Source organism: Methylobacterium sp. CM6244 (assembly GCF_054817885.1).
The window spans coordinates 87501-198718 of record NZ_CM139247.1 but is presented as its reverse complement, the minus strand read 5'-3'; the positions used below and the strand labels follow the sequence as shown (position 1 = coordinate 198718).

At 65.4% G+C, this 111218-nt stretch carries 118 protein-coding genes and 1 other RNA gene (2 of these 119 cut by a window edge); 70 read left to right on the top strand and 49 right to left on the bottom strand.

The window, feature by feature from the left end:
• Positions 1 to 884, bottom strand: partial view of a DUF3320 domain-containing protein gene (locus ACYQML_RS00960; protein ID WP_461234420.1) — the start only. It extends 4999 nt beyond the left edge of the window; only the first 884 of its 5883 coding nucleotides appear in the window; its start codon is at positions 882 to 884; its stop codon lies beyond the left edge, outside the window.
• Positions 885 to 1192: 308 nt separating this feature from the next.
• Between ACYQML_RS00960 and ACYQML_RS00955 the strand changes: the two genes are divergently transcribed.
• From ACYQML_RS00955 to ACYQML_RS00940, 4 genes are all read left to right on the top strand, one after another.
• Entirely contained in the window at positions 1193 to 1516 is a 324-nt protein-coding gene (locus ACYQML_RS00955) for an iron transporter (RefSeq protein WP_461234419.1), read from the top strand.
• Positions 1513 to 3030, top strand: a complete 1518-nt coding sequence (locus ACYQML_RS00950) for a PepSY-associated TM helix domain-containing protein (protein ID WP_419951382.1) — start codon at positions 1513 to 1515, stop codon at positions 3028 to 3030. Before ACYQML_RS00955 ends, ACYQML_RS00950 begins: the two co-directional genes overlap by 4 nt.
• Entirely contained in the window at positions 3027 to 3365 is a 339-nt protein-coding gene (locus ACYQML_RS00945; protein ID WP_419951383.1) for a DUF3325 domain-containing protein, read from the top strand. The genes ACYQML_RS00950 and ACYQML_RS00945 overlap by 4 nt, the downstream gene beginning before the upstream one ends.
• Before the next feature lie 75 nt (positions 3366 to 3440).
• Positions 3441 to 4736, top strand: a complete 1296-nt coding sequence (locus tag ACYQML_RS00940; protein WP_461234418.1) for an ArgE/DapE family deacylase — start codon at positions 3441 to 3443, stop codon at positions 4734 to 4736.
• Positions 4737 to 4802: 66 nt separating this feature from the next.
• Here ACYQML_RS00940 and ACYQML_RS00935 read toward each other — a convergent pair whose 3' ends face one another.
• Positions 4803 to 5549, bottom strand: coding sequence for a glucose 1-dehydrogenase (locus ACYQML_RS00935; protein WP_461234417.1), 747 nt, complete (start codon positions 5547 to 5549; stop codon positions 4803 to 4805).
• Positions 5550 to 5655: 106 nt separating this feature from the next.
• Between ACYQML_RS00935 and ACYQML_RS00930 the strand changes: the two genes are divergently transcribed.
• Positions 5656 to 6009 (top strand): helix-turn-helix domain-containing protein, encoded by a 354-nt coding sequence (locus ACYQML_RS00930; RefSeq protein WP_461234416.1) that lies wholly within the window; start codon positions 5656 to 5658, stop codon positions 6007 to 6009.
• A 345-nt stretch (positions 6010 to 6354) separates the two neighbouring features.
• Positions 6355 to 8175 (top strand): translational GTPase TypA, encoded by a 1821-nt coding sequence (gene typA / locus ACYQML_RS00925; RefSeq protein WP_056434487.1) that lies wholly within the window; start codon positions 6355 to 6357, stop codon positions 8173 to 8175.
• 160 nt (positions 8176 to 8335) lie between these two features.
• On the opposite strand, the gene ACYQML_RS00920 is transcribed toward typA, so the two are convergent.
• The 6 genes from ACYQML_RS00920 to ACYQML_RS00895 all read right to left on the bottom strand — a co-directional run bounded on the left by ACYQML_RS00920 (position 8336) and on the right by ACYQML_RS00895 (position 13525).
• Complete coding sequence (locus tag ACYQML_RS00920) at positions 8336 to 9988, bottom strand: acyl-CoA synthetase (RefSeq protein ID WP_056434485.1); 1653 nt, start codon at positions 9986 to 9988, stop codon at positions 8336 to 8338.
• Between the two features lie 150 nt (positions 9989 to 10138).
• Complete coding sequence (locus ACYQML_RS00915; protein ID WP_056434484.1) at positions 10139 to 10318, bottom strand: hypothetical protein; 180 nt, start codon at positions 10316 to 10318, stop codon at positions 10139 to 10141.
• 25 nt (positions 10319 to 10343) lie between these two features.
• Positions 10344 to 10595: a hypothetical protein gene (locus tag ACYQML_RS00910; RefSeq protein ID WP_311276284.1), complete on the bottom strand. Its 252-nt coding sequence runs from the start codon at positions 10593 to 10595 to the stop codon at positions 10344 to 10346.
• A complete protein-coding gene (locus ACYQML_RS00905) occupies positions 10592 to 10921 on the bottom strand; it encodes a hypothetical protein (RefSeq protein ID WP_056434480.1) in 330 nt (109 codons plus the stop codon). The genes ACYQML_RS00910 and ACYQML_RS00905 overlap by 4 nt, the downstream gene beginning before the upstream one ends.
• A 148-nt stretch (positions 10922 to 11069) precedes the next feature.
• Complete coding sequence (gene cysK, locus ACYQML_RS00900) at positions 11070 to 12044, bottom strand: cysteine synthase A (RefSeq protein ID WP_056434478.1); 975 nt, start codon at positions 12042 to 12044, stop codon at positions 11070 to 11072.
• Between the two features lie 986 nt (positions 12045 to 13030).
• Positions 13031 to 13525 carry an META domain-containing protein gene (locus ACYQML_RS00895; protein ID WP_056434721.1) on the bottom strand — a complete coding sequence of 165 codons (495 nt, stop codon included), beginning with the start codon at positions 13523 to 13525 and terminating at the stop codon, positions 13031 to 13033.
• Between the two features lie 369 nt (positions 13526 to 13894).
• On the opposite strand from ACYQML_RS00895, the gene ACYQML_RS00890 reads away from it, so the two are divergent.
• Positions 13895 to 14167, top strand: coding sequence for a helix-turn-helix domain-containing protein (locus ACYQML_RS00890; protein ID WP_056434477.1), 273 nt, complete (start codon positions 13895 to 13897; stop codon positions 14165 to 14167).
• Positions 14168 to 14219: 52 nt separating this feature from the next.
• Here the strand turns inward: ACYQML_RS00890 and ACYQML_RS00885 are convergent, their stop codons facing one another.
• Positions 14220 to 15455 (bottom strand): NAD(P)/FAD-dependent oxidoreductase, encoded by a 1236-nt coding sequence (locus ACYQML_RS00885; RefSeq protein ID WP_461234415.1) that lies wholly within the window; start codon positions 15453 to 15455, stop codon positions 14220 to 14222.
• Positions 15452 to 16408 carry a LysR family transcriptional regulator gene (locus ACYQML_RS00880; protein WP_056434475.1) on the bottom strand — a complete coding sequence of 319 codons (957 nt, stop codon included), beginning with the start codon at positions 16406 to 16408 and terminating at the stop codon, positions 15452 to 15454. Before ACYQML_RS00880 ends, ACYQML_RS00885 begins: the two co-directional genes overlap by 4 nt.
• A gap of 198 nt (positions 16409 to 16606) precedes the next feature.
• Between ACYQML_RS00880 and ACYQML_RS00875 the strand changes: the two genes are divergently transcribed.
• From ACYQML_RS00875 to ruvC, 6 genes are all read left to right on the top strand, one after another.
• Positions 16607 to 17668 carry a class 1 fructose-bisphosphatase gene (locus ACYQML_RS00875; protein WP_207412228.1) on the top strand — a complete coding sequence of 354 codons (1062 nt, stop codon included), beginning with the start codon at positions 16607 to 16609 and terminating at the stop codon, positions 17666 to 17668.
• Between the two features lie 34 nt (positions 17669 to 17702).
• The gene (locus tag ACYQML_RS00870; RefSeq protein ID WP_056434471.1) at positions 17703 to 18563 is read left to right on the top strand and encodes a phosphoribulokinase; all 861 of its coding nucleotides are present in this window, start codon (positions 17703 to 17705) and stop codon (positions 18561 to 18563) included.
• 73 nt (positions 18564 to 18636) lie between these two features.
• Positions 18637 to 19311 (top strand): ribulose-phosphate 3-epimerase, encoded by a 675-nt coding sequence (rpe, locus tag ACYQML_RS00865; RefSeq protein ID WP_461235633.1) that lies wholly within the window; start codon positions 18637 to 18639, stop codon positions 19309 to 19311.
• Positions 19305 to 20054: an HAD-IA family hydrolase gene (locus tag ACYQML_RS00860; protein ID WP_461234414.1), complete on the top strand. Its 750-nt coding sequence runs from the start codon at positions 19305 to 19307 to the stop codon at positions 20052 to 20054. The genes rpe and ACYQML_RS00860 overlap by 7 nt, the downstream gene beginning before the upstream one ends.
• Positions 20055 to 20333: 279 nt before the next feature.
• Entirely contained in the window at positions 20334 to 21080 is a 747-nt protein-coding gene (locus ACYQML_RS00855; protein WP_207412230.1) for a YebC/PmpR family DNA-binding transcriptional regulator, read from the top strand.
• Between the two features lie 669 nt (positions 21081 to 21749).
• Entirely contained in the window at positions 21750 to 22316 is a 567-nt protein-coding gene (gene ruvC, locus ACYQML_RS00850; protein ID WP_461234413.1) for a crossover junction endodeoxyribonuclease RuvC, read from the top strand.
• A 57-nt stretch (positions 22317 to 22373) separates the two neighbouring features.
• Here the strand turns inward: ruvC and ACYQML_RS00845 are convergent, their stop codons facing one another.
• A complete protein-coding gene (locus tag ACYQML_RS00845) occupies positions 22374 to 22991 on the bottom strand; it encodes a YceI family protein (protein WP_056434460.1) in 618 nt (205 codons plus the stop codon).
• Positions 22992 to 23069: 78 nt separating this feature from the next.
• Between ACYQML_RS00845 and ruvA the strand changes: the two genes are divergently transcribed.
• The 4 genes from ruvA (at position 23070) to bfr (ending at position 26010) form a co-directional block, all read left to right on the top strand.
• Complete coding sequence (gene ruvA / locus ACYQML_RS00840) at positions 23070 to 23687, top strand: Holliday junction branch migration protein RuvA (RefSeq protein ID WP_056434458.1); 618 nt, start codon at positions 23070 to 23072, stop codon at positions 23685 to 23687.
• A gap of 172 nt (positions 23688 to 23859) precedes the next feature.
• Positions 23860 to 24849, top strand: coding sequence for a hypothetical protein (locus tag ACYQML_RS00835; protein ID WP_461234412.1), 990 nt, complete (start codon positions 23860 to 23862; stop codon positions 24847 to 24849).
• Between the two features lie 320 nt (positions 24850 to 25169).
• Complete coding sequence (locus tag ACYQML_RS00830) at positions 25170 to 25451, top strand: (2Fe-2S)-binding protein (protein WP_056434454.1); 282 nt, start codon at positions 25170 to 25172, stop codon at positions 25449 to 25451.
• A 61-nt stretch (positions 25452 to 25512) separates the two neighbouring features.
• Complete coding sequence (gene bfr / locus ACYQML_RS00825; protein ID WP_056434452.1) at positions 25513 to 26010, top strand: bacterioferritin; 498 nt, start codon at positions 25513 to 25515, stop codon at positions 26008 to 26010.
• 99 nt (positions 26011 to 26109) lie between these two features.
• Here bfr and ACYQML_RS00820 read toward each other — a convergent pair whose 3' ends face one another.
• Both ACYQML_RS00820 and ACYQML_RS00815 read right to left on the bottom strand, forming a co-directional pair.
• Complete coding sequence (locus ACYQML_RS00820; protein WP_056434450.1) at positions 26110 to 26967, bottom strand: manganese catalase family protein; 858 nt, start codon at positions 26965 to 26967, stop codon at positions 26110 to 26112.
• Positions 26968 to 27499: 532 nt separating this feature from the next.
• Positions 27500 to 27625, bottom strand: a complete 126-nt coding sequence (locus ACYQML_RS00815) for a hypothetical protein (RefSeq protein ID WP_461234411.1) — start codon at positions 27623 to 27625, stop codon at positions 27500 to 27502.
• Positions 27626 to 27668: 43 nt separating this feature from the next.
• Between ACYQML_RS00815 and ruvB the strand changes: the two genes are divergently transcribed.
• The 8 genes from ruvB (at position 27669) to tolB (ending at position 35679) form a co-directional block, all read left to right on the top strand.
• On the top strand, positions 27669 to 28757 hold the full coding sequence (gene ruvB / locus ACYQML_RS00810; protein ID WP_018041980.1) for a Holliday junction branch migration DNA helicase RuvB: 1089 nt from the start codon (positions 27669 to 27671) through the stop codon (positions 28755 to 28757).
• A 183-nt stretch (positions 28758 to 28940) separates the two neighbouring features.
• Positions 28941 to 29885 (top strand): metallophosphoesterase, encoded by a 945-nt coding sequence (locus ACYQML_RS00805; protein ID WP_461234410.1) that lies wholly within the window; start codon positions 28941 to 28943, stop codon positions 29883 to 29885.
• Positions 29882 to 30856: a metallophosphoesterase gene (locus ACYQML_RS00800; protein WP_461234409.1), complete on the top strand. Its 975-nt coding sequence runs from the start codon at positions 29882 to 29884 to the stop codon at positions 30854 to 30856. Before ACYQML_RS00805 ends, ACYQML_RS00800 begins: the two co-directional genes overlap by 4 nt.
• Positions 30853 to 31266: a tol-pal system-associated acyl-CoA thioesterase gene (gene ybgC / locus ACYQML_RS00795; protein WP_056434442.1), complete on the top strand. Its 414-nt coding sequence runs from the start codon at positions 30853 to 30855 to the stop codon at positions 31264 to 31266. Before ACYQML_RS00800 ends, ybgC begins: the two co-directional genes overlap by 4 nt.
• A 248-nt stretch (positions 31267 to 31514) precedes the next feature.
• Positions 31515 to 32231, top strand: coding sequence for a protein TolQ (gene tolQ / locus ACYQML_RS00790; protein ID WP_207412235.1), 717 nt, complete (start codon positions 31515 to 31517; stop codon positions 32229 to 32231).
• A gap of 30 nt (positions 32232 to 32261) precedes the next feature.
• Positions 32262 to 32705: an ExbD/TolR family protein gene (locus ACYQML_RS00785; RefSeq protein ID WP_056434437.1), complete on the top strand. Its 444-nt coding sequence runs from the start codon at positions 32262 to 32264 to the stop codon at positions 32703 to 32705.
• Positions 32706 to 32720: 15 nt separating this feature from the next.
• Complete coding sequence (gene tolA / locus ACYQML_RS00780) at positions 32721 to 34130, top strand: cell envelope integrity protein TolA (protein ID WP_461234408.1); 1410 nt, start codon at positions 32721 to 32723, stop codon at positions 34128 to 34130.
• 217 nt (positions 34131 to 34347) lie between these two features.
• Positions 34348 to 35679: a Tol-Pal system beta propeller repeat protein TolB gene (tolB, locus tag ACYQML_RS00775; RefSeq protein ID WP_461234407.1), complete on the top strand. Its 1332-nt coding sequence runs from the start codon at positions 34348 to 34350 to the stop codon at positions 35677 to 35679.
• A 24-nt stretch (positions 35680 to 35703) separates the two neighbouring features.
• On the opposite strand, the gene ACYQML_RS00770 is transcribed toward tolB, so the two are convergent.
• Both ACYQML_RS00770 and ACYQML_RS00765 read right to left on the bottom strand, forming a co-directional pair.
• Positions 35704 to 36216, bottom strand: coding sequence for a hypothetical protein (locus ACYQML_RS00770; RefSeq protein ID WP_461234406.1), 513 nt, complete (start codon positions 36214 to 36216; stop codon positions 35704 to 35706).
• 311 nt (positions 36217 to 36527) lie between these two features.
• Positions 36528 to 37760 carry an MFS transporter gene (locus tag ACYQML_RS00765; RefSeq protein ID WP_461234404.1) on the bottom strand — a complete coding sequence of 411 codons (1233 nt, stop codon included), beginning with the start codon at positions 37758 to 37760 and terminating at the stop codon, positions 36528 to 36530.
• A gap of 242 nt (positions 37761 to 38002) precedes the next feature.
• On the opposite strand from ACYQML_RS00765, the gene ACYQML_RS00760 reads away from it, so the two are divergent.
• The gene (locus ACYQML_RS00760; protein ID WP_461234403.1) at positions 38003 to 39103 is read left to right on the top strand and encodes a hypothetical protein; all 1101 of its coding nucleotides are present in this window, start codon (positions 38003 to 38005) and stop codon (positions 39101 to 39103) included.
• Positions 39104 to 39116: 13 nt separating this feature from the next.
• Here the strand turns inward: ACYQML_RS00760 and ACYQML_RS00755 are convergent, their stop codons facing one another.
• From ACYQML_RS00755 to ACYQML_RS00735, 5 genes are all read right to left on the bottom strand, one after another.
• Entirely contained in the window at positions 39117 to 39749 is a 633-nt protein-coding gene (locus ACYQML_RS00755) for a redoxin domain-containing protein (RefSeq protein ID WP_461234402.1), read from the bottom strand.
• Positions 39750 to 39754: 5 nt separating this feature from the next.
• Positions 39755 to 41932 (bottom strand): protein-disulfide reductase DsbD family protein, encoded by a 2178-nt coding sequence (locus ACYQML_RS00750; RefSeq protein WP_461234401.1) that lies wholly within the window; start codon positions 41930 to 41932, stop codon positions 39755 to 39757.
• Positions 41933 to 42074: 142 nt separating this feature from the next.
• Positions 42075 to 43349, bottom strand: coding sequence for an NAD(P)/FAD-dependent oxidoreductase (locus ACYQML_RS00745; protein ID WP_461234400.1), 1275 nt, complete (start codon positions 43347 to 43349; stop codon positions 42075 to 42077).
• A 40-nt stretch (positions 43350 to 43389) separates the two neighbouring features.
• On the bottom strand, positions 43390 to 45231 hold the full coding sequence (locus tag ACYQML_RS00740; RefSeq protein WP_461234399.1) for an aminopeptidase P family protein: 1842 nt from the start codon (positions 45229 to 45231) through the stop codon (positions 43390 to 43392).
• A 43-nt stretch (positions 45232 to 45274) separates the two neighbouring features.
• Entirely contained in the window at positions 45275 to 46192 is a 918-nt protein-coding gene (locus ACYQML_RS00735; protein WP_311276267.1) for a 50S ribosomal protein L11 methyltransferase, read from the bottom strand.
• Between the two features lie 138 nt (positions 46193 to 46330).
• On the opposite strand from ACYQML_RS00735, the gene ACYQML_RS00730 reads away from it, so the two are divergent.
• The 4 genes from ACYQML_RS00730 (at position 46331) to ACYQML_RS00715 (ending at position 49015) form a co-directional block, all read left to right on the top strand.
• Positions 46331 to 46519, top strand: a complete 189-nt coding sequence (locus ACYQML_RS00730; RefSeq protein ID WP_056434417.1) for a hypothetical protein — start codon at positions 46331 to 46333, stop codon at positions 46517 to 46519.
• Between the two features lie 113 nt (positions 46520 to 46632).
• Complete coding sequence (gene modB, locus ACYQML_RS00725; protein ID WP_461234398.1) at positions 46633 to 47325, top strand: molybdate ABC transporter permease subunit; 693 nt, start codon at positions 46633 to 46635, stop codon at positions 47323 to 47325.
• 8 nt (positions 47326 to 47333) lie between these two features.
• Positions 47334 to 48449, top strand: a complete 1116-nt coding sequence (gene modC / locus ACYQML_RS00720) for a molybdenum ABC transporter ATP-binding protein (protein WP_461234397.1) — start codon at positions 47334 to 47336, stop codon at positions 48447 to 48449.
• 158 nt (positions 48450 to 48607) lie between these two features.
• A complete protein-coding gene (locus ACYQML_RS00715) occupies positions 48608 to 49015 on the top strand; it encodes a hypothetical protein (protein ID WP_461234396.1) in 408 nt (135 codons plus the stop codon).
• A gap of 317 nt (positions 49016 to 49332) precedes the next feature.
• Here ACYQML_RS00715 and flaF read toward each other — a convergent pair whose 3' ends face one another.
• On the bottom strand, positions 49333 to 49692 hold the full coding sequence (flaF, locus tag ACYQML_RS00710) for a flagellar biosynthesis regulator FlaF (protein WP_056434719.1): 360 nt from the start codon (positions 49690 to 49692) through the stop codon (positions 49333 to 49335).
• 302 nt (positions 49693 to 49994) lie between these two features.
• Between flaF and ACYQML_RS00705 the strand changes: the two genes are divergently transcribed.
• Positions 49995 to 50246, top strand: coding sequence for a hypothetical protein (locus ACYQML_RS00705; RefSeq protein WP_461222360.1), 252 nt, complete (start codon positions 49995 to 49997; stop codon positions 50244 to 50246).
• A 13-nt stretch (positions 50247 to 50259) separates the two neighbouring features.
• Here the strand turns inward: ACYQML_RS00705 and ACYQML_RS00700 are convergent, their stop codons facing one another.
• The 7 genes from ACYQML_RS00700 to ACYQML_RS00670 form a co-directional block, all read right to left on the bottom strand.
• Entirely contained in the window at positions 50260 to 50415 is a 156-nt protein-coding gene (locus ACYQML_RS00700; protein ID WP_207412292.1) for a hypothetical protein, read from the bottom strand.
• 190 nt (positions 50416 to 50605) lie between these two features.
• Positions 50606 to 50869: a hypothetical protein gene (locus ACYQML_RS00695; RefSeq protein ID WP_244478158.1), complete on the bottom strand. Its 264-nt coding sequence runs from the start codon at positions 50867 to 50869 to the stop codon at positions 50606 to 50608.
• Between the two features lie 171 nt (positions 50870 to 51040).
• Positions 51041 to 51565, bottom strand: coding sequence for a metallophosphoesterase family protein (locus ACYQML_RS00690; RefSeq protein WP_461234395.1), 525 nt, complete (start codon positions 51563 to 51565; stop codon positions 51041 to 51043).
• A 13-nt stretch (positions 51566 to 51578) separates the two neighbouring features.
• Positions 51579 to 52583, bottom strand: a complete 1005-nt coding sequence (locus ACYQML_RS00685; RefSeq protein WP_461234394.1) for an energy transducer TonB family protein — start codon at positions 52581 to 52583, stop codon at positions 51579 to 51581.
• Positions 52584 to 52588: 5 nt separating this feature from the next.
• Positions 52589 to 53071 carry a protein TolR gene (gene tolR, locus ACYQML_RS00680; RefSeq protein ID WP_056434403.1) on the bottom strand — a complete coding sequence of 161 codons (483 nt, stop codon included), beginning with the start codon at positions 53069 to 53071 and terminating at the stop codon, positions 52589 to 52591.
• A gap of 111 nt (positions 53072 to 53182) precedes the next feature.
• Complete coding sequence (locus ACYQML_RS00675; protein ID WP_461234393.1) at positions 53183 to 53875, bottom strand: MotA/TolQ/ExbB proton channel family protein; 693 nt, start codon at positions 53873 to 53875, stop codon at positions 53183 to 53185.
• An 89-nt stretch (positions 53876 to 53964) separates the two neighbouring features.
• Positions 53965 to 54441, bottom strand: a complete 477-nt coding sequence (locus ACYQML_RS00670) for a Tat pathway signal protein (protein WP_461234391.1) — start codon at positions 54439 to 54441, stop codon at positions 53965 to 53967.
• A 601-nt stretch (positions 54442 to 55042) separates the two neighbouring features.
• On the opposite strand from ACYQML_RS00670, the gene ACYQML_RS00665 reads away from it, so the two are divergent.
• Positions 55043 to 55480 carry an Hsp20 family protein gene (locus ACYQML_RS00665; RefSeq protein ID WP_207412252.1) on the top strand — a complete coding sequence of 146 codons (438 nt, stop codon included), beginning with the start codon at positions 55043 to 55045 and terminating at the stop codon, positions 55478 to 55480.
• Between the two features lie 78 nt (positions 55481 to 55558).
• Complete coding sequence (locus ACYQML_RS00660; RefSeq protein ID WP_056434395.1) at positions 55559 to 55843, top strand: BQ00720 family protein; 285 nt, start codon at positions 55559 to 55561, stop codon at positions 55841 to 55843.
• 15 nt (positions 55844 to 55858) lie between these two features.
• On the opposite strand, the gene ACYQML_RS00655 is transcribed toward ACYQML_RS00660, so the two are convergent.
• The gene (locus tag ACYQML_RS00655) at positions 55859 to 56638 is read right to left on the bottom strand and encodes an alpha/beta hydrolase (RefSeq protein ID WP_311276261.1); all 780 of its coding nucleotides are present in this window, start codon (positions 56636 to 56638) and stop codon (positions 55859 to 55861) included.
• A 177-nt stretch (positions 56639 to 56815) separates the two neighbouring features.
• Here ACYQML_RS00655 and ACYQML_RS00650 point away from each other — a divergent pair, with 177 nt between their 5' ends.
• Both ACYQML_RS00650 and infC read left to right on the top strand, forming a co-directional pair.
• Complete coding sequence (locus ACYQML_RS00650) at positions 56816 to 58042, top strand: glycosyltransferase family 4 protein (RefSeq protein ID WP_056434392.1); 1227 nt, start codon at positions 56816 to 56818, stop codon at positions 58040 to 58042.
• Positions 58043 to 58231: 189 nt separating this feature from the next.
• The gene (gene infC, locus ACYQML_RS00645; protein ID WP_018042013.1) at positions 58232 to 58753 is read left to right on the top strand and encodes a translation initiation factor IF-3; all 522 of its coding nucleotides are present in this window, start codon (positions 58232 to 58234) and stop codon (positions 58751 to 58753) included.
• A 163-nt stretch (positions 58754 to 58916) separates the two neighbouring features.
• Here infC and ACYQML_RS00640 read toward each other — a convergent pair whose 3' ends face one another.
• Both ACYQML_RS00640 and ACYQML_RS00635 read right to left on the bottom strand, forming a co-directional pair.
• Entirely contained in the window at positions 58917 to 61250 is a 2334-nt protein-coding gene (locus ACYQML_RS00640; protein WP_461234390.1) for an amylo-alpha-1,6-glucosidase, read from the bottom strand.
• A 289-nt stretch (positions 61251 to 61539) separates the two neighbouring features.
• A complete protein-coding gene (locus tag ACYQML_RS00635; RefSeq protein WP_056434388.1) occupies positions 61540 to 62673 on the bottom strand; it encodes a glycosyltransferase family 4 protein in 1134 nt (377 codons plus the stop codon).
• Positions 62674 to 63133: 460 nt separating this feature from the next.
• Here ACYQML_RS00635 and ACYQML_RS00630 point away from each other — a divergent pair, with 460 nt between their 5' ends.
• The 21 genes from ACYQML_RS00630 to ACYQML_RS00530 all read left to right on the top strand — a co-directional run bounded on the left by ACYQML_RS00630 (position 63134) and on the right by ACYQML_RS00530 (position 85622).
• A complete protein-coding gene (locus tag ACYQML_RS00630; RefSeq protein ID WP_056434386.1) occupies positions 63134 to 63499 on the top strand; it encodes an NADH-quinone oxidoreductase subunit A in 366 nt (121 codons plus the stop codon).
• 53 nt (positions 63500 to 63552) lie between these two features.
• Positions 63553 to 64140 (top strand): NuoB/complex I 20 kDa subunit family protein, encoded by a 588-nt coding sequence (locus tag ACYQML_RS00625; RefSeq protein ID WP_019906836.1) that lies wholly within the window; start codon positions 63553 to 63555, stop codon positions 64138 to 64140.
• 9 nt (positions 64141 to 64149) lie between these two features.
• Entirely contained in the window at positions 64150 to 64794 is a 645-nt protein-coding gene (locus tag ACYQML_RS00620) for an NADH-quinone oxidoreductase subunit C (protein WP_461234389.1), read from the top strand.
• 16 nt (positions 64795 to 64810) lie between these two features.
• Positions 64811 to 66001, top strand: a complete 1191-nt coding sequence (locus ACYQML_RS00615; RefSeq protein WP_056434382.1) for an NADH-quinone oxidoreductase subunit D — start codon at positions 64811 to 64813, stop codon at positions 65999 to 66001.
• Positions 66002 to 66023: 22 nt separating this feature from the next.
• Positions 66024 to 67085: an NADH-quinone oxidoreductase subunit NuoE gene (gene nuoE, locus ACYQML_RS00610; RefSeq protein ID WP_311276259.1), complete on the top strand. Its 1062-nt coding sequence runs from the start codon at positions 66024 to 66026 to the stop codon at positions 67083 to 67085.
• Position 67086: 1 nt separating this feature from the next.
• Entirely contained in the window at positions 67087 to 68388 is a 1302-nt protein-coding gene (gene nuoF / locus ACYQML_RS00605; RefSeq protein ID WP_056434378.1) for an NADH-quinone oxidoreductase subunit NuoF, read from the top strand.
• A 43-nt stretch (positions 68389 to 68431) separates the two neighbouring features.
• Positions 68432 to 70513, top strand: a complete 2082-nt coding sequence (gene nuoG, locus ACYQML_RS00600; protein WP_461234387.1) for an NADH-quinone oxidoreductase subunit NuoG — start codon at positions 68432 to 68434, stop codon at positions 70511 to 70513.
• Between the two features lie 12 nt (positions 70514 to 70525).
• The gene (nuoH, locus tag ACYQML_RS00595; RefSeq protein WP_056434374.1) at positions 70526 to 71542 is read left to right on the top strand and encodes an NADH-quinone oxidoreductase subunit NuoH; all 1017 of its coding nucleotides are present in this window, start codon (positions 70526 to 70528) and stop codon (positions 71540 to 71542) included.
• A gap of 24 nt (positions 71543 to 71566) precedes the next feature.
• Positions 71567 to 72055: an NADH-quinone oxidoreductase subunit NuoI gene (gene nuoI, locus ACYQML_RS00590; protein ID WP_056434372.1), complete on the top strand. Its 489-nt coding sequence runs from the start codon at positions 71567 to 71569 to the stop codon at positions 72053 to 72055.
• 122 nt (positions 72056 to 72177) lie between these two features.
• On the top strand, positions 72178 to 72798 hold the full coding sequence (locus ACYQML_RS00585; RefSeq protein WP_056434370.1) for an NADH-quinone oxidoreductase subunit J: 621 nt from the start codon (positions 72178 to 72180) through the stop codon (positions 72796 to 72798).
• A gap of 28 nt (positions 72799 to 72826) precedes the next feature.
• The gene (gene nuoK / locus ACYQML_RS00580) at positions 72827 to 73132 is read left to right on the top strand and encodes an NADH-quinone oxidoreductase subunit NuoK (protein WP_056434368.1); all 306 of its coding nucleotides are present in this window, start codon (positions 72827 to 72829) and stop codon (positions 73130 to 73132) included.
• A gap of 103 nt (positions 73133 to 73235) precedes the next feature.
• Entirely contained in the window at positions 73236 to 75338 is a 2103-nt protein-coding gene (gene nuoL, locus ACYQML_RS00575) for an NADH-quinone oxidoreductase subunit L (protein WP_461234386.1), read from the top strand.
• A gap of 47 nt (positions 75339 to 75385) precedes the next feature.
• Positions 75386 to 76906 (top strand): NADH-quinone oxidoreductase subunit M, encoded by a 1521-nt coding sequence (locus ACYQML_RS00570; RefSeq protein WP_207412262.1) that lies wholly within the window; start codon positions 75386 to 75388, stop codon positions 76904 to 76906.
• Between the two features lie 13 nt (positions 76907 to 76919).
• Positions 76920 to 78362: an NADH-quinone oxidoreductase subunit NuoN gene (gene nuoN / locus ACYQML_RS00565; protein WP_461234385.1), complete on the top strand. Its 1443-nt coding sequence runs from the start codon at positions 76920 to 76922 to the stop codon at positions 78360 to 78362.
• Between the two features lie 106 nt (positions 78363 to 78468).
• A complete protein-coding gene (locus ACYQML_RS00560) occupies positions 78469 to 79227 on the top strand; it encodes a biotin--[acetyl-CoA-carboxylase] ligase (protein ID WP_244483703.1) in 759 nt (252 codons plus the stop codon).
• A gap of 12 nt (positions 79228 to 79239) precedes the next feature.
• On the top strand, positions 79240 to 80913 hold the full coding sequence (locus ACYQML_RS00555) for a ribonuclease J (RefSeq protein WP_056434357.1): 1674 nt from the start codon (positions 79240 to 79242) through the stop codon (positions 80911 to 80913).
• 150 nt (positions 80914 to 81063) lie between these two features.
• Positions 81064 to 81468, top strand: a complete 405-nt coding sequence (gene mce, locus ACYQML_RS00550) for a methylmalonyl-CoA epimerase (RefSeq protein ID WP_056434356.1) — start codon at positions 81064 to 81066, stop codon at positions 81466 to 81468.
• Positions 81465 to 81809: a DUF1467 family protein gene (locus ACYQML_RS00545; protein WP_056434354.1), complete on the top strand. Its 345-nt coding sequence runs from the start codon at positions 81465 to 81467 to the stop codon at positions 81807 to 81809. The genes mce and ACYQML_RS00545 overlap by 4 nt, the downstream gene beginning before the upstream one ends.
• Positions 81810 to 82253: 444 nt before the next feature.
• Entirely contained in the window at positions 82254 to 83579 is a 1326-nt protein-coding gene (proS, locus tag ACYQML_RS00540) for a proline--tRNA ligase (RefSeq protein ID WP_461234384.1), read from the top strand.
• Positions 83580 to 83586: 7 nt separating this feature from the next.
• Positions 83587 to 84891: a lipoprotein-releasing ABC transporter permease subunit gene (locus tag ACYQML_RS00535; protein ID WP_461234383.1), complete on the top strand. Its 1305-nt coding sequence runs from the start codon at positions 83587 to 83589 to the stop codon at positions 84889 to 84891.
• Between the two features lie 17 nt (positions 84892 to 84908).
• Complete coding sequence (locus tag ACYQML_RS00530) at positions 84909 to 85622, top strand: ABC transporter ATP-binding protein (protein WP_056434349.1); 714 nt, start codon at positions 84909 to 84911, stop codon at positions 85620 to 85622.
• Positions 85623 to 85663: 41 nt separating this feature from the next.
• On the opposite strand, the gene ACYQML_RS00525 is transcribed toward ACYQML_RS00530, so the two are convergent.
• The 8 genes from ACYQML_RS00525 to ACYQML_RS00490 form a co-directional block, all read right to left on the bottom strand.
• A complete protein-coding gene (locus tag ACYQML_RS00525) occupies positions 85664 to 86917 on the bottom strand; it encodes a glycosyltransferase (RefSeq protein ID WP_056434348.1) in 1254 nt (417 codons plus the stop codon).
• A 462-nt stretch (positions 86918 to 87379) separates the two neighbouring features.
• Positions 87380 to 88393 carry a peptidoglycan -binding protein gene (locus ACYQML_RS00520; RefSeq protein WP_056434347.1) on the bottom strand — a complete coding sequence of 338 codons (1014 nt, stop codon included), beginning with the start codon at positions 88391 to 88393 and terminating at the stop codon, positions 87380 to 87382.
• Positions 88393 to 89358, bottom strand: coding sequence for a MotA/TolQ/ExbB proton channel family protein (locus tag ACYQML_RS00515; RefSeq protein ID WP_461234382.1), 966 nt, complete (start codon positions 89356 to 89358; stop codon positions 88393 to 88395). Before ACYQML_RS00515 ends, ACYQML_RS00520 begins: the two co-directional genes overlap by 1 nt.
• 120 nt (positions 89359 to 89478) lie before the next feature.
• Positions 89479 to 90300, bottom strand: coding sequence for a TIGR00282 family metallophosphoesterase (locus ACYQML_RS00510; protein WP_461234381.1), 822 nt, complete (start codon positions 90298 to 90300; stop codon positions 89479 to 89481).
• Positions 90301 to 90309: 9 nt separating this feature from the next.
• A complete protein-coding gene (locus tag ACYQML_RS00505; protein ID WP_461234380.1) occupies positions 90310 to 90897 on the bottom strand; it encodes a 5-formyltetrahydrofolate cyclo-ligase in 588 nt (195 codons plus the stop codon).
• Positions 90887 to 91044, bottom strand: a non-coding RNA gene (gene ssrS / locus ACYQML_RS00500) — 6S RNA. The genes ACYQML_RS00505 and ssrS overlap by 11 nt, the downstream gene beginning before the upstream one ends.
• Before the next feature lie 69 nt (positions 91045 to 91113).
• Positions 91114 to 91473, bottom strand: a complete 360-nt coding sequence (locus ACYQML_RS00495; RefSeq protein WP_311276246.1) for a cell division protein ZapA — start codon at positions 91471 to 91473, stop codon at positions 91114 to 91116.
• A gap of 31 nt (positions 91474 to 91504) precedes the next feature.
• Positions 91505 to 91801, bottom strand: coding sequence for a DUF4164 domain-containing protein (locus ACYQML_RS00490; RefSeq protein WP_056434715.1), 297 nt, complete (start codon positions 91799 to 91801; stop codon positions 91505 to 91507).
• A gap of 425 nt (positions 91802 to 92226) precedes the next feature.
• On the opposite strand from ACYQML_RS00490, the gene gap reads away from it, so the two are divergent.
• The 7 genes from gap (at position 92227) to ACYQML_RS00455 (ending at position 99185) form a co-directional block, all read left to right on the top strand.
• Positions 92227 to 93234, top strand: a complete 1008-nt coding sequence (gap, locus tag ACYQML_RS00485; RefSeq protein ID WP_056434335.1) for a type I glyceraldehyde-3-phosphate dehydrogenase — start codon at positions 92227 to 92229, stop codon at positions 93232 to 93234.
• A gap of 85 nt (positions 93235 to 93319) precedes the next feature.
• Entirely contained in the window at positions 93320 to 93820 is a 501-nt protein-coding gene (locus tag ACYQML_RS00480; RefSeq protein ID WP_311276245.1) for a hypothetical protein, read from the top strand.
• Positions 93821 to 93849: 29 nt separating this feature from the next.
• Positions 93850 to 95052, top strand: a complete 1203-nt coding sequence (locus ACYQML_RS00475) for a phosphoglycerate kinase (protein WP_461234379.1) — start codon at positions 93850 to 93852, stop codon at positions 95050 to 95052.
• A gap of 291 nt (positions 95053 to 95343) precedes the next feature.
• On the top strand, positions 95344 to 96414 hold the full coding sequence (gene fba / locus ACYQML_RS00470) for a class II fructose-bisphosphate aldolase (protein WP_374765728.1): 1071 nt from the start codon (positions 95344 to 95346) through the stop codon (positions 96412 to 96414).
• A gap of 119 nt (positions 96415 to 96533) precedes the next feature.
• Positions 96534 to 97193, top strand: a complete 660-nt coding sequence (locus ACYQML_RS00465) for a thiamine phosphate synthase (RefSeq protein WP_461234378.1) — start codon at positions 96534 to 96536, stop codon at positions 97191 to 97193.
• Entirely contained in the window at positions 97190 to 98239 is a 1050-nt protein-coding gene (locus ACYQML_RS00460; protein ID WP_461234377.1) for a tetratricopeptide repeat protein, read from the top strand. The genes ACYQML_RS00465 and ACYQML_RS00460 overlap by 4 nt, the downstream gene beginning before the upstream one ends.
• A 151-nt stretch (positions 98240 to 98390) precedes the next feature.
• Complete coding sequence (locus tag ACYQML_RS00455; protein ID WP_056434322.1) at positions 98391 to 99185, top strand: inositol monophosphatase family protein; 795 nt, start codon at positions 98391 to 98393, stop codon at positions 99183 to 99185.
• Between the two features lie 21 nt (positions 99186 to 99206).
• On the opposite strand, the gene ACYQML_RS00450 is transcribed toward ACYQML_RS00455, so the two are convergent.
• On the bottom strand, positions 99207 to 99488 hold the full coding sequence (locus ACYQML_RS00450; RefSeq protein WP_461234376.1) for a type II toxin-antitoxin system RelE/ParE family toxin: 282 nt from the start codon (positions 99486 to 99488) through the stop codon (positions 99207 to 99209).
• The gene (locus tag ACYQML_RS00445; protein ID WP_056434318.1) at positions 99485 to 99709 is read right to left on the bottom strand and encodes a hypothetical protein; all 225 of its coding nucleotides are present in this window, start codon (positions 99707 to 99709) and stop codon (positions 99485 to 99487) included. The genes ACYQML_RS00450 and ACYQML_RS00445 overlap by 4 nt, the downstream gene beginning before the upstream one ends.
• Before the next feature lie 188 nt (positions 99710 to 99897).
• On the opposite strand from ACYQML_RS00445, the gene ACYQML_RS00440 reads away from it, so the two are divergent.
• On the top strand, positions 99898 to 100443 hold the full coding sequence (locus tag ACYQML_RS00440; protein ID WP_461234375.1) for an adenine phosphoribosyltransferase: 546 nt from the start codon (positions 99898 to 99900) through the stop codon (positions 100441 to 100443).
• Between the two features lie 124 nt (positions 100444 to 100567).
• Here ACYQML_RS00440 and purQ read toward each other — a convergent pair whose 3' ends face one another.
• The 5 genes from purQ to ACYQML_RS00415 all read right to left on the bottom strand — a co-directional run bounded on the left by purQ (position 100568) and on the right by ACYQML_RS00415 (position 104022).
• On the bottom strand, positions 100568 to 101248 hold the full coding sequence (gene purQ / locus ACYQML_RS00435; protein ID WP_207412279.1) for a phosphoribosylformylglycinamidine synthase subunit PurQ: 681 nt from the start codon (positions 101246 to 101248) through the stop codon (positions 100568 to 100570).
• Positions 101248 to 101487 carry a phosphoribosylformylglycinamidine synthase subunit PurS gene (gene purS / locus ACYQML_RS00430; protein WP_056434316.1) on the bottom strand — a complete coding sequence of 80 codons (240 nt, stop codon included), beginning with the start codon at positions 101485 to 101487 and terminating at the stop codon, positions 101248 to 101250. Before purS ends, purQ begins: the two co-directional genes overlap by 1 nt.
• 151 nt (positions 101488 to 101638) lie before the next feature.
• Positions 101639 to 101878 (bottom strand): hypothetical protein, encoded by a 240-nt coding sequence (locus ACYQML_RS00425; RefSeq protein WP_056434314.1) that lies wholly within the window; start codon positions 101876 to 101878, stop codon positions 101639 to 101641.
• A 115-nt stretch (positions 101879 to 101993) separates the two neighbouring features.
• Complete coding sequence (locus ACYQML_RS00420) at positions 101994 to 102596, bottom strand: ActR/PrrA/RegA family redox response regulator transcription factor (protein ID WP_056434713.1); 603 nt, start codon at positions 102594 to 102596, stop codon at positions 101994 to 101996.
• 40 nt (positions 102597 to 102636) lie between these two features.
• Complete coding sequence (locus ACYQML_RS00415) at positions 102637 to 104022, bottom strand: ActS/PrrB/RegB family redox-sensitive histidine kinase (RefSeq protein WP_056434312.1); 1386 nt, start codon at positions 104020 to 104022, stop codon at positions 102637 to 102639.
• Positions 104023 to 104216: 194 nt separating this feature from the next.
• Between ACYQML_RS00415 and ACYQML_RS00410 the strand changes: the two genes are divergently transcribed.
• A complete protein-coding gene (locus tag ACYQML_RS00410) occupies positions 104217 to 105485 on the top strand; it encodes a polyhydroxyalkanoate depolymerase (RefSeq protein WP_461234373.1) in 1269 nt (422 codons plus the stop codon).
• 80 nt (positions 105486 to 105565) lie between these two features.
• Complete coding sequence (locus tag ACYQML_RS00405) at positions 105566 to 106300, top strand: M48 family metallopeptidase (protein WP_056434307.1); 735 nt, start codon at positions 105566 to 105568, stop codon at positions 106298 to 106300.
• 235 nt (positions 106301 to 106535) lie between these two features.
• Here the strand turns inward: ACYQML_RS00405 and ACYQML_RS00400 are convergent, their stop codons facing one another.
• Positions 106536 to 106943 carry a hypothetical protein gene (locus ACYQML_RS00400; protein ID WP_056434305.1) on the bottom strand — a complete coding sequence of 136 codons (408 nt, stop codon included), beginning with the start codon at positions 106941 to 106943 and terminating at the stop codon, positions 106536 to 106538.
• Positions 106944 to 107239: 296 nt separating this feature from the next.
• Between ACYQML_RS00400 and ACYQML_RS00395 the strand changes: the two genes are divergently transcribed.
• Together ACYQML_RS00395 and ACYQML_RS00390 are read left to right on the top strand one after the other, a co-directional pair.
• Positions 107240 to 107698: an invasion associated locus B family protein gene (locus ACYQML_RS00395; protein ID WP_056434711.1), complete on the top strand. Its 459-nt coding sequence runs from the start codon at positions 107240 to 107242 to the stop codon at positions 107696 to 107698.
• 44 nt (positions 107699 to 107742) lie between these two features.
• The gene (locus ACYQML_RS00390; protein WP_461234372.1) at positions 107743 to 108369 is read left to right on the top strand and encodes a hypothetical protein; all 627 of its coding nucleotides are present in this window, start codon (positions 107743 to 107745) and stop codon (positions 108367 to 108369) included.
• 91 nt (positions 108370 to 108460) lie between these two features.
• On the opposite strand, the gene purC is transcribed toward ACYQML_RS00390, so the two are convergent.
• On the bottom strand, positions 108461 to 109255 hold the full coding sequence (gene purC, locus ACYQML_RS00385) for a phosphoribosylaminoimidazolesuccinocarboxamide synthase (RefSeq protein ID WP_026175628.1): 795 nt from the start codon (positions 109253 to 109255) through the stop codon (positions 108461 to 108463).
• Between the two features lie 244 nt (positions 109256 to 109499).
• Positions 109500 to 110282 (bottom strand): endonuclease III, encoded by a 783-nt coding sequence (gene nth, locus ACYQML_RS00380; protein ID WP_461234371.1) that lies wholly within the window; start codon positions 110280 to 110282, stop codon positions 109500 to 109502.
• A 20-nt stretch (positions 110283 to 110302) separates the two neighbouring features.
• Between nth and ACYQML_RS00375 the strand changes: the two genes are divergently transcribed.
• Positions 110303 to 110839, top strand: coding sequence for a DUF2244 domain-containing protein (locus ACYQML_RS00375; RefSeq protein ID WP_419952409.1), 537 nt, complete (start codon positions 110303 to 110305; stop codon positions 110837 to 110839).
• Positions 110840 to 110842: 3 nt separating this feature from the next.
• A protein-coding gene (locus ACYQML_RS00370; RefSeq protein WP_207412287.1) for a DUF3016 domain-containing protein crosses the window boundary here: on the top strand, positions 110843 to 111218 show its 5' portion. Its footprint extends 137 nt past the window's final position; only the first 376 of its 513 coding nucleotides appear in the window; the start codon lies at positions 110843 to 110845; its stop codon lies beyond the right edge, outside the window.

Genomic DNA, 111218 nt, shown 5'->3' with positions numbered 1-111218 from the left:
GTGGTCTCGATCAGGATCAGTTCCTGCAGGTCACGGCGTTTCCGCAGGGCCTGGGCGTCGTCGCCGACCCTTTCCGGCAGGGTCTCGTCCACGAGCCAAAGCCCGAGCAGCGCGTGATCGCGGGTGAGAACCAGGAGCGGATGGAGCCCGGCCTGTTCACAGCAGGCGGCCCAGAGCAGGGTGAGGTCGAGGCAGGTGGCGAGCCGTCGCTCCACGATCGCGCCGGGCTCGCGGACCTTCTGTCCCGAGCGTTCGAAGCTCGCGGGCGGTAGGATGTAGGTAATCCGCAGGGCCGCCATCGCCGCGTGGATCGCCTCCGCCATCTCCCAGGCCCTGGCCTTCCTTCCGCTGCGATAGCCGTCGAAGGCGGTGCTCCGCCTTGCCCGCTCCAGGATCGCCGCAGCGGAGCGCAGGATGCCGTCCACGGCCGGGTCGTTGGGCCTGACGAAGGCCGCGAGCAGTTCGGGCGCCGCATCCGCGCCTCCCCAATGCGAGGGCGGCAGGAGCCGCAGGTCGAACTCCTCTCGGGCTAACTCGCTCTCCTCGCCCGAGCTCATCAGTGTCAGCGTCACCGTACAGGACCGGCTTTCCAGTAGTCCGGCCAGGATCGCTCCATCGATCCGCAGACCCGGTGCATCGATGCGCTGCACGCCCCCTGCGGTTATCCGCTGGATCGTCAGGGTGGTAGGTCGGAACAGCGGCGGCGTCGCGCTGATATGGAGGGTGACATCGGCGAGATCGGTATCACCGCCATTGGTCAGAGTGATGTCCCGGATGAGTGGAACCCCATTCTGCCAAAAGGCGACGCTGGCATGATCGACCACCGTGCAGGCGAGAGCACAACGCGTGCTAACCCTATCGGAAGCCTCGAGCGTATCGGTCATCGCGCCCGGTTCTCCGTCACCGCCAGCGTTCTACAAGCGCGCTGCGCGTGCTCGCAAGCGCCGCCTGCCCGTCGCTCGCGTGTCTGCAGGCTCGTCCAGGCATCGTACTTGGAATCATTCCACAACATAGCGATTGCCCGCGGAAGACGAGGCTTTGTATAGCGTTCGGTGTTCGGCGTTTCAGCAAAGATGCCGACTGTCGTGACGCCGAGGCCATCGGATCTGCTGGCGCTGCGTTGCTGAGCCCATTTGTCATTCGCTCCTCGACCGGGAGCGCCCGCTTCCTCGCAAACCGGGGCCGACCGCCGATGACGGATATGACCAAGCCGAGTATACCGCCATCGCAGGGTCGCTACCGCCTGATAGTGGCCGGCCGGACCCTCCTTGCGATCTTCGGCGGTTATGCCCTGGCGGCCGTTGCCACGGCCTTCTTGTCCCTGACTTTGCCCCTCGACCGTTCGGAGGCCGTTGCTGCCGCCACCCTGGCGAGCTTCGCGATCATGGCGGGTGCGGTGATCTGGGTCTTCTCCGCCCGCACCCTCGCCCGTGCGGCGATAGGGCTGGCGCTTCCGGCTTTGAGCCTGGGCGCCGGTCTCTGGCTCGCCCTCGGCAACGCGGTGCAGCCTGCATGAAGCAGAGTTTTCGCCAATCGATGGCATGGCTGCACACCTGGGCGGGGCTCGTGACCGGCTGGGTGATGTTCGCCGTCTTCGTCACCGGCACTGCCACCTACTACAAGTCCGACATCTCTCTCTGGATGCGGCCCGAATTACGCGCGCAGGCGGAATACGACGTGGTTCGCGCGACCGAACTCGGAGTCGCGTATCTCAAGGTCCATGCCCCAAAGGCGATGGCTTGGTATGTGGGCGTGCCGCAGCCCGACAAGCCATATATCGGTGCCTATTGGATGGTCACGCCGGACGGCGAGTTCGGAAAGGCTCTCCTCGATCCGGATACCGGTGCGCCGACAGAGGCCCGGGCGACACAGGGCGGTGACTTCTTCTACCGCTTCCATTTCGAATTGCAGATGCTCCCGGCAATCGGCCGCTGGATCGTCGGCATCTGCGCGATGGTCCTGCTCGTCGCCCTCATCAGCGGCATCGTCACCCATCGCCGGATCTTCGCCGATTTCTTCACCTTCCGGCGTTCGAAATCCGCCCAGCGCGGCTGGCTCGACGCGCACAACGTCACCGGTGTTCTGGCGCTGCCGTTCCACCTGATGATCACCTATACGGGCATCGTCTCGCTCGCGCTCATGTACATGCCGTGGGGAATGGTGAGCGCCTACAAGGGCGACGAGCTACGCTTCTACGTGGAGTCCGGTCAGATGCCGGCCTGGCGAGCCGCCGAGGGCAAGCCGGCCGAGCCGGCGCCGCTCGGTCCTCTCATCCGCCGCGCCCAGGCCGAGGTGAGCGAGCCGCTCGAGATGGTCTCGATCAACAATCCCGGTGATGCCAATGCCACCGTGGTGGCGGTGTTCGAGGAGCCCCACGGGCTCGCCCATCGCCATCCGCAGATCGCCTTCCACGCGGTGACCGGGGAGGTGGTCGAACGGACCGGGCCGCTGAAGCCGGCGGCGCATGCCTATACGAGCTTCGTCGGCCTGCACGAGGCGCATTTCGCCGGGCCGGCCCTGCGCATCCTGTTCTTCTTGTCCGGCCTGATGGGCTGCGCCGCCATCGCCACCGGCCTCGTCCTGTGGACGGTGGCAAGGGCGCCGAAGGCGGTCGTGCAGCCCACTCTCGGTTGGCGCATCGTCCATTCCCTCAATATCGGTACGATCCTCGGCCTTCCCATCGGCATGGCGGCGCTCTTCCTCGCCAACCGTCTGATTCCTGCAGGATGGGCCGCTCGTGAATCCTGGGAGGGTGGCGTGTTTTTCGCAGCCTGGTTCCTCGCCGCCCTGGTCTCCCGCGCTCGCCCACATCGCCAGGCATGGGGCGAGATGAGCTATGCCGCCGCGCTGCTGTTCCTGACCGTTCCCCTGGTCGATTGGGCACAGACGGGATGGCGCACCGAGTTCCTCGGTTTCAACGCCGCCATGGTGGCACTCGCACTGATTTTCCTCTTCGGCGCGCGAAAGCTCGGGCGCCATGAGGGATCGTGGAGAGCGGCCCGTACCACCGGAGATTTCGCCCGCGTATGACGCCACTTGCCGTCTCCCTCACCTCCCTCCTGAGCTTCTCCGGCCTCGCCTGCCTCTGCCTGAGCATGGACCGGCATGGCCGGACCCTGTTCCACGGGCGCCCCTCCCGGCGGCGCGACACAGCGTTCCGTGTGGCGGGCTGGCTTTTCATCGCCCTGGCTTTCGCGGCCGCCGTCGTCACGGCGGACTGGAATTTCGGTCCGGTGCAATGGCTCGGCTCGCTCACCGGGGCGGCGCTCATCGTCGTGGCGCTGATGTCTTATCGTCCGGCCTGGATCCGTCCGGCAGCCATCGCCGCTCTTCCCCTCGCCATGGCCACCGCGTTCTTCGTCTGAACCGGGGCCGATTTTCCGACCGTCCGGATAGGCCTATGTGAAGGGTTGCCCGACAGGCTTTCACGAGGAGTATCCATGGCGCTCGACCCCGCTCTCGCGGATCGCATCTCCGCCTCGGTCGAACAGGGATTTGCCGATCAGGTCGCCCATATCCAGGACCTTGTCCGGTTCGGGTCGGTGCGTGGCGCCGAGCACGCGATTCAGGACCATGTCTTCCGGTGCCTGGAGCAACGCGGCTATGCCATGGAGCGGATCCGCATGGATTCTGCGGCCCTCGCCGCGCATCCCGGCGGAGGCAGGATTGCACCGGGACATTCGGATGCGCCCATCGTTGTCGGCATTCACCGGCCTCGCCACGAGACGGGACGCTCCCTGATTCTGCAGGCCCATGTCGACGTGGTGCCACCGGGCCCACTCGACCTCTGGAGCCAGCCGCCCTTCGATCCGGTGATACGTGGCGACTGGATGTACGGCCGAGGTGCCGCCGACATGAAGGCCGGCCACGCCGCCAACCTGTTCGCCCTCGATGCACTTAGGAGGATTGGACTTCAGCCGGCGGCGACGGTCACGATCCAGTCCGTGGTCGAGGAGGAATCCACGGGCAATGGAGCTCTCATGGCACATCTGCACGGTTACCGCGCCGATGCCGTGCTGATCCCCGAGCCGGAGGACGAGAAGCTCGTGCGGGCCAATACCGGCGTGCTGTGGTTCACGGTCGAGGTGCAGGGCACGCCGGTCCATGTTCGCGAGATGGGTGCTGGCGCCAACGCCATCGATGCCACCTATCGGGTGATCGGTGCCTTGCGCGAACTCGAAGGGAATTGGAATGCCCGTAAGGCAGGCCGCCGCCATTTCGAAGGCGAGGCCCATCCGATCAACCTCAATGTCGGCCGGATCGAGGGCGGAGACTGGGCGTCTTCCGTCCCCGCCTGGTGCCGGATCGATTGCCGTATCGCCATTTATCCCGGTGTGAAGGCGGCGGATGCGGCGGAAGAGATTGAATCTGCGGTGGCGACTTTCGCCCGATCCGATCCGTTCCTGGCAAAGTCGCCACCGGTGGTGGCTTTCAACGGGTTCTTCGCGGAAGGCTACGAGTTAGACGAAGGCTCGGAGGCCGAGGCCGTACTCGCCGCCGCTCACAAGCGGGCCGTGGGCGTCGATCTTCAGAGCTTCATGTCACCGAGCTATCTCGATACCCGCGTCCACGCACTCTACGACCGGGTTCCGGCCCTCTGCTATGGGCCGATCAGCGAGAACATCCATGGCTCCGACGAGCGCGTGAGCCTCGCCTCGGTGAAGCGCATCACCAAAGCCATTGCGTTGTTTATGGCCGAGTGGTGCGGGACCGAACCGCTCGAGCATGTGAGGTAGGCGACGACATCGCGCTCACCGATCCCGCGCGTACCCGATTGTAAGCGCGCGGGCGTTGTGTCGTGCTTACCGAATGCCGCCGCTGGCGGTGATCACCTCGCCGGTCAGCCAGCGGGCATCGTCTGAGGCGAGGAACGCGACCACCCCGGCGATGTCGTCCGGTTGGCCCGCCCTGCCTAGCGGCGTCTGCGCGATGAAGCCGGCCTCCATGTCGGAACCGACGACTCCGGCCGTATGGGTGCCTTCGGTCACTACGAAGCCGGGGCTAACCACATTGACCCGGATCTTGCGTGGCGCGAGCTCGTTGGCCAGCACGCCCGAGATAGCGTTCAATGCCCCCTTGGTTCCGGCATAAACCCCGGCGGCCGGTGTATGGACATGGGTGATGGCCGAAGAAATATTGACGATGCTTCCGTTTTCTCCAAGATGCTTCACTGCCGCTTGGGTCGTGAGCAATACGCCGAGCACATTCACGTCAAAGAGACGGCGATAATGCTCTTCGGTCACGTCCTCGATCGTCGCGAATTCATAGATGCCGGAATTATTGACCAGCACGTCGAGGCGGCCGAACTGATTTACCGCCGCCTCGATCAGCCCCTGTGCCTCTTCCGCTTTGGAGACATCGGCCTTCACCGCGATAGCTTTGCCTCCAGCTGACGCAATGGCCTCGACAACGGCGTCGGCACCCGCCCTACTCGAGGCGTAATTGACCACGATCGCGGCACCGTGCTGTGCGAGATTTTTGGCGATCGCGGCACCGATGCCCTTCGATGCGCCGGTCACTACGGCGACCTTTCCGTCAAGCTTCGACATATGTGCTATCCTTCGACGGGAACCGGCTCGGACTGGTTGGCCTTAGTTCCATAGTTCGGAAATTTGGAACTAATGGAGCGAAGGTCAAGCCCCAAATGGATGAAATATGAGGCCGCTGTTTCACCCGGCGATTGAGGACGTCCAGCCACAGGCAATCCTGCACGCCTTGTCGGATCCCCGCCGGGCAGCGATCTTCGCCGCAATCGCAACGGCGGGCTGCGTTGAGGCCTGCTCGGCGCTGTCGGGTGTCGGAGACCGGACGATTCCGAAATCGTCGTTGTCCAGCCATTTCAAGGTACTGCGCGAAGCCGGCTTGATCCGGTGCGAGCGTCGCGGTGTCGAGATGCGAAACCATTCGCGCTGCGCGGAGGTGAACGCACGTTTCCCTGGCTTACTCGCCGCGATCATGGCCGCTTATGCGTCGGGTGGAGAGCCCGGCGCCCATGGGGCAGATGCGTAGGCGCTATCAGAATGCTCGCTTCGCCTCGATGATCCATGACGGAACGCTCCTTCGACCGCCGTCTCATTCCGATGCGATACGCCAATCCGCGCGATCGTGCGCCGACCCGGATTCACCCTATTCCCGTACGGATAAGTATCCGGTGGGATAGGTGCCGTTCGACGGGTTCCGGGCGATCTTGAGAGGCGGCGGCGCGAGATGAGAGGCAGACACGCAGTCACACCCCTTGCCGGAACGCTCTACACCTTATATTGCGACGCGATAGCTCGATCCCGTGACCCGGCGCTGCCGGCCGCATTCCTGCGGCCCGTCGCGTGACGGGCTCTACTCGCTTCCGGATACCTTATGAAGCTTCGCAACATCGCCATCATCGCCCACGTCGACCACGGCAAGACGACACTCGTCGACAAGCTGCTGTCCCAGTCGGGATCGTTCCGAGACAATCAGCGCGTCGAAGAGCGCGCGATGGACTCGAACGACCTCGAGAAGGAGCGTGGCATCACGATCCTGGCCAAGGCGACTTCGGTCGTCTGGAAGGATACCCGCGTCAACGTCGTCGACACCCCCGGCCACGCCGATTTCGGCGGTGAGGTGGAACGTATCCTCTCGATGGTGGACGGCGTGATCGTGCTCGTCGATGCCGCCGAGGGTCCTATGCCCCAGACCAAGTTCGTGGTCGGTAAGGCGCTCAAGATTGGCTTGAAGCCGATCGTGGCGATCAACAAGGTCGACCGTCCGGACGCTCGCATCACGGAAGTCGTCAACGAGGTGTTCGACCTCTTCGCCGCTCTCGATGCGACCGACGACCAGCTCGATTTCCCGATCCTCTACGGTTCGGGCCGCGCAGGCTGGATGGCGACGTCCCCCGATGGTTCTCAGGAAGACGGTCTGGCGCCGCTCTTCGACCTCGTGCTCACGCATGTACCTCAGGCCAAGGTCGAAGAGGGTCCGTTCCGGATGCTCGGCACCCTGCTCGAAGCCAATCCCTTCCTGGGTCGCATCATCACCGGCCGCATCGCGTCCGGCACTGTGAAGCCGAACCAGGCCATCAAGGTCATGGATCGTACGGGCAAGCTGGTTGAAACCGGCCGCGTCTCGAAGATCCTGGCCTTCCGCGGCCTGGAGCGCGCACCCATCGACATCGGCGAGGCGGGCGACATCGTCTCCATCGCCGGCCTCGTGAAGGGCACCGTGGCCGACACCTTCTGCGACCCGCAGGTCGAGACCCCGATCCAGGCCCAGCCGATCGATCCGCCCACCGTCACCATGTCCTTCATCGTCAACGATTCGCCCCTGGCAGGCACCGAAGGCGACAAGGTCACGAGCCGCATGATCCGCGACCGCCTGTTCAAGGAGGCCGAGGGCAATGTGACGCTCAAGATCGAGGAAGCGGCCGACAAGGATTCGTTCTTCGTCTCCGGCCGCGGCGAGTTGCAGCTTGCCATCCTGATCGAAACCATGCGCCGCGAAGGCTTCGAGATCGCCGTGTCGCGTCCTCGCGTGGTGCTCTCCAAGGACGAGAACGACAATGTCCTCGAGCCGGTCGAGGAGGTCGTGGTCGACGTGGACGAGGAATACTCGGGCGTCGTCGTGCAGAAGATGTCTGAGCGCAAGGCCGAGATGATCGAGATGCGGCCCTCGGGCGGTAGCCGCCTGCGCCTCGTCTTCCATGCGCCGACCCGTGGCCTCATCGGCTACCAGGGCGAGCTCATGACAGACACGCGCGGCACCGCGATCATGAACCGCTTGTTCAAGGCCTACGAGCCCTACAAGGGCGAGATGCCCGGCCGCCGCAACGGCGTGCTGATCTCGAACGACAAGGGCGAGGCCGTGGCTTACGCCATGTGGAACCTGGAAGATCGCGGCCCGATGATGATCGAGCCCGGCGCCAAGGTCTATCAGGGCATGATCATCGGCGAGCACAACCGCGAGAACGACCTCGAGGTGAACGTGCTCAAGGGCAAGAAGCTCACCAACATCCGTACCACTTCGAAGGACGAGGCCGTGCGCCTCACCCCTCCGATCCGCATGACCCTCGAGCGCTCGCTGGCCTGGATTCAGGACGACGAGCTGATGGAAGTCACGCCGAAGTCGATCCGCCTGCGTAAGACTTACCTCGATCCCAACGAGCGCAAGCGCTTCGAGCGTTCGGGCGGCGTCGCGTAAAACGCTACGCATTCGAAGAGAAACGAAAAGGCCGGGCATCGCCCGGCCTTTTCCGTTCATACTGCCAACAGGGCTCGCCTCGATGCCGTTTCGCCTTCCCCGATCGTGAGGTGGGAACATACGAGGACTCCAACATGAGAGGCTGGAGTGGATATAGGTTTCACTCTTCCTTCGCCCGCTCTCGCAAGAGGTACTTTTGCACCTTGCCGGTCGAGGTCTTGGGGAGCTCGCCAAAAACGATCTTGCGGGGCAGCTTGTAGCCAGCGAGACGTTCGCGACACCAGGCAATCAGAGCATCGGCTTCCACGGTCGCGCCAGCTTTGAGCTCCACGAAGGCCATCGGGGTCTCGCCCCATTTTTCGTCGGGTCGCGCCACTACAGCGGCGGCCGAGACGGCGGGGTGGCGGAACAGAGCATCCTCGACCTCAATGGAGGAAATGTTCTCGCCGCCTGAGATGATGATGTCCTTCGATCGGTCCTTGAGCTGGATGTAGCCGTCAGGATGCTTCACTCCGAGGTCGCCAGAGCGGAACCAGCCACCGGCGAAGGCAGCCTGAGTGGCGGAGGGGTTCTTGAGGTAGCCACGCATCACCACATTGCCGCGAAACATCGCCTCGCCCATGGTTTCACCATCGGAGGGTACGGATTCGCAGGTCTCCGGGTCTCGGATGTCGAAGCCTTCGAGCACAGGGTACCGCACGCCTTGTCGCGCCATCCTGGCCGCTTTCGCCTCGTCATCAAGAGCGTCCCAGTCGCGATGCCAAGCATTCACGACTGCGGGGCCGTACGTCTCGGTAAGGCCATAGAGGTGCGTGACGTCGAAGCCAGCCTTGCCCATGGCAGCGAGCACCGCCTGTGGCGGGGGCGCAGCCGCCGTGAGGAAGGCGACCCGGCGGGGGAGGGGGCGACGCTCGTCCTCGGACGCATTCAGAAGAAGCTGCATCACGACTGGCGCCCCGCACAGATGGGTGACACCGTGCTCCGCCAGTGCCGCGTAGAGTGTGCCCGCCCTGACCTGCCGGAGGCAGACATGGGTGCCAGCGACGACGGACAACGTCCACGGGAAGCACCAGCCATTGCAGTGGAACATGGGCAGCGTCCAGAGATAGACAGGGTGCTGCCCGAGCTGACCGGTTATGACGTTGCCGAGCGAGAGAAGGGCCGCACCGCGGTGGTGATAGACCACGCCTTTAGGGTCGCCCGTCGTGCCGGAGGTGTAGTTCAGCGAGATCGCATCCCACTCGTCCGCCGGCATGGCCCAGTCCTGTGCCGGATCCCCTTTTTCAAGAAACGCCTCGTAGCCAATCTGCCCGAGGATCGTGCCGTCCCCGGTATAGACCGGATCGTCGACATCAATGACCAGTGGGCTCACTCCCGCCCGTTCCAGGGCGGCACTAACGACGCGACTGAACTCACGATCCGCAATCAATACCTTGGCTTCGCCGTGGTCGAGACAGAAGGCGAGACCTGCAGGATCGAGGCGGGTGTTCAAGGTGTTGAGCACGGCGCCATTCATCGGTATCCCGTAATGACACTCGATCATTTCGGGCGTGTTGGCGAGCATGACGGCGACCGTGTCCCCGCGTCCGATACCGTGCGCCGTCAGTGCGGCAGCAAGTCGTCTGCTCCGTGCATACAGTTCGGCATAGGTTCGGCGCAGAGGGCCATGAATGACGGCGATATGTTCGGGAAAGACACGCGCCGAACGGTCCAGGTAGTTCAGCGGCGTCAGCGGCTGATAGTTCGCCGGATTCCGGTCGAGGTCCCGATCATAGATCGAAAGCTCAACCTGTGAGGCTGTAGTGGTCGCCATGGATGTATCTCCCTGTCGCGCATCGTATCAGGAGATCGACATCCGACAATCGACCGTTCGAAACGGCGGGCCGACTTGGATCGCCACACCGAACGAAACCTATAGCTCGCTCGTGCTATGCTGCGAAAAGCGGAAGGAAGACACCAACTCTCAACCCCCGCCCGGATCAGTCTCGTCGTCGGGTGTCGTGCCGCCCTTTGAACCTTTGCCGGGCGTGGGCCCCTCACCCGGCTTGCCGTCGGTCTTTTCATTGGGATCCATGACGGCGTCGGGGGCCGAATTGGCTGGCTTACCCGTATTCTTTGCGGTGTTGCTCTCGGTCTCGCTCATGACTGCCCACCTTCTCGAGTGATCTTCAATCCTGCCGGCGATCGGATTGCCCGTTAGACGAGCCGCCTACCGGCGCCGGGTTTCGACCCTTCTGACCGCCGGCCTCGTTCCAGTTCTGATTACGCTCGGCATCTGTGACGCCACCGGCCCCCTGATCGCGCGCTGCCTCCTGTTCGGGTGTTTGTCGGCCGCCCCCGACGGCGGGTGCACCCTGCGAGCCGACATCGTCGTCGGGCTTGCGCGTCGCTGCATCGGTGGGATTATCCTTCTCGCTCACGCGCCGTCCTCCGAATCTTTGCCGACCGGTGCGGTCGCGCGGTCGAGAGCCTCCGACACGGTGCTCGTCTGGGAAGCATCGCCAATATGGCGCAGGTTCTCTGGTGGCGTCTCGGCCTCGGTGGCCTCGGTGGCGTCCTGGCGCGGTGTGCCGGAAGCGATGCGCGCAGCTTCGGCTTGGCCTGACGGATCGCTCTTCAGGTCGTGCTGGGTCCGGGCGGGAGTACCGATGTCGCGGGCATCGTCCTGGCCGAGACCCTGTCCATTGCGATCGCTGTAAGCGTCGAAATCCTTCAGCGAGGGGCGCTCGCGTTGCTCGTTGCTCATGGTTTCCTCCAATGTTGGAGGTTCAACCTGTCGAACGCTCGTGAGGTTGCCTGACGCTTGGAGAGCTCACTCCCTTCGGGGGACGACGCGCAGAAAAAAGGCGCTCCCGTGAGGGAGCGCCGATGATCGGGATGGGTCCAAGAAGAGGTCAGATCCCTTCGAAGAGCGCGGACGAGATGTAACGTTCAGCGAAGGAGCACGCGACGGTAACAATGCGCTTGCCCTGGAATTCCGGACGTGCCGCCAGCTTCAGCGCTGCAGCGACGTTGCCGCCTGTGGAGATGCCACCGGGAATACCTTCCAGCTTGGCGAGGAGCCGCGCCGTGTCGAAAGCTTCCTGGTTCGATACGGTGATGACCTCATCGATGACCTCACGGTCGAGATTGCCCGGGATGAAGCCGGCGCCGATTCCCTGGATCTTGTGTGGACCAGGCTGACCGCCGGAGATCACCGGGGAATCCGTCGGCTCGACGGCGATGACCTTGAGGTTCGGCAGGCGAGGCTTGAGCACGGAGCCCACGCCCGTGATCGTTCCGCCCGTGCCGACACCGGCGACGAAGGCGTCGAGTTGGCCCTGCGTATCGTTCCAGATCTCCTCGGCTGTCGTCTTGCGATGGATCTCGGGATTCGCCGGGTTCGAGAATTGCTGCGGCATGATCGCGCCGGGGATTTCGTTGAGAAGCTCCTCGGCCTTGCTGATCGCTCCCTTCATGCCCTGCGGACCGGGCGTGAGGGCCAGTTCCGCGCCGAGGAAGGCCAGCATCTTGCGGCGCTCCAGGGACATGGTCTCGGGCATGACGAGAATCAGGCGGTAGCCGCGCGCCGCCGCCACGAAGGCCAGGGCGATTCCGGTATTTCCAGAGGTAGGCTCCACCAGCGTGCCGCCGGGCTTCAGCTGGCCGGAGGCTTCGAGGGCATCGATCATGTTGACGCCGATACGATCCTTAACGCTCGCGATCGGGTTGAAGAACTCGAGCTTCAGCAGGATTTCGGCATCGACGCCGCGCTCCTTGGTGATCCGGTTGAGCCGGACGAGGGGCGTGTTGCCGATCGTCTCCGTGATCGAGCCGTAGATATGGCCGTGGCCGGGTTTGCGGGACTGCGAGGGGCTGGTGTCGGCCATGACGAAATCTCCTGAGCGGCGTTTATGCGTTGTGCAGGCGTCGATCGACCTTGCACACGGTGCGCGCCGGGATATCGCGTCGTCCTAGGCGAAGCAATCGCTCATAGACTTAACGCAAAGACAAATCTTCTCTGTCGTCAAGTGCGAGTGTTGCCAGTAGACATTTTCATTTGCTTTATGCGTTGTCTGTGGGACATTGTTCTCCGGCGCCGCCTTCTATCCCGTCCCGTGAAGTATCTGCTCGGTCGCGCCCCAGCCAAGGTGGCGAAGAGGCGGCGCCTACGAAAATAGGATCATCGCGGAGAGCACGAGAAAAGTCGCACAAAGCGGTGCCGACAATGCGATCCGGAATGCGGCCGGATGCAGGCTCGGCGAGCAAGTGTAGATCATCTCTTCGGAGACGCCATGCCGGACGATACTGCCGGTCGCCCATTCAAGCCGCTTCACCATTTCGCGTCCCCTGCGCTCAGCCGTGATGGGCAGAAAGCGACAGGGGCATTCAACGAGGGGTAAAGCTGAAGCCGCGACCTTGGATCGTCGTCAATGCGATCTTAAAGAGAGGCTGACGATTGCGACGGAGTCGGTACTGGCCCCGGCCCGGCCCGGCCCGGCCCGGTCTCATTCTCTGCGACGGCTCTTCCAGACCCGAAGACTTCGGAGGTTTAGCCGAGATGCCAAACGACCCGCGCGCCCGGGCCCGTGCCTGTCTGCATGCCGATTCCCGAGAGCATGGGAGGCGCTTCGTCCGGGCGATCCAGTTGCACCGCCGGTGGTCGCAGGGCTCATGGCTCGGCTGTGCGGGGCAGCTGGCATCAGCAGTAGTCGCTGAAGCAGGTCGCAGACTGTCACGACACTGCCAGCCCCGGGGAAATCTCTCATGGCCCGCTCTACGGCCCGTTAGACGAGCCGTAAAAAGTGGGTGTCTTGCCGCCCCGCGTTTTCACGAGGGACGGTATGGTCGGCAATTGCCGGTCAAGCGCAGAGATTTAGAGCGCGCGGTCGAACTTCAGTTCGCCCTTCTGGCTCTTGATCACCAGCTGCGAGCCTACGAGGTCCCATTGGGCAGCGGTTCGCAGGGCGATGAAGAAATCCTGCTCGCTCGCTCCGGTACCCTTGTCGCAAGGCTTCTTCGTCAAGGCGAGGGGGCCGACCGCAAGATGCTGCTCGCGCAGGGGGAAGGCCGTGGCGGCGAAGGTGTTGCACCCGCCGTAGCCGCGTGCGCGATACTGCTTGTCGATGATGAAGCTCGGCCGGTCGGTGCCGTTGAACGGCTTGCCGTTCAGGCTCACGGCAGTCCAAGTCGCGTCGAGGGGAAACATCTTTTCCTGAGCCTTGGCGGCCGGAACATACTGTTTCTTCTCTGGCTTCTCGCGATTGTCCTTGCCGAAACCCGTGACGTTGGATCCCTGCGCCATTGCCTCCGTCATCGGCATCCCTGCCGTCGCGGCAAAAGCCATCACGGCGAACAGCATCGCTCTCATCGTCAGGCCCTCCTTCGTCATCATCAATCGAACTCGCGTCGTCGCGCGCCTCACCCCGGTTTCGAGGCGTGATCATTTGGACCGTGCGCCACACACCAGGGTCGGCGTCGGCCGATGCGTCGCGTGGACAGGGTGCAACCGCCCATCGGATAAGATTCCAGCACAAATATGGTCAAGACTGCGGGCGGCGAGATTTCATGATCATCCCCTCCTAAACGACGTTCCATGCTTGCTGTACGTGAACTATCCCGATGCCAGTCTCGTTAAGCCAGCTTAGAGGCTGCGGCAGGTGGAGCGCCGCCGAGGAAGGGGAGAGTTTTCGTGTCGGGACTGGACGAGAGCGGGCGTGGTGGATCAGGGCTGAATACGATGAGCCCTGCGCAATCGCGGGCCGCCCGCGGGATGCTGGGCTGGTCGGAAGCGGATCTTGCTGGCAGGGTCGGACTCGCAGAGCAGGATGTGAAGGATTTCGAGAGCGGAGCCAACGATCCTGCCTCGGGGCAGATCGAGGCGCTGAGAAGTGCTCTGATGAGCGCCGGCATCGTCTTTCACGAGGGGCGCGAGAACGGCGTCAGCCTACGCGCTAAGGGCGGAGACGAAGGTACGCGGCTCTCCTCGCTGACCACCGAAAACGATCACTGAAGTCCGCAAAGGAAACCTTTGGGGCTCCGGGAATCGGCACTGAGCGAATGCGTTACGCGCCGCCTCGTCCCATGGCGAGAGCCTTCAAATCGAACGTGGGATCGGCGGCCTCATCTGGCGTCGGTGAAAGGCCGCGCGCGATGATCCGGCGGGCGGCCATGTGCTCGGTCGCCGAATCCACCGTCTCGATTCCTGTCAGGTATGCATCGCGATAGCGGAACACCGCGAAGCCTCCGGCGGTCGGGCGCCGTACCGAAACATCGCCTGGCAATGGCAACCCAACCATTTGCAGTTTGTGTCCGCCCTGATCGCTCCAGAACCACGGGACGGCATCGTAGGGCGCCGGGCGTCCGGCGATGCGGGCGGCGACACAACGTGCCTGGTCGATCGCGTTTTGGACGGATTCTACGCGCGCTACGCCATGCGCGGCGAAACGTGTTGGAAACCTGGCGCAATCACCGATAGCCGAGATCGACGGATCGTCGGTGACGAGGACAGGATCGACGACGATGCCGTCTTCTACACGGAGCCCCGCCTCGGCTGCGAGCTCCTGGTTCGGAAGCACACCGATGCCGATCAGGACCAGATCCGCCGGGCACGCGGTGCCGTCGGACAGGCGGAGGGCCTCGACCCGACCGGTGCGGCCCTCGATGGCCTGGACGCCGCTGCCAAACAAGAAGCGGATACCGGCTTTCTCGTGAGTCTCTCGGAAGAAAGCGGCGACGGGTTCGGACACGGCCCGCGCCATGGGTCGGTCGGCGGCTTCGATGACGGTGACACAAAGACCACGCGCGGCGCAGATACTGGCGAATTCGAGCCCGATGAACCCCGCACCGACGATGGCAATGTTGCGCGCCTCGCCGATGGCCTCCTGGATTCGATCTGCATCCGTGATCGAGCGCAACTGGTAGACGCCCGTAAGTTCGGCTCCCGATACGGGAAGAGGCCGGTTCCGCGAACCTGTGGCGAGGACGAGATGATCGTAGGCAATCTCGCGTCCATCGCCGAGGCGGATTCGGCGCCCTCCACGGTCGATCGAGACCGCCATGGACGAGGTCTCGCAGTCGATGCGGTGCTCCACATAGAACTCGCGTGCACGCAGGAACAGGCCGGCGGCGTCCACCTTGCCAGCCAGATAGGCTTTCGAGAGCGGCGGTCGCTGATAGGGAAGGATCGGCTCGTCGCCAATCATCGTCACCGGTCCGTCGAAGCCCGACTCCCGAAGGGAGGCTGCCGCCTGCAAGCCGGCCTGACCGGCACCGATGATGACGATCCCGCTCTCGTTCACGCCTCGAACTCCGCGGTGACCGGGCTGACGGCTGGCGACAGCGCCAGACGCGGCAGTTTCCGTCCGCCTTCCTTCACCGTGAAATCCCAGAATGCCGCCGCCGCCGGACCCAGCACCTTGTCGGCGCGGCGGACCACGTACCAGTCGCGACGGATCGGCAATCCCTGCACGTCGAGCAGGATCATGCGACCGCTTTCAACCTCGGCCGCTACCGTGTGGGCGGAGATGAGTGCGATACCGAGTCCGGCCATCACCGCCTGCTTGATCGTCTCGTTCGATCCCGAATCGATTCCGAGCTTCGCGCGCTGAATCATAATGCCCGACATGAACTCCTCGAACACCGTGCGGGTGCCGGACCCTTCCTCGCGAACCAGGAAGGATTCCTCGGCCAGATCCGCCCGCGTAAGATTGGTGCGCGTGCTGAAGCGATGGTTTGGCGCAGCGATGATGACGAGCGGATGCGCGCCGAACATCTCGGCCTCGATCGCGAAATCGCGGGGCGGCCGGCCCATGATCGCGAAGTCGATCTCGTAGTTGCGCAGGGCCTCGACCATGGCGCCGCGATTGCCGACAACGAGGTTGATCTCCACCGCTGGAAAGCGCGCGACGAAGCCGGCGATGATCTGAGGCGTAAAGTACTTGGCCGTCGAGACCACCCCCATGGCGACCCGGCCGCCGCTCCCGCCCTTGAGGGTCTGGAGCTTGTCGGCGCAGGTCTCGAGCACGGTGTTGATACTGTCGATTGCCCAGAGCATTTCGCGCCCGGCATCCGTGGGTTTCAGGCCCGTCGGCGTGCGGTCGAACAGGAGCAGCCCCGCCTCCTCCTCGAGCTGGCGGATGCGCGCGTAAAGCGCCGCCGAGGTGACGTTGAGTTCCTGGGCCGCGCGGGTCATCGTTCCGAGGCGGGCGACCGCTGCGACGGCCTGGAGTTGCTTGAGCGAGAGGTTGCGCATTCGCCGTTTTTAGTTTTTTTGGAACTGCCCGCAAGTTTTTTCATAATTCCTTCTTTGCACGGGGATTGCCCGTCTGGCGCTCTGGTTGATGGCAGCGCTATCGTGCAAAGGGCGCTATCAGGCCGTGGAAGCTTGATGCCGGGTTGGGCGCTGAATGGCCGGGTTCTCCCGGCAGGTCGATGAAGAGGACGTGAGCCGATGTCGTTGGGGTCTCTGGAGATCGGGTCTCGTCTCGATGCATGCCTCGCTCAGGCCGTTGCGGCCAATCCGGCCCTGACCGATGTGGCGGCCGTGATCGCGGCCTGCGCCGAAGCGGCCGTGGATGTGAGCGAGGTCATCGGTCGCGGCGCCCTGGGCGGTGGCGATCTCGCTGCGCAAGGCGAGCAGAATAGCGACGGCGACGTTCAGAAGGCCCTCGACGTCCTCGCCCACGAGCGTTTCACCGAGGCTCTGCGCGGTGCGCCGGTGGCGGAGGTTGCCTCGGAGGAGGCGGAGGGGATCATGCTCCTGAACGCGGGCGCCCCCCTTGCCGTCGCGATCGATCCCCTGGACGGCTCTTCCAACATCGGCGTCAACATGGCGGTTGGGTCGATCTTCGGCATCCGTCCGGTCGCCGCCACCCCGGATAATCCGGCCGGTTCCTTCACGACACCCGGCACGGCACAGCTCGCCGCCGGCTTCGTCACCTACGGTCCGGCGACGTCCCTTGTCGTTACCCTGGGCTTCGGCACGCAAATCTACACCCTCGATCGGGCCGAGCGCGTATTCCGCCTTACCAGCCCGCGGATCGAAGTCGTGGCGACAGCCAAGGAATACGCAATCAACGCCTCGAATGCCCGTCATTGGGACACGCCGGTCAAGGCCTATATCGAGGATTGTCTGGCCGGCGCTGACGGCCCCCTCGACAAGAACTTCAACATGCGCTGGCTCGGCTCGCTGGTAGCGGACGCCCAGAGGGTTCTCATCCGCGGCGGAGTGTTCCTGTATCCCGGCGACAACCGGAAAGGCTATGCCCAGGGTCGTCTGCGCCTCCTCTATGAGGCAGCTCCCATCGCGATGCTGATGGAACAGGCCGGAGCCGCCGCCACGGACGGTGCCAACCGCATCCTCGACATCAGCGCCACCGGCATTCACGAGCGCGTTCCCTTGGTCTTCGGATCGACCGAGGAAGTCGCCTGCGTCGCGAAGTACTACGGCGGCCGCAATCCCGCTGCCGGCCGTTCACCCCTGTTCGGCCAGCGCGGCCTGATGCGCGGCTGACAGGGCAGAGACTGGAACCGGTCGGGCATCGTTCATGTCGGCGCGTCACCCCATCATCTCGGTGACCGGCTCGTCCGGGGCCGGCACGACGTCCGTACGCAACACGTTCGAGCAGATCTTCCGCCGCGAGGATGTCAGTGCCGTCTATATCGAGGGCGACGCTTTCCACGCCCTCGATCGCAATGCCATGCGCAAGGCGATGGCGGAGGAGCCGACGCTCAGCCATTTCGCGCCACGCGCCAATCTTCTCCCCGAGCTGGAGGAGGTGTTCCGCACCTATGGCGAATCAGGCATCGGGCGGACGCGTCATTACGTCCACGACGCCGCCGACGCTCAGGCGTATGGGGCAGAGCCCGGCACGTTCACCCCCTGGGAGGATTTTCAGCCTGGTTCGGATCTGCTGTTCTACGAGGGACTGCACGGTTGCGTGGTCGACGACAATGTCGACATGGCCCGCTACGCCGATCTCAAAATCGGTGTAGTGCCGGTGATCAACCTCGAATGGATTCAGAAGCTGCACCGGGACCGCTCGTTCCGCGGTTATTCCACCGAGGCGGTGACCGACGTCATCCTGCGGCGCATGCCCGATTACGTGCAGACGATCTGCCCGCAATTCACCTGGACGGACATCAACTTCCAGCGCGTGCCCACGGTCGACACGTCGAACCCGTTCATCGCCCGCTGGATCCCCACCGCCGACGAATCGATGGTGGTGATCCGCTTCAAGGACCCGAAGGGCATCGATTTTTCCTACCTGATCTCGATGATCCAGGGCTCCTTCATGAGCCGCGCCAATTCCATTGTGATCCCGGGCGGCAAGCTCGATATCGCCATGCAACTCATCCTCACGCCGATCATCATGCAATTGGTGGAGCGCAAGCGCCGGCTTGCCTGAGACCGCCGAACGTCCGGGCTCATGCTCTTGCCGGACCGACAGAGTGAACGAGATAGTCCGAATGACGACCCGCATGACCGGCCCCATCATCTCCCCGTCGATCCTCTCGGCTGACTTCGCCGCCCTTGGCGAGGAGGTTCGCGCGGTGTCCGAGGCGGGGGCGGACTGGATTCATCTCGACGTGATGGACGGGCATTTCGTGCCTAACATCACCTTCGGGCCCGATGTGGTGAAAGCGCTCCGACCCCATAGCGACAAGGTGTTCGACGTTCATCTGATGATCGCGCCGGCCGACCCGTATCTCGCGGCGTTCGCTGAGGCGGGAGCGGATGCGATTTCGGTCCATGTGGAGGCCGGCCCGCACATTCACCGCTCGCTCCAGACTATCCTGAACCTCGGAAAGCGCGCCGGAATCGCGCTGAATCCGGGCACCCCTGCGAGCGCCATCGAACCCTTGATCGACATGGTCGACCTCGTCCTGGTGATGACGGTGAATCCCGGCTTCGGAGGGCAGAGTTTCATCCCCTCGACGCTGGAGACCATCGCCCGGATCAAGGCGATGAGCGCCGGACGCGACATCGATATCGAGGTGGATGGCGGCATCACGCCCGAGAATGTGGGCCTCGCCGCTGCCGCCGGAGCCAACGCGTTCGTGGCCGGCAGCGCCGTATTCAAGGGCGGGCCCGCCGGCTATGCCGGGCGCATCGCCGCCATCCGGGCGGGCGCCAGCGGCACCGTCGCATGCTGAAGGCGCTGATCTTCGACGTCGACGGGACACTCGCCGAGACCGAGGACCTGCACCGACAGGCATTCAACCGGGCCTTCGCCGAACTGGGGCTCGACTGGAACTGGTCGCCGGAGGCCTATGCCGACCTTCTCACCGTCATGGGCGGGAAGGAGAGGCTCGCGCATTACGTGCGGACCGAGCATGGCGAGCCGGATGCGCAGCGTCGCGTCCAGATGAGCGAGATCCACGACCGCAAGACCAGGATCTATGGCGATCTCGTCACGCAGGGGGCGCTCGCCCTGCGCCCTGGCATTGCGCGCCTGGTCGAGGAGGCGAAACGCGCGGGCCTACGTCTCGCGGTGGCCAGCACCACGAGCAGGCCCAATATCGATACCTTGATCGCCGTGAATTTCCCCGAGGGCAATCCGTTCGACGCCATCGCCTGCGGCGACGAGGCCGAGCGCAAGAAACCCCATCCAGACGTGTTCGTGCTCGCCCTGAAGCGCCTCGGGGTCGAACCGGGCGAGGCCATCGCCTTTGAGGATTCCGCCCCCGGCATCCGCTCTGCCCTGAATGCCGGCCTGCCGGTCATCGCCACGCGCAGCCTCTATACCGGTGGTCACAGCCTGGAGGGCGCGTTCTCGGCCGTCTCCGATCTCGGCGAGAGGGAGGCGCCGCATAGCCATCTCGCCGGATCGGCATGGCCCGGCGACGTCGTCACTCTCGCGGCGTTGAAGGACTGGCACGCCCGGCACGCGGGGTGACCCCTTTCGCGGGCCGCGGAAACAAAGTCGAGCCCGCGACGATGCCGAGGCAGGCGGTAAAGGCGAGGCGCCACCAGGGCCGCACCGCGCCGCCGTTTCCTTCGTCTGCCATCGCTTCTGTCCCCGTTGCGAGGAGAGAAACTCCCCTGCCGCATCAACGCCGGGGGCCTCACCGCGTTGCCTCGATGAGCGGACCCGGCCTATAACCCGGCCCAACCCCGCTGCGGTGACGCGCGCGCGCACTTCCGCTCCACCTCCGACACGACCCAAGGTCACGCTATGGCCGGCCATTCCCAGTTCAAGAACATCATGCACCGCAAGGGCCGCGTCGATGCGGTCCGTTCCAAGATCTTCGGCAAGCTCGCCCGCGAGATCACGGTTGCGGCCAAGCTCGGCATGCCCGACCCGGCGATGAATGCGCGCCTTCGCGCCGCCATCATCGCGGCACGGGCCGAGAACGTGCCCAAGGACAATATCGAGCGCGCCATCAAGAAGGCCTCGGGCGCCGACGCCGAAAGCTACGACGAGATCCGCTATGAGGGCTACGGCCCGGGCGGCGCTGCCCTCATCGTCGAGGCGCAGACCGACAACCGCAACCGTACCGCCTCCGACGTGCGCTCGGCCTTCACAAAGTCCGGCGGCAGCTTGGCCGAGACCGGCGCTGTCTCCTTCATGTTTGACCATGTCGGCGTGGTGGAGTTCGATGCCAAGGTGGCGGATGCCGACACGATGCTCGAGGCTGCCATCGAGGCAGGCGCCGACGACGTGCGCTCCTCCGAGGACGGCCACGAGATCACCTGCGCCCAGGATTCCTACGGCGAGGTCTCCAAGGCACTGGAGGCCCGCTTCGGCGAGCCGCGCCGCACGGCCCTGATCTGGAAGGCCCAGAACACGATCGAGGTCGACGACGAGACCGGCGAGAAGCTGATCCGCCTCGTCGAAGTCATCGAAGACCAGGACGACGTCCAGAACGTCTACGTCAATTTCGCTCTCTCCGACGCTCTGGTCGCCAAGCTCGAAGGGTGAGCGGCCCGGAGCCACAAGCGATCATTCCAGATCCGATAGTCCCCTTCATGATGGCGGATCCGGGATTCACTCTGGTGCCGCGCGTGCTCGGCTGATCCGGCATCCGCTTCGTTCGAGCGGAGCCAGGATCAGGCTGCTTTTACGGTGTCGAGGAAGCGGTTGACCAACGCCAGCGCGTCAGCGTCCCGAGTCCCGCCATAACGGTTGCCGCCAGGATCAGCCCTGTCGGAACGTTCCCGCTGAACTGAGCTCCGAGCCCGGCGATCGGCAGGATTAGCCAGAGGCAGATGCTCAGGAATCAGTCGGAGCTCCGCCGGCAAGTTTCGATATCCGCATTGGAATTCTGATTTTTCGGATACGTCGGGCTTATGGAACGGGAGCTTACGCGCGCGTCGCCGGTATCCGCGACGAGCTACGCGCTGGAGACGTAGAGACGGGCGACGAGATCCGGTGGGACGGCGGTGACCACGACGCTGTGGGTCCGTCCCCCCATGGATAGGATCGTTTCCCGCCAGCTCAGGCGACGAGGGCGGCAATGTCTTGCCCATGCCATCGCCCATGCCTTGGCACAAGACTTCGTTCACGATATGTCCTTAACGCTCAGATCGGCGCGGCGCTCGCGCCCGGACCTGTCCAACCCATGATTTTGTCACCTCTGGTTTTGAGCGCATGACCGGCTCCGTCCGCATCCTCGGCATCGATCCCGGCCTGCGCCGGACCGGCTGGGGTCTCATCTCCGTCGTCGGGACGAAACTGACCTATATCGATTGCGGCGTGGTGACCTCGGATGGAGACCTGCCCCTCGCCCTGCGCCTGCGGGAGTTGCACGAGGGCATCACCCGCGTGGTGTCGGGGTTCTCGCCCGACGAAGTCGCCGTGGAGGAGACTTTCGTCAACAAGGACGCGCAGGCGACGCTGAAGCTCGGCCACGCTCGCGCCATCGCCCTGCTGGTGCCGGCTCTGGCTGGTCTGCCGGTCTCGGAATACGCCGCCAACCTGGTGAAGAAGACCGTCTGTGGCTCGGGCCATGCCGAGAAGGTGCAGATCCAGGCGATGGTGAAGTTTCTGATGCCCAAGGCCGAGTTCAAGACGGCGGATGCCGCCGATGCCCTCGCCATCGCCGTCACCCATGCCAATCATCGCGGTGCGCATGCGCTGAAGAAGCTCCACGCTCCCGTCGCCGGGGTGAGCGGGCTTGCCGCCGCACGGATCGCGGCGGCTCTGGCGAAGAGGTGAGCATGTCCTCTCCCGGCGCTGGGCGCGGGGAGAGGGGACTTTACGTCCTGGGCGGGTTTACTGGGCCTTGAACTCGCCCTCCAGGCGCAGGCTCACCTCGTCGCTCACTGCCGGCACGAAGGCCGAGACACCGAAATCCGAACGCTTGATCACGGCCCAGCCATCGAAGCCCACGGTGTAGCGCTTGTCGACGGGGTTGGTGCCGGCTTGGTTGAACGTGGCGTCGAAGGAGACGGGTTTCGTCACACCCTTCAGGGTGAGGGTGCCGGTGATCCGCGCCGTGGTCGGGCTGGTGGGCTCCACCAGGGTCGCCGTGTAGGTGGCGGTGGGGAACTTGGCCGTGTCGAAGAACTCGGGGGCCTGGAGATGCTTGTTCAAGGCATCGTTGAGGCCGTTGATGCTGGCCATGCCGATGGTGACGCTGAGCTGGCTCTTTGCCGGCTCCTTCGGATCCAGAACGGCCTTGGCCGCCACATCGGTGATCTGCCCATAATAGGTCGAGTAGCCGAGATGGATCACCGACCAGGTGATCTTGCCGTGTGCCGGATCGAGCACGTAGGTGCCGGGCTTGACCTGGGTCGGGTCGCGCGACGGACCGGCTTCGGGTGGCGTCTCCTGCGCGTAGGCGCAGGGCGAGGCCAGAAGCAGGAGGGCGAGGAGGCGCGTGCGCATCATGCGGTCACTTTCTCTATGGCTGGTCGGACAGGAGGGCCGGTCCCTGATAAGACCCTGTCTCTGATGACGAGATGATGCATGATCGGCAAGCTGAAGGGTGTGGTGGATTCCTACGGAGAGGATTTCGTGATCCTCGACGTGCAGGGGGTCGGCTACGTGGTGCATTGTTCCGCCCGGACCTTGCAGCGGATGCCGGGCGCGGGCGAGGCCGCTTCCCTCGCCATCGAGACCCATGTCCGCGAGGACATGATCCGGCTCTATGGTTTCCGCTCCGATGCCGAGCGCGAATGGTTTCGCCTGCTTCAGACCGTTCAGGGGGTCGGCTCCAAGGTGGCCCTCGGCCTGCTCTCCGTGCTGGAGCCGGAGGCCCTCGCCACCGCCATCGCCATGGGCGACAAGACCGCCATCGCCCGCGCCCCCGGGGTCGGGCCACGCCTCGCCGCCCGGCTCACCGCCGAATTGAAGGACAAGGCCCCCGCCTTCGCGCCGATCGACCCCGCCGTCCTGGCCCTCTCCGGAGCGGTGGAGGATCGAACCGCGCCTCAGCCCGCCGCCGATGCCATCTCGGCCCTGGTCAATCTCGGTTACGCCCCGGTCCAGGCCTCCGCCGCCATCGCCGCCGCGATGAAGGGAGCCGGTGAGGGCGCCGAAGCCAAGACCCTTATCCGCCTTGGCCTGCGCGAACTCGCCCGGTGAATCGGATGGTCCAAGGCGCAAATCCGCGTCCGGCCCGACGCCTGTTTTAACGGTTTATGCTACATAGTTGCCCATCGTCCCACGGGAGAACCAGCTTTCGTCCTTCCGGTAAACTGTCTAATCCGCTATCGACCGGAGCCCCGACTGGGCGGACCGCGCTCCGGGATTGAATATGACGGGCTTCTGGACATTCCTGGCGACCGCGCTGGTCTCCTGCGCGGCAGTGGCACCGGCGCTGGCCGCCGATCCGGCCGGCGTGCAGCCACCCGTTCCGGATGCGCCTTCGCCGTTCTTTCTCTTTACCGATACCCAGGTGAGCTACCATTACCAGTTCCCCGCCGCCGAGCCGGGTATACGGGTGCGGGACGCCGACGGGTCGTTCCGCTCGCGCGGTATCCCCAAACAAATCTTCAATGTCGCGCATGCCAATGCCTGGGCCTACGGCACCAATCTGTTCTCGCTCGACATCCTGAAATCCGGAGCGCAGGAGCGAGCCGGTACCACCAACGCGCCTGGCGGGTTCCTGCTTCGCGATGAGGGTGCGACGGAAGTCTACGGCCTCTACCGCGGCACACTCAGCCTCAACGCGCTCACCGGGACCAAGGCGTTCGTGGTGCCCGGCCTCGTCAAGGATATCTCCCTGTCCTACGGGTTCGACGCCAACACGAAGGATACCGCCTTCGGCCCCCGCAAGCGCAATGTCGTCGGCGGTCTTAACCTTTCCTTCGACGTGCCGGCCGGTTTTCTCAACGCCTCGGTCCATGCCTACAAGGAGTGGAACCGCAACGGCTTCAATCCCTATCCGAACCGGGACATCAGCTACGATACCGTCCCCGAGATCGAGATCGCCTATAGCTTCCCGTTGGCCTTCACCGGCCTGCCGCTCAGCGTCACCGGCATCAACAACATTGTCCTGCCCAAGGGGCGCGGTGTCCGTAATCCAGCGATCTTCGCCTTCAATCGAGAGACGGGGCTCGAATTCGTCTCCCGCACCAATCTGGTGCTCGACCTCGGCAAGCTCGTCTACGACCAGCCCAACCGCGTCGATGTGTTCATCGGCTTCCAGTACTGGCTGAACAAGTTCGGCAATCTCGAAACGGCGACCCTGAAGGGTACGGAAGAGAAGAGCTTCCTCGCTGGCGTCGCGTTCCACGTCTTCTGAGCGGGTTCGTCCCCGCCAGGATATCGCTGCCGCGAGGACGGTCGCAGTACCGATGGCCACGGCTGTGTGACCTGCCCGACTTCGACCCGAGAGACTGCGCCCCAGAGACGGCGTTGCACGCCCACGGGGCTGGCTCCAGTCGTCGCAGGCAGGTCTGCGCGCCTTGCGCAAAAATCCCATGCCAGTTAAGTTATTGAGAATGCAGTAGATTTTAAGAGTTCTAAAGAGGCGCTCAAGTCGATGCACGAAACGGGGAATCTGCCTCGCGCACGATTCTTTCGTGGTCGATCGAAGCCTCTCATCCCGTCCAGCGAGCTGTCATGATCGTCTGTTCCTGTAACGTGTTGTCCGACGGCGCCGTCCGCGCCTGCCTCAAGGATGGGCCTGATTGTCCGCGCACGCCGGCACAGGTCCAGGCCTGTCTCGGTTGCAGCCCGAAATGCGGTCGCTGCGCCCGGACGATCCGCTCGATCATGCAGGCGGCCCTGCAGGGTGCTCTGCAAGACGCCGTGGCGGAAGCCGGCCATGCGTGCGGAACGGGTTGCGCCAGCGCTTGTAGTTTGGTTCAATTCCAAACTGCGGAGGAGGGGATCGCCGCCTGAGGGCCTGTGCGAGGCTCCACGCTCCCCTTCATGCTCGAGAAGCTGAACGGGAGTGAGTGTTATGAAGGGTGATGTGAAGGTCGTCGAGTACCTCAATCGAGGTCTCCGCAGCGAGCTGACGGCCGTGAGCCAGTACTGGCTCCATTTCCGGATGCTGAACGACTGGGGCTACATCGACCTCGCCAAGTTCTGGCGCAAGGAATCGATCGAAGAGATGAACCATGCCGACCGGTTCATCGACCGGATCCTGTTCCTCGATGGGTTTCCGAACCTGCAGGAGCTTGATCCGCTGCGGATCGGCCAAAATATCGAAGAGATCATTGCCTCCGATCTCGCGGCCGAGACCGAGGCCCGCGCGCTTTATCTCGAAGCCGCGCAGTATTGCGATTCGATCAACGACCGCGTGTCGAAGATCCTGTTCGAGGAGCTGGCCGCCGACGAGGAGGGCCATATCGATTTCCTCGAGACCCAGCAGACCCTGATCGCTCAGATCGGCCTGCCGCTCTACGCCCAGAAGCATATCGGTGGCCTCGAGGCGATCGCTCCCGAAAAGGACTGACATCACACCAACACCCCGGAATGCAGGCGGCATTCCGAGGGGGTTCGTCGGACGATGAAGGTAAGGCCCGCGCCGGAATGGGGCGGGCCTTTTTTGCATTCAGGACATCTGCTGCGTCTGGGCGCCACTATCCGGGCGTGCCGGACCAAGAACCGGCTCTTCGCCCATGGGGGCGTTCTTGACCACGTTGAACGTACCCTTTCCGTCGAGAGACGGGCCGCTGGTCCAGCGTCCTTCGGGGAGAGGCGAATCGTCGGCGGTGGAGACGAAGAAGCTGTAGCTGTGCTTCTGGCTCTCCTCGCTCTGCGGGAAGCTGTTGGGGATCGGAAGGTTCGCTTCCATGCCGCCCATATCCTCAATGACGGCGAGCCATTGCTGCTGGTGCATCGTGTCGCGCGCGATGAGGAAGCTCCACATGTCGCGCATGCCCGGATCGTTTGTCGCGGTCATGAGGCGCACGGCGAGGGTTCGTCCCGTGGTCTCGGCGGCGACGTTGCAATACATGTCCGCCGCGAGGTTTCCGCTGGCGTAGATGTGGGACATGTCGAAGGGAACGCCGTCGCAATTGGCCGGGAAGGCGGCCATGCCGGTGGAGAGGATGTGGCGGTGGAGCATGCCTTCCACCACGTGACGCGGGTTCTCACCGTTCATCACGGCGCCGACTACCGCATCCTTCACGCCCGCTTCCTGCAGCTTGGTCGGAGCTGTCTCCAAGTTGAGGGCGACGGCGGTGGCGAGCATTTCGATATGCCCGATCTCCTCCGTCGCGGTGTTGAGGAGCATATCGCGATACTTGGTCGTCGGTCCGCGTGCGCCCCAGCCCTGGAAGAAGTACTGCATACAGACGCGGATCTCACCCTCGATCCCGCCGATGGCCTGCTGCAACATCCGCGCATAGACCGGATCGGGAGACTCGACCCGAACGGGATATTGCAGACGCTTGTCGAGATAGAACATGCTGGTCGGCCCTTTCGAGTGAGATGATGCGGCCATCGGCGGATTGACCGCCGATGGATCGCTAATTTAAGAAGTTAGTCCTATAAGCGGCCGTAAAGTCGTTCGGCCGGCCCTGGCCCAGAGGTGAATCCACCAGCCGCGACGCTGCCCGGAGCGCCAACGGTCTCCGGTCACCAAGTCGCGAGCAGATGTGACGGAGATATCGCCGGTACGGCCACGATCTCCAGAACTGCCATGGTTGTTGTAGACAAGACCATGTTGTCTTGCCGCAATCGCCCATCGTCCTGGCTTGATAAATCTCTCTGAAGCGTAGAGTTCCAGAAAATTGTCGTTGTGTCAGGCATAAGACATAGCAAAAATCGGCGTTAACCTGGATCATGCGCTGTGTTTACATAAGATAGTCGCTCCCGCGGTTCGGGCTCGTCATAGGCGTTGCTGATCCGTGACGCTTGGAGCGAGGTCGTGCTGGACCGAGGCCACTCTGCTTTGTTCTTGCGGGAAGAAGGCGAGAGGGTGCCGATCCGTCACGCATTCAGGTGCGCAGGGTCACCATGAGACCCTCGTGCCACGCATCCGCCTTCGTGGCGCCGGGCGCCTGTCGCCGGCCGGCGACGTAGCGCGCGCGGCGGCGTTGTGCGACATCGGGCGAAACGCCCATCCACCGGAGCAGGCCCTGTGCCGGGCCCCGACCGAGAGCCCGTGTGAGCAAGCTCCCCAGATCGCCGAAATCGCCCACCCTTCATCCGCTGCCGGAATCGCTCCTGACGCCGGAGCGGCGGCCGGACGATGTGGAGCAGTCGATCCGTCCGCTGAGCCTTCCCGAATTCATCGGGCAGCGCGCGGCGCGGGCAAACATGCAGATTTTCATCGAATCCGCGAAAAAGACCGGCTCGGCCCTCGATCACGTCCTGTTCGTGGGGCCGCCGGGCCTGGGCAAGACCACTCTGGCGCAGATCGTGGCCCGCGAACTCGGGGTGAATTTCCGCTCCACCTCCGGCCCGGTCATCGCCAAGGCGGGAGACCTCGCGGCGCAGCTCACCAATCTCGAGGAACGCGACGTCCTGTTCATCGACGAGATCCACCGTCTCAATCCGGCGGTGGAGGAAATCCTCTATCCGGCGATGGAGGATTACCAGCTCGACCTCATCATCGGCGAGGGGCCGGCCGCCCGCTCGGTGAAGATCGAACTCCCGAAATTCACGCTGGTGGGCGCCACCACCCGTGCCGGCCTGCTCACCACGCCGCTTCGCGATCGGTTCGGCATCCCGATCCGCCTCGAATTCTACGATGTCGACGAGCTCGAACTCATCGTCTCGCGCGGCGCGCGGGTGCTCGGCATCGGCATGTCGGCGGAGGGCGCGAACGAGATCGCCAAACGGGCGCGGGGCACGCCGCGCATCGCCGGGCGACTCCTGCGCCGGGTGCGCGACTTCGCCATCGTGGCCGACGCTCCCACCGTCACGCGGGCCATCGCCGACCGGGCGCTCCAACTCCTCGACGTGGACCCGGCCGGCCTCGACGTGATGGACCGCAAATACCTGACCATGATCGCCACCTCCTTCGGCGGCGGCCCGGTGGGAATCGAGACCATCGCGGCGGCGCTTTCCGAGCCGCGCGACGCCATCGAAGACATCATCGAACCCTTCCTCATCCAGAAGGGCTTCGTCCAGCGCACCCCGCGTGGGCGCATGCTGACCCCGCACGCCTACAAGCATATGGGCTTTGCCGTGCCCCGGCGCGATCCGGCCTCGCAGTTCGGGCTGTTCGGGTCGGAGGATCCCGATGGCTGAGGCAGCCAATGGCGTCTGCGTTCTGCTCCCCGCAAAGACAGTGCGATGACGGATGGGCAGCGTGTTTGAAGTGAGACGATGTGTGCACATCCCCTCTCCCCGTGGGTGGGAAGACGGGGGCTAACGTCGGTCCGAACAGCAAGTCCTCTGCGATAGAACCGGCCGAAAAGCGACCTCCACCCCATGAGCTCCGACCCCGCATCCTCCCCGGTCCGGATCACCCGCCGCACCGTCGTGCTCGGCCTCGGGGCAATGGCGCTGGCGGGCAGCGGCACGGCGGCCTACGGGATCGGGGTCGAGCCGATGCGTCTCGCCATCACGCACTACCGGATCACCCCGATGGCGCCGTGGCCGGCGGGACTGTCCCTGCGGATCGTCGCCGTCTCCGACGTCCATGCCTGCGATCCGTTCATGACCCCCGCGCATATTCGGCGGATCGTCGAGGCGGCCAACGGCATCGGCGGTGACGTGATCGTGCTGCTCGGCGACTACGTGAGTGGCATGGACCGGCTCGCCGGCATCGTGGACTCCGCCGATTGGGCGCCCGTCCTCGGGGCGTTGAAGGCGCCCCTCGGCACCTATGCCATCCTGGGCAATCACGATTGGTGGGCGGATCGCGCCGCCTGCGAGCGCGGGCACGGCCCGACTTTCGCGGGGGAGGCCCTGACCCGCGCCGGCATCCGCGTTCTCGAGAACGAGGCGTTGCCGCTTCGGAAGGGGGGACACGAGGTCTGGCTCGCCGGGCTCGGCGATCAACTGAGCTTCGAGCGCACGTGGTGGCGCTTCGGTATCCCCCGGAAGGGCAGCGACGACCTGCCGGCCACCCTCGCCGCCATCCCCGATCGCGCGCCCTCCATCCTCCTCGCCCACGAGCCGGACATCTTCCCGCGGGTGCCCGCCCATGTGGCCCTCACCCTCTCGGGCCATACCCATGGCGGACAGGTCCGGTTCCTCGGCTACGCCCCCGTCGTTCCCTCCCGCTATGGGCGTCGCTATGCCTATGGCCATGTGCGCGAGCAGACCGACCTCGTGGTTTCTGGTGGCCTAGGCATGAGCGGCCTGCCGGTGCGCTTCGGGGTTCCGCCAGAGATCGTGGTGGTCGACCTGTCCTCGGAGCCCATGGCATGAACCCGGTTGACGATCGGATCGGCGAAGAGGCTCTGCCCTCCAGGACACAAGCGGTGAGGATCACGCGCCGGACGGTTCTCGCCGGCCTCGGCGGCATGGCCCTCGCAGGAAGTGCGACGGCGGCCTACGGCGTCGGCATCGAGCCCATGCGCCTGTCGGTGACGCGCTACGCCATCACGCCGAAGGGCCACTGGCCCGCCGGGCTGAAGCTCCGCATCGTGGCGCTGGCCGACATCCATGCCTGCGAGCCGTGGATGAGTGCCGCCCGCATCGCCGGCATCGTCGAGACCGCCAATGCGCTCGGCGGCGACCTGACGGTGCTCCTCGGCGACTACGTCACCGGGCAGAACTTCGTCACTCGCACCGTCGAGGCCGCCGAATGGGCGCCCGAACTCGGCCGCCTCAGGGCACCGCTGGGCACCTTCGCCATCCTCGGCAATCACGATTGGTGGGAGGATCGTACGGCACAGGCACGTGGCGCCGGCCCGACCATCGTCGGTGAGGCCCTGACGCGCACGGGCATCCGCGTCCTCGACAACGAGGCGATCCGCTTGGAAAAGGACGGGCGCGGGTTCTGGCTCGCGGGTTTGGGCGACCAGCTCGCCCTCCTTCCGGGCGCCAAGCGCCACGGCCATGCCCGGATCGGGGTCGACGATCTCGACAAGACGCTCGCCGCCGTGCCGCAGGGCGCACCGACGATCCTGCTGGCGCATGAGCCGGACATCTTCCCGCAGGTGCCGGCTCATGTGGCGCTGACCCTGTCCGGCCATACCCATGGCGGGCAGGTGCGGTTGTTCGGCTATTCTCCCGTGGTTCCGTCGCGCTACGCCAACCGTTACGCCTACGGCCATGTCCGCGAGCAGGCGGATCTCGTCGTCTCCGGCGGCCTCGGCAACAGCATCGCGCCGGTTCGCTTCGGCGTTCCCCCCGAGATAGTCGTGGTCGACCTATCCTCGGAAGCCATCGCATGACCTCTCATCGCATCGATATCCGCGTCTATTACGAGGACACCGATTTTTCCGGTTTCGTCTATCACGCCAATTACCTGCGCTACATGGAGCGTGGCCGCACGGAGCTGCTTCGGGCCCTCGCCATGGAGCAGGTCGATCTACAGCGCGATGCCGGGTTGATCTTCGTCGTTCGGCGCATGGTGCTCGACTTCCTGAAGCCGGCGCGGATGGACGACATGCTCGCCATCATGACCACCGTCGTCGAGCTGCGCGGCGCTTCGATGCCGATGATCCAGGAAGTGCGGCGCGGCGACGAGGTCCTGCTCAAGGCCGAGGTCACCGTGGCGGCGGTGCGGGATGGTCGCGCCGTGCGCCTTCCGGACAGCCTCCGCCGGGCCATGTCCCAGCGTTTCGAGAGCCCGTCGCTTTAGGCTCTCGCGGGCCGGCCTGGCTTTCCGTCGGTTAAGCGATGTGCCCAGGACAGCGAGACGTCCGGCGAGAGAGAATCCGACGCTTCCTCATGGTTCATTAACCTTGACGGACGAGGAAGGTGCGGCGTGCATTTTGCGATGCACCCCATACTTTCGACAGATTCACCAGCGATCTGGGGAACATACCGCCCGGGTCAGGTGGAGCGCGGGAGTCGACCGCCCGGTCGACCCGGGACGAGGACGAACGCATGAATCCCGCCGATGCCATGCAGGCGCTGCCGCCGCCGGACATGAGCCTGTTCAACCTGTTCTGGCACGCCCATCTCGTGGTGAAGCTGGTGATGGTGGGCCTGCTCGGCTGCTCCGTCTGGTGCTGGGCCATCATCGTCGACAAGACCCTGCTGTTCCGCCGTACCAAGACCGAGATGGACGCGTTCGAGGAGGCGTTCTGGTCCGGCCGTTCGCTGGAGGAACTCTACCGCTCGTTCAACGACCGGCCCGCCACCAATCTCGGCGCCCTGTTCGTCGCCGCCATGCGCGAATGGAAGCGCTCGTTCGAGGGCTCCGGCCGGCAGATCCAGAGCCTGTCCCAGCGCATCGACAAAGTGCTCGACGTCACCATCCAGCGCGAGGTTGAGCGTCTCGAGTCGCGCCTGCTCTTCCTCGCCTCCATCGGTTCGGCCGGTCCCTATGTCGGGCTGTTCGGCACGGTCTGGGGCATCATGACCTCCTTCACGGCCATCGCGGCTTCGAAGAATACGTCCCTGGCCGTGGTCGCACCCGGTATCGCCGAGGCCCTGTTCGCCACCGCAATCGGCCTGTTCGCGGCCATTCCCGCGGTGCTCGCCTACAACAAGCTGCAGTCGAACGTGTCCAAGGCCCAGTCGCGGCTCGAGGGCTTCGCCGACGAGTTCTCCGCCATCCTCTCGCGTCAGATCGACGAGCGCCTGTCGCTCGCCGCCTGATCCAGACCGACAACAGAGCGAGGCACGATCATGGGCATGGCCCACGGAGCGGCGCAGGGTGGAAGCAGGCGGCGTCGTGCGCGCCGCGGCGGCGCCATCAACGAGATCAACATGACGCCGTTCATCGACGTCGTGCTCGTGCTGCTGATCGTCTTCATGGTGGCCGCGCCGATGATGACGGTGGGCGTTCCCCTCGACCTGCCGCAATCCAAGGCGAGCCCTCTCAACTCTGATTCGACGCCGGTGACCCTGTCGATCCGCCAGACCGGCCAGGTCTTCATGGGCGAGGCCGAGCTCACCGACGACACCATCGTGCCGAAGCTGGTCGAGACCTCAAAATCCGGCTTCGAGGAGCGGGTCTTCGTGCGCGGCGACAAGCGGGTGGATTATGGCCGCGTGGCCCAGGTGATGGCGATCGTGACCGGAGGCGGCTTCAAGAAGGTCGCCCTCGTCACCGAGCCGGACCAGAAGTAACGGGCGCGTCGGGTCGTGAAGCTTCCCTCCAAATTCCGGGAACCGGGCGTCTGGGTGTCGAGCGGCGTGCATGTCGCGGTGCTCACCGTGGCGCTGATGTCCGTCGCCGCTCCCGCCCTGCCCGACGCCCAGGAGGGTGTGCCGGTGGAGGTGATGACCGAGCAGCAATTCTCGGAACTGACCAAGGGCGAGAAGAACGCCGACAAGCCGATGCCCGACGCCAAGCCCCGCGCCGACAAGGTCGCGGAGAAGGTCGAGGAGCGCGAGCCCGAGAATGCCAAGGTCGATGCGCCCGCGCCCCCGAAACGCCCGGCCGACATGAAGGTCGCCAGCGCAGAGGAGATACCCCTGCGCATGCCCGACCACGAATCCGAGAAGGAAGCGGCAGAGGCCGCGGCCAAGGCCGAAGCGGCGAAGCTCGCTAAGGAAGCCGCCAAAGCCGAGGCCGCGAAAGCGGCGGAAGCCAAGGCTGCGGCGGAAGCCAAGGCTGAGGCTAAGGCCGCCGCCAAGGCCGAGGCTGCCAAGGCTGAAGCCAAGGCCGAGGCGGTGAAGGCCGCCAAGGTCGAGGCCGAGAAGCGCGAGAAACTCGCCGAGCTCATCGAGCGCCAGGAGGCCGAGACCATCGCCAAGGCGGAAGCCGCCAAGGCCGAGAAAGCCAAGGCCCTGGCGGAAGCCAAGGCCCAGGCCGAAGCCAAAGCTCTGGCCGAGGCGAAGGCGCGGGCCGATGCGAAGGCCAAGGCCGAAGCGCTCGCCAAGGCGGAGAAGGCCGAAGCTGAGGCGGAAGCCAAGGCCGAAGCGAAGGCGAAGGCCGAGGCCGAACGTCAGCAGGCCGTCGCGGAGGCCAAAGCCGCTGCGGATGCCAAGGCCCAGGCCGAAGCGAAGGCCAGGGCAGATGCCGCCGCCAAGGCCAAGGCGAAAGCCATGGCGGATGCGCGCGCCAAGGCTGATGCGGAGGCCAAGGCGAAGAAGCAGGCCGAGCTCGCCGACAAGTTCAATTCCGGCGACATCAAGCAGCTGCTCGCCTCGCGGGCGCCCTCGCAATCCACCGGCGCTACCGGCCACGAGGTCCAGCGCACGGCCTCGCTGGGAGCCGCCAGCGGCACCTCGCAGCGTCTGTCGCCCTCCATGCGCGATTCGCTGATCGGGATGCTGACCCAGCAGATCGAGCGCTGCTACTCGGCGCCCCCTGGCGCCTCGCAGGGCGTGGTGCTGCCGATGCTCGATATCCGCCTCTCGGCCAACGGTTCGCTGAGCACCGAGCCGCGGATCATGCGCGGTGGCGCCAACGCCGTGGACCGCTCCCTCGCCGAGGCTGCGCTTCGTGCGGTGAAGCGCTGTGCACCCTACAAGATCCCGCCCCAGTTCGCGCCGTATTATGACGACTGGAAGGCGATCAACGCGGAATTCGAGTTCTCGCGGGTGTGATACAGATCGGTGATCCTTCCTTCGGATTCGTCCAATCCCTCTCCCTCAACCTGAGGTGCCGAAGCGTGAGCGAAGGCCTCGAAGGAGGCATCCAGGGCCCTCGTGCTGTCTGGAAATCTCCTTCGAGGCCCGCTGACGCGGACACCTCAGGGTGAGGTCGAGGATAGGAAGAACCGACGCTCCCAGAATCCCTGTTCAAGGTTTTCGGAATCTCTTCATGACCGACATTCTCCACCGGCGGCTCGCCTCGCCCCTGGCGTCGCTCCTCGCGGTGCTGGCCCTCGTGCTCGCCTTCGCCGTGCCCGCACAGGCGCAGCTGAACCTGCGGATCGGCGGCGGCTCGTTCCAGCCGATGCCCATCGCGGTGGCCGATTTCTCCGGCGATCCGAGCCTTGGCCTGCTGGTGTCGAGCGTGGTCACGAACAATCTGAGGCGGTCCGGCTATTTCGTGCCCCTGGAGAAGGGGAAGTTTCCGGAGAACCCCGGATTCGATGCGGTGCCGGGCTTCGACAAGTGGCGTGCCGCCGGTGCCCAGGCCCTCATCACCGGCCGGGTCGGCCGTGATCCCTCGGGCAAGCTCAAGGTCGAGTTCCGGCTTTGGGACGTGACCTCGGGCCAGCAGCTCACCGGCCAGCAATACGGCGCGGATGTCGCCAATGCGCGCCGCACCGGCCACCTCATCTCCGACGTCGTTTATACCAAGATCACGGGTCTCGGCGGCTGGTTCGACAGCCGCATCGCCTTCGTCGACGAATCGGGATCGAAGGAGAACCGCCGCAAGCGCCTGATGGTGATGGACCAGGACGGCGCCAATGTCCGTGCGCTGACCAACGGCGAATCCGCCGTTGTGGCCCCGCGCTACTCGCCCTCGACGCAGGACATCGCGTTCATGACCCAGTCCACCGGCCAGCAGCCGCGTGTCCAGGTGATCAACCTCGAGACCGGCGCGCGCCAGGCCATCGGCCGGATGGATTCGATGAGCACCAGCCCGCGCTTCGCGCCGGACGGTCACCACCTCGTCATGAGCGTGCAGCAGGGCGGCAACGCCGACATCGTCAAGATGGATCTCGCCTCGAAGGCGCAGACGCCGATCACCAACGGCAACGCCATCGACACCTCGCCGACCTATTCACCGGATGGGCGGCAGATCGTCTTCGAATCGGATCGCGGCGGCTCGCAGCAGATCTACGTGATGGGGGCCGACGGCTCGAACCCGACCCGTATCTCCTTCGGCGAGGGCTCGGCCTCTCAGCCGGCCTGGTCGCCGAAGGGAGACCTCATCGCCTTCACCCGCCAGCGCAAGGGTGGCTTCGCCATCTGCGTGATGAAGCCGGACGGTTCCGGCGAGCGCGTGCTCACCGAAGGCTTCCACAACGAAGGTCCGACCTTCGCGCCGAACGGCCAGTACGTCCTGTTCTTCCGCGATCCGGGCGGCCAGGGCGGCGGCAAGCTCTACATGGTGGATATCACCGGCAAGGTGGAACAGCCTGTCCCGACGCCGTCCTACGCCTCCGACCCGACCTGGTCGCCGCTGCTGGCGGGGAAGTAGGGGGAGCGGCTGACGGCGTTGTCGTCAGCCGCGCTCGTATCCAGCGGTACGGCGAACGAAGCTGAACGCTGAACTCAACGATGTGCCGGCGGCGCTAGCCGCCACCTGCACGGCTCCGGCTGCGGTTTGAACGGCGTCGCTCGCGCTCGCCATGAGGGTGCCCTCCGCAGGGGCAGGCGGTTCGATCTGCAGGGCCACGCGTTGCGCTGCCCGGGCAAGGCCACGCCTGAGCACTTCGCGATCATTCGCGATCAGAGCGGAAAGGCGGGGATCGGCGAGGGCGATCAGCAATCCACCATCTTGGAACGTCATTTCGAGCAGGGTCTGCGGATTTGGCTCGTCCGCTGAGAGGGACGTCAGCGCCGAGGCTGCGAGGAGCGCGGTTCCGGTTAGATCGACATTGGAGGCGAGGGCGAGGCTTCCCTTCAATCCATCGAGGACTTGACCGCCCCAATTCCGTGCGCCCGCGACGTCGCCGTGAGCCTCCACGGTCAACAGGCTTTCGACCGAGCGCTCGATCCCGTCCGGCGTGGTCATGATCCCGGCTTCATACGTTCCTTTCCCCTTCCCGCAATTCCCAGCGACAACTTTGATCTCGGCCATCGGGAGCCTCCTTGACCAAATCTACGGGGCCAAGGGCATCGTTGTCATGTGGGAAAGTCATTGACGGGAATTGGCGGGAAGGTGCGCCACCGCTCCTGAAATTTCTGCCGGAGACGGCATTTCTGCTAGTCCAAGTAATTCCTTCAAAAGCCTTTATCCTTCCTTCGACGTCTCAATGTCGGAGAGCAGGCAATGCCACCACAGGATGTGCCTGGCGTGTGAATTCGGGGGCTGTGGTGTTTTCATCACTCCGCCGGCAGCAATCGGTCCCCCGCCTTGAGCGCCGGGAACAGGCGGCCCCACAGCACCGCCACGAGGATCGTCGCGAGCCCGCCCGCCACCACGGCGGGTACCGCGCCGACGAGGGTGGCGAGCGTGCCGGATTCGAACTCGCCGAGTTCGTTGGAGGCGCCGATGAACACCGTGTTCACTGCCGAGACCCGTCCGCGCATGGAATCGGGCGTCTCACCCTGGACGAAGGTCTGCCGCACGTAGATGCTGATCATGTCGGCCGCCCCCGTGACGAACAGGCAGGCCATCGAGAGCGGGAGGGATGTGGACAGGCCGAACGCCGTGATGGCGACGCCGAAGACGGCCACCGCCTGCAGCATCCGCTGGCCGGCATGGCGTTCGAGGGGGCGATAGGCGAGGAGGATGGCGGTGACCACCGCACCGGCCGCTGGCATGCTTCGCAATGCGCCGAGCCCAAGGGGGCCGACATGAAGGATCTCGGCGGCGAAGATCGGCAGCAGGGCGGTCGCTCCTCCCAGCAGCACGGCCACGAGATCGAGGCTGATCGCGCCGAGCACCACCGGCTGCGAGCGGATGTAGGACAGGCCAGCCGAGAGGGTGGCCCAGGTCACGGGTGGACGCTCCATCACAGCAGCGGGGCGAAAGCGGATCGCGACCACGAGGGCGCTCGCCAGGGCGAAGCTCGCCGCCGCCGCCCCGAACACCGCCGCAGGGCCGAGCATGTAGAGAAACCCACCAGCGGCCGGGCCGAGGATCGACGCGCTCTGCCAGAGCGAGGCGTTCCAGGCGATGGCCGATCCGAACAGGGGGCGCGGCACCAGGGTCGGAAGAAGTGCCTGGAGCGCCGGGTTGGCGAAGGCGCGCGACGTGCCGATGACCACGACGAGGGCATAGATGGGCCAGATCGAACCGGTGCCGGACAAGGCGATGGCAACGAGGCCGAGATCGGCCGCGGCGAGGGTCGCATAGGCGATTGCCGTCATCAGACGCCGGTCGTAGGTATCGGCCACGTGCCCGGTGATCAGGGCGGAGAGCATCGCCGGGAGGAAGCTCGCGAGCCCCACGAGGCCGAGGGCGAGAGCCGAACGGGTCAGGTCGTAGACGAACCATCCCACCGCCACGGCCTGCATCTGGTAGGCGAGGCCGGTGAGGAACCGTGCGGCTCCGTACAGTCGGAAATCGCCGTTGCGGAAGACCGACCAGCGGGGCGCGGCGGATGCTGTCATGAGCGATGGGCCAAGGGCGTGAAGGGAGAGCCGCACCGCATCGTCTCTACAACGCCGAGGGTGCGACAGTGATGCCGCAGCTATGCCGCATGCGAAGTGCGGCCTTGTCGAATTGCTAATCTATCGGCCGAATAATTGCTGGTCGGGACGGAGCGTCATCGGGTTGTGCCAGCATGAACCAAACTAGCCTTGGGCTGAACCCGGAAGGCCAAGCTCAGCTTCCGGCTGACGTTCAAAATATCGTGGCTTCGTCTTCACGCGGCTCGATCCGTGCGTTCCAGAGGAGCGATATTCCGCAGGTCTGTCACCTGTTTTCGCAGACGTTCCGCCTCGGCAAGACTTATCAGGCGGCCAAGCTCGCGGCCTGCCTGGAAGCGACCTATTTCGATTCGCCCGGCTATACCGAGGGCACCGGCTCCATCGTCCATCTGGACAGAAACGGGGCTGTGAACGGTTTCATGGGCGTCATCTCCATGACCATGGTCGTCGGGGAGCGGACCCTGCGCGCCGGCATCCTCAGCGCCTACATGGCCGCCGATCCCGACAACAACCCCGGCATCGGCGTCAGCCTCATCCGGGGCGTCACCGCCCGCGATTTCGACCTCCTCTTCACCGACACCGCCAACCGCACGTCCCTCGATATCGCCCGTGCCACCCGCTTCGTGATCCTGCCGGCGCAGAGCCTGGAATGGGTGAAAATCCATCGGCCCGTGGGGACGGCGGCGTATTTCCTGGGTAAGCGCCTGCCCCGGCTCGCGCGCTGGACCATCCCGATCGCCCGCGTGGCGGATAGCGTGCTCCGGCGATTCCTGCCCTTCGGCTCCCCGCGCCCCGACGGTATCGTCTCGCGCCCCATCACCGCCGCCGATTTCGCAGAGGCCGCCCGTCCCTTCCTCGCTCACTACGATCTCAAGCCGGACCCGGCCGAACTCGGCTGGTTCGTCGAACAGGCTGGTCTCCAGACCAAGTATGGTCCCCTCCAAATTCGCGAGGTGGTGGATCGGATCGGCCGCCGGATCGGGTTGTATCTCCTCTACGCCCGCCGCGACGGCGTCGCCTATGCGCTCCAGATCTTGGCACTGCCCAACCGCGAGGAACTCGTCGTCGGCCAGATGTTCGTCGATGCGGCTGAATTCGGGGCCGTGGCCGTGCGCGGGGCGACCTCACCCGACCTGATGAAGGGGCTCTTCCGCCAGAAGGGCCTTCTTTATCACCACGTCATGGGAACGATCGCCTGGACGCGCGATCCGGAGGTGGCGGCGACACTTCGCGGAGGTAACGTGTTTCTCGGCGGTATCGCAGGCGAGACCTGGGCGCGGATCGTCACCGAAGATTTCTCGTGACGGGGTGGCGTCCCTACGAGGCGTATTTCACCGTGCAGCCATAGGGCTTTGCAGTCCTAACGCCCACCGGTTTGCCGGCGGCGATCTCGGTGAGGGCAAGGTCCACGTAGTTCTTTGCGGTCTTGAGATCGTCGAGATTGGCGGAGGGCTTGTCGTCGATGCCACCCTGGAAGAGCAGGGTTCCGTCTCCCGAGACGATGAACATGTGCGGCGTCGTCCGGGCAGCGTAAGCCCGACCGATCGTGCCGGTTGGGTCTAGGATGACAGCGGTGGGGGAGGCGCCGCGGGTCTGTGTCAGACGGTTCGCTGCCTGCCCGTCCACCGCGCCCTGCTCGCCGGGAGCAGACGAGATGACCGACAGCCAGACGATCCCGGCCTCGGTCCACTTCTTCTGCAGGGCCTGCATCGCCTGGCCACCGTAATGCTTCATCACGAAGGGGCAATCGTGGTTGGTCCATTCGAGGACGACGGTCTTGCCCTTGTAATCCTCGAGCCGGACGGTCCGGCCATCGGCATCCGTGCCGGTGAAGAGGGGAGCGGGTTTACCCACCTGTGGGCCTGCCGCCATCGCTGCGTGCATGCATAGTGGACCGGCCAGCGCGGCGGCGATGGCGGCTCCGAGAAACATCCGGCGGGGCAGGGCCATGGCTCTCACCTTTTCGTGGTTTCCAGGGCGGCGCGCTGGTTAGCGGTATTCTCAGGGATCTTGGAGAGTTCGTCGAGGACGATTCCCGATGTCAGGATCTGCGGCAGCACGATGGGCTCGCCGGTGCCGGTATAGAGCAGGTAGAGCGGCACGCCGCTGCGGCCATGCTTCTCTAGGAGGGCGGTGATCTCTGGGTTCTGGTTGGTCCAGTCGCCCTTGAGATAGGTCACGTTACGCGCCTTGAACGCGGCCTCCACGCTCTGCGTGCGGAGCGCCGTGCGTTCGTTGACCTGGCAGGTGATGCACCAGGCCGCCGTCATGTTGACGAAGACCGGCTTGCCCTCGGCCACGAGGGAATCGAGGCGTGCCTGCGTGAACGGGGTGATACCCTCGGCCGTCGCATTCCTCATATCCGTCGAGGCCCGATCCTGGTCGAGGCCGAAGGTCAGCGCGAGCGTCGCCGCCAGGGCCGCGACGGAGGTCAGGCGGGCGAGCCCGGCGCCGATCCCGCCCGCGTGGCGGGCCCGCTCCCAGGCCCAGGCGGCGAGGCCCACGAGGACGAGGCCGATCAGCGCAGCGAGGAGCCCGGCCGACCCGACCTGTTGCGACAGCACCCAGACGAGCCAGGCCACGGTGGCGTAGATCGGGAAGGCGAGCGCCCCCTTCAACGTCTCCATCCAGGCGCCCGGACGTGGCAGGCGCCGTACAGCCGCCGGCCATGTAGTGAGGACGAGGAAGGGCAAAGCGAGGCCGAGGCCGAGGCTCGCAAACACCGTGAGACTCACCGGCGGCGTCTGCGTCAAAGCGAATCCCACCGCAGAGCCCATGAAGGGAGCGGTGCACGGGGTGGCCACCACTGTCGCCAGGATGCCGGTGAAGAACGAACCTTCGAGCCCCGCCCGCCGGGTCAGCCCATCGCCGAGCCCAGCGATTCCGCCGCCCAGATGGACCACACCGGAGAGGCTGAGGCCCATCGCGAAGAGCAGGTAGGCGAGGCCCGCCACCACGAGGGGTGATTGCAGCTGGAAGCCCCAGCCGATCCCGGCGCCCGCGCCCTTGAGGGCGATGAGCAGCCCCGCCAGGGAGAGAAAGGCGGCGAGGACGCCGGCGGTATAGGCGAGACCGTGCAGGCGCACGCGGGAGGCCGGCTCGCCCGAATGCTTGACGAGGCTCAGCACCTTGATCGACAGCACGGGAAAGACGCAGGGCATCAGGTTGAGGAGGAGCCCGCCGAGGAAGGCGAGGCCGGCCGCACTCCACAGGGTCAGGCTTTCCTCGGGCGACGCCTGTCGCGCCGTGGGCGCTGTCTCCCCCGGAATTGCCCCACCGGGAGACGCCGCCGGCGCGTCGCCGATGGCATAGGAGCGCTGGACCGTGCCATCGGCGGTTTGCTCGTCGAAGGTGAAGACGCCGGGAAGCTCCGTCGGCGCGGGCTCGCCGGGTGTCGCCCGCGCAAGGCTCAAACGGAACCCATTGTCGTCGATGGTCAGGGTCTGCGGAGCGGCGTTCTCGATCGCCGTCTCGGAATAGGGGAAGAAGGCCGGCTGGCGGATCGCGTCGGGTTTCAGGCCGGGCGCGTCGGCTGTGAGGACCAGCCTGTCGCCCTCGCTCGTGAGTTTCACCGGCCAGGGCGAGGGAACGGGGAGGGCCGCGCGGGCATCCTCGAACAGCAGGATGTTGGTGGCCGAACTGCCGGTGCTGGTTCCTGGAGCGGCCACCGGGACGCTCAGCTTCAGGTCGGCGGACCCCGGAATGCATTCGCGCTCGCAGACCAGGTAGGTGAGCTTGGCCGTGAGTGTCACGGCCTTGCCGGGCGGCAGCACCGCCGGCGGGGTCACCTCGGCCAGTAGCACCGTCTCACCTTCGAAACCGAAATTCACCAGATGGGCGACCGGGATGCGGCTCGGCGTCGGCCACTGAATCGCGCCCGCCGTGAAGCCCTGCGGCAGCGACCAGGCGACTTCCGGCGAAAGACCGGAATCGCCCGGATTGCGCCAGTAGACGTGCCAGTGCGGGCGCATCACCATGCGGATACCGATGGTGAAGGGTTCCCCGGCCCGGATCGCGCCCGGCTCGGCCACGAGGTTCGCCTTGACGAGGTCGGCCGGCGGCTTGAGGCCTTGCGCCGAGGCGCCAGCCGCACCGATCAGCGCGAGGAGCAGGAGGGCGAGGAGCCGGATCATCGAAACCTTGAGGCGGAGGGGGCACCGAACATGGCACCCTGACGCCTAGATATGGCCGTTTGGTGCCGGGGTAAAACCGGCGGCACGCAATTGCCCGCGACGGAATTGCCGCAATGGGGCGCTTCACGTGGGTCTGCGAGGTTCACAGGAAGCGTCGGGGATCGAACGGCGCGAGGGGGATTTCCGGTGTCGCGCCGCCGACGAGCTGGGCGACGAGGCGTCCGGTCCGCGCCGAACCGACAAGACCCACATGGCCATGGCCGAAGGCGTAGACGACATCCGTGGTCTTGCGCGCCGTGCCGATACAGGGCCGCCCATCCGGCATGCTCGGGCGGTGGCCGAGCCAGACCTTCAGGCGGTCGGCCGGTATCGGGTTCGGCAATTCGGGAAACATCGAGATCAGGTGGTCGCGTAGGATCTCGGCGCGCTTCCAGTTGGGGGCCGCCGCCAGCCCGGCGAACTCCACCTGACCGGCCGCGCGCAGGCCGCCATTCATGAAGTTCACGATCATCTTGGCATCCGATGCCATGACGGGCGTGCGCGGCCCCGCCTCGGCACCGGTCACCATGACGTGGTAGCCGCGCTCGCTCTCCAATGGCAGCGGATCGCCGAGGGACGCGGCGAGAGGCTTCGACCGGGCGCCCGCCGCGACGACGGCGCGGTCGCAGGGTATCTCGCCCTGTTCCGTCGTGACGGCGGCGAGGCGCCCGCGTTCAAGCCGGAACCCGGTCGCGCGGGTGGCGATCCGGGCGGCCCCGCGCGCCTGTGCCAGATCGGACAGGGCGGCGACGTATCCGCCGGGATCGCGGCAATGGCCGGCCTCCTCGACCACGAGGCCGAACGTGTAGCGCCGATGCAAGGTCGGCTCCCTCTGCCGCAACTCATCGGCCGAGAGTTCGAGCCACGTGACGCCGACCTTGCGCCTGATCTCCCAGGACCGCGCCTCGCGCTCGAAGGCCGCCCGGTCGGGATAGACATGCAGCACGCCGCGCCGCTCGACGAGTTGCGGAACCCCCGCCTCCTCGGCGAGCGTCGCGTGGAGCGTCGGCGCATCGACGAGGAGTGTCCGCATGGCACGGGCGGTGCGCTCGATCCGGGGTGTCGTGGAGGCGGCGAGCAGAAACCGCGTGAGCCAGAGCATCACCTTCGGCAGGTAGGCCCAGCGGATCGAGAGTGGCCCGAGCGGATCGAGGAGGAAGGAGGGCACACGCTTCCACATGCCGGGCTCCGCCGGCGGGATGACCGAATGCGACGAGAGCCAGCCGGCATTGCCATAGCTCGACGCCTGCTCGCCGCCAGGAGAACCGGGATCGACTACGGTGACTCGGTGGCCCGCCCGCAGGCATTCGATGGCGCTCACCGTCCCGACCGCGCCGGAGCCGATGACGACCACGTGAAGACCCGTCTGGGCGGTCATCGGCTCTGTTCCCGTGTGGATATGTCGATGAGCCTCGTCATCAAGCGCGGCGCCCGCTCGCCTGCAAAGGCTGCGTTGCTGCCTCGAGCCACGCCCGCGTCTCACCGTCGAGATCGGCGTTCAGGGCCTCCCACACCCGCGCGTGATACGCATCGATCCAGGCGATCTCGGCCTCGTCCAGCAGCGAGAGATCGATGAGGCTGGCATCGTAGGGGGCGAGCGTCAGGGTCTCGAAGCCGAGCATCGGCCGGTCCCCGCCGGGGATCGCCCGTTCCTCCACGAGGACGAGGTTCTCGATGCGGATGCCGTAGGCGCCCGTCCGATAATAGCCCGGCTCGTTGGAAAGGATCATGCCGGGCGAGAGGGCGGTGGTGCCGGTCTTGGCGATGCGTTGCGGGCCTTCATGGACGGAGAGAAACGCGCCGACGCCGTGGCCGGTGCCGTGATCGAAATCGAGCCCCGCCTCCCAGAGCGGCGCGCGGGCGAAGGAATCGATCTGCGCACCGGTGGTGCCCTTCGGGAACATTGCTCGCGCGATGGCGACATGGCCCTTGAGTACGCGCGTGAAGCGGTCGCGCATCTCCTTCGTCGGTGTCCCGATGGCGACGGTGCGGGTGATGTCGGTGGTGCCGTCGGCATATTGCGCGCCCGAATCCACGAGGAACAGTTCGCCCTCGCCGACCGTACGGTCTGTGTCGCGGGTCACGCGGTAATGCACGATGGCGCCGTTGGGGCCGCTGCCCGAGATGGTCGGGAAGGAGATGTCCCGCAACCGGCCGGTCTCGCCGCGAAAATCCTCCAGAGCCTCCACAGCGGCGATCTCGGTGAGGCGGCCGCCCGGCGCCTGCCGCGACAGCCAGGCGAGAAAGCGGGTTACCGCGATCCCGTCGCGATGATGGGCCGCACGCGATCCGGCGATCTCGCCCGCATTCTTCACCGCCTTCATCAGCGTGATTGGATCCGGGCCGGGATCGACCCGGCCCCCGGCCTGTTCCACCAGTGTCGCCAGCGCCGAAGCGCCGGTGGCGGAATCGAGCCTGATCCTGGACTCTCCGGCAGCGAGTGCGGCGAGGGCGGCGTCGAAATCCGCCCGCCCGGCGATGTCCGCGGCGGACGAGAGCGCGTCCCGCAAGGCGGGATCGATGGCGGACGAGGTCAGGTAGAGGGCGGCGCGTCCCGTCCGGGGGACGACGGCATAGCCCAGCGCCAGGGGCGTATGCGCCACGTCGCCGCCGCGCAGGTTGAAGGCCCAGGCGAGATTATGCGGATCGGAGAGCACCAGGGCGTCGCAGCCGCCGCGTCCCAACGCTTCGCGGATGCGGCTCAGCTTGGCCTCGACGGATTCCCCGGCGAGTTCGAGGGGATGCGCCACCACCGCGCCCGCGGGAGAGGCCGGCCTGCCGGTCCACACCGCATCGACGAGGTTCTCAGGGACCGGCGTGATGCGGGCCCCAGCCTTGGTCGCCGCCTTCTCCAATTTGGCGACGCCCTCGGCGGTGTGAAGCCATGGATCGTAGCCAAGTACGGAACCCTGCCTCAGATGCCGGCCGATCCAGGCTTCGAGACTGGTTTCGGCGAGCTGAACCGGGGTGAGGATCGTGGTGTCCACCTGGGCGGGGGCCTGCAGCGTGTAGCGCCCGTCCACCACCAGGGCCGCTTCGTCGGCAAGGATCACGGCAGTGCCGGCCGAGCCGGTGAAGCCCGTGAGCCAGGCGAGGCGTTCGGCATTCGCGGGCACGTATTCCGACTGATGCTCGTCGGCGCGGGGCACCACGAACCCATCGATCCCCGCCCGCCGCATCGCCTCCCTCAGGGCGGCGATGCGCGTCGCGCCCTCCCGGTGGCTCGGATCGTCGAAGGTCTGGAAGCGGGCGCGGCTCATGGCGCCGAGAGTTACGCGCCGCCGGACGAGGCGGCAACCGCCCTCAGAGCGGGCGCGGTGCCGCTCCGCCGCGCTTGAGCACCAGGGTCGCCCAGCCTTCGATCAGGCCATGCCGGGCCAGGTGGAAGCCGCGATGACGATAGGTCGAGAGAACGCCGGGCACGTCGCGTTCGATCAGCCCCGAGAGGATGAGCACGCCGTGGTCGGCCACCGTCGCGGTGAGGGTCGGTGCGAGGCGCTTCAGGGGCCGGGCGAGGATGTTGGCGAAGACTACATCGAAGCGGCGGCTGCGGTCGGCGCTCGCATGGCGCACGCCGGGTCCGACATAGAGCCGGACGAGGCCGCCGAGACCGTTCAAACGGGCATTGCCCTTGGCGGTGGAGACCGCCTCGGGGTCGAGGTCGCCGGCATGGACCGGCTGGTGCAGGGCCTTGGCCGCCGCGAAGGCGAGGATGCCGGTGCCCGTGCCCACATCGAGCACATGCGCCGGTCGGCCTTTCTTCATGACATCGACCAGGGCCTTGAGGCAGCCCAGCGTCGTGCCGTGATGCCCGGTGCCGAACGCGAGAGCCGCCTCGATCTCTATGGCGAGGTCGTTCGGACGTATCGTGTGGCGGTCATGCGAGCCATGGACGAGAAACCGCCCGGCGCGGACCGGATTCAGCCCCTCCAGGGAGGCTCGAACCCAATCCTGCTGGTCGATCGTCTCGAAGATGGCGGCGTCGGCCTGTTCGCCCACGAGGGGGCGGATCAGGTCGCGGACCATCTCCTCGTCCGGTGCATCGGCGAAATAGGCCTCCAGCCGCCAGGTCTTGCCATCCTCCGCCTCGAAAGCGGCGACGGCCGTCTCCGTCGGGTCGAACATCTCGCCCAGGATATCGGTCATGGCCCGCGCCGACCTCTCGTCGGTGAGGAGGCGCAGCACGTGGGTCGGACGGTTGGGGTGAAGGCCTTCGAGCATGAAAGGGGCTCTAGCATCCGTGAGGATTCCCCGCCACCGTCGCGGAACCGTGCGCTGCGATCGGCGTTTTCCTGCGCTTCTCCTGTCGTCCCCGTGGCGTTCGAGGGTGCGGTGTTGAGTACGAACCAGAAGAAAAACATGACCCGGGCCCCCGTGGCCATCGTCGGCAAGAGGACCGCCAGGCGTCTCCGTCGCAACGGAACGTCGGGTCTCCTGGATTCCGAGCCGAATTTCGAGCCTGTCCCGGGCTCGATGCTGGTGCTTCTCAGCCGGCTGCATCGTGCCGAGCGTCAGGCAGCGAGTGAGGACGACGTATCGAAGCCCTGATCCTGGACAGGATTCCGTGCTATCGACGCCTCCGGCGGATGAGGGAGCGCGCGTCGTCATGATCCAGTGCAGAGGCACCCGGTCCCCCGAGAGCCGGCGCTGATCCGTCGCCGGTGATCGCTCTGACACCCGACGAATGGACAGCCATCGGCCTCAGCCTGCGGGTCGCTGCCGTGGCCACGCTGGCGAGTTTGATCCCCGGTCTCTTCGTCGCCATGCTGCTGGCGCGTGGGCGTTTTCACGGCCGCGCCCTGCTCGATGGCCTCGTCCACCTTCCCCTGATCCTGCCGCCTGTGGTGACGGGATATCTTTTGCTCCTGTCGTTCGGGCGGCGCGGCACCTTCGGTGCGGCGCTCGCCGAGGTCGGGATCGTGTTCTCGTTCCGCTGGACCGGAGCAGCCCTGGCCTGCGCGATCATGGGGTTCCCCCTCATGGTCCGGGCCATGCGCTTGTCCATCGAGGCGGTGGACCGACGCCTCGAACAGGCGGCCGCCACGCTCGGAGCACGGCCGAGCGCGGTTTTCCTCACCGTCACCCTTCCGCTGGCCGTGCCGGGGATTCTCGCCGGGGCGGTGCTGGCTTTCGCCAAGGCGATGGGAGAGTTCGGTGCCACCATCACCTTCGTCTCGAACATCCCCGGCGAGACCCAGACACTGCCATCCGCGATCTACAGTCTGACACAGGTGCCGGGCGGGGAGGCGGGTGCTTTGCGCCTCACCCTGATCTCGGTGGCGCTGTCGATGACGGCTCTTCTCGTGTCCGAGCTGCTGGCCCGTCGCCTCGCCCGCCGCCTTGGAACCGGGTGAGGCCCCCTATGTCCGCGACGCTCGATATCGACGTCTCGCTGAACCGGGGCGCCTTCAGCCTCGAGGTCGCGTTCGCCGCCGGCCCTGGCCTGACCGCCCTGTTCGGTCGCTCGGGTTCGGGCAAAACCACGGTGATCGATCTCATCGCCGGGTTGGCGCGACCGGATCGGGGTCGCATTGCGGTGACCGGTGAGACGTTGCTCGACACGGAGCGCGGGATCGCCGTGCCGGTTCATCGCCGGCGTATCGGCGTGGTGTTCCAGCAGGCGCGACTGATGCCGCATCTCTCGGTACGCCGGAACCTTAGCTATGGCCGAGCCTTCGCCCGCGGCCGCAGCGACGGCATCGCCTTCGAGGGCGTCGTCGACCTGCTGGGGCTTGGCCATCTGCTCGAACGGCGACCGGCCGGTCTCTCGGGTGGTGAAGCGCAAAGAGTAGCGATCGGCCGGGCCCTGCTCAGCCGGCCCCGGCTCCTGCTCATGGACGAGCCCCTCGCTGCCCTCGATGAGGGCCGCAAGGCGGAGATCCTTCCCTATATCGAGCGCCTGCGCGACGAGGCCGGCTTGCCCATCGTCTATGTCAGCCACGCGGTCTCGGAGGTGGCGCGACTGGCGCGCACCGTCGTCGTGCTCGAAGCGGGTCGCGTCGCTGCCGTTGGAGCGGCCGATACCGTCCTTCGGCGGGCCGATCTTCTCGCAACGCAGGAGGCCGAAGCCGGTGCGATCCTCGACATGATCGTGGAGGAGACGGATTCCGAGACTGGCCTGACCCGTCTGAGCGGACGCGTCGGTCGCCTTTGGGTTCCCCGCTTGCTACGAAGCATCGGCACAGCCGTCCGCATCCGCGTGCCGGCGCGGGACGTTCTCCTCGCGACGCAAGCCCCTGTCGGCTTGAGCGCGCGCAATATTCTGGAAGGGCATGTCGTCTCGATCCATGCCTTCGGGGAAGCGGCCGCCATGGTTCAGATCGATTGCCACGGCGTGCTGCTCGCCGCCCGCCTGACCCGCGCCTCGGTGCGCGATCTCGCCCTTGCGCCCGGCCGCGCCGTCTATGCCGTGGTGAAAAGCATCGCTTTCGATCCCCAGGGGGTGGGGACGGCCGGGCCCGCGCCGGTGGAGATCTGATGGCGGGCTGGTAGGATCGTTAAAATTTCATGCTTTCTCTGAACGACTTCTTTGCCGTTCTGTTGAACAGCGGTGAGTAACCGGCCCATCTTAAGAAGCGATTCATCCTCGCCATCGTTTTTGGTTGCATGACACGACCACCTTCGAAAGGGCGTGCAATGACGATCCTGAGTATTTCTTCGGTGTCGACGGCTCCCGTCGCTCCAAATAATCCATCCGTGAATTCACCGACGCCGGTGCCCAAGGCTGCGCCCGTGACGCGCGTCGCCACGCCTCTGGACCCGCCTGTGAAGTTCGATGTTCGCCGGGACGAAACACCCGCCGCCGATGAACCGGCGTCCAAGTCGGATATTGGGCTGCCCACCGCGGATGAGCGTCGGGTCACCGTGGATCAGGACACCAAGAGCATCGTGTATCAGGTAGTGGACCCCGATTCCGGCGACGTGGTCGTGCAACTGCCCGAGGCCACTCTCCTGAGAGCGCGCGCCTATGCGGAAGCGACGGCGAATCGGGCCAGCGCCTTCCGGGCGACGGAAGACGAGCAGCCCGTGGATCGGACCGCCTGATCAGGGCCGACGCATCGCCCCATTCATCGATAGGAAACACGTAAGGCTGGAGCGAAGGCTCCGGCCTTTTGGTACTTACGCAGGACGCCCAACTCAGGCTCGCTGAGCCTGCGAACGATCGAAAAGGCTCCGCTTCGGCCGAGACAAACCCGGTCTCCCAAATGGATGCATTCAGGCGGTGTGAGCGTCACAAGGCGCGGCGGGCTCGCCGCCCGAGCCCGCACTTATCCTGGCTCCGCTGACCTCGTAGCGAGGCACGTTCCGCTGCGACGCCAGTGATGGGCGTTCGCTTCGCGTCGTGAGTGCCCAGCGAGGTGTCAGGTCCGTAGGCCGGCCGCGATCTGGTGGTTGATGTTGATGAGTGCCGTCAGTTTTTCGGCCTTGGGTTCGATCATCGTGTCGATCATGCGCTTGAACACGAAGGTCGAAAGTTCGGCGATGCTCGTCTTGATCGAATCCGGCAACGGATTCTCCGGTGCGGTCGCGGAGCCGGCGATGATGGTCCAGACTTTCTGGTTGAAGTTCAAGGCATCGTTCAAAGCCGGGCGCTGATTGTCCCAATCGGCCTGGATTGCCTGGAGCCTACCTGCCGCCTTGATAAGGACAGCTGCCTCGGCGCCGCGAGGCGTCAACGCGGTCTGCGCGACCCGCGCATAGGCACTGGCTCCATAGGACATGATCGCTCCTTCTCCCGACGCGGCCATGCCGATTCGTGCCGCTCGAATCAGACCGTAGTCGAGGTAAGGTTAAAAGACGGTAAGGCGGCGGGATCGCCCCAATCATGCCGGGAAGCTGGGGGAGGACGGAGCGACGGGGCGGCGACCCTGATCAATCCGGCGGGATCAACCTATATCGATGGCGTGCATTGCAACACATAGTCACCGAGATCCGGCTTTTTGCAACGCATCCGTGAGGTTTTGCGAGCATCCTGGAGACGGGCTGAGTCGGGCCCCCATGGGTACGCCCCTTCACTGACATGATGAATTTTCTTCTCGGTACGCTCGCCGGAGGTCTCATCGCCGGAATCGTGACCATCGTCGCCGTGCGTCATCCGGAGGTACAGACCAAGCTTGGTCTTCATCCGGTCTCGTCGGCGCTTTTGCTCCCCGCTGCACCGCCGCGGATCGAGCCTCCCTGCAGTCTGGTCCCGGCTCGTCCCCAGGGCGACCAGAGCGTCGGCAACGCGGACATGCTGTTCTCAAGGCGACGGTTCTGGTTCGTCGCCCCGTAGCCGCAGCGCTCGATCAGAGGCTGCTGAGCAGGAACATCACCATCGTCGTGGCGACCGTCGTCGAGAGGAAGCCGCACAAGGCTGCGGCGAAGGAGGGGCCGGTCGCGGCGGAATGCGTAGCCTGGGACGATAGCAGAGACAGATCGCTATGCTGGGCGGATGCGTTCATGGGTTGGGCCTCCCGACGGGCAAGTCCTCCGTCGTTCCTTGATCTGTGATGTGAACGGAAAAGCGTGGCTGTGCGTGGCCGCACCGGGTCGGCACGTGCGGAAAATATCCGCATATGGGAAAGTGTTGTCAGATACTGATATTCGGTACCGCGGGGCCGGGAAGGAGTATCGGCATCCCGGCCGCAGAGTTCAGTCGCAGCGATTGACAGATTTTGCTGCGCGCAAAGCCCGCGTTTCGCTGCGTAGGTCGATGGCGACGATGCCGGCACCGCAATCCTCGAACGCGTCCTTGGCCTCTTCGTAGCGATCGCCCACTTCATCGAGCGTGTCGCAGACCCGGTCGCGATTACCGAGCCGCGCTTCTTCACGGGCCTGGTAGCGAAGGGCTGCGGCTTCCTGAACCTTCCGTTCACCCTGGAGGCATGACGGCGCCGCCAATATCGGAGTGATCATGCACAGCACGAAGCCAAATGCGGCGATGGGCGTTGCAGGAGCGAAGCGCATGGGGAAATCCAATTGTGCGTCTCGTTGAAGGCGGATGTCCGTCTTTCGAGTTCAGTGCCAGAGCAAGGTTAGCGCCAAAGACACGTCCCTATCGTCCGGTCTGCGTCACAAACGGCGAACTCACGGCGAAGGTTCCGCAGGTTTCTTGCGCCTGCGAGAAACCAGAATTTCGTCGAGTCGCACCGGGGCGCAGGCATGAACGTCGACCCCGACATCGTACTGGCGCGGGGCCGGCGCGAGCTTGCCGTGCGAATGGCCGTGTAGGTTGAGTGCGCCCCGCCCGATGCCGTTCCAGGTTCGGAACGCATAATGGCAGAGCACGAGCTGGCGTCCGTCCACGTCGATCTCGGCATAATGGCCCACCGAGGCCCAGGCTTGCAGCGCCAGCGTGCCGGGCCCGTCATTGTTGCCGATGATGAGGTGCTTCACGCCGTTGAGTGAGCCGACGATCTCGGCGATGCGCGTGTCGGAGGGGCCGAGCGCGACGTCGCCGAGATGCCAGACCGTGTCGTCGGGTGCGATCCTCTCGTTCCAGTTGGCGATCAACCCGGCATCATGGGCCGCGAGGTCCGGATAAGGGCGGCGGTCGATATTCAGCGCACGCCGGTCGCCGAAATGCGTATCGCTGGTGAACCAGACTGCCACCGCCCCTCCCGGCTCAGCCGCCTGGCCGGAAGCGCATGGGGACGGTGACGGCGAGGCTGCTCACGGTGACGCCAGGAGGAGCCGCCGGCAGCGATCCGCGCACGGCGGCAAGCGCCGCCCCGTCGATGACGCTGATGCCGCTGCTGCTAGCGAGCCCGGCACTGAGCACCTGACCCGACCGCGAGACGGTGAAGCGCACCACGGCGGTACCGCCCGCCGTCCCCGCCGCCGCGTTACGGTTCATGCGCCCATTGATGGCCGAGGCGAGGGCTCCCTGCCATTGACGCAGGGCGCTGGGATCGTTGCCGGAGGCGGATGAGCCCGTGCTCGCCTGCCTCGCGGACGAGGCCGAGCTGCTCGGACCGCCCTCCTGAGCGGCGCGTCGGCTGGTCTCACGCGCAGCCCTCAGCTTGGCCTCCTTGGCCGCCTTCAGCTTTGCTTCGCGAATGGCCTCGCGCTTGGCTTCCAGTTCCTCCTGACGCTTCGCCTCGATCTTGGGATCGGGCTTCGGCTTCGGTTTGACGATCTCGACGGGCTTGGGCGGCTTCACCGGCTCGGGCGGCTTGGCCACGACGGGCGGCGGGGGAGCGAGGGGCTCGGCCACTTCGGCGGTGGAAGTCACGACCTGCTCCTCCGGCGGCACCTCCGTGATCGTGTCGGGCGTGACGATGGGCTGAGTCTCTTCGGGTGGGACTTCCGCACTCTCGGGCGGCGTCACCTCCGCCATCTCTGGCGGCTGCACCTCTTCGAGGACGTCCGGCGTCTCGACGGGGGATTCTTCCGCCGGGGGAGGCACCGCCTCCGTCATGGCGGGGGCGGACGGGGCTTCGGCCTCGGTCGATTGCGGCGCCAGATCGATGGTGATCGTGTTCTCGCCGGGTGGCGCCTTGGGTGGCTGGCCGAACAGCATCATGCCCGCCAGAACCGTCAGGTGCAGGACGAAGGCCACGAGGAAGGCCGCAGCGAGGCCCGTGGGACCTCGCTGTCCGGGCTCACGTGTCGAGACGAGGGCGTTCATCGGGTCTACCGCGTCGCTCCGCTCGCCGCAGGGGCCGCCGGAAGCGCTCCGCCCGGGGATTGCGCGATGAGGGACACCTTGGTGAAGCCGGCCTGGCCGACGAGGCCCATCACTTCCATGATCTTGCCGTAGGGCACGTCCTTGTCTCCGCGCACCAGCATGACCTGGGACGGGTCTTCCGCCGCCAGGGCCTTAAGGCGCGGCATGATCGTCTCCGCTGTCAGCTCGTCCTTGGCCAGGAACGGCTTGCCTTCCTTGTCGATGGAAATCTCCAGGGGCTTCTTAGCCTGTGCGACCTTGGCGGCGGTGGTCTTGGGCAATTGCACCGGCACGCCCGTCGTCATCAGCGGTGCCGCCACCATGAAGATGATCAGCAGCACCAGCATCACGTCCACCATCGGGGTGACGTTGATCTCAGACATCGGCGCGGAATCGAGGTCATCCTCGTCATCGCCGCCGCCGCTGGCGCGGACCGAACCCATACCCATCGTTTAGCCCTCCGGGGCTTCGGCGGCCGGCTCGATGGCCCGCCGCATGTCGTCATCGTGCCGTCGCGTCCGCGCCGGCCATGGAATGTTCGTTGCTTGGGAGTCGCCGCGCTACTCGGCGGCCGCGGCGTGCGGCACGCTCTTGCGGTCCCGCGCGAGGCGGTTGCCGAGGGTCCCGATGCTGGCGACGAAGGCGGATTGCACCCGGCCGAGATCGTTCATGAGCTTGTTGTAGGCCATCACCGCCGGGATCGCGACGATGAGGCCGATCGCCGTGGCGAAGAGGGCCTCGGCGATGCCGGGGGCCACCACGGCGAGCGAGGTGTCCTGGCTCTGGGCGATGGACGAGAACGAGTTCATGATGCCCCAGACCGTGCCGAAGAGACCGATGAAGGGGGCGGTGGAACCGGAGGTCGCCAGGAGCGGCAGGCCCGTCTGAAGGCGTTTGACCCGCAGCGTCAGGGCGGCCCGCATGGCGCGTTCGATGCGTTCGCGCCGCTCGGCGCGGGTCTCGGTGGCGTCCTGGTCGCGCCAGGCTTCGAGCCCGGCCTGCACGATGCCGGCATCGATACCCGATCCCGTCGTCTCGAGGGAGCCGCCCGAGCGCACCAGCGTGTCGAAGGCCTTGGCCTGACGCTTGGCGGCAGCGAAACGCACCAGCTTCTCGAACACCACCGTCCAACAGGCGATCGAGGCGATCACCAGTAGAATCATGACACTTTTGACGATCGGGTCTGCTTGAAGGAACAGGCCGATGAAGGAAAAGTCGTGGGCGACAGCGGCCGGCGCGGAAGTCGGATCCATGGCGGGCTCCTCGGGGTTCGTTGGGTGGTGGCGATCGCCGAGGGGCGACCGGATCGGCAATCAGAAGGTCGGCGTGTCAGCCCGTGGGATCAGCGCGTGAAGCTCGCGCTCGTCTTGCTCTCGGTCTCGATCCGGTCGAGGCATGTCTCGCGGCTGGCCTCGCCGCCTTCGCAGGCGAGCACGTCGTTCAGGAGGACGCGGCCGATCTTCGGGCAGGAAAGGGCCGGGAAATCGAACAGCCGCACCATGGTCTTTCGGTCCTGGATGGGGCCGAGTTCGACGGCGAGGCGCTTCTGCGCGACGCCTTCCGTATCGAACGCGAAGAGGTCGAGCTTGAGGGATTTCAGCGCGGGGCCGCGGCTGTTGTCCACGAGGAGATAGGTGCGGCACGCCTCGCCCGCCGGCTCGAGACGGTTGAGCTCGAGCTTCAGGGGGCTAGGTTTCGCATCCTGGGCGATGGCGGGCGCGCCCCATCCCACCGAAAGGGCAACGGTGACCAGCGCGGCGCCAATGGCACGGCCGGCCGGGAAGGATGGGAATTCGGTCACGCAGTGCGCCTCGTTCATAACGGTCCGATTCTCCTCGGTTACGGCAGTCCCAAGTCGCATGCCCAAGTTGCCTGCGTCGATGCGCCTTCGCGAACGGCAATCGCAGAGACCCCCAGGGGGATCGTCTTCGGCGGTTCCTCTGGCATTGAGCGCGACGCTCGCGTTGCGGTGCCGCTCCAACCTGACGCATGACGCCCGGCGCTCGCACCGCCGCATCGTTCGACGTGGCGCGGAGTATCCGAGTTGTCCCTGTAAGATCAAGCTTTGCGCTGAAAATCAGAGCAGTTCCAAACTGTTACTGCGACGCTCGGCGCAGCGACGGGATTGCCTAATGCTCCCATGTCCAATGCTTGATCATCCCAGGTTTCCCTCTTTGACGACATCCACAGCCTCTTCCTGTCCGCTCCGCTGATCTTCGGGCTCGACATTTCCGTGCGGTCAGGGAGGCGAGTCGACGCGAGGACCGGTCTGACGGCGGTGCCCTTGATGCCGCTTTTCCACATCTCCATATCGCGGTGACCGGCAGACGACCGTCGGGAGGAGTGCTGCTTCAGGCGGGCTCCGACAGATCGAAGTGCCTCATCTATCGACCCCGGGGCTTCGCCAAGGACTAGATCACGTGACCACACGGCCTTCACCGTTCGGACATCCGTTTCTTCTCGGCTTCGACGAAATTGAACAGGCCCTCGACCGCGTGTCGAAGGCGGCCAATGACGGGTATCCGCCCTACAATATCGAGCGGGTGGCCCGTTCCGACGATCAACCGGAGCGGCTGCGGATCACTCTCGCGGTGGCCGGGTTCACCCGGGACCAGCTCGACGTGATGCTGGAGGAGAACCAACTCGTGGTGCGAGGGCGGCAAGTCGACGACAAGGCGCGGCAATTCCTGCACCGAGGCATCGCCGCGCGTCAGTTCCAGCGTGCGTTTCTTCTCGCCGACGGCATGGAGGTGATGGGCGCGGACCTTTCGAACGGGCTCCTGTCCATCGATCTGACCCGCCCCGAGCCGGAGCGGATCGTCCGCAAGATCACCATCGCGTCGCGCGACGAGGTCTGAGGGCACACTGAGTTTTCACCCGGATACGGGCCGAACGCGGCGCCGATCCTATACGCTCTGCCTCGAAAGGAGGGCATCATGACCGATTTCAATGCGAACCCGATCACCCAGGCCGATCTCGACCCGGCCGAATTCAACGCTGCCGATCTCGCCGCCCTCGGCGAAGGCCACATTGCCTATGTGCGCCCGATCCGTTCCGATGAGGTGAAGCGGCTGTTCCCGCAGGCTCCCGAACTGTCGCCGGGCCTCGACCTGTTCGCCCTGCTCTCGGCCAGCGGGGCTCCGATCCTCCTCGCCGATTCGCGGGATGCGATCGTCGCCAACGCCATGGCCAACGACCTTTTCGCCGTCAGCCTCCACTGAGGCGCAAGGGGGCGCTCAGGCGATCTCGGCCACCGCTGCCGTCAGTCGGGCTAGATCCTGCGGACGAGACAGCCGGTGGTCACCATCGGCGATGAGGGTGAGGACTGTGCCGGCGGCTGGCAGCCGGCCCACCGTCGCGATCGCGTGTTCGTAAGGCACATCCTGGTCCTTCATGCCCTGCAGGATGTGGATGGGGCAGCCCGGATCGATCGGCGCATCGAGCAGCAGGTGCCGGCGTCCGTCCTCGATCAGCGACATGGTGGTGGGGACCGGGTCGGGCCCGTATTCCGTCGCCCGCCACCAGACGCCGTCCCGTTCCATCGTCGCGCGGATCTCCGGCGGGAAACGCTCCCACATCAGCGTCTCGGTGAAATCGACGGCCGGTGCGATCAACACCATTCCGGCCGGTGCGGCGTCGCCTCGCGAGGCTCGGGCTCGCGCGACCAGACAGGCGATCCAGCCCCCCATCGACGAACCGATGAGGATCGGTGGCCTCGTCACGGTCGCGTCCAGCACCGCCATGGCGTCTTCCAGCCATGTGGAGATGGTCGAGGCGGCGAACTCGCCTTCGGATTCTCCATGTCCGGTATAGTCGAACCGGATGAGGGCGCGGCCCTGGTCCCGCGCCCAAGCGTCGAGGACTGTCGCCTTGGTCGCCCCCATGTCAGATCGGAATCCCCCGAGCCAGACGAGCGGAGGCCCGTCCCCCTCGCGGATCCGTATCGCGATGCGGCGCGCGGCGTCTCCCTCTCCAACCGAGATGAAGATCGGGTTCTGGCGGGTCGCGAAATCCATGCTTCATCCGTAATCCGAAGAAAACGAGAATTGAATGCCTCGGAGTCGCTTTTCGTTTACCGAGACGTAAAGCGTGCCCCCGATGCTGGAGACCATGATCGAGACACGAGACGAATACCGGGCCTGCGCCGAAAACCAATGTCCGTCGTGTCTCCGGTTCCGAAAAGGATCACCGGAGTGAACGGCGGCGAGCGGTCGGGCGCAGGCTTTCCCGGTGACATCCAGCCTCTGGCGGGCGCAACGATCCTGCAGATCATTCCTGCCCTCGATGCCGGCGGCGCGGAGCGTACGACGGTGGATGTAGCAGCGGCATTGGCCGCCGTCGGGGCCCGTGCCCTGGTGGCGACGGAAGGCGGGCGGCTCGTCGGCGAGATGCAGGCCAAGGGTGGAACCTGGCTTCCCTTTCCGGCTGCCTCCAAGAATCCCCTCGCCATGGCCGTGAATATCGGCCGCCTCGCCAGCCTGTGTCGGCGCGAGGGAGTTCAGATCGTCCATGCCCGCTCACGTGCGCCCGCCTGGGTGGCGCTCGGGGCGGTACGACGGCTGAAGATCCCCTACGTGACCACCTATCACGGCAGTTATTCCGGCCGGACCGGGGTGAAGGTGCTCTACAATTCGGTCATGGCGCGGGGCGACGTGGTCATCGCCAATTCCCACTACACCGCCGACCTCATCCGGATGCTTCATCCCGAGCAGGCCGGTGACCGCGTGCGGGTCGTCCATCGCGGTACCGACCTCGCCCAGTTCTCGCCCGGCGCCGTGGCACCGGCGCGCGTCGAGGCCCTGCGCCGATCCTGGGGGGTCGCCCCGCACCAGCGCGTTGTTCTTCTCGCCGCCCGGCTGACGGCCTGGAAGGGCCAGCGCGTGCTGATCGAAGCGGCATCCGTCCTGCGGGACCGGGGTGTCGCCGATGTCGCCTTCATCCTGGCCGGAGACCCGCAGGGTCGCTCTGCCTACGAACGTGAGCTCGATGCGCTGATCGAGGCCCGCGGACTCCGCGATATCGTGCTGCGGGTCGGTCATTGCACCGACATGCCGGCCGCCTTCCGGGCGGCCTCGGTGGTGGCCGTCCCCTCCGTGGAGCCCGAGGCATTCGGGCGTTCGGCCGTGGAGGCCCAGGCCCTCGGAACTCCAGTGGTGGTCTCGGATCTCGGCGCGGTGCCCGAAACGGTGCTTGCCCCGCCGGAAGTGCCCGCCGCGCAACGCACCGGCTGGCGCGTGCCTCCAGGCGACGCACCGGCCCTGGCAGAGGCCTTGCTCGAGGCGCTGAATCTCGGGGCCAGTGCGCGGGACGCCATGACCCGCCGGGGACGTGCGCATGTGGAAGCGCATTTCTCCCTCGACGGCATGGTGGGCGCCACTTTGGACATCTATGCGGAGCTCCTTGCGGGCCGCGCGCGATGATGCCGTATCGACGGGTTCGTGAACCAAAGCGGTTCGAGCCTGTTGACACGGGACGCAGTTCGGACATGGTGTCCGCAACCGGATTGCCGGAGCGATTGGTGGCCAGGTCTAGCCCTCGGGGCGATGTCCGCAGGCTGCCGTTTCGTCGTTCACGAGGAGATTGAAGCCATTCGTAGACCAATGAGAGCCATGCCGGCCCCGCAGAAGGACGGGCCGCGCGCCAACAGGGACATCCGTGGCGTCCGCGAAGTGCAGCTCATCGATGATACCGGGCAGAACCGCGGTGTCGTCGCCTTCTTCGACGCGTTGGCCCTCGCCGAAGAGGCGGGCCTCGATCTCGTGGAGATCGCGCCGAACTCCGTTCCTCCCGTCTGTAAGCTGCTCGATTACGGCCGCTTCCGCTTCAACGAACAGAAGAAGCAGAACGAGGCCCGTAAGAAGCAGAAGACGGTCGAGGTCAAGGAGATCAAGCTCCGCCCCGGCATCGACAAGCACGATTACGACACCAAGATGAAGGCCGTCATCCGGTTCTTCGAGGAAGGCGACAAGGTGAAGGTCACCCTGCGCTTCCGCGGCCGTGAGATGGCTCACCAGGATATCGGTCTGCGCCTGCTGGAGCGGGTGAAGAACGAGACCCAGGAAATCGCCAAGGTGGAAAGCGAGCCGATGCTCGAAGGCCGCCAGATGATCATGATCCTGGCGCCGCGCTGAGACGCTTTCCGTCCTTTCACTGGACTTGAGAACATTGAAAGCCGCTTCCCGATCCGGGAAGCGGCTTTTTTATCGCCTCGCGACCACTCACGGTATCCCGTGATTCGGCACGGCTTTGCATCCGCGGAGAGGGGAGGGGCGGCGTGTGAACCGCCCCCGAGGGTTACTTCACCACCGACACCTGCGCGTCGCCGACACGCCTGAGCACGTTGACCGTGACATCGCTTCCGTAGCGCTGGACACGCAGGTCGATCCGCGATTCGCCCAGCTTGAGGTTGAAGATCGAGACGCCTTCGAGGAAGTCCGGCAGGGTGGGGTTGCGGAGCCGGATGCGGTTGCGGTCGTGCTGGATCTCCAGGCCGATACAGGCGGAGAGGAAGGCGAAGGGTGCCGCCGCCGCCCAGGCCTGCGGCGAGCAGGCGACCGGATAGGAGACTGGTCCGCGCTGGTTGCGCCGCATGAAGCCGCAGAACAGCTCCGGCAGGCGCTTTTGGTCCTGGTAGAGCGCAGTATCGAACATGCCCTGGAAGATGCGCGACGCTTCCGGCTTCAGGTCGTAGCGCGCGAGGCCCATCGCCACCATGGCGTTGTCGTGCGGCCAGATCGAGCCGTTATGATAGGACATCGGGTTATAGCGGGCCTCGCCACGCGCGATGGTCCGCACGCCCCAACCGTTGAACCCGTCCTTCGACAGGAGATTGGCAGCGACGCTGGCGGCCCGCTCCGGCAGGGCGATGCCGGTGAAGAGGGCGTGGCCGGCATTGGACGAGCGCACGGCGCATTGCTTCTTCGCCCCGTCGAGGGCCAGCGCGTAGGTGCCGATCTCCTCGCACCAGAAAGCCCTGTCGAAATTCTCACGCAGCAAGCGTGCCTCGTCTCCGAGACGGGCCGCGAACTCGTCATGACCGAGCAGAGTCGCGAGTTTGGCCATGCCATTCTTGGCGGCATAGACGTAACCCTGGACCTCGCACAGAGCGATCGGCCCCTTTGCGAGCTGTCCGTCGGTGTGGAAGATCGAATCGTGGCTGTCTTTCCAGCCCTGGTTCTCCAGGCCCTTGTCGGTGTCGCGGGCGTATTCGACGAAGCCGTCGCCGTCCCGGTCGCCGTACTTGTTCATCCATTCGACGGCGAGTTCGAGGGCCGGCCAGATCCGCGCAATGGTCTCCCGGTCGCCGGTGACGGCATAATACTCATAGGCCAGCATGACGAAGAGCGGCGTGCCGTCGATCGTTCCGTAATAGTGGCGGAACGGCACCTCGCCGAGCATCGCCATCTCGCCGCGCCGGGTCTCGTGCAGCACCTTGCCGGGCTGGGCGTCGGCGGCCGGGTCCACGGCCTTCGCCTGGGTCGAAGCCAGGTAACGCAGGACGCCCTTGGCGAAATTCGGGTCGATCCAGAGGGCCATCATCGCTGTGATGATGCCGTCGCGTCCGAACACGGTGGAGTACCAGGGGATGCCGGCGAAGGGGTAGATCCCCTCGGGCGTGCGGCTCGCCAGCATGTAGAGGTCGGCCGTGGCGCGGCAGGCCGCCTCGTTGAACTGGTCGTTCGACGAGATGATCGTGGTGATGCCGGCGGTAAGTTGGCGCAGGTCCCGCCGCGCGTCGCGATAGGCGCGGGCGAAGATCACGCCTTCGCCGAGGCCCTTCGGGTGACGTGCTCCGGCTCCGCTGCCCGCCGCCTGCGACAGACCGGCCGCTGCATCCTCGCCCACCTTTTCGGCGGCCGGGGCACTGGTGAAGGCGCGGTGCGATTCGCAGACCACGCGGATGAACAGCGACGTCCGGCCGCCAGGGGGCAGCGAGACTTCGAACTCGGCCCGGCCCGGCTCGATATGTTTCGGCTTCGGCCCGAAATGCAGGCTCGTGGTGCGGACCACCTCATCGAGACCGACATAGCGGAACTGGACCTCGGTCTCGCTCGCCACCTGGACGCTACGCTTGCCCCGGGTGGGACGGTCCATTCCGCGCACCTCGAACAGGTCGCGGTAATCGGCGTCGAAGGTGATGCCGATCTTCAGCTTCCAATGCCGAGAATCGTAATTGCGCAGGCCGATCCGGTCGTAGCAGGCGCCCTTGAACAGGAACTTGGTACGCTCGATCGCGATCAACTCGCGCGGGATCGTGGTCTCGTCATGAGCGTCGATGCGGATGTCGGGCGTCGTCATATCGACGCTAAGCGCACCGTTATCGTCCTGCATGACCGAGGACAGGAGCAGCGGCCGCTGCTCCTCGATGGTGAAACCGAGGCGCGAGAGGTAGCGCGTATCCTGGAAATACAGGCCTTCCGGCCCAGGCAGCACGCCGATATCGCCGTAACTGTCGAGGACGGCGAAGGCCTCACCGTACTTCAGTGAGCGCAAGGGACGCTCCACCAGCGAGGTCTGCGCCTCGATATGATATTGCGGCAGCACCGCGTCGGCATCCTGGAAGCCTTGCCCCAGGCCATTCGCGCTGGAACCGTCCTGTGTCGTCGCCGTGGAAGTGTTCGCCGCCATGCCTGAACGTCTCCGGGAAGTGGGCTGCCGGACCTGCAGCATCGAGGCGAAGCCATACCCGGCCCGATGCCGCAGATCATTGTTTAAGTTCGGACTCGCATGAAACGCGGCCATGCGTTTCGGCCCGATACGCTCGATCGTAGCCCGCGAATCAAAAGGCCGCCGATCGCGACCAGGCGACTCGGCGGCCTTCTGGAACCGGTCTCGGCGAATCCGCTCGAAGCGGCACCGATACGGGGAAGGTTAGCAAGGCTGATGCCCGATGGCATCAGCCTTTCGCTAGAGATTTTCAGGCGGGCATCGCCGCGGCTGAGAGCGAGGGGCGGGCCGAACCGTTCAAGTCGCCATAATGCGGGGTGAAGGCGCCCGCATGCGGCATCGTGATCACGTTGGGCTGACCCGCGATCAACTGCTCGTAGACCGCCACGTACTTCTTCACCATGCACTCGGCGGTGAACTGGGTCTCGAAGTGGCGACGGACACCGGCGCGGCTCATGGTCTTCACCTTGTGCACGGCCGCGATGGCATCATCCATCGTGTCGCAAAGGACACCGCTGACGCCGTCGGCGATGACTTCGGGAACCGAGCCGTTGCGGAACGCGATGACCGGAGTGCCGGCCGACATCGCCTCGATCATGACGAGGCCGAAAGGCTCCGGCCAGTCGATCGGGAAGGCCAGCGCCAGCGCGTTGCCGAGGAAGTCCTTCTTCTGTTCTTCGTTGATCTCGCCGATGAACTCGACGAGCGGGTGATGGATCATCGGCTCGATGACCTCATCCCAGTAATCCTGGTCTGCCTTATCGACCTTCGCGGCGATCTTGAGCTTCACGCCGGACTGGATCGCCATCTGAATCGCGCGGTCGGGGCGCTTCTCCGGAGAGATGCGACCGAGGAAGGCGAGATAGCCACCTTTGGCGTCCGGGTAATACGGGCAGTTCTCGGCCGGCAGGCCGTGATGGATCGTCGACTGCCAGTTCGAGTTGGAGGGCATCGGTTCACGCTGATTATCGGAAATCGACACCAGCGGCATGCCCGTGAAGGTACGGTAGACCGGCATGAAATCAGGCACGTCGAGGCGACCATGCATGGTCGTCACGCACTTATGGTAAAGATCTTCGAACATCGGATACTGAAGCAGATCGATGTGGAAGTGCAGCACGTCGAATTCGTGGGCCCGCTTGTGCACGTTGTGCAGCATGGCGAGATGGCTGGCGGTATGGTCCCGGTAGCCGAGAAGGCGAAGGCCCTCCGGCGTGCAGGCAGCCAGCTTGGCCGACGTCTCGGAATCACCGCTGGCGAACAGCGTGACGTCATGGCCCTGCCGGACGAGTTCTTCCGTGATCCACGATACGACGCGCTCGGTGCCGCCATAGAACTTGGGAGGCACGGCCTCCGAGAGCGGAGCAATCTGGGCAATGCGCACGAAACGTCTCCTGTAAGGTCGAATGTTGCGACGACCTAACGCCAACCGGCCTGAGTGGGACATGAACGGAACTCACGGCCAAGGTTATGGTTCCGAGCGCTTGCCGAGCGCCATGTTTACCTTTGCGTTAACCTTGGATGTCCCCGGTATCCTCGTTTCCACCCGGCCCATCGACCCGGTCCGGCAAGGCGCGGTGCCATGCAGGAAGCCGGCCAGAATTCCCGGTCGGCAGGCCCGGTGAGGCCCATCTTGGCGGGGCCTGCGCGGATCGGTCGTGTTGAAGGATGCGATCCTTGGCATACCTCCGTGTCATGCCTGGATTTGTGCGACGCAGGACGCCCTTGTTTCGCTCAAGGGGGTCGTCTAAGCCTCGCGCCTGCGCAGTCTGGCATTGGAGCAATTCCATACCATCCCGGCGCTCGCGAGGCGTTTCGCTCGCCACGAACACGAGAGGTGTCGCATGACAGGCCTGTTGGCGGATTATCTGCCCCTCATCGTCTTCATCGGCGTGTCGCTCTTCATTGCGGTGGCGTTGCTCGTGGCTCCCTTTCTCGTGGCCTATAACAGCCCCGATCCGGAGAAGCTTTCGGCCTACGAGTGTGGCTTCAATGCCTTCGACGACGCCCGCATGAAGTTCGACGTGCGGTTCTACCTCGTTGCTATTCTTTTCATCATCTTCGACCTGGAAGTGGCATTCTTGTTCCCCTGGGCGATCACCTTCGGTGAGCTCGGCTGGTTCGGGATGTGGTCGATGATGGCCTTCCTCGGCGTGCTCACGGTCGGGTTCGTCTACGAGTGGCGCAAGGGCGCCCTCGAATGGGACTAACTATCCCGTCGACCTGACAATCGCATTGCCCGAAGCCTGATCCCGAGAAACCGATGGCCTTCAGCCCCGATATCACCCGGATCCCTGCCGTTGCACCGGCACCGAAAGGGATCATCGACCCGAATACCGGTCGCCCTATCGGCGCCGACGATCCGACCTTTCTGTCGATCAACAGCGAACTCGCCGACCGTGGTTTCCTGATCACCTCGACGGACGACCTCATCAATTGGGCCAGGACCGGCTCGTTGATGTGGATGACATTCGGCCTCGCCTGTTGCGCCGTCGAGATGATGCAGATGTCGATGCCGCGGTATGATTGTGAGCGCTTCGGCTTCGCTCCGCGCGGTTCGCCCCGGCAATCCGACGTGATGATCGTCGCCGGCACGCTGACCAACAAGATGGCTCCGGCCCTGCGCAAGGTCTACGACCAGATGCCCGAGCCCCGCTACGTGATCTCCATGGGCTCCTGCGCCAATGGCGGCGGCTACTATCACTATTCCTACTCGGTGGTGCGCGGCTGCGACCGGGTGGTGCCGGTGGACATCTACGTGCCGGGCTGCCCGCCCACGGCGGAGGCGCTGCTCTACGGCGTGCTTCTGCTCCAGAAGAAGATCCGCCGTACCGGCACGATCGAGCGCTGAGGATCCGCGATGAGCAACGGCATCTCGATCCTCGCGCATACGGCCGCCCCCGCCGACGGTTCGCTCCAGGCGCTCAGCGACCATGTGGGCGCGGCCCTCGGGCCGGCCATCGTCTCGCGCGCCATCGCCTTCGGTGAGCTGACGTTGAGCGTTCAGGCGAGCGATATCGTCTATGCGCTCACCTATCTGCGCGACGACCCGACCTGCGCGTTCCGCTGCTTCATCGATATCTGCGGCGTTGATTATCCCAACCGGGCCAAGCGCTTCGACGTGGTCTACCACCTGCTCTCGTTGCGCCATAACAGCCGCATCCGGGTGAAGGTGCAGACCGACGACCAGACCGCCGTACCCTCCGTCATCGAGGTGTTCCCGGCGGCGAACTGGTTCGAGCGCGAAGCCTACGACCTGTATGGAATCCTGTTTTCGGGGCACCCGGACCTGCGCCGGTTGCTCACCGATTACGGTTTCGAGGGCCACCCCCTGCGCAAGGACTTCCCGCTCACCGGCTTCGTCGAGGTTCGATACGACCAGGACGAGGCCCGTGTCGTGTACGAGCCGGTGAAGCTGACACAGGAATTCCGGAACTTCGACTTCCTCTCGCCGTGGGAGGGCACCGAATACGTGCTCCCGGGCGATGAGAAAAAGTCGGCTTGAGCAGCGGAGCGAGGCCATGACCGAGCACAATATCCGCAATTTCGCGATCAATTTCGGGCCGCAGCACCCGGCGGCACACGGCGTTCTGCGTCTCGTGCTGGAACTCGACGGCGAGATCGTCGAACGCGTCGACCCGCATATCGGCCTGCTCCATCGCGGCACCGAGAAGCTGATCGAGCACAAGACCTACCTGCAGGCGACGCCGTATTTCGACCGGCTCGACTATGTCTCGCCGATGAACCAGGAGCATGCCTTCTGTCTCGGCATCGAGAAGTTGCTCGGGCTCCAGGTGCCGCGCCGGGCTCAGCTGATCCGCACGCTGTTCTGCGAGATCGGCCGCATCCTGTCTCATCTCCTCAACGTCACCACGCAGGCCATGGATGTGGGCGCACTGACGCCGCCGCTCTGGGGCTTCGAGGAGCGTGAGAAGCTGATGATCTTCTACGAGCGCGCGTCGGGTGCTCGTCTCCATGCCAATTACTTCCGGCCCGGCGGCGTGCACCAGGACCTGCCGCCCGCGCTGATCGACGATATCGAAGCCTTCATCGACCCGTTCCTGCAGGTGGTCGACGATCTCGACGACCTCGTCATGTCGAACCGCATCTTCAAGCAGCGCAACGTCGATATCGGCATCGTCACTGTGGACGAGGCCATGGCCTGGGGGTTCTCGGGCGTGATGGTGCGCGGCTCCGGCATCCCGTGGGACCTGCGTAAGTCGCAACCCTATGAATGCTACGAGGAGATGGAATTCGATGTCCCCGTGGGAAGGAACGGCGACACCTACGATCGGCAGGTCATCCGCATGGAAGAAATGCGGGAATCGGCCAAGATCATGCGCCAGTGCTGCATCAAGCTGCGCGAGCCGGCGGGAATGGGGGCGATCGCCGCCACGGACGGTAAATTCGCACCGCCGCCGCGCCGGGAAATGAAGCGCTCGATGGAAGCGCTGATCCATCATTTCAAGCTCTACACCGAGGGCTTCCACGTGCCGGCCGGCGAAGTCTACGCCGCAGTCGAAGCGCCCAAGGGCGAGTTCGGCGTCTATCTCGTGGCCGACGGCACCAACAAGCCCTACCGCTGCAAGATCCGCGCTCCGGGTTTCGCCCATCTCCAGGCCATGGACTGGATGTGCCGCGGCCACATGCTGGCCGACGTGTCCTGCGTGCTCGGCACGCTCGACATCGTGTTCGGCGAGGTGGACCGGTGACGGTATTCGAGGTTTCGCACTGATGGCCAATCGCAGACTCGCCCCCGCTTCCGAGCAGCCGGCCAGCTTCGCTTTCTCGCCCGAGAACGCCGAATGGGCCAAAGGGCAGATCGAGAAGTATCCCGAAGGCCGTCAGGCCTCCGCGGTGATCCCGCTGCTGTGGAAGGCGCAGGAGCAGAATGGCGGCTGGCTTCCGCAGAAGGCCATCGAGGCGGTGGCCGCCGAACTCGGCATGCCGCATATCCGCGTGCTCGAAGTCGCGACTTTCTACACGATGTTCGCCCTTGAGCCGGTGGGCCGGTTCTGGATCCAGCTCTGCGGCACGGTGCCGTGCGATTCCTGCGGTGCGCGCGAATTGAAGGGCTATCTGCAGGAGCGCCTCGGCGCACCCGGCCACGTCAGCGCAGACGGGAATTTCTCCTGGCTCGAAGTCGAGTGTCTCGGCGCCTGCTGCAACGCGCCCATGGCCCAGATCAATCAGGATTACTACGAAGACCTGACGCCCGAGCTCCTCGGCAAACTGATGGACGACCTCGCGGCTGGACGCCCGGTCAAGATCGGTTCGCAGGTCGGGCGCACGTCATCCGAGCCGATGGGCGGGGCCGACACGCTGAGCGACGAGACCTTGTTCGACGGGTCGCGCGTGGGCGCATGGCGGAAGCGGTTCGAAGATCAGGCCGCGAAATCCGACGATGCAGTTGGCAAGTCCGAAGCTGTCTCGTCCGAGCAGCGCGCGGCGTCGGACCCGAAGCCGGCCAAGCCCGATTCGGGCCGCGCCGTGGAGGAGCCGCCGACCGACGCCCCAGCTCAGCGTAACGCATCCGGCGAGACGCCGGTGAAGCCGGGCGACAAGGCCGATGCGGCCGACCCGAAGGAATCGACGGCCCAGCCGAACAAGCCGGCTCCGTCCGCGCCCGAGACGATCGCCGAGGCCGAGGCCGCTGGAGCCGAAGCAGGGACGCAATCCGATCTTCCGCGCGATGAACCGCCGCCGCAGCCGGTCGCCTCCGGTGCCAGCGCAGACGAATCGTCACCGAAACCGACCGAGCCGAAGACGCCGTCCGCCAACGCGAAGGAGATCTGACATGCTCTCCGATCAGGATCGCATCTTCACCAATCTGTACGGTCTGCATTCGCCCGGTCTGGAAGAGGCCAGGAAGCGCGGCGCGTGGGACGGCACCAAGTTCCTGCTGGAAATGGGCCGCGACTGGATCATCGACGAGATGAAAGCGTCCGGGTTGCGCGGGCGCGGCGGTGCCGGCTTCCCGACGGGCCTGAAATGGTCCTTCATGCCCAAGAAGTCGGATGGGCGCCCGCACTACCTCGTGGTCAATGCCGACGAATCCGAGCCGGGGACCTGCAAGGACCGGGAGATCATGCGGCACGATCCGCATCTCCTGATCGAGGGCTGCATGCTGGCCTCGTTCTCGATGGCCGCCCATGCCTGCTACATCTACATCCGTGGCGAGTACGTCGCCGAGAAACACGCCTTGCAGAAGGCGGTCGACGAAGCTTACGCGGCTCGTCTCGTCGGCAAGGACAATGTCCACGGCTACCCGTTCGACATCTACGTCCATCACGGTGCCGGCGCCTACATTTGCGGCGAGGAAACCGCCCTGCTGGAAAGCCTCGAAGGCAAGAAGGGCATGCCGCGGCTGAAGCCGCCTTTCCCCGCCAATATGGGCCTCTACGGCTGTCCCACCACGGTGAACAACGTCGAGTCGATCGCGGTGGCGGGGACTATCCTGCGCCGGGGCGGGGCTTGGTTCGCCGGGTTGGGGGGCAAGAACAACACCGGCACCAAGCTGTTCTGCGTGTCGGGCCATGTCAACAAGCCGTGCAACGTCGAGGAAGAACTCGGCATCACCTTCCGCGAGCTGATCGACAAGCATTGCGGTGGCATGCGCGGCGGCTGGGACAACCTGCTCTGCTCCATCCCCGGCGGCTCTTCAGTGCCCCTGGTGCCGGCTGAGCAGATCATCGACGCCAAGATGGACTTCGACACCCTGAAGAATCTCGGCTCCGGTCTTGGCACGGCGGCGGTCATCGTCCTCGACCGCTCCACCGACATCGTGTCGGCGATTGCCCGCATCGCCTATTTCTACAAGCACGAATCCTGCGGCCAGTGCACGCCTTGCCGCGAGGGCACGGGCTGGATGTGGCGTGTGATGCTGCGCATGGCCGAAGGCCGCGCCCAGCGTCGCGAGATCGACATGCTCCTCGACGTGACGAAGCAGATCGAGGGGCACACGATCTGCGCGCTCGGCGACGCGGCGGCCTGGCCGATTCAGGGCCTCATCCGCCATTTTCGTCCCGAGATCGAGAAGCGCATCGACCGCTACAGCGCCAACCCGCACAGCGATCCTGTGCGGATCGCCGCGGAGTGATCGCCATGTCGTTCGGACCGAAATTCGTTACCGAGAAGCACGCATGACAAAGCTCATCGTCGACGGCACCGAGGTCGATGTTCCGGCCGAGTACACCCTCCTGCAAGCTTGCGAAGTCGCGGGCGCGGAGATCCCGCGCTTCTGCTTCCACGAACGGCTGTCCATCGCGGGCAATTGCCGGATGTGTCTCGTCGAGCTGAAGGGGGCGCCTAAGCCCGTCGCCTCATGCGCCTATGCGGTGAAGGACTGCCGCCCCGGACCCAATGGTGAGCCGCCGGAGATCCTGACGCGGTCCGGAACCACGAAAAAGGCCCGCGAGGGGGTGATGGAGTTCCTCCTCATCAACCATCCACTCGATTGTCCGATCTGCGACCAGGGCGGCCATTGTGACCTGCAGGATCAGGCGATGGCCTACGGCGTGGATTCGACCCGTTACGGCGAGAACAAGCGCGCCGTGGAGGAGAAATATATCGGCCCGCTGGTGCGGACCGCCATGAACCGCTGCATCCACTGCACCCGCTGCGTCCGCTTTCTCGCGGAAGTGGCCGGCGTGCCGGATCTCGGCGCCATCGGGCGTGGCGAGGACATGGAGATCACGAGCTATCTCGAGAGTGCCATGGGCTCCGAGCTTCAGGGCAACGTCGCCGATCTCTGCCCCGTGGGCGCCCTCGTCCACAAGCCACAGAGCTACGAGGTGCGGCCCTGGGAGCTGACGAAGACCGAATCCATCGACGTGATGGACGCAGTCGGCTGCGCCATCCGTGTGGACGCCCGTGGCCGTGAGGTCATGCAGATCGAGCCTCGGGTGAACGAAGACATCAACGAGGAGTGGATCTCCGACAAGACCCGCCATGCGGTGGACGGGCTTCGGGCGCAGCGTCTCGACCGGCCGTACCTGCGTGAGAACGGCCGCCTGCGCCCCGCCTCCTGGGGCGAGGCGTTCGCCGCCATCGCCGCCCGGATGAAGAGCGCCGACCCGAAGCGTGTTGGCGCCATCGTCGGTGACCTTGCCGCCGTGGAGGAGATCTATGCCCTGAAGACCCTGATGGGGTCGCTCGGCGTGACCAATCTCGATTGCCGTCAGGCCGGCGAGGCGATCGACCCGGCTTGGGGGCGCGCCGCCTACACGTTCAATCCCACCATTCCGGGTATTGAGGAGGCGGATGCGATCCTGCTCGTCGGGACGAACCCGCGCCTGGAAGCCTCGCTTCTCAACGTTCGTATCCGCAAGCGCTGGCGCATGGCGCCTCTCGCTGTGGGCCTGATCGGCGAGGCGGCGGATCTTACCTATCCCCATACCTATCTCGGCGCCGGCTCCGAAACCCTGGCCGATATCGCCGCCGGAAAGCATAGCTTCGCCGAGGTGCTGAAAAGCGCCAGTCGACCCCTCGTGATAGTGGGAACCGGCGCGCTGACCCGGCCCGACGGCGCTGCCATCCTCTCGTCGGTGGCGGCGCTCGCCAAGGATATCGGTGCGGTCACCGCCGAGTGGAACGGCTTTGCCGTGCTCCAGACCGCTGCAGCCCGCGTCGGCGCGCTCGATCTCGGCTTCGTGCCGGGGGAGGGGAGCCTCGGATTCGGGCGGATGGCGGAGCCGGGCGCCCTCGATGTGCTGTTCAACCTCGGTGCCGACGAGGTCGAGATCGGCGCAGGCGCGTTCGTGATCTACCAGGGCACCCATGGCGATCGCGGCGCGACCCGCGCGGACGTGATACTGCCAGGCGCGGCCTATACCGAGAAGAACGCCACTTTCGTCAATCTCGAAGGCCGTGTTCAGACGACCAACCGCGCCGGTTTCCCGCCGGGTGACGCCCGCGAGGATTGGGCGATCCTGCGGGCGCTCTCCGATGTCCTCGGCAAGCGCCTTCCCTTCGATTCGCTCGGGGCTCTGCGTCGCGACCTCTATGCGGCGTACCCGCATTTCGCTGCCCTCGACGCGGTAGCCACCAGCGACGTAGCCGCCACCGTCGACACGCTTGCGGGGCTCGGAGGCGAGCCGGGCCGTTCGGCCTTCGTGTCCGCGGTTCCGGATTTCTACCTCACCAACGCTATCGCCCGCGCTTCGCGGGTCTTGGCCGAATGTTCGAGCCTCGCGCAGACGCGCGGTCTCGAAGCGGCGGAATAAGGGCTGCCGACCATGCTGGAAATCGTCGGCACCGTCCTACTGCTGATCTTGAAGAGCTTCGTGCTCCTCGCCTTGCTGCTGGTGTTCATTGCCTATGCGCTGCTGGCCGATCGTAAGATCTGGGCGGCGGTGCAGTTGCGGCGCGGCCCCAACGTCGTCGGGCCATGGGGCCTGTTCCAGTCCTTCGCCGATCTGCTGAAGTTCGTGCTGAAGGAGCCGGTAATTCCGGCGGGCGCCAATAAGGGCCTGTTCTTGCTGGCGCCCCTGGTTTTCGCCACCCTGGCTCTCGCCGCCTGGGCGGTGATCCCTCTGGCGGAAGGCTGGGCCATCGCCGACCTCAATGTCGGCATCACCTACATTTTCGCGATCTCGTCGCTCGGCGTCTACGGCGTGCTGATGGGCGGCTGGGCCTCGAACTCGAAATACGCCTTCCTCGGCGCGCTCCGCTCCGCGGCCCAGATGATCTCGTACGAGGTCTCCCTCGGATTCGTCATCATCTGCGTCCTCCTCTGCGCCGGGTCGCTCAACCTTTCGCGCATCGTGATGGCGCAGGACACCTCACTGGGCATTCTCGGCTGGTACTGGCTCTGGCTGTTTCCAATGTTCGTGGTGTTCTTCGTCTCGGCGCTCGCCGAGACCAACCGCCCGCCCTTCGATCTGCCGGAAGCCGAGTCAGAGCTCGTGGCCGGCTACATGGTCGAGTATTCCTCGACGCCCTACCTGCTGTTCATGCTCGGCGAGTACGTGGCGATCATGACCATGTGCGCGTTGGGAACGGTGCTGTTCCTGGGCGGCTGGCTCTCGCCGATTCCCTTCGCACCGTTCACCTGGGTGCCGGGCCTGATCTGGTTCGCTCTGAAGGCCAGCTTCCTCTTCTTCATGATCGCCATGGTGAAGGCCATGGTGCCGCGCTACCGCTACGACCAACTCATGCGCCTCGGCTGGAAGGTGTTCCTTCCGCTTTCCCTCGTCTCGGTCGTGGTCGTCGCCTTCGTCCTCAAGCTGACCGGCCTTGCGCCGGGCGTCTGACAACCCCTCACGGAGATCCGAGCCATGAAGCTCGATCAGGTCGCAAAGGGTCTGCTGCTGAAGGAGTTCGTGTCGGGGTTCGCCCTCGCCATGCGCTACTTCTTCAAGCCCAAGGCCACGATCAACTACCCCTTCGAGATGGGGCATCGCGGGCCGCGCTTTCGCGGCGAGCACGCGCTGCGCCGCTATCCGAACGGTGAGGAACGCTGCATCGCCTGCAAGCTGTGCGAGGCGATCTGTCCCGCGCAGGCCATCACCATCGAGGCTGGCCCGCGCCGCAACGACGGCACGCGCCGCACCACACGCTACGACCTCGACATGGTGAAATGCATCTATTGCGGCATGTGCCAGGAGGCTTGTCCGGTGGATGCCATCGTGGAAGGGCCGAACTTCGAGTTCTCCGTGGAGACCCGCGAGGAGCTTCTCTACGACAAGGAGAAGCTTCTCCTGAATGGCGACCGCTGGGAGCGCGAGATCGCGCGCAATCTCGCAGTGGACGCACCATACCGGTGATGACACGACGCTCCGGCGGTTGTGCGCCGCAGGGGTGGGTTCTATAGACGGGCGGCCTGCACGGGCTGGTTTGAATTTAGGCAGAAGGGGCCGTCCTCGGGACGGCTGATCTCCATAATCGCATGAGTGCAGCCGCAGCCTTCTTCTACCTGTTCGCCGGTGTCGCGATCGCGTCCGCGTTCATGGTCATCACCTCGCGCAACCCTGTCGCGTCGGTGCTCTTCCTCATCCTCGCCTTCGTCAACGCGGCCGGCTTGTTCGTGCTGATGGGGGCCGAGTTCCTGGCGATGATCCTGGTGGTCGTCTATGTCGGCGCCGTCGCTGTGCTCTTCCTCTTCGTCGTGATGATGCTCGACGTCGATTTCGCGCAGCTGCGCCAGGGCTTCCAGCAGTACTTGCCGATCGGCGCATTGATTGGCGCGATCTTCCTCATCGAGCTCCTGCTGGTGGTCGGCTCCTGGACGATCGATCCCGGCCTGATGCAGGCGCCGCTCGGTCCTCTCGCCAGTGTCGAGGGTGTCACCAACACCCAGATGCTCGGGCGCGTGCTGTACACCGATTACGTTTTCTTCTTCCAGCTGGCCGGTCTGATTCTGCTGGTGGCGATGATCGGGGCCATCGTGCTCACTTTGCGTGACCGGCCCGGCGTGAAGCGCCAGAACATCGCCGTGCAGAATGCACGGACGCAGGGGATGGCGGTGGAAACCCGCAAGGTGCCGTCTCGCCAGGGCGTCGAGGTCTGATGTCGGCTCAACACAAGGATCAGCGCTCATGATCGGCTTGAGCCATTACCTGACGGTGGCGGCGATCCTGTTCACGCTCGGCGTGCTCGGCATCTTCGTGAACCGCAAGAACATCATCGTCATCCTGATGTCGGTCGAGCTCATCCTACTCGCGGTGAACATCAACCTCGTCGCGTTCTCCACCCATCTCAACGACATCACTGGCCAGATCTTCGCCCTGTTCGTGCTCACGGTGGCGGCGGCGGAGGCAGCCATCGGGCTCGCTATCCTCGTCGTGTTCTTCCGAAACCGCGGCTCCATCGCGGTGGAGGACGTGAACATGATGAAGGGCTGAGCTTCACCCAAGCCGAGCCGCGCGGCTTACCGCGCGATCCCATTGACGAGAATGGAGCGAGGCCGGGTATCCGGCACGCTTCCGGAGGCCGGGCCAGCCAGCGATGTATCACGCGATCGTCTTCTTCCCGCTCATCGGCGCCCTGCTCGCCGGCCTGTTCGGCCGGCAGCTCGGCCCTCGCGTGTGCGAGTACATCACTACTGGCTTCCTGGCCTTCTCAGCGCTCCTGTCCTGGGGCGCGTTCTTCGAGGTTCCGGGCTCCGATCATGCCACCCGCGTGCAGGTGGCGACGTGGTTCACCGCCGGTGACCTCGTGGTCGATTGGGCCTTCCGCATCGACACGCTGACCGTTGTGATGCTGGTGGTGGTGACGACGGTCTCCACTCTCGTCCACCTCTACTCGGTGGGCTACATGGAAGAGGATCCGCACCGGCCGCGCTTCTTCGCCTATCTGTCGCTGTTCACCTTCGCCATGCTGATGCTGGTGACGGCCGACAACCTCGTTCAGATGTTCTTCGGTTGGGAGGGCGTCGGCCTCGCCTCCTACCTGCTGATCGGGTTCTGGTATGAGAAGCCTTCAGCCAATGCGGCGGCGATGAAGGCCTTCATCGTCAACCGGGTCGGCGATTTCGGCTTTTCGCTCGGCATCTTCCTCGTCTTCGTCCTGTTCGGTTCGGTGGCCTTCGACGGCATCCTGCCGCGCGCCGCGGAGCTCAAGGACGCCACGTTCCACTTCCTCGGCTATGACTGGAACGCCATGACCCTGGCGTGCCTGCTCCTGTTCATGGGCGCCATGGGCAAGTCGGCGCAGTTCCTGCTCCATACCTGGCTGCCGGACGCCATGGAGGGACCGACACCGGTCTCCGCCCTGATCCACGCCGCCACCATGGTGACGGCGGGCGTCTTCATGGTGGCGCGCCTGTCGCCCCTGTTCGAAGTGGCGCCGAACGCCCTCATTGTCGTCACCATCATCGGCGGTATCACCGCGTTCTTCGCGGCCACGATCGGCATGGTGCAGAACGACATCAAGCGGGTCATCGCCTACTCGACCTGCTCGCAGCTCGGCTACATGTTCGTGGCGCTGGGCGTCGGTGCCTATTCGGCCGCGGTGTTCCACCTCTTCACCCACGCTTTCTTCAAGGCGCTTCTGTTCCTCGGCGCCGGCTCGGTCATCCACGCGATGCATCACGAGCAGGACATGCGGAACATGGGGGCGCTCCGCCGCTACATCCCCTTCACCTCCGCGATGATGACCATCGGCACCCTAGCGCTGATCGGCTTCCCTTTCACTGCCGGCTACTATTCGAAGGACGCGATCATCGAAGCGGCCTATGCCTCGACGCGGCCCGGCCACACGCTCGCCTTCATGTGCACGGTCGTGGCCGCATTGATGACCTCGTTCTACTCCTGGCGCCTGTTCTTCATGACGTTCGAGGGGCCGGCCCGCTGGGCGGGCCACGGCGCCGCGCACCATGACGATCATCACGCTGCACCTGCTTTGGCTCACGCCGCCTCTGCTGCCGCCGACGGCGCACCGGGACACCACGAGGGTGTCGCGCACAACGACAAGGGCCATGACGTAGAGCCGGCGTCTCACAGCGCCATCGAGCATCACGACCATGCGCACACGCCGCATGAGAGCCCGCTGGTGATGACGATTCCTCTGGCTATCCTGGCCTTCGGTGCCCTGTTCGCCGGTCTGCTGTTCAAGAACCGCTTCATCGGCGAGGGCATGGAATCGTTCTGGGGGCACGCCCTCGGTCATGGCCCCGACAACCACATCATGCACGACATCCATTCGGTGCCGGCGCTGGTGGCCTACTCGCCCTTCATCATGCTGGTGATCGGCTTCCTGTTGGCCTTCTGGATGTATATCCGCCGGCCCGAACTGCCGGGCCGGCTCGCCGCCCAGCAGCCAAGCCTGTACCAGTTCCTGCTCAACAAGTGGTATTTCGACGAACTCTACGACCGGATCTTCGTGCGCCCGGCCAAGAACTTCGGCAAGTTCCTTTGGAAAGAGGGCGACGGCCGGGTCATCGACGGACTAGGCCCCGACGGCATCGCCACCCGCGTGCTCGACGTCACCCGCGGGGTCGTCCGATTGCAGACCGGTTACGTCTATCACTACGCCTTCGTCATGCTCATCGGCGTCGCCGCCATCGTCAGCTGGTACATGCTCACCGGCCTGCCCAAGGTCGGACACTGATGTCGCGCGCAATGACGGCCGCCAACCCGTATCGGAGTGCCCGCTAGATGTTCGGCCTCGGCATTCTCTCCGGCCTGCTGATCGTGCCGCTCTGCGGCGCGGCCTTCATCCTGACCCTCGGCAACGAATCCGAGAGCGTGAAGCGCAACGCCCGCTGGGCGGCGCTCGCGACGACCATCGTCACCTTCCTCCTCAGCCTCGTCGCCTGGGGCCGGTTCGACCCATCGACATCGAGCTTCCAGCTTGTCGAGACCCATGGCTGGCTCGCCGAGACGATCAAGTTCAAACTCGGTGTCGACGGATTCTCGATGCCGTTGATCCTGCTCACCACGTTCCTGATGCCGTTCTGCATCGGTGCGTCGTGGCTCTCGGTGAATACGCGGGTGAAGGAGTATTTCGTCGCGTTCCTCGTCCTCGAGACGACGATGATCGGCGTGTTCTGCTCTCTCGACCTCGTGCTGTTCTACCTGTTCTTCGAGGCTGGCCTGATCCCGATGTTCCTCATCATCGGCATCTGGGGCGGCAAGCGCCGGATCTACGCGAGCTTCAAGTTCTTCCTCTACACCCTGCTCGGCTCGGTGCTGATGCTCCTCGCCATCATGGCGATGTACTGGCACGCCGGCACCACCGACATCCCGACCCTGCTGCAAACCCGCTTCCCCGTCGGCATGCAATACTGGTTGTGGCTCGCCTTCTTCGCCTCCTTCGCGGTGAAGATGCCGATGTGGCCAGTCCATACCTGGCTGCCCGACGCCCACGTGGAAGCGCCCACCGCCGGCTCGGTGATCCTCGCCGGCATCCTGCTCAAGATGGGCGGCTACGGCTTCATCCGGATCTCGCTGCCTATGTTCCCGGATGCCAGCGCCTATTTCGCGCCGATGGTCTTCGCCCTCTCGGTCATCGCGATCATCTTCACGTCGCTGATCGCGCTGATGCAGACCGACATCAAGAAGCTCATCGCCTATTCGTCTGTGGCGCATATGGGCTTCGTGACGCTGGGCCTGTTCACCCTCAATGAGCAGGGCATCCAGGGCGCCCTGTTCTTGATGATCTCACACGGCATCGTCTCGGGCGCGCTCTTCGTCTGCGTCGGCGTGGTCTACGACCGGATGCACACCCGCGAGATCGCGGCCTATGGCGGTCTCGTGAAGCGCATGCCGCTCTATGCGGCAGCGATGATGGTGTTCACCATGGCCAATGTCGGCCTGCCCGGCACGTCGGGCTTCGTCGGCGAGTTCCTGGCCATGATGGGGGCCTTCAAGGCCAACCCGACGGTCGCGTTCTTCTCGGTCTTCGGCATCATTCTTTCGGCCGGCTATGCCCTCTGGCTTTATTCCAGGGTGATCTATGGCAAGCTCGAGAAGCCCAACCTGCAGGGCATCCTCGATCTCGATCTGCGTGAGAAGCTTATCCTCGCGCCTCTCGTCGCCCTGACGATCTATTACGGCGTGCATCCCGCGCCCATCCTCGACACCTTCGCCCCCTCCACGGAGGCGCTGATGCAGAGCATGAAATCCGCGCTCTCGAACACGCAGACCGCGGCGGTTCTTCCGCCCGTGGCGCGCTGAAGGTCGACGTAAGATGACCGCTATCCAGGCTGTCCTGCCCTCTCTCTCGCCGGTAATGCCCGAGCTGATCCTCGCGATCGGCGTGCTCGGACTGATTCTCTACGGCGCCTTCCGGGGTGAGCGCTCGGTGGAGAGCATCAATGTCGGCGCGCTCATCCTGTTGATTCTCGCCTTCTTCGTGGTCGTGTCGCAGTCGGGTGCCAAGATCACGACCCTCAACGGGTCGTTCATCATCGACAACTTCTCGAAGGTGATGAAGGCGCTGATTCTGCTCGGCTCGGCCGCCACGATCCTGCTCTCGCGCGACTATTTTCAGCGCGAACGCATCGACCGGTTCGAGTTCCCGATCCTGATCATGCTCTGCACCATCGGCATGATGGTGATGGCCTCCGCCAACGATTTGATCGCCCTCTATCTCGGCCTCGAACTGCAGTCGCTTGCTGCTTACGTGATCGCCGCCTTCCACCGGGACAACCTGAAATCCACCGAGGCCGGGCTGAAGTATTTCGTCCTTGGAGCCTTGTCTTCCGGCATGCTGCTCTATGGCTCGTCACTGGTCTACGGCTTCACCGGCACCGTCTCCTTCCCCGGCATCGTCTCGGCACTGAACGACAATGCCGGTTTCGGCATCGTGCTGGGCATCGTGTTCGTCGCTGCGGGCGTCGCCTTCAAGATGTCTGCCGTGCCGTTCCACATGTGGACACCGGACGTCTACGAAGGGTCGCCCACTCCTGTGACGGCGTTCTTCGCCTCCGCGCCGAAGATGGCCGCCGTCGCCATGACCGTGCGGGTTTTCATCGGCGCCTTCCCGGACGTGACCGCGATCTGGCAGCAGATCATCGTTTTCGTCGCCATCGCTTCGATGACGCTCGGTTCTTTCGCGGCCATCGGCCAGCGCTCGATCAAACGCCTGATGGCCTATTCCTCCATCGGCAATATCGGTTACGCCCTCATCGGTCTCGCCGCTGCCTCGGAGGAGGGGATCCGAGGCGTGGTGATCTACATGATCATCTATCTTGCCATGACGCTCGGCGCCTTCGCCGTGCTTCTCTCGCTGCGTCGCGGCGGCCAGATGTACGAGACGGTCGACGATCTTTCCGGTCTTTCCCGGACACATCCGGTCATGGCCTTCTGCCTCGCCGCGATGATGTTCTCACTCGCCGGCATCCCGCCGCTCGCCGGCTTCTTCGGCAAGTTCTATGTCTTCGCCGCCGCCATCAAGGCCGATCTCGTGGGCCTCGCGGTGATCGGCGTCGTGACCTCGGTGGTCGGCGCGTTCTATTACCTTCGTCTGGTCAAGGTGATGTATTTTGACGAGCCGCAAGCTCCCTACGAAGTGATGCCGCCCGGCCTGCGCATCGTGCTCGGTCTCTCGAGCGCCGTCGTGGTCCTGTTCTTCCTTGTGCCCTCTCCCCTTGTCAGCGCGGCAGGTGCCGCGGCCAAGTCGCTGTTCTAGGATTTTGTCTCTCGAAAGGCCGGATTATCGGCTCGGCCCGGCTGCGAGAGCAGCCGGGCATCGGCTTCACGTTTACGAGAGCCTCGGCTCCACCAACACTCGGGCGATGGAGCTGTCACGCGAGGGTGAAAGGGGCCCCCTGTGGGTTGTCGCGCTCCGGCAGGAAGCGGGGCGTGGCCGCAGGGGGAGCGCATGGACGTCGTTGCCGGGCAACCTCAGTGCCAGCTTGCTCTGGCCGGTTTCGGACGTCGATCCGGAACAGGTTCCGAGCTTGGGCTTCGTAGCGGGTGTCGCGTTGATTTCCGCCTTGAAGAGAACGATCGGGCCACGCCACCTCGAGGCGGCCGGCATGGCACCTCAGGATGGGATCGAGGATCGGACGTCCGGTCGGGCAAGCCCCTTCCGCCTCAAATGGCCCAATGACGTGCTGGCATCGGGTGCCAAGCTCGCGGGCCTTCTCCTGGAGGCGGAAACTCATCCGGGCGGGCGTCGCTCGGCGGTGATCGGGTTCGGCGTCAACGTCGCCGCGTCACCGCAGGACTTGCCTTATCCCGCGACAAGCCTCAGTCAGATAAAGCACGAACCGCGCGCCGAGGATCTGTTCGACCATCTGTCGGATGAGATCGTCGTTGCAGCGCGACGCTGGAATCGAGGCCGCGGGTTTTCATCGATCCGTGAGCTTTGGCTCGATGACGCCGCCGGGATCGGCGCACCGGTCTCGGTGCGAACGGGCGGCGAGATCGTGCAAGGAATTTTCGAGACGATCGACGAGGCGGGGCGGCTCGTCGTCCGATCGGATGATGGGACGCGACGGACCGTGACGGCGGGCGAGGTGCATTTGGGTTCGGCCGCGACGGCGGCTTGAGGTTGAACAGTGATGACGACAGGGCAAGACGAACTCGTCTTCGTGCCGCTCGGCGGCGTGGGCGAGATCGGCATGAACGCGGCGCTCTACGGCTTCGGGCCGGAAAAGCGCCGGAAATGGATCATGGTCGATTGCGGAATGGGCTTTGCCGGGGAAGAGGGCTTCCCGGGCATCGACCTGATGTTTCCCGATCTCAGCTTCATCGAGGAGCGCAAGGACGATCTCCTCGCCATCTTCATTACCCACGCGCACGAGGACCATATCGGCGCGATCGGTGAATTGTGGCCCAAGTTGAAGGCTCCGGTCTACGCCACCCGCTTCGCCAAGAACCTGCTCGAGGCGCGTCGCCTGAGTGAGCCAGGCGCCCCGAAGGTGATCCTGCGCGAGATCGCCGCGCACAAGCCGGTGACCGTCGGTCCGTTCGAGATCGAATATGTTCCGGTCTCGCATTCGATCCCGGAATCGAACGCTGTCGCGATCCGCACGGCGCATGGCCTCGTCCTGCATACGGGCGATTGGAAGCTCGACGCCACGCCGATCCTCGGCGACGTCACCTCGGAAGCCTCGTTCCGCAAGCTGGGCGACGAGGGCATCATCGCCATGATCAGCGATTCGACCAACGTCGTGCGCGAGGGCCGCAGCCCGAGCGAGGCCGAGGTCGCCGCCACCCTGCGTGAGCTCATCGCAGAGGCGCCTCACCGGGTCGCCGTCACCACCTTCGCCTCCAACGTCGCCCGCATGCGGGCGGTGGCGGAAGCCGCGCGTGATTGCGGCCGCGAGGTCGTCGCCGTCGGCAGGGCCATGGACCGGGTGATCGGTGTCGCCCGCGAATGCGGCTTCCTCGACGGCCTGCCGGATTTCCGCTCGGCCGACAGCTACGGCTACCTGCCGCGCGACAAGGTGGTCTGCCTGCTCACCGGGTCGCAGGGCGAGGAGCGCGCTGCGCTCGCCCGCGTCTCCCGCGACGACCATCCCGACGTGACGCTGGCCGCCGGCGACCGCGTGATCTTCTCGTCTCGCGCCATTCCGGGCAACGAGCGGGCGGTGGGCGCAATCATCAACGATCTGGTCAATGCCGGCATCGAGGTGGTGACCGACCGGACGAAGCTCGTCCACGTCTCGGGCCATCCCCGCCGCGACGAAATGGCTGAGATGTATGCCTGGACCCGGCCGAGGACGGCGATTCCCGTCCACGGCGAGGCGCTCCATCTCGACGAGCATGCCCGCTTCGCCCTGGCCCAGGGTGTCGGCAACGTGGTCAAGGCCCGCAACGGCAGTGTCGTGCGCCTCGCCCCCGGCACGCCGGAGATCACCGACCACGTGAAAGCCGGGCGTCTGTTCAAGGATGGCAACATCCTGATCGATGCGAAGGATCGCGCGATCCCCGAGCGACGCAAGCTGTCTCAGGCCGGTGTCGTCTCGGTCGCCATCGCCATCGACGTCCAGGGTGAGGTTCTCGGTGAGCCGGCCATCGACATCATGGGCCTGCCCAATCGCGGCAAGAACGGCCAGCCGATGCTCGACGTCGCCGTCGAAGCCGTGTCGCGGACCCTCAGCGGCCTGTCGAAGCAGAAGCGTAAGGATGCCGAAGCGGTCGAGAAGGCCGTCGATCGTGCGATCCGCTCGGCCGTGAACGAAGCCTGGGGCAAGAAGCCCGCCTGCCACGTGCAGGTCGTGGAGGTGTGATGCTGCCTCCCTCCCCCTTGTGGGGAGGGAATGAGGGTAGGGGTGGTTCAGGACAGGGCGCAACCTCTTCGGAGCCACCCCCACCCCTAACCCCTCCCCGCAAGGGGGAGGGGAATGCGCGCACAGATGACGCACAGAAGGGAGCAGACCATGATCGGACGCCTGAACCACGTGGCCATCGCCGTGCGCGACCTCGACGCGGCCTGTGCCATCTATCGTGACACCCTCGGCGCCACGCTCACCGAGCCCCTGCCGCAGCCGGAGCACGGCGTCACGGTGGTTTTCGTGAACCTGCCAAACAGCAAGGTCGAGTTGATGTCGCCGTTGGGCGAGGGTTCGCCCATCGAGAGCTTCGTGGAACGCAACCCCAATGGCGGCGTGCACCATGTCTGCTACGAGGTCGACGACATCATCGCCGCCCGTGACAAACTGAAGGCTCAGGGTGCCCGCGTCCTCGGTACCGGCGAACCGAAGATCGGCGCTCACGGCAAGCCGGTGCTGTTCCTCCACCCCAAGGATTTCCTCGGCACCCTGGTTGAACTGGAGCAGGTGTGAGCGGCGTGAGCGCCCTCGTTCAGACTGTCTCGGCCACGATCTGGCGGACGCTGGCCACCATGATCGTCATCGTCTCGGCGGTGGCGATCCTCTCCGTCGTGTTGTTCAAGCTGACGGTGTTTGGAGCCTTTGCCCTCTATTTCGTGGTCTGGTGGACGCTGCTCTTCGTCATCCTGCCCATCCGCAATCAGGTCGAGACGGACCCGTCGCTGATCGTGCCGGGACAGGACCCGGGGGCGCCCGCGGCGCCGCGGCTGCGCGAGAAGGCGATTTGGACGACGCTCCTCGCCAGCGTCGTGTTTCTCGTCGTCATCCCGATCTTCGAGTTGTCGGGGCTCTAGCGCCGCGATCCGGCGAGGTGTCGGATCGTCCTGCGTCCACACCCGGAGAGCCACGTCGGCCATAAAAAAAGCAAGGCTCGCGCCTTGCTTTTTGAGACGACAGATGACGTGTCAGCCTATTTTATCTCACGCATTTCTGACGGCGTGGCGGCTGAAATTTCCTCCCGAGACTCGGACCTCGCGCTGCCTCTCCGGGCGTCGCGACCATCACGGTGGCGCTTATAGGAACTGGATTGCGCATTGTCACGTCTCCGGAGATGGTTCCTGGCGTTTTTTTGCAAGAGTTGAGCGTTTTTCGCTCTCGTTTCGCGGAATGCCCGAGTTTCGGACCACCCGGCGTTTTTCTCGACGCCGCAGGACGCTTGTATTTTCCCAACGCAATGTGTTGTGTGCCCCGCAACGATGCGCGGTACGATCGCGCTCCAAAACGATCCAGGGCCCCCGATGCGTCTCTCCCGCTATTTCCTGCCGACCCTGCGCGAGACGCCCAAGGAGGCGGAGATCGTCTCCCACCGCCTGATGCTGCGGGCCGGCCTGATCCGTCAGGAAGCGGCGGGCATCTATGCCTGGCTGCCCTTGGGGCTGCGCGTGCTCAACAGGGTCTGCGCGGTGGTCCGCGAGGAGCAGGATCGGTCCGGCGCCATCGAACTGCTGATGCCGTCGATCCAGTCGGCGGAGTTGTGGAAGGAATCCGGCCGCTACGAGGCTTACGGCAAGGAGATGCTACGCATTTCCGACCGACATGACCGCGAGATGCTGTTTGGCCCCACGGCCGAGGAGGTCATCACCGAGATCTTCCGCGGCAGCGTTCGCTCCTACAAGGACCTGCCGAAGAACCTCTACCAGATCTCATGGAAGTTCCGGGACGAAGTACGCCCGCGCTTCGGCACCATGCGCTCGCGCGAATTCCTGATGAAGGACGCCTATTCGTTCGATCTCGACCAGGCCAACGCCCGGCACGCCTACAACAAGATGTTCGTGGCCTACCTGCGCACCTTCGCCGGCCTCGGCCTCAAGGCGATCCCCATGCGCGCCGATACCGGACCGATCGGCGGCGATCTCAGCCACGAATTCATCATCCTGGCCCAGACCGGCGAGAGCGAGGTGTTCTGCGACCGGCAGTATCTCGATTTCGACGTCCCGCCGGTGACCACCGATTTCGATGATGTCGCCGGCCTCCAGGGCACTGTCGACCGCTGGACCTCGCTCTACGCCGCCACATCCGAGATGCATGAGCCGGCGGCCTTCGCCGAGGTCAGCGAGGACAAGCAGATGGCCGCGCGCGGCATCGAGGTCGGGCACATCTTCTATTTCGGCACCAAGTATTCCGAGGCCATGGGCGCGAAGGTGACCGGACCGGACGGCGTCGACCGCCCCGTTCATATGGGTTCCTACGGCATCGGCCCGAGCCGGCTGGTGGCCGCGATCATCGAGGCCTCGCATGACGAGGCCGGCATCATCTGGCCGGATTCCGTGGCGCCCTTCGACGTCGCTCTCATCAATCTGAAATCCGGAGACGCGGCGACCGATGCCGCTTGCGCCGAGATCCAGACCAACCTCGAGGCCAGCGGCCTGACGGTGCTCTACGACGACCGCGACGAGCGTCCGGGCGCGAAATTCGCCACCGCCGATCTGATCGGCCTGCCCTGGCAGGTCGTGGTGGGCCCGCGCGGCCTTGCCGAGGGCAAGGTCGAGATCAAGCGCCGCGCCGGGGGCGAGCGTGAGAGCGTGGCACCGATCGACCTGATTTCGCGCTTGAAGCGGAACTGAGGCCGGCATGGCTCTGGCAGAGACGGTGAAGGAACGGCTGGCGGGTCTCTCCGGCCTGTTCGAGCGCGGCAGCACGCCGCCCTTCGCGGCCTTCGAATGGATCATTGCCGGGCGCTACATGCGGGCCCGGCGGCGCGGCGGCGGCGTCTCCGTCGTGGCCTTCTTCTCGGTCCTGGGCATCGCCCTCGGCGTCGCCACCCTCATCATCGTCCTCTCGGTGATGAACGGGTTCCGCACCGAACTGCTCTCCAAAATCGTCGGTATCAACGGCCACGTCTTCGTCACGCCCATCGACAAGCTGTTCACCGATTACGTCGACCTTTCCGAGAGGCTCTCCAAGGTGGCCGGCGTCCGCTCGGCGATCCCGCTGGTGGAAGGGCAGGCCTTCGCGTCCTCGCCTTATGGCGGCAGTGGCGTGCTGGTCCGGGGTATCCGCGGCGAGGACATCGGGTCCATCGGGTCCATCGCCAAGACCATCCGGGGCGGCACCCTCGACGGATTCGACGACGGAACCGGGGTCGCCATCGGCCGAAGGCTCGCCGAGTCCCTCGGCGTCCAGGCCGGCGACCAGATCACCCTATCCACCCCGAAGGGGGCGACGACACCGTTCGGCACCGCGCCGCGCACCAAGGCCTATACGGTGAAGGCGATCTTCGAGATCGGCATGACCGAGTTCGACGCCACCTTCGTGTTCATGCCGCTGGCCGAATCCCAGGCCTTCTTCAACCGTGACAGCGATGTCAGCCTCATCGAGGTCTATCTCGACAACGCCGATGCGGTGGCGCAATTGCGGCCCGACCTCGAAATGGCGGCCGAGCGGCCCGTGCTTCTCACCGACTGGCGCCAACGCAACCGAACCTTCTTCGGGGCGCTGGAGGTGGAGCGGAACGTGATGTTCCTCATCCTCAGCCTGATCGTTGTGGTGGCGACCCTCAACATCGTCTCCGGCCTGATCCTGCTGGTGCGTGACAAGTCCAGCGATATCGCGATCCTGCGGACGATGGGCGCCACGCCAGGCACGGTGATGCGGGTCTTCCTCATCAATGGAGCGCTGATCGGCGTCGTCGGGACGCTGAGCGGCCTCGCCCTCGGTGTCCTCATCACCCTCAACATCAAGCCGATCCAGCGGGTCCTGTTTCCCTCCGCCTGGGATCCGACCGTGCGGTTCCTCGCGGAGATTCCGGCCGAGATGAATTCCAGTGAGATCACCGTGGTGGTCCTCACCTCCATCGCCCTGTCGCTCGTGGCGACGCTCTATCCCTCCTGGCGCGCCGCCCGGCTCGATCCGGTCCAGGCCCTGCGTTACGGCTGAGGGGAGATTCAACCATCATGACAACCTCTGCCGACGAGGCCGGCGCGCCGCCGGTCCCGGCCCTGTTCTTCGCCAAAGTCGAACGCCGCTACGCGCAAGGAACGGGAGCCCTCGACATCCTGCGGGGGGCCGATCTCGCGATCTGGCCGGGCGAACTCGTGGCTCTGGTGGCACCCTCAGGGGCCGGAAAATCGACGCTTCTGCATCTCGCGGGCCTGCTGGAGCGACCCGATGGCGGCGAGGTCTATATCGGCGGCCAGCCCACGGCGGCGATGCCCGATGCCGAGCGCACGCGGTTCCGCCGCGAAGAGATGGGCTTCATCTATCAGTTCCACCATCTCCTGCCGGAATTCTCGGCCCTGGAGAACGTGGTGATGCCCCAGCTCATCCGTGGCCTCGGCGCCAAGGAGGCCAAGGCGCGCGCCACCGAACTTCTGAGCTTCCTCGGCCTGAAGGAGCGCCTTGTTCACCGCCCGGCCGAATTATCGGGCGGCGAGCAGCAGCGCGTCGCCATCGCTCGTGCGGTCGCCAACGGCCCGCGGCTGCTGTTGGCCGATGAGCCCACCGGTAATCTCGACCCGCACACGGCGGCGCATGTGTTCGGCATTCTTGTCTCGCTGGTGCGTGCCTCCGGCCTCGCGGCCCTCGTCGCCACCCACAACATGGAACTCGCCGCCCGCATGGACCGGCGCGTCACCATCCGCGATGGCATGATCGAGCAGTTGGCCTGAAGCCCAATCTGCAGCTGCATTTGTATAATGGAGCTGCCCCTTCAGCGACGGCGGGGCGCCATTTGTTCGATCGCGTCGCAGGCGACCGACACGCCGTCCTGCCCGTTGAAGCGCAACCTCAGCTCCTGGCAGGCCTGGGCCACCTCTGGCGATGCGAGGAGGCGGCGGAGCCGGCGCGCGCCGCGCCCGGGCGTGAAACGCCGCCGGCTGAGGCTCGTGCCGGCACGAAGGTGTTTCACCCGCGCCGCCTCGTCGAAATGGTCGAACGCCACCGGGACGATCATCTGCGGCGTTCCGGCGGCCAAAGCCTGCGCCACGGTGCCGATGCCGCCATGATGGATCAGCGCCGCCGCGTGCGGCAGCAAAGCGCTGAGCGGCGCGTAGGGGACATGGATCACGGTTTCCGGGAGGATCTCGGGCACCTGTCCCTGTTCCGGTGCGAGGAACACCCCGCGCCGTCCCAGGCGCTGGCAGATCGCGAGGGCAATGCGGAAGAAGGCGGTCGCCTGGCGCATCGCCGATCCATAGGTGAAGACGAGCGGGGGATCACCCGCCTTCAAGAACCGTGAGAGATGGAGCCCGAGGCGATCCGTGTCGCCGAACCGGTCGGCGATGGGAAAGCCCACATGCACGGCCTGCTGCGGCCAATCCGGCTGAGCACGGGCGAACCAATCGGGAAACAGGAGCAGGATACGGGAAGGGCTATTCCACCAGTATCGCAGCCGTCGCACCGGGTTGAGGCCCAGTTCCTGCCGGAACGCGTTGATGGAGGGCAAAGCGGCCGGGCCGATCACGTATCTGTCTGCGCCCCGGCCGATCCAGTGCCGCAGCCGGGATGGCGCCCAAGAGGGGAGCGGTACGCCCGGTAAGATCGGGGAGGCGTAGCGGCTCTCCATCAACATGGGCATCGCGTGGATCGTGATGACCGGGAGGCGCAGCTTCTCCTGCGCTACCCGCGCCCCGAAGGCCAGGGTCGAAGCGACGACGATCGAACGGCCCTTGCGCGCATTCTCGGCGATCCAGCGATAGGTCTGCTCCGTCGCTGCCGCCATGCTGCCGAACAACGCGGCCGCCCCCTGCCTCGGATGCCAGAGCCGGGGATCGGATACAATCCGACGGTAATCGTCAGAGTCACCCAGGGAGTGGAACGGCAGACCGATGCGCGTTGCGTGGTCGGCAAAGGGGGCAGGGGCCGCGAGGATGACATCGTGCCCGCGACGCAGGCATTCGGCACCGATGGCGAGAAACGGAAGAACGTCGCCATAAGAACCAAGGGCGATGAGATGTATTCGCATCCGGCCATTCACATTTGACAGAAAAATCAGCCGAAGATGAAGTAGCGCCAGAGATTTTTCGCGCTGATTGTTCTGTCAATTGCTTCGCCGGCCACGGAGTTGCCGTGCGATCGCTCTTGGTAAGATTTCGGACAGACTCGGAATCGTTCGCCAAGACTGCGCGGTCGAAACGATATCGGCGTCTGAGAGCGTGGTTCGACGACGCCGTTGGGAGAGCGAATCGCGTTAGGGAAGACGTCTGAGCTTTGTTAAGGGCCCGGTAACCCTGTTTCGAACCGCCTCGAATGCCCGCTTTACACCGAACAAAACAAGAACAAAGATCGTCGCGTCAACGAGAGGCGATCACAATGCTCAAGCGGATGATCCTGACCGGCGCGGTGGAATTCATGGCCTTCGGGTTGCTCTCCGGCGCGTTCGTCGTCTGGGCGGTGGCGCTGGCGCCCCTGCGGTAGGGGCCCTGCCTTAACGTTCGGTGAGCTTCAGCTCGATGCGGCGGTTGCGGGCGTAGACGTCGTCGCTGGTGCCGGCCTCGATGGGTTGGAATTCACCGAAAGCAGCGGCGAGCAGACGTTGGGGCGGGATGCCCTTGCCGGCCATGTACTGCACCACCGCGATGGCGCGCGCCGCCGAGAGCGACCAGTTCGACGGGAATTGCGAACTGGCGATGGGACGGGCATCGGTATGCCCGTCGATACGCAGGACCCAAGGAATGTCCGCCGGGATCTGCTTCGACAGATCGAGGATGGCCGTGGCGATCCGGTCGAGTTCGGGTGCCGCCTCGGGCTTCAGGCTCGCCGAGCCCGCCGGGAACAGTACCTCCGATTGCAGAACGAAACGGTCGCCGACCACGCGGATATCGCTGCGGTTGCCAAGAATCTGGCGCAGGCGGCCGAAGAAGTCCGAGCGATAGCGTGCGAGTTCCTGCACCTTCTGGGCGAGCGCCACGTTCAGCCGGCTGCCGAGATCGGCGATGCGGGCCTGGCTCTCGCGGTCGCGGCTCTCGCTCGCGGCAAGCGCGTCCTCGAGGGCGGCGAGTTGGCGGCGCATGGCGCCGATCTGTTCGTTGAGGAGATCGATCTGCGACGCGGCGCGTGCATTGGTGGCACGTTCGGCCACCAACTGCTTGTCGACTTCGCCCTGGCGGCCGTCGCTGCTCGCGGCAGCGCCCGCCTGTTCCTTCAGCTTGTCGCGCTCGGCCTCGGTGCCGAGAAGCGTCGTGCGCAGGTTCGAGGCCTTCTCCTCCTGCGCCCGCCGATTGGAGCGTTCCAGGGCGAGAAGATCGGTGAGATCCGCGATCTGCCGGTTGAGCCGGTTCAGCACCGAATCGCGGCCGGTGATCTCCTGGGACAGGAAGAACTGCCCGACGACGAAGATCGTCAGCAGGAAGACGACGGCGAGCAGCAGCGTCGCCAGGGCGTCGACATAGCCGGGCCAGACGTTCAGGCTCCGGTCCCGGCGCGTGCGCAGCGAAGCCATCAGGCCTTCTCGCGGCCGAGCCGGTCGAGCACCTGCTTGAGTTCACGTTCCCGCGTCGCCTGCGCCTCGACCCAGTCGCGGATCATCTGCTGCTCGGCCCGCATGTGCTGGACAAGACCCTGGATACCCTCGGCGAGGTTGGTCATCGCCTGAGTCGCCACGCGGCCGTTGGCGCCCTCCGAGATGATGGCCGCCAGCTTGTCCACCGCCTCGGTGAGTTCACGGGCCGAGGCCGGCTCTTGCGCGGTCACGGGGCGCGCCACCGCGGCCTGGTCCTCGCCGGAGACCAGCCAATCCTCCAGCTCGTTGTGGAAGCGGGCGTGAGCCTGGCCTGCTTGCAGGTCGAGGAAGCCGGTGATGAGCGAGCTCGCGAGGCCGAACAGCGAGGCCGAGAAGGCGAGGCCGATGCCGGAAAGCGGTTTGGCGAGGCCGCTCTTCAATTCGTCGAACATCGCGCTGGCTTCGCCGCCGCCGCGCATGCTTTGGATCACGCTGCCCACCGCGCCCAGCGTGTCGATGAGCCCCCAGAATGTGCCGAGCAGTCCGAGCAGGATGAGAAGCCCGGCGACGTAGCGCAGGATCTCGCGGCCCTCGTCGAGGCGGGCGGCCACGGTGTCGAGATAGGAACGGACGCCGGCCTGAGTCGTCCCCTCACGGCGCGCCAGGATCGCCGGGGAGAGCGGCCCCAGCAGCGAGGGCGGCTTGGCCGATCCCTCACCGGCTGCGACCGCGTTGACGTAGGCGACCTCGCGGAAGAGGCGGATCACCTGGCCGAAGGCGAGCAGAATGGCGATGAGGAGAACGCCGAGGATCAGCCCGTTCAACCCGGCATTGGCCAGGAAAGCCGGCGTGATCTGCCGGAACAAGACGAAGGCGAGGAACCCGACGAGGGTCAGGAAGACCAGCATCCGGATCAAGTAGATGCCCGGGCGGCTCAGGGGGGCAGTCGCGGAGCGGGTCGCCATGGGTTGTCTGGGACTCTTCTGCGCTGGGGCATAAAATGGGCGGGGCGAATGTGCCCGCACATTGGCTTCATGCCACCGCTCGATCAAGCCGCCGCGAAACTCATCACCAGCTCAACAGGCTTATTCCCAGGCACGAGGCCAAGTTTCTTCCAGATGAGGCCCGAGGCGTACTGCCGAGACCATGGTGGCGAGCCCCGTGGCATTGTCGGTCTCGACGGCGATCCCGCATAACGTGCCCTTACCCTGGGCCGCTTCCAGGCGCGCGCCGGGGGTCTTCTGCAGGAAGCGCCGCAGGGGCTCATCCTTCTGCATGCCGAGGATCGAATCGTAATCGCCGCACATGCCCGCATCGGACAGGTAGGCGGTGCCGCCGGGGAGAATGCGGTGGTCGGCGGTGGGCGTGTGTGTATGGGTGCCGACGACGAGGCTGGCGCGGCCATCGAGGAAGTGGCCGAAAGCCTGCTTCTCGCTGGTGGCCTCGGCATGGACATCGACGATGACGGCGTCCGCCACCTCGCCGAGGGGGCAGGCGGAGAGTTCGCGCTCGGCGGAGGCGAAGGGATCGTCCAGCGCATCCATGTAGATGCGGCCCATGACGTTGAGGACGAGGACGCGGGCGCCGCCCCGCGTCTCGACCACGGTGGCGCCGCGTCCCGGTGTGCCCGGCGGGTAGTTCGCCGGGCGGACGAGCCGCGTTTGCCGCTGGATGAAGACGAGAGCTTCGCGCTGGTCGAAGGAATGGTTGCCCAGCGTCACCGCATCGGCGCCCGCCTGGAGGAGCTCGTCGCAGATCGCCTCGGTGATGCCGAAGCCGCCGGCCGCGTTCTCGCCGTTGATGACCACACAATCGAGGCGCCAGCGCTCACGCAGCTTCGGCAGCCGGTCCATCACCGCATTGCGGCCGGGTCGGCCCACCACATCGCCGAGGAAGAGAAGTCGCATGCGTCGCTGTCAGTCCCGGACGAGCGGGACCGGTCCCGCTTCCGTAATGAGGTGGTCGAGGGGTTGGTCGTGCCGCTCGGATGGAACGTACTCCACTTCCTGCACGGAAAAGGCGATGCCGATCGTCAGGACGGGGCCGTTGCGGGAGAGCCGGTCGATGGCCTGATCGTAATAGCCGCGTCCGTAGCCGATGCGGTGCCCGCGCCGGTCGAAGGCGGCGAGCGGAACGATGAGGGCGGTGGGATCGAGGGGGGGCAGGTCGTCGCGCGGTTCGCTGAGACCGAAGGAACCCGGAACCAGCGCCTCACCGGCGCGCCATTCGCGGAAGACGAGGCCCTCCGGCGTCACCTTCGGCAGGGCGACTCGCTGGCCGCGCGCGAACAGCATCCTGACGAGAGGGAGGGGATCGACTTCGCTGCGGATCGCCCAGAAGGCACCGACGATGGGAGCCTGGGCGAGGGGCTCGACCTCCATCACGCTCTCGGCGATCCGTAATCCGCCGACCCGGCGGGTCTCGGGGGCGAGGCCATCGCGGCGGGCAAGGGCATCCTTGCGAAGGGCGGCCTTCAGGGCGGGGAAATCAGAGTGCGGAGCCACGTGAGCCGTTGGAGTTGCGATCCCGGGAAACCTACAGTGTAGGTGGGCGCCGTGTTGGCCAAGTCCAGGGACAGGGCCAGGGACAGCTCCCTGGGGAGTCGATAAGGCCCCGGGGAAAAGTACTCCTGACGAACCCCGCAGCACCGCATCACTCATGTAGCGTCGGCCGGCCGTGGGCGCCAGGGGGGAGCGCGCGCAATCATGCGCCAGAGGCCCTCATCCCGCCGCCAGCGCGTGAGCCAGACGCTCGATCCGGTCCGCCGCACGGCCGAGCCCGTCCGCGATACGGGCCTCCTCTTCGGCACGGAGAGAATCCGCACTCTCGACGCGGTCCCGGAGGGCCGCCGTCTCTGTCTCGAGCTCTGCGAGACGACGCTTCAGTTCCGCCAATTCGTCCGCCTGAGTCAGGGCGGCCATGACGTGAAGACGCATGTCGCCGATCTCGCCGAAGGATTTCCGCATCCCGGTCACGCGGGTGTCGAGTTCCGCGGCCAGCGCCGAGAGATGCGCCTCTTCGCCTTCGGCGCAGGCCATCCGGTAGCTCTTGCCGTCGATGGTGACGCTGATCTGAGGCATGTCCGATAGGGTTGGTGTGAGAGAGGCGGGTTTAACGCGCGGCGCGGGGATGGGCCAGCACGCCCTCCACCGCTTCGATCGCCCGGCCGAGGCGGTGGCCGACATCGCTGGTCGTCGCCTCCACCGTGGCGAGGCGGGCGCTGGCAGCGTCGAGCTCCGCCGCGAGGCGCGCCCGGTCCTCCGCCATGATCGCGAGTTCCGTCTCAAGGTCGCCGGGCTCGCGCTCGGCTTCGAGGCGATGGGTCACCGACGCTTCCAGCCGGGTCAGGGCCGTCTCCAGCCGGGCAAGGGCGTGGTCGACGTTCGGCCGCTCGGGCGTCGGGATCATCGTTGTACCTTCCGCCGGGTCATGGATCTGCCCGTCCACTTGTTTCGGAAAATCGGATTTGTAGCCAAATCGCTACCGATACGCGCGCGAAATCGCTGCTTTGCCATCATATGCGGGGAAGGAGAACGAATCGATCAGGCAAAACCTTTGCCAGCGGTTTCCCTCATGTTAGAGACCGCGCGCTCCTCGAACCGACCGTCAGACTGGGAATTCGAGCCCGTGACCCGTTCAATACTCGTTCCCGCATCGGTCCATTCATGGGCGCATGAGGGGTCGAGGACGGGCGATGCGGTTCATCTGACGTTCAACGGTGCACATGACACAGCGACGCCGAATGGCGGCTCCGCCCCTCCGGCCCGCTGTCTCGCTCTTGCTGCTTACGGGTTCCGCGAGGTCGGCGCCCGGTACATAGAAGGATTCACGCCGTGTCGGTGAAGGTTGCCATCAACGGGTTCGGACGCATCGGCCGCAACATCCTGCGCGCCATCCACGAGGCCGGCCGCAAGGATATCGAAGTCGTCGCGATCAACGATCTCGGCCCCGTCGAGACCAATGCCCACCTGCTGCGCTTCGACTCCATCCACGGCCGTTTCAACGCCAAGGTCGAAGTGGATGGCGAGTTCATCGTCGTCGACGGTCAGCGCATCAAGGTCACGGCCGTGCGCAACCCGGCCGAGCTGCCGCACCGCGAGCTCGGCGTCGACATCGCGCTGGAATGCACCGGCATCTTCACCTCGAAGGACAAGGCCAAGGCCCATCTCGATGCCGGCGCCAAGCGCGTCATCGTCTCGGCCCCCGCCGACGGTGCCGACCTGACCGTGGTCTACGGCGTCAACCACGACAAGCTGACAGCCGACCACCTCGTCATCTCGAACGCCTCCTGCACCACCAACTGCCTCGTGCCGGTGGCGAAGGTGCTCAACGATCTCGTCGGGATCGAGCGCGGCTTCATGACGACGATCCATTCCTACACCAACGATCAGCCCTCCCTCGACCAGATGCACAAGGACCTGTACCGGGCCCGTGCCGCCGCGCTGTCGATGATCCCGACTTCCACGGGGGCCGCCAAGGCCGTCGGCCTCGTCCTGCCGGAGCTGAAGGGCAAGCTCGACGGAACCTCGATCCGCGTGCCGACCCCCAACGTTTCGGCGGTCGACCTCGTGTTCACCGCCAAGCGCCAGACCTCCGTCGAGGAGATCAACAACGCGATCCGCGCCGCAGCCGATGGTCCGTTGAAGGGCGTGCTGGCCTATACCGACCAGCCCAACGTCTCCATCGACTTCAACCACGATCCTCACTCGTCCACGTTCCACCTCGACCAGACCAAGGTGATGGACGGCACGTTCGTGCGTATCCTGTCCTGGTACGACAACGAGTGGGGCTTCTCGAACCGCATGGCCGACACGGCCGTGGCGATGGGCAAGCTGCTCTGAGAGCGGCGCTCCGGGGCGGCCTTCGGGCCGCCCGACAAGCCTCGCCAACGATATCCTGTGATCGACCAGCAACGGTGCGTCTGAAATGACCGAGCCTTCGCCGACCCCGTCCACCGGAAACACCTTCATCCCGGGCGCCAAGCCGCTCGAGAACAAGCCGCTCGAGAATAATCCGCCCCCGTCGACCGGTATCGTGCCCGAGACCCAGGCCATCGCCAACCAGAAGGCGACACCGCCCGCCGTCGTCGGCAAGGCCGAGCCTGTGTCCTCCTCGCCCGGCAGCGATCAACTCGCGCGGATCGAAGACAAGTGTGCGCGGATCGAGGACAAGTATGCCCGCTCCGAGGCTCTGCTCTCCCGCGTGGAGGAGAAGATCGAAGGTGCGACCACGCGCATGAGCGAGGCGGCGCGCCAATCCGATCTGGCCGCCCTGCGAAGCGAAGTCCGCGCCGTCGCCGACAGGACCCGCCGGCTGCCCGGTTCCGGCGCGCTGGTGCTGACTGCGGTCATCACGGCCGTGCTCACCGTGGCGCTGACCATCGCCGCACAGCGCTTCCATCTCGACGGGCTTCTCCCTCCGCGCTGATAGTTTCCTCAACGACATTGAAGGCCAGGATGACCGCTTTCCGCACCCTCGACGATGCCGGCTCTCTTCAGGGCAAGCGCGTACTGCTCCGCGTCGACCTGAACGTGCCGATGGAGGGGGAGCGCGTCACCGACGCGACCCGCATCGAAAGGATCGTCCCGACGATCCGGGAGATCGCCGATGGCGGCGGGCGTGTGGTGCTCCTGGCGCATTTCGGTCGCCCCAAGGGCAAGCCAGTGGTGGCCGATTCGCTGAAGCAGGTGGTCTCCGCACTATCTCAGCATCTCGGCCGCCCGGTCGCCTTTGCGGAGGATTGCATCGGGGAGACGGCGTCGTCGGCCGTGTCGGCGCTGAAGGATGGCGACGTCCTCCTCCTGGAGAACACCCGCTTCCACACGGGCGAAGAGAAGAACGAGGCCGATTTCGTGGCGGCGCTCGCCGCCAACGGCGACGTCTTCGTCAACGAGGCCTTCTCGGCCGCGCATCGCGCCCATGCCTCGACCGAGGGCCTCGCCCATGTACTGCCGGCCTATGCCGGCCGGCTGATGCAGGCGGAGCTCGACGCCCTGACCAAGGGGCTCGAGTCGCCGACACGGCCGGTCATCGCCTTGGTCGGCGGCGCCAAGGTGTCGTCGAAGATCGATCTCCTGCAGAACCTCGTCGCCAAGGTGGACATGCTCGTCATCGGCGGCGGCATGGCCAACACCTTCCTGCACGCCCAAGGGAAAGCCGTCGGCAAGTCCTTGTGTGAAAAGGATCTCGCCGAGACGGCGCTCCGCATCCTCGACGCTGCTGCAGCCGCCAAATGCCGCATCATCCTGCCCGTCGACGCGGTGGTCGCGACCGAGTTCAAAGCCAACGCGGCGCATGAGACCGTGGGCGTCGACATCGTGTCGGAGACCGGCATGATCCTCGATGCCGGCCCGGCCTCGGTGGCCGAGATCGACGCCGCCATCGACGAGGCTGCGACCCTGGTCTGGAACGGCCCTCTTGGCGCCTTCGAACTGACGCCCTTCGACGCCGCCACGGTGGCGGCGGCGCGCCACGCGGCCGAACGCACCAAGGCCGGCAAGCTCGTCTCGGTGGCGGGCGGCGGCGACACGGTGGCCGCCCTCAACCATGCCGGCGTCGCTGACGATTTCTCCTACGTATCCACCGCCGGTGGCGCGTTCCTCGAATGGCTGGAAGGCAAGGTCCTGCCTGGCGTCGAGGCCCTGCGCGTCAAGGGGTGACCGGTTCCATCCCAGGTCCCATCACCTCGCGCTGAGGCGGCCGCGGCAGCGGGGCTCGAAGGAGGGTTCCGGCATCCTCCGGGCGAACTGGAAGGCTCCTTCGAGGCCTTCGCTCCGCTTCGGCACCTGAGGATGAGGTGTTTGGGGTGGGAATTTGGGATGACGACACAGCGTTCTGTCGCCGAAGGCTTCGGGATGGAGTTGCGACGGACCCGGTAAGGTCCGACAAGGCAGGCATATTTCAGTGGATGGCGGCCTATCGCGTCGGCCCCATCGTTTGAGGAGAGACCAATGGCACGCATCACCCTGAGGCAGCTCCTGGATCACGCCGCCGAATACGAATACGGCGTGCCGGCCTTCAATTTGAACAACATGGAGCAGGGGCTGGCCATCATGGCGGCAGCCGATGCCACCGATTCGCCGGTGATCCTGCAGGCGAGCAAGGGCGCACGCGCCTATGCCAACGACGTGGTGCTCGCCAAGCTCATCGACGGCCTCGTGGAGATCTATCCCCACATCCCCGTCTGCATGCATCTCGACCACGGCAACAACGAAGCCACTTGCGCCACCGCCATCCAGTACGGCTTCACCTCGGTGATGATGGACGGCTCGCTTAAGGCTGACGGCAAGACCCCCGCCGACTACGCCTACAACGTCGAGATCACCGGCAACGTCACCCGCATGGCGCATTGGGCCGGCGTTTCGGTGGAAGGCGAGCTCGGCGTGCTCGGTTCGCTGGAGAGCGGCCAGGGTGAGGCCGAGGACGGCCACGGCGCCGAGGGCGTGCTCAGCCACGACCAGCTCCTCACCGACCCGGAAGAGGCGGTGAAGTTCGTCTCCGCCACCAAGGTCGACGCGCTCGCCGTCGCCATGGGCACGAGCCACGGTGCCTACAAGTTCACCCGCCAGCCCGATGGCGACGTGCTGGCCATGAACGTGATCGAGGAGATCCACCGCCGCCTGCCGACGACCCACCTCGTCATGCACGGCTCTTCCTCGGTGCCGCAGGACCTGCAGGACATCATCAATTCCTATGGCGGCCAGATGAAGCCGACGTGGGGCGTGCCGGTGGCCGAGATCCAGCGCGGCATCAAGCACGGCGTGCGCAAGATCAACATCGACACCGATAACCGCATGGCCATGACCGGTCAGATCCGGAAAGTGCTCACCGAGAACCCGGCCGAGTTCGACCCGCGCAAGTATCTGAAGCCCGCCATGGACGCGATGACGAAGCTCTGTCGCCAGCGTTTCGAGGAGTTCGGCACCGCCGGCCAGGGTTCGAAGATCCGCCCGATCTCGGTCTCCGAGATGGCCAAGCGTTATGCCAACGGCTCGCTCGACCCGAAGATCGGCGCGGCCTGAGCCCCTGTATCATGGGGCCGGTCCGCATCCGGAACCATGCCGTGACGCGGTGATCTCGCATCGCCTGTCCCCGAGACGCGGAGCCCGCGTCTCGGGATGATGCTGTTAGGACGAGAAGAATGGCCGAACCCCGCACCCGCCTCGCCCTGCTGTCTCCCCATCGGGTGGATTCCGACCGGGCCGATGCCCTCGCCGAAGCGCTGACCGCCGCCTGTGCGGCCGGAGACGTGGCGGCGGTGCTCCTGCGGCTTGCCCCCTCTGACGAGCGCAGTCTCGTGAACCTCGTCAAGCGTCTCGCTCCGGCGGCGCAGTCTACTGGCGCCGCCCTGGTCATCACGGTCTCAGACTTCGCCGGCGACGTGGTCAGCGTGGCCGCGCGGGGCGGGGCGGACGGCGTTCATCTCGACAAGGCGCGCGACGGTGCCCTGCAGGATCTGCGCGAGCGCCTCAGCGACGGTCGCATCCTCGGGGCCGGCGGGCATGAGCAGAAGCATGCGGCCATGGAGGCCGGCGAGGCCGGTGTCGATTACGTGATGTTCGGGGGGATCTACTCGGACGGGATCGCACCCGATGCCGATACCGTGCGCGAGCGCGCGCAATGGTGGGTCGAGATCTTCGAGACACCGTGCATCGCCGTTGCCCATGACCTCGCACAGGTGGAGGGGCTGCTGGCGACGGGAGCGGAATTCCTCGGGCTCGAGAGCCATCTGTGGATGGGAGAAGGGACCGATATCCGTGCCATACAGGCAAAGGTCGCAGCTTCGGAGGCCGATACGTGAGGGCGCTTCGCAAGCTCGCCCTCGCTCTCGCCCTGGCCGAGGCTTGGTCTTCCGCCGCCTTGGCAGAAGCGCCGAAGGTGATGCCGACCGATCCGGCCGTGCCGCAATCCCTGACGCCTCGTCCCAAGGAAACTCTGAAGGGGCAGCTGCGGGACCTCCCGACCCCGTATTCCATCGGCGCGGCTGGCGCCGTGCCACCCCGCTCGAAGACGGAGCCGGATATCGCGTTCGGCGCTTACCAGCGCGGGCAATATACCACCGCCTTCCGCGAGGCGACGAAGCGGATCGCCGCCGACAATAAGGACGCCGCGGCGATGACGCTGCTCGGCGAGCTCTACAACCAGGGCCTCGGTGTGAAGCAGGACCCGGTGAAGGCGGCGGAATGGTATCGCCTCGCCGCCAACCAGGGCGACACCCACGCCATGGCCTCTCTCGGCCTGATGTCGATCGATGGCCGTGGCGGCACGAAAGATCCGAAAGCCGGGCGACGCTGGCTCGAACAGGCCTCCCTCAAGGGCGACACCACGGCCGCCTACAACCTCGCCCTGATCCTGATCGGGACGGGGACCGAGCCGGACGAGGCCAAAGCCGCCGACTTGTTCCGCAAGGCGGCCGAGGGCGAGATCGGTCCGGCGCAGCACGATCTTGGCGTGCTCTACCTCCAGGGGAGGGGAGTACCGAAGGATCCCAAACAGGCGGCCGAGTGGTTCCGGCGCGCGGCCGATAACGGTGATCTCGCCGGCGAGGTCGAGTTCGCGATCCTGCTGTTCAACGGCATCGGCGTCGAGAAGGACGAGGCCCGCGCGGCCCGCTACTTCCTCCACGCCGCGTCGCGCGGCAACGCCATCGCGCAGAATCGCGTGGCCATCCTCTATGCCCTGGGACGGGGTATCCAGAAGAACCCTGTCGAGGCGGCTGCCTGGAATCTCGCCGCCGCAGCCCAGGGGCGCTCCGACCCGAAGCTGGACGAGACCCTTGCCGGCCTCACCGCCGAAGAGCGAAGCCGGGCCGAGCGACTGGCTGAGGCGCGGATGAAGGTGGAGTAAGCCCGCGCAACGCGGGCAAGTGTCAATTCGGCATCCATGGGAGCCTGCGCGCGTTTCTCTTCTGCCCCGCATCGGCGAGGGGTGAGACGCGCCGCAAACATGCTATGGCCGCGCGAGACCGTTCTTTGAATCGACCCGGACCTTTGCATCGATGATCAGCTCACCCCTCATGACCGTCATGGTCGACGCCGTCCGCAAGGCCGCCCGCGGCCTCAAGCGTGACTATGGCGAGATCGAGAACCTCCAGGTTTCGCGCAAGGGCCCCGGCAACTTCGTCTCCGCCGCCGACCGCAAGGCTGAGGAGGTCCTGCGCGACGCCCTGATGAAGGCACGTCCCGGCTATGGCCTGATTCTCGAGGAATCTGGAAACATCGAAGGGCAGGACAAGAGCCACACTTGGCATGTCGACCCTCTCGATGGCACCACCAATTTCCTCCACGGCATCCCCCATTTCGCGATCTCGGTGGGTCTCGAACGCGAGGGCCAGATCGTCGCCGGCGTCATCTACGATCCGGCCAAGGACGAGCTGTTCGTGGCCGAACGCGGGAAGGGCGCTTATCTCAACAACCGCCGCCTGCGCGTCTCCGGCCGGACGGACATGGCCGACGCCCTCGTGGCCTATGGTTCGCCTTATCTCGGACGCGGCGACCACCCGAAGCTCCTGCGCGAGGTCGCGGCCGTGATGGCGGTGACCGGCGGCGCCCGCCGCTTCGGCTCGGCTGCTCTCGATCTCGCCTACGTCGCCTGCGGTCGCTCGGACCTTTACTGGGAGCGTGACCTGCAGACCTGGGACATCGCGGCCGGCATCATCCTGGTGCGCGAGGCCGGTGGCTTCGTCACCAGCGCGGATGGCGGCGCAGAGCCTCTTGCCGCCCGCTCGGTGGCCGCCGGCAACGAGAGCCTGCACGGCGACCTCGTGAAGATCCTGCGTCGCGCCAACGCCTGAAGGCGCGAAGCCGGGCCTAGGTCATATGCTCGGGCGCCGGGCTCCGTGTCTGACTGTCAGGATGACGACCGCGTCCGCGCGCTCGTCGACCGTGTAGTAGATAAGATAGGGCAAGCGAGGCACTGCGAACCGGCGCACGCGCTTCGGCAGACGCCGCCCCACCTCCGGATAGCGGCCGACGAGGTCGAAAGCATCTTCGATGGCCCTACCGATGCTTCGCGCGGCAGCGGGATGCCGTTCATGGATATAATCCGCGATCTCTCGCAGCCTCCGCGTGGCCGTTGCGGAGACGAGGAGCTTCACCGTTCGAAGCTCCGAAAAGCCGCTGAGACTTCTTCGGCCGAGGCGTATTCACCGCGGCCGACCTCCGCCATGGCGTCCAGCACGTCTTGGAGATGGTCCGGGTCGATATCGTCCGCGCCGCCGATCTCCGTCATGCTGATGATGGCCTGTGCAATCGTGTCCTGATCTGCAGGCGGCATCCGCCGGACTGCTTCGACCGCCTTCTCCAGTAAATCCGTCATGTTTCACCTCGCTGGCGCATCATAGTCAGTTCCAACTGTCCACGAGAAGGGGGGCGAGGACCGGGAACACTGACCGCGATGGCGCCATGCGGCGCCGGGATCGGCGACCGGACGGGTATGCCCCTCTGGTCCCGGGGCACCGCATCTGATCTAAGCCGCGACAGAATTTGCTGAAGAGAGCCACCCGAATGGAAGCCCGCCGCCACTCCGCGCTGAAGGATTCGATCCGCTCGATCCCGGATTACCCGAAGCCCGGCATCGTCTTTCGCGACATCACCACGCTGCTGAGCGACCCGCGCGCATTCCGCCGGGCGGTGGATTCGCTCGTCCACCCTTTCGCGGGTGGGCGGATCGATCAGGTGGCGGGAATCGAGGCGCGGGGCTTCATCCTCGGCGGCGCGGTGGCGCATCAGCTCTCATCCGGCTTCGTGCCGATCCGCAAGAAGGGCAAGCTGCCCCACAAGACCGTCTCCATCGCCTACGCGCTGGAATACGGCACCGACGAGATGGAAATCCACGTGGACGCCATCAAGCCGGGCGACAAGGTGCTGCTGGTCGACGACCTCATCGCCACCGGCGGCACCGCCTGCGCGGCCATCAACCTGCTGCGCCAGATCGGCGCCGAGGTGGTGGCTGCTTGCTTCGTCATCGACCTGCCCGAGATCGGCGGAGCGCAAAAGCTGCGCGACCTCGACGTTCCGGTGCGGACGCTGATGGAATTCGACGGGCATTGAGTGCGCGCCGCTTCCTTCTCTCCTGTGCGGGAGAAGGTGGCCCGCGCCGGCGGGTCGGATCAGGGGAGTGCCATCATCCGGAGAGGTCTTCCCCTCCCCCTTTGCGGGGGAGGAGGCTTTCGCACTAAGCCGCGAGGCTCTCGAACAACCCACGCCCGTCGACCCCGCCGATGAGACCTTCGACGAAGTTCTCCGGGTGGGGCATCATCCCGAGCACGTTGAGCTTTTCGCTGTAGATGCCGGCGATGGAGTTCAGCGAGCCATTGCGGTTGGCATCCACGGTCAGCTCGCCAGCCGCATCGGCATAACGGAAGGCCACGCGGCCTTCGCCTTCGAGCCGGGAGATGGTCTCGGGATCCGCGAAGTAATTACCCTCGCCATGCGCCACGCAGACGTCGATCACCTGTCCCTTGGTATAGGCCGAGGTGAAGCGGGTATCGGCGCGCTCCACCCGCAGCATCTGGCGATGGCAGATGAAGCGCCGATCGACGTTGCGCATGAGCACGCCGGGCAGCAGGCCCGATTCGCACAAGATCTGGAAGCCGTTGCAGATGCCGAGAACCAGTCCGCCGCGCGCGGCGTGGTCACGAACGGCGTCCATCGCGGCTGCTCGGCCGGCGATGGCGCCACAGCGGAGATAGTCGCCGTAAGAGAAGCCGCCGGGCAGGACCGCGAGATCGGTTCCGGCGGGAAGCGCCGTATCGGTGTGCCAGACCTTGACCACCTCCGCGCCGGCGAGGCGCAGGGCGCGGGCGACGTCACCGTCGCGGTTGGAGCCGGGAAAGACGACGATCGCGGCGCGCATCAGACGATCTCGATCTCGTAATTCTCGACGACCGTGTTCGCCAGCAGCTTCTCGCAGGCGCTCTTCAGAATCGCTTCGGCGCTGGCAGGATCGGTGTCGGCGATCTCGACATCGAACACCTTGCCCTGGCGGACACCTTCGATCCCTGAAATGCCGAAGGACGAGAGCGCGGCTTCGATCGCCTTGCCCTGAGGGTCGAGCACGCCGGTCTTCAGGGTGACGATGATGCGGGCTTTCATGGGTTCGGACTCGATGCTGTGGCTCGGCCCGTCAGGCGATAGTCGGGAAATGCCGACCATGCAACGCGGCGGGGCCATCGTAGCGGTGGTGCGGAGTCCAACCCGAGACGCAGAGCGGACCCGAGTTCGAGATACGACGCGTATCGCCCGATCAGCGGCGTGCTGCGGGCGCGGCGTTGCGAATCGGTTCGATGCTCACCGCCCGGCGCCAGAGCTGCAGCATGATCCAGGCGGCGATCGAACTGAACAGGACCATCAGCACATGGCCAACGGTGTCGCCGAGATCGAACAGACCGGCCAGCGCCCAGCCGGCAGCGATAGCCACAGCAAAAACTTCGGTGCCCACCAGCACCATCATGCTGACGATCGTGATCAGGTTGCGCGTGTTCACGGGGATACGTCTCCGTCGGCCCCGGTGCAGCGATTGCGGCGGGAGACCGGTGCTTTACAGCGCCGGTCCGGTTCCACGCAACATCACGCCAACCGAGCCCGTCGTCGGGGTTGGATCAGCGCGGCGCGCGCTTGGCGAGGATGCGCTGTAGCGTGCGCCGATGCATGTTGAGCCGGCGGGCGGTCTCGGAGACGTTCCGGCCGCACAACTCGTAGACGCGCTGGATATGCTCCCAGCGCACGCGATCGGCCGACATCGGGTTTTCCGGCGGGTCGGCCCGCTCACCCGGCTGAGCCATCAGCGTACCATGGATCTCGTCCGCATCGGCCGGCTTGGCGAGATAGTCGAACGCGCCGAGTTTCACCGCCGTTACGGCGGTGGCGATGTTGCCGTAGCCGGTCAGGATGACGCCCCGCGCTTCGGGGCGCTTCTCCTTCAGCCGCGCGATCACATCGAGGCCGTTGCCGTCGCCGAGCCGCATGTCGATGACCGCGAATGCGGGTGCGCGGTTCTCGACGAGCGAGACGCCTTCGGCGACGCTTTCGGCCACCTGCACGTCGTAGCCCCGAGCTTCCATCGCCCGCGCCAGGCGGGTCGAGAACGGCCGATCGTCATCCACGATCAGCAGCGAACGGTCGGAAAAAGCCGCCAGCGGATCGGATTCCGAAGTCTGCAGCACATCGGCGGCAGGCGCCGGACTTCCACTCTGCGTCAGCATCTGACGCTCCTCCATTTTCCAAGATCGAATTGTTAGCAACTTATATAGGGGCCGTACTGCGTTCCGTCAGGGGCACCTGAGCGCTCATTTCGGTACCGCGCCTCGGAATCGTGTCACGCTCGAAGATGTGGCGCGCCCAGGATACGCGGACTACGGCTCCGGTTGCTTGGTGCCCGGATACGTTTGAGAGCGTAAGCTGTGCGCCGGAGCGTTCGATCAGTGTCTTTGCAATGAACAATCCAAGGCCGAGGCCGGCGCCGACGCTGTTCCCGCCACGCGTTTTGTCGGGGCTGCGGGTGGTGACATAGGGCTCGCCCGCCCTCAGCAGGATCTCGCTCGAGAAGCCCGGGCCGTCGTCGCTGATCTCCAGGGAGACCCTGTCGAGGGTCCAGCGCGCTTCGATGACGACGCGGCTGGTGGCGAAGTCCACGGCGTTGTCGACGATGTTGGCGAGCCCGAACAGGACCCCCGGATTACGCCGGCAGGCAGGTTCGACCCCGTCGCCCCGGCTGGTGACGTCGAGCGCGATGCCCATGGCGCGCTGGGGCGCCACCAGTTCCTCCACGAGATGGCTCAGCGTGACGGTCTGGAGGATGCCGGCTTCGTCGCCATCGAGGGATGTCAGTTTCGACAGGATGCCGCGGCAGCGGTCCACCTGATCGCGCAGGAGGTTGAGGTCGTCCTTCACTGCGGGGGACGCCGTGGGTGCGAGTTGGCGCGTGAGTTCCTTGGTGACGAGCATGATCGTGCCGAGTGGCGTGCCGAGTTCATGCGCGGCCGCCGCCGCCAACCCGTCGAGCTGCGACAGGTGCTGTTCCCGCGCCAGCACGAGTTCCGTGGCCGCGAGGGCCTGCGCGAGCTGCCGCGTCTCGTCGGCCACCTTCCAGGCATAGACGCCGGTGAAGGCGGTGCCGAGGAGGATCGCCGTCCAAACCCCCGAGACGTAGAGGAAGGGGAGTTCGAGCCGCCCGTCCGCGAACCATGGCAGTGGCCGGTGGATCAGCGCCAGCATGGTGGCGAGACCCACCGCGAGAAGTCCGAGCGCCAGGGTCCGCTCCGGCGGCAGGGCCGTCGCCGAGATCAGGACCGGGGCGAGGAAGAGCAGCGAGAACGGGTTCTGCAAGCCGCCGGTGAGGAACAGGAGGGCGGCGAGCTGAATGATGTCGAAGGCGAGGAGCAGGGCCGCCGAATCGTCGCTGAGACGGTAGCTCGCCGGAAACCGGATCCTCAGGGCGAGATTCAGCCAGGACGACGCCGCGATGACGAGGAAGCACCAGCCGAAGGGCAGAGGCAGGCCAAGGCCGAATTGCGCGCCGACGACGGCCGCACTCTGCCCGGTGATCGCGAGCCAGCGCAGGCGCACGAAGGTGTCGAGACGGAGATGCCGGGCATCGCGAACGAAGCCGTTGGTGCTCATGTCGATCATGTCTGCTCAACGATAGTGCTCGGCCGGCGGGAATCCATGGCTCGCCCTTCGATTGCACCCGTCCCTGCGCAATCATGCCCCGCGCGGTCTCACCTCGCACACGCGTCGATCCGAACGTTTCCCGGCGCGCGGCGTTCTCTAGCGCGCCCGGCCGCGAGGGACGACGCGACGCGGGACGACGAGGAGGGGCGGATATGAGCTTGGCCTACACCTGGTATGAGTTCGGGCGGATGATGACGGCGCCGGCCCGTCTCACCGCGGACATGGTCAAGCACAGCCTGCAGAATCCCGCCAACCCGCTCGCCTACTCGCCCTACGCGAAGTCCATGGCCGCCGCCTGCGAGATGTTCGAGCGCGGAACCCGCCGTTATGCCAAGCCGGCCTTCGGCCTCACCGGAACCTGGATCGACGGCGCCAGCGTGCCGGTGAGCGAACGGGTGGTGTGGGAAAAGCCGTTCTGCCGGGTCCTGACCTTCGACCGCTCGTTCGCGCGCGGTCCCTCCGAGCCGCAGCCCAAGCTCCTGATCGTGGCACCGATGTCCGGGCACTACGCCACGCTCCTGCGCGGAACCGTGGAGGCGATGCTCCCCAACCATCAGGTCTTCATCACAGATTGGACGGATGCGCGCCTCGTGCCGATCACCAGCGGGCGGTTCGATCTCGACACGTATATCGACTACCTGAAGGAGATCTTCGTCGCTCTCGGGCCGGACCTTCACGTCATGGCCGTCTGTCAGCCGGCAGTGCCGGTGCTCGCTGCCGTGGCACTGATGGAGGCGCAGGGCATCACGCCGGTGCCGCGCTCAATGACCCTGATGGGCGGCCCCATCGATACCCGCCGGTCTCCCACTGCCGTCAATGGCCTGGCGCAGGAACGCGGCACGGAATGGTTCGAGCGCAACTGCATCACCATCGTGCCGCTAACGTATCCGGGCGCCTTGCGGAGCGTCTATCCCGGCTTCTTCCAGCTCGGCGGCTTCATGGCGATGAACCTCGATCGCCACGTCAACGCCCATACCGAGATGTTCGACCATCTCGTGACCGGCGACGGCGATTCCGCCGAGAAACATCGGGAATTCTACGACGAGTATCTCGCGGTGATGGATCTCACGGCCGAGTTCTACCTGCAGACGGTCAAGACCGTCTTCGTGAACCACGCCCTGCCCAAGGGTGAGATGCTCCATCGCGGCGAGCGAGTGGACCTTGCTGCCATCCGGACCTGCGCGATCCTCGCCATTGAGGGCGAGAACGACGATATTTCCGGCGTCGGGCAGACCAAGGCCTCCCTCGACCTGACTCCGAACCTGTCGCCCGAGCGCAAGGCTTATCACCTGCAGGAACGCGTGGGGCATTACGGGGTGTTCAATGGCTCGCGCTATCGCACCATCATCGCGCCGAGGATCGCTTCCTTCATCCGCGACATGCAGGCCCTTCCGGCCATCGAAGAACGCCCGGCAGCGTGATGCGGGCGGGGCGCGCGAAAGTTCTGGACGTGAACCACGCACAGATGGCGGTGGCGGGAGGCTGCCGTTAAGCTGACCCGATGAGAGTCGCCCTGCTGCGCGGGTCCGATCCCGACCATATCGACATCCTCCACGAGGGCGTTAAGTTCCGTGTCGTCCTGCGCCGCCGCCCGACGGCGCGCAGGCTGACATTGCGCGTCTCGAGCGCCACCGGCGAGGTGGTGATGACCTTGCCGGCGCGGACCTCCCTGGCCGTGGCCCGCACTTTCGCGGTGAGCCATGGCGGCTGGATCGCCATGCGGCTCGCCAAGGTTCCGGATCGGGTGGCGTTCGAGGCGGGGGCCGAGCTTCCCTTGCGCGGCGTGCCTCATCGCATTCTCCATCGCAGCGAGCGCAGCGGGGTAACGCTCGTGACGGAGGCGGAGAACGGACCTGCGCTCTCCGTGGCGTGCGAAGCTCCTCACCTGCCGCGCCGTGTCAGGGATTTTCTCGAACGGGAGGTGCGCAAGGATCTAGCGCGGTCGGTCTCCCACTATACCGAAAAGCTCGGGCAGGGGCCGAAACGGATCACCGTCCGCGACACCCGCTCGCGCTGGGGATCCTGCACCGCGCGCGGCGAGCTGAACTTCTCATGGCGCCTGATCCTGGCGCCACCCCTGGTGCTCGATTACCTCGTGGCGCACGAGATGGCCCACCTGCGCGAGATGAACCATTCCTCACGCTTCTGGTCCCTGGTGGGATCCCTGTGCCCACATGTGGAAGAGGCCGAGCGCTGGCTCAAGCGCAACGGCGCCAGCCTCCATCGCTACGGCTGAGGCGCAACTCAGTTCGAAGCAGCTCCGCATCCGCACGCCAACGCCTCGCCTCGCCGAGGCCCTGGGGGTGTCGCAGGTTCTCTTGAGCAGACCAGGACTTGAGCAGACCAGGAAACGATCTTTGCGAGACCCTCGGGAGCGCTCTTCGCCGACGTGGATGCCGGTTCGGCGAAAAGGTGTTCGGTACAACAAAGGTCCCGCGATGTGTCCCGACCCAGCGTGATCGGGCGCCGCTCTACCCGCGAGCGCGCAAGATCCGGCGTCGCTCGACCTGCTCGACCGGCCAGGTCGGGCGGGCGTCGACATCGCCCGGTCGCATGGTGCGAGGGGCGACGCTGTCGCAGACCTCACGCTGGCGCAGGATCGTCGGGTTGCCGAACTCGTCGAGGCGGCGGACATATCCACCATCACGGCAGAAACCGGCGATCTCGGCCGAATTGCTGTTCACGCGGCCGCCCGGCATGCGCCGGATCGGCCGATGCTCGACCACGAGCGGACCGTCGCGGTTGAGGGACCGCTCGACATAGGTGGTCTCGTCCACCGGCAGCGACTGAGCCGCGGCGGAAGTAATGCCGGCGAAAGAGCCGCCGGCCAGACAGGCACTGGAAAGGATCAGGAACGCGGCGGTAGCAGGATATCGCATGGGCTCGGTCCGTTGGAACTGGTGGCTTTACCCTCGGAACTAGGGCGTGTTCCCGCGAAACGATAGTCCGTGTTCGTAAACTAGTGGTCACGCTTGACACAGAATAGCCGCGCATGGTCGGAACACCGCTGGTTTCATCCGGTGCCCCTGGCCAGAAGGGGTGAGGCGAGAGGGATCGGCGCGTGGGTTTTCGAGGAATGCTGAGGCGCGCAAGGCGGGTCGCCAAAGGGCGGGCGACCGATGCGGGGCGTCTCGCACGGATCGGCCTCTTTTGCCTGGCTGGATTGGCCGGTGCGATGCTGGCGGGGAGCGACCGCGCCGAGGCGCAGGGCATGGTCCGCAACACATTCGGTGATTGGCAGCTTCGCTGCGAGACGCCGGCGGGGGCGAAGGCCGAGCAATGCGCCCTGGTCCAATATCTGGCGGCTGAGGACAGGCCGAACCTGACCCTCGTCGTCATCGTCCTCAAGACAGCGGACAATCGCGGGTACCTGCTGCGCGTGGTGGCACCGCTCGGCGTGCTGCTGCCCTCGGGCCTCGGGCTGAAGATCGACAAGACCGATGTCGGGCGGGCCGGGTTCGTGCGCTGCCTCACCACTGGCTGCGTCGCCGAGGTGGTCATGGACGAGAACCTCATCAAGCAGTTCAGCGCCGGGGTGCAGGCCACGTTCATCGTGTTCCAGACCCCGGAGGAGGGGGTCGGCATCCCCCTTTCGATGAAGGGCTTCGGCGACGGGTTCACCAGCTTGAAATAGGTCTGTTCCGGCGCCCCGCGCCGGCAATTCAGCGGGATCTGAGGATGCGGACACGCGCGAAAACGGTAGGCATCGCCCTGATGGCGGTCCTCCTGCCCTGGTCAGCCAAGGCCGAGGACGGCAACTGGTTCACCAATATGCTGAAATACGGTGGGACCACAGTCCCGCCGTCGCAGCCGGCCGACCTCGGCGAGGTCTATTGCCCCACGGTCGATGTCGCGGAAAACGGTGCCGCTCTGCGCAGCTATGGCGGCCGAGCCGACGACAATGCGGGCCTGCGCAGCCAGATCACCTTGGGACGACTCGCCCGCGAATGCGTGCGGCTGGCCGATGGCTCGGTGAGCGTGAAGGTCGGTGTCGAGGGGCAGGTCCTCCTCGGACCGGCTGGCCGACCGGGGCGGTTCGAGGCCCCGGTCTATTTTACCATCAAGGCCGGGGACCAGATCATAGCGACCAGGGCGCGCAAGGTGTCGGTGTCGATCGGGCCGAATGAGGCGCAGGGGCTGTTCACGGTGATCGAGGAAAATTTCGTGGTCCCGCGCCCCTTGAGCGAGAGCTACGACATCGGCGTCTCACTTCACGGTGCGCCGGGCAAGGCCGCGGTAAAGCGCAAGCGCAAAGCCACGCCGGCTGCCGCCCAGGCCGAGACCAGTCCCGAAGCGGCGCAGTAGCTTTCGGCCACGAGCTTCAATCGATCGCGCATGGAAAAAGGGGCCACCGCTCGCGCGGGGCCCCTTTTTCATACCGTTCCGGTAGAGGCTTCTACTGAACCAGGCGTGGACCGCCCGACTGAACCTTCTCGTTCTCGGACATGATGCCGAGACGCTTGGCCACTTCCGTGTAAGCCTCGATCAGGCCGCCGAGATCCTTGCGGAACCGGTCCTTGTCGAGCTTGTCCTGGCTCTTGATGTCCCACAGCCGGCACGAATCCGGGGAGATCTCGTCGGCCACGACGATGCGCATCAGGTCGCCTTCCCAGAGGCGGCCGGTCTCGATCTTGAAGTCCACGAGGCGGATGCCGACGCCGAGGAAGAGGCCCGACAGGAAGTCGTTGACGCGGATGGCCAGGGCCATGATGTCGTCGATCTCCTGGGGCGTCGCCCAGCCGAATGCGGTGATGTGCTCTTCCGACACCATCGGGTCGTTGAGCGCGTCGTTCTTGTAGTAGAACTCGATGATCGAACGCGGCAGCTGCGTCCCTTCCTCGAGGCCGAGGCGGGTGGCGAGCGAGCCGGCGGCGACGTTGCGCACCACGACTTCGAGCGGAATGATCTCGACTTCGCGGATCAGCTGCTCTCGCATGTTGAGCCGGCGGATGAAGTGGGTCGGCACGCCGATATCGTTGAGGTGCTGGAAAACGAACTCGGAAATCCGGTTGTTCAGCACGCCCTTGCCGTCGATGACCTCGTGCTTCTGCGCGTTGAAGGCGGTGGCATCATCCTTGAAATGCTGGATGAGCGTTCCCGGCTCGGGTCCTTCGTACAGGACCTTCGCCTTGCCCTCGTAGATGCGACGGCGGCGGTTCATAGGCGTATACCGTGGTTTGAGGAAGTCCATGGCCGTGACTCCTTCGGACAGTCGATGTGCGGAATCCGCGGCGTGGCGGTCTCGATTGAGACCGGGCCGCGAGAACACATCGTTTGTCGAAAGCCTCGACGACCGTGGCGCAAACTACCCGAAGCGGGTTTGCAGTACAACGCGTCCGCCCGCAGCCCGGCCCTGCAGGGCGAGCCGGATGTGTATGGCGGTGGGCGACCACGCAGTCCCGCGAATCCCACGGCCGATGGATGAGCCAAACCCCTCAGGCGACGACGGTCTTGCTGGGATAGCGACAGAGGTCGGCGATGAGGCAGGTCGGGCATTCGGGGCGCCGCGCCTTGCAGACGTAACGTCCGAACAGGATCAGCCAATGATGCGCGTTCAGGCGGAACGGCTCCGGCACGATCGCTTCCAAACCTGCCTGGACCTTGTCGGTCGTCGGCGCGACGACGAGGGGAATGCGATTCGAGACCCGAAAGATGTGGGTGTCGACGGCGATGGTAGGCACTCCGAAGGCGACGTTCATCACCACGCTTGCGGTCTTGGTGCCGACACCCGGCAGGATTTCGAGATGCTCTCGCGAAGCCGGGACCCGCCCGTCATGCTGGTCCACCAGGATGCGGGACAGTGCGATGACGTTCTTCGCCTTGGTGTTGAACAGTCCGATCGTGCGGATGAACGCGCGGACGCGCTCTTCCCCCAATTCCAGCATCGCGGCCGGCGTGTCGGCAATGGCGAAGAGGGGTGCGGTGGCGAGGTTCACGCTTTTGTCGGTGGCCTGGGCCGACAGCACCACCGCGACCAGTAGCGTGAACGGGTTGAGATATTCGAGCTCCGCCCTCGGTTCCGGATTGGCGGCGCGCAGCCGCGCGAAGATCTCGGTGACTGTCGCGGCATCGACAGGGGAGGGGGCCGTCTCAACTTTAGCGATGAGCGGCTCGGTGATGGTCGCGGCGATCTTCTTCCTTGTCCGAGGAGCTTTCGGAGCGGGTGATGTCGTCGCGGTCGCGGACTTCTTTGGGGGGGTCGACTGTCGGCTCTTCATCGGTGGGTTATATGTGTCCCATGGAGAGCGGCAACATGGTTCGCGACACGATCCCATCCCATCCCGACGGGCTCGACCCCAACAGCGTCGACGTCCCGGTTTTCCAGGCCACCATCCGTCCGCACCAATCGCTGAGCCATAACGGCTTCCGCAATGTGATGATCGGATGCGGGGCGGTGTCCCTCGTCACGTCCATCGCCTGCGTTCAGGCCGGATTTTGGCCGGTGGCCGGGTTCTTCGGTCTCGATATGATCGCGCTCTACATGGCGTTGAAGACGAGCCTGAAGCGCGGGCGCTCCTTCGAAGAGGTCATGATTTCGCCGATAGAGGTGATGCTGGCCCGGGTGACCCATCGCGGCGAGCGTCGCGAATGGCGCTTCAATCCCCTGTGGACCAGGCTGACCAAGGTCGAGGATGAGGAATACGGCCTCCAGACCCTGACGCTGGTGTCCCGCCGGGAATACGTGGTGGTGGCACGCGATGCCTCTCCGCCGGTCCGTGAGCGGATCGCCGAGGGACTGACGCGGGCACTGGCGGATGTGAAGAGGGGGTACTGAACCTTGCAAGCGGCGCTCGTTAAGCTCGCCCTGGTCCTGATCGGCTTTGCCGGCTCCGCGATCGCCGCACCCGGCGGATCGGTCGAGATACGTTTCATCGAGCCTGACCGTTACGTCGATGCCAACAACCGGTTCAGTTCAGGGATTGGCCCCCAGGCGACGCTCACCGAGCTGCGCAGATTGATGGAGCAGTCGGCATCCCCCTACCTCGCTCCTGGCGAGCGGCTAGTCATCGATGTGTTAGACGTGGATCTCGCTGGCTTCCCCAATCCCGGAGCCAATTTCCCATACGGCCTGCGGGTCGTCACCGATGCGACTCCGCCCTCCTTTCGGCTGCGATATTCGCTGTTGAACCAACGGGGTCAGCGCATCGCGACGA

Coding starts and splice junctions, on each gene's coding strand:
- ACYQML_RS00855 (WP_207412230.1), top strand. CDS start 20,334: ATGGCCGGCCATTCCCAGTTCAAGAACATCATGCACCGCAAGGGCCGC.
- ACYQML_RS00390 (WP_461234372.1), top strand. CDS start 107,743: ATGCGGACACGCGCGAAAACGGTAGGCATCGCCCTGATGGCGGTCCTC.
- ACYQML_RS00835 (WP_461234412.1), top strand. CDS start 23,860: ATGACGGGCTTCTGGACATTCCTGGCGACCGCGCTGGTCTCCTGCGCG.
- ACYQML_RS00950 (WP_419951382.1), top strand. CDS start 1,513: ATGAAGCAGAGTTTTCGCCAATCGATGGCATGGCTGCACACCTGGGCG.
- nuoG (WP_461234387.1), top strand. CDS start 68,432: ATGACAAAGCTCATCGTCGACGGCACCGAGGTCGATGTTCCGGCCGAG.
- ACYQML_RS00630 (WP_056434386.1), top strand. CDS start 63,134: ATGACAGGCCTGTTGGCGGATTATCTGCCCCTCATCGTCTTCATCGGC.
- ACYQML_RS00455 (WP_056434322.1), top strand. CDS start 98,391: ATGATCAGCTCACCCCTCATGACCGTCATGGTCGACGCCGTCCGCAAG.
- ACYQML_RS00935 (WP_461234417.1), bottom strand. CDS start 5,549: ATGTCGAAGCTTGACGGAAAGGTCGCCGTAGTGACCGGCGCATCGAAG.
- ACYQML_RS00705 (WP_461222360.1), top strand. CDS start 49,995: ATGAATTTTCTTCTCGGTACGCTCGCCGGAGGTCTCATCGCCGGAATC.
- ACYQML_RS00845 (WP_056434460.1), bottom strand. CDS start 22,991: ATGATGCGCACGCGCCTCCTCGCCCTCCTGCTTCTGGCCTCGCCCTGC.
- ACYQML_RS00510 (WP_461234381.1), bottom strand. CDS start 90,300: ATGCGACTTCTCTTCCTCGGCGATGTGGTGGGCCGACCCGGCCGCAAT.
- ACYQML_RS00895 (WP_056434721.1), bottom strand. CDS start 13,525: ATGAGAGCGATGCTGTTCGCCGTGATGGCTTTTGCCGCGACGGCAGGG.
- ACYQML_RS00495 (WP_311276246.1), bottom strand. CDS start 91,473: ATGCCTCAGATCAGCGTCACCATCGACGGCAAGAGCTACCGGATGGCC.
- ACYQML_RS00410 (WP_461234373.1), top strand. CDS start 104,217: ATGAGCTTGGCCTACACCTGGTATGAGTTCGGGCGGATGATGACGGCG.
- ACYQML_RS00920 (WP_056434485.1), bottom strand. CDS start 9,988: ATGGCGACCACTACAGCCTCACAGGTTGAGCTTTCGATCTATGATCGG.
- nuoF (WP_056434378.1), top strand. CDS start 67,087: ATGCTCTCCGATCAGGATCGCATCTTCACCAATCTGTACGGTCTGCAT.
- nuoK (WP_056434368.1), top strand. CDS start 72,827: ATGATCGGCTTGAGCCATTACCTGACGGTGGCGGCGATCCTGTTCACG.
- ACYQML_RS00830 (WP_056434454.1), top strand. CDS start 25,170: ATGATCGTCTGTTCCTGTAACGTGTTGTCCGACGGCGCCGTCCGCGCC.
- ACYQML_RS00440 (WP_461234375.1), top strand. CDS start 99,898: ATGGAAGCCCGCCGCCACTCCGCGCTGAAGGATTCGATCCGCTCGATC.
- ACYQML_RS00415 (WP_056434312.1), bottom strand. CDS start 104,022: ATGATCGACATGAGCACCAACGGCTTCGTTCGCGATGCCCGGCATCTC.
- ACYQML_RS00375 (WP_419952409.1), top strand. CDS start 110,303: ATGGAGAGCGGCAACATGGTTCGCGACACGATCCCATCCCATCCCGAC.
- ACYQML_RS00685 (WP_461234394.1), bottom strand. CDS start 52,583: ATGAACGCCCTCGTCTCGACACGTGAGCCCGGACAGCGAGGTCCCACG.
- tolR (WP_056434403.1), bottom strand. CDS start 53,071: ATGGGTATGGGTTCGGTCCGCGCCAGCGGCGGCGGCGATGACGAGGAT.
- ACYQML_RS00730 (WP_056434417.1), top strand. CDS start 46,331: ATGACCCGGGCCCCCGTGGCCATCGTCGGCAAGAGGACCGCCAGGCGT.
- proS (WP_461234384.1), top strand. CDS start 82,254: ATGCGTCTCTCCCGCTATTTCCTGCCGACCCTGCGCGAGACGCCCAAG.
- mce (WP_056434356.1), top strand. CDS start 81,064: ATGATCGGACGCCTGAACCACGTGGCCATCGCCGTGCGCGACCTCGAC.
- ACYQML_RS00745 (WP_461234400.1), bottom strand. CDS start 43,349: ATGACCGCCCAGACGGGTCTTCACGTGGTCGTCATCGGCTCCGGCGCG.
- ACYQML_RS00755 (WP_461234402.1), bottom strand. CDS start 39,749: ATGGCCCTGCCCCGCCGGATGTTTCTCGGAGCCGCCATCGCCGCCGCG.
- infC (WP_018042013.1), top strand. CDS start 58,232: ATGCCGGCCCCGCAGAAGGACGGGCCGCGCGCCAACAGGGACATCCGT.
- ACYQML_RS00785 (WP_056434437.1), top strand. CDS start 32,262: ATGGGCATGGCCCACGGAGCGGCGCAGGGTGGAAGCAGGCGGCGTCGT.
- ACYQML_RS00655 (WP_311276261.1), bottom strand. CDS start 56,638: ATGGATTTCGCGACCCGCCAGAACCCGATCTTCATCTCGGTTGGAGAG.
- ACYQML_RS00515 (WP_461234382.1), bottom strand. CDS start 89,358: ATGGCGACCCGCTCCGCGACTGCCCCCCTGAGCCGCCCGGGCATCTAC.
- ACYQML_RS00560 (WP_244483703.1), top strand. CDS start 78,469: ATGGAGCTGTCACGCGAGGGTGAAAGGGGCCCCCTGTGGGTTGTCGCG.
- nuoI (WP_056434372.1), top strand. CDS start 71,567: ATGAAGCTCGATCAGGTCGCAAAGGGTCTGCTGCTGAAGGAGTTCGTG.
- ACYQML_RS00445 (WP_056434318.1), bottom strand. CDS start 99,709: ATGACGGATTTACTGGAGAAGGCGGTCGAAGCAGTCCGGCGGATGCCG.
- ACYQML_RS00675 (WP_461234393.1), bottom strand. CDS start 53,875: ATGGATCCGACTTCCGCGCCGGCCGCTGTCGCCCACGACTTTTCCTTC.
- bfr (WP_056434452.1), top strand. CDS start 25,513: ATGAAGGGTGATGTGAAGGTCGTCGAGTACCTCAATCGAGGTCTCCGC.
- purQ (WP_207412279.1), bottom strand. CDS start 101,248: ATGCGCGCCGCGATCGTCGTCTTTCCCGGCTCCAACCGCGACGGTGAC.
- nuoE (WP_311276259.1), top strand. CDS start 66,024: ATGGCCAATCGCAGACTCGCCCCCGCTTCCGAGCAGCCGGCCAGCTTC.
- ACYQML_RS00700 (WP_207412292.1), bottom strand. CDS start 50,415: ATGAACGCATCCGCCCAGCATAGCGATCTGTCTCTGCTATCGTCCCAG.
- ACYQML_RS00870 (WP_056434471.1), top strand. CDS start 17,703: ATGTCGGCGCGTCACCCCATCATCTCGGTGACCGGCTCGTCCGGGGCC.
- ACYQML_RS00465 (WP_461234378.1), top strand. CDS start 96,534: ATGGCCGAACCCCGCACCCGCCTCGCCCTGCTGTCTCCCCATCGGGTG.
- ACYQML_RS00525 (WP_056434348.1), bottom strand. CDS start 86,917: ATGCGAATACATCTCATCGCCCTTGGTTCTTATGGCGACGTTCTTCCG.
- ACYQML_RS00480 (WP_311276245.1), top strand. CDS start 93,320: ATGACCGAGCCTTCGCCGACCCCGTCCACCGGAAACACCTTCATCCCG.
- ACYQML_RS00765 (WP_461234404.1), bottom strand. CDS start 37,760: ATGACAGCATCCGCCGCGCCCCGCTGGTCGGTCTTCCGCAACGGCGAT.
- tolQ (WP_207412235.1), top strand. CDS start 31,515: ATGAATCCCGCCGATGCCATGCAGGCGCTGCCGCCGCCGGACATGAGC.
- ACYQML_RS00805 (WP_461234410.1), top strand. CDS start 28,941: ATGAGCTCCGACCCCGCATCCTCCCCGGTCCGGATCACCCGCCGCACC.
- fba (WP_374765728.1), top strand. CDS start 95,344: ATGGCACGCATCACCCTGAGGCAGCTCCTGGATCACGCCGCCGAATAC.
- ACYQML_RS00740 (WP_461234399.1), bottom strand. CDS start 45,231: ATGAGCCGCGCCCGCTTCCAGACCTTCGACGATCCGAGCCACCGGGAG.
- ACYQML_RS00715 (WP_461234396.1), top strand. CDS start 48,608: ATGACGATCCTGAGTATTTCTTCGGTGTCGACGGCTCCCGTCGCTCCA.
- ACYQML_RS00875 (WP_207412228.1), top strand. CDS start 16,607: ATGTCGTTGGGGTCTCTGGAGATCGGGTCTCGTCTCGATGCATGCCTC.
- tolB (WP_461234407.1), top strand. CDS start 34,348: ATGACCGACATTCTCCACCGGCGGCTCGCCTCGCCCCTGGCGTCGCTC.
- nuoH (WP_056434374.1), top strand. CDS start 70,526: ATGCTGGAAATCGTCGGCACCGTCCTACTGCTGATCTTGAAGAGCTTC.
- ACYQML_RS00615 (WP_056434382.1), top strand. CDS start 64,811: ATGACCGAGCACAATATCCGCAATTTCGCGATCAATTTCGGGCCGCAG.
- ACYQML_RS00475 (WP_461234379.1), top strand. CDS start 93,850: ATGACCGCTTTCCGCACCCTCGACGATGCCGGCTCTCTTCAGGGCAAG.
- cysK (WP_056434478.1), bottom strand. CDS start 12,044: ATGGCCGACACCAGCCCCTCGCAGTCCCGCAAACCCGGCCACGGCCAT.
- ACYQML_RS00820 (WP_056434450.1), bottom strand. CDS start 26,967: ATGTTCTATCTCGACAAGCGTCTGCAATATCCCGTTCGGGTCGAGTCT.
- ACYQML_RS00585 (WP_056434370.1), top strand. CDS start 72,178: ATGAGTGCAGCCGCAGCCTTCTTCTACCTGTTCGCCGGTGTCGCGATC.
- rpe (WP_461235633.1), top strand. CDS start 18,637: ATGACCGGCCCCATCATCTCCCCGTCGATCCTCTCGGCTGACTTCGCC.
- ACYQML_RS00930 (WP_461234416.1), top strand. CDS start 5,656: ATGAGGCCGCTGTTTCACCCGGCGATTGAGGACGTCCAGCCACAGGCA.
- ACYQML_RS00625 (WP_019906836.1), top strand. CDS start 63,553: ATGGCCTTCAGCCCCGATATCACCCGGATCCCTGCCGTTGCACCGGCA.
- ACYQML_RS00570 (WP_207412262.1), top strand. CDS start 75,386: ATGTTCGGCCTCGGCATTCTCTCCGGCCTGCTGATCGTGCCGCTCTGC.
- ACYQML_RS00555 (WP_056434357.1), top strand. CDS start 79,240: ATGACGACAGGGCAAGACGAACTCGTCTTCGTGCCGCTCGGCGGCGTG.
- ACYQML_RS00695 (WP_244478158.1), bottom strand. CDS start 50,869: ATGATCACTCCGATATTGGCGGCGCCGTCATGCCTCCAGGGTGAACGG.
- ACYQML_RS00660 (WP_056434395.1), top strand. CDS start 55,559: ATGACCGATTTCAATGCGAACCCGATCACCCAGGCCGATCTCGACCCG.
- ACYQML_RS00420 (WP_056434713.1), bottom strand. CDS start 102,596: ATGCTGACGCAGAGTGGAAGTCCGGCGCCTGCCGCCGATGTGCTGCAG.
- modC (WP_461234397.1), top strand. CDS start 47,334: ATGTCCGCGACGCTCGATATCGACGTCTCGCTGAACCGGGGCGCCTTC.
- ruvC (WP_461234413.1), top strand. CDS start 21,750: ATGACCGGCTCCGTCCGCATCCTCGGCATCGATCCCGGCCTGCGCCGG.
- purC (WP_026175628.1), bottom strand. CDS start 109,255: ATGGACTTCCTCAAACCACGGTATACGCCTATGAACCGCCGCCGTCGC.
- ACYQML_RS00535 (WP_461234383.1), top strand. CDS start 83,587: ATGGCTCTGGCAGAGACGGTGAAGGAACGGCTGGCGGGTCTCTCCGGC.
- ACYQML_RS00620 (WP_461234389.1), top strand. CDS start 64,150: ATGAGCAACGGCATCTCGATCCTCGCGCATACGGCCGCCCCCGCCGAC.
- nuoN (WP_461234385.1), top strand. CDS start 76,920: ATGACCGCTATCCAGGCTGTCCTGCCCTCTCTCTCGCCGGTAATGCCC.
- ACYQML_RS00405 (WP_056434307.1), top strand. CDS start 105,566: ATGAGAGTCGCCCTGCTGCGCGGGTCCGATCCCGACCATATCGACATC.
- ACYQML_RS00940 (WP_461234418.1), top strand. CDS start 3,441: ATGGCGCTCGACCCCGCTCTCGCGGATCGCATCTCCGCCTCGGTCGAA.
- typA (WP_056434487.1), top strand. CDS start 6,355: ATGAAGCTTCGCAACATCGCCATCATCGCCCACGTCGACCACGGCAAG.
- ACYQML_RS00490 (WP_056434715.1), bottom strand. CDS start 91,801: ATGATCCCGACGCCCGAGCGGCCGAACGTCGACCACGCCCTTGCCCGG.
- ACYQML_RS00890 (WP_056434477.1), top strand. CDS start 13,895: ATGAGCCCTGCGCAATCGCGGGCCGCCCGCGGGATGCTGGGCTGGTCG.
- flaF (WP_056434719.1), bottom strand. CDS start 49,692: ATGTCCTATGGAGCCAGTGCCTATGCGCGGGTCGCGCAGACCGCGTTG.
- ACYQML_RS00955 (WP_461234419.1), top strand. CDS start 1,193: ATGACGGATATGACCAAGCCGAGTATACCGCCATCGCAGGGTCGCTAC.
- ACYQML_RS00860 (WP_461234414.1), top strand. CDS start 19,305: ATGCTGAAGGCGCTGATCTTCGACGTCGACGGGACACTCGCCGAGACC.
- ybgC (WP_056434442.1), top strand. CDS start 30,853: ATGACCTCTCATCGCATCGATATCCGCGTCTATTACGAGGACACCGAT.
- ACYQML_RS00770 (WP_461234406.1), bottom strand. CDS start 36,216: ATGACCACGCCGGACGGGATCGAGCGCTCGGTCGAAAGCCTGTTGACC.
- ACYQML_RS00735 (WP_311276267.1), bottom strand. CDS start 46,192: ATGCTCGAAGGCCTTCACCCCAACCGTCCGACCCACGTGCTGCGCCTC.
- nth (WP_461234371.1), bottom strand. CDS start 110,282: ATGAAGAGCCGACAGTCGACCCCCCCAAAGAAGTCCGCGACCGCGACG.
- ACYQML_RS00815 (WP_461234411.1), bottom strand. CDS start 27,625: ATGGGCGTTTCGCCCGATGTCGCACAACGCCGCCGCGCGCGCTACGTC.
- ACYQML_RS00800 (WP_461234409.1), top strand. CDS start 29,882: ATGAACCCGGTTGACGATCGGATCGGCGAAGAGGCTCTGCCCTCCAGG.
- ACYQML_RS00880 (WP_056434475.1), bottom strand. CDS start 16,408: ATGCGCAACCTCTCGCTCAAGCAACTCCAGGCCGTCGCAGCGGTCGCC.
- ACYQML_RS00520 (WP_056434347.1), bottom strand. CDS start 88,393: ATGGCTTCGCTGCGCACGCGCCGGGACCGGAGCCTGAACGTCTGGCCC.
- ACYQML_RS00640 (WP_461234390.1), bottom strand. CDS start 61,250: ATGGCGGCGAACACTTCCACGGCGACGACACAGGACGGTTCCAGCGCG.
- ACYQML_RS00905 (WP_056434480.1), bottom strand. CDS start 10,921: ATGAGCAACGAGCAACGCGAGCGCCCCTCGCTGAAGGATTTCGACGCT.
- ruvA (WP_056434458.1), top strand. CDS start 23,070: ATGATCGGCAAGCTGAAGGGTGTGGTGGATTCCTACGGAGAGGATTTC.
- ACYQML_RS00750 (WP_461234401.1), bottom strand. CDS start 41,932: ATGATCCGGCTCCTCGCCCTCCTGCTCCTCGCGCTGATCGGTGCGGCT.
- nuoL (WP_461234386.1), top strand. CDS start 73,236: ATGTATCACGCGATCGTCTTCTTCCCGCTCATCGGCGCCCTGCTCGCC.
- ACYQML_RS00915 (WP_056434484.1), bottom strand. CDS start 10,318: ATGAGCGAGACCGAGAGCAACACCGCAAAGAATACGGGTAAGCCAGCC.
- purS (WP_056434316.1), bottom strand. CDS start 101,487: ATGAAAGCCCGCATCATCGTCACCCTGAAGACCGGCGTGCTCGACCCT.
- ACYQML_RS00945 (WP_419951383.1), top strand. CDS start 3,027: ATGACGCCACTTGCCGTCTCCCTCACCTCCCTCCTGAGCTTCTCCGGC.
- ACYQML_RS00530 (WP_056434349.1), top strand. CDS start 84,909: ATGACAACCTCTGCCGACGAGGCCGGCGCGCCGCCGGTCCCGGCCCTG.
- ACYQML_RS00670 (WP_461234391.1), bottom strand. CDS start 54,441: ATGAACGAGGCGCACTGCGTGACCGAATTCCCATCCTTCCCGGCCGGC.
- ACYQML_RS00395 (WP_056434711.1), top strand. CDS start 107,240: ATGCTGGCGGGGAGCGACCGCGCCGAGGCGCAGGGCATGGTCCGCAAC.
- ACYQML_RS00400 (WP_056434305.1), bottom strand. CDS start 106,943: ATGCGATATCCTGCTACCGCCGCGTTCCTGATCCTTTCCAGTGCCTGT.